The organism is Methanothermobacter tenebrarum (assembly GCF_003264935.1).
GTDB lineage: Archaea > Methanobacteriota > Methanobacteria > Methanobacteriales > DSM-23052 > Methanothermobacter_A > Methanothermobacter_A tenebrarum_A.
The window spans coordinates 137,019-238,931 of sequence record NZ_QLOE01000001.1 but is presented as its reverse complement, the minus strand read 5'-3'; the positions used below and the strand labels follow the sequence as shown (position 1 = coordinate 238,931).

135 protein-coding genes and 2 tRNA genes (1 of these 137 cut by a window edge) are annotated in these 101,913 nt (G+C 41.0%); 34 read left to right on the top strand and 103 right to left on the bottom strand.

What is annotated here, in order from left to right:
- The coding region (locus tag DPC56_RS08310) for a hypothetical protein (RefSeq protein ID WP_220084801.1) at positions 1–215 on the top strand (215 nt) is incomplete at its 5' end.
- 237 nt (positions 216–452) lie between these two features.
- On the opposite strand, the gene DPC56_RS01450 is transcribed toward DPC56_RS08310, so the two are convergent.
- The 18 genes from DPC56_RS01450 to DPC56_RS08385 form a co-directional block, all read right to left on the bottom strand.
- Entirely contained in the window at positions 453–728 is a 276-nt protein-coding gene (locus DPC56_RS01450) for a DUF3194 domain-containing protein (RefSeq protein ID WP_112093275.1), read from the bottom strand.
- A gap of 34 nt (positions 729–762) precedes the next feature.
- Complete coding sequence (locus tag DPC56_RS01445) at positions 763–1,134, bottom strand: prefoldin subunit beta (protein ID WP_112093274.1); 372 nt, start codon at positions 1,132–1,134, stop codon at positions 763–765.
- On the bottom strand, positions 1,101–1,391 hold the full coding sequence (locus tag DPC56_RS01440) for a KEOPS complex subunit Pcc1 (protein WP_181454352.1): 291 nt from the start codon (positions 1,389–1,391) through the stop codon (positions 1,101–1,103). The genes DPC56_RS01445 and DPC56_RS01440 overlap by 34 nt, the downstream gene beginning before the upstream one ends.
- 2 nt (positions 1,392–1,393) lie before the next feature.
- A complete protein-coding gene (locus tag DPC56_RS01435; RefSeq protein WP_146737603.1) occupies positions 1,394–1,861 on the bottom strand; it encodes a ribosomal biosynthesis protein in 468 nt (155 codons plus the stop codon).
- Positions 1,862–1,993, bottom strand: coding sequence for a DNA-directed RNA polymerase subunit P (locus DPC56_RS01430; protein WP_112093271.1), 132 nt, complete (start codon positions 1,991–1,993; stop codon positions 1,862–1,864).
- 1 nt (position 1,994) lies between these two features.
- Positions 1,995–2,264, bottom strand: coding sequence for a 50S ribosomal protein L37Ae (gene rpl37A / locus DPC56_RS01425; protein ID WP_112093270.1), 270 nt, complete (start codon positions 2,262–2,264; stop codon positions 1,995–1,997).
- A 1-nt stretch (position 2,265) separates the two neighbouring features.
- A complete protein-coding gene (rrp42, locus tag DPC56_RS01420) occupies positions 2,266–3,081 on the bottom strand; it encodes an exosome complex protein Rrp42 (protein ID WP_181454351.1) in 816 nt (271 codons plus the stop codon).
- Positions 3,082–3,083: 2 nt separating this feature from the next.
- Positions 3,084–3,809, bottom strand: a complete 726-nt coding sequence (gene rrp41, locus DPC56_RS01415; RefSeq protein WP_112093268.1) for an exosome complex exonuclease Rrp41 — start codon at positions 3,807–3,809, stop codon at positions 3,084–3,086.
- Positions 3,806–4,504, bottom strand: coding sequence for an exosome complex RNA-binding protein Rrp4 (gene rrp4, locus DPC56_RS01410; protein WP_112093267.1), 699 nt, complete (start codon positions 4,502–4,504; stop codon positions 3,806–3,808). The genes rrp41 and rrp4 overlap by 4 nt, the downstream gene beginning before the upstream one ends.
- A gap of 51 nt (positions 4,505–4,555) precedes the next feature.
- A complete protein-coding gene (locus tag DPC56_RS01405; protein ID WP_112093266.1) occupies positions 4,556–5,254 on the bottom strand; it encodes a ribosome assembly factor SBDS in 699 nt (232 codons plus the stop codon).
- Positions 5,255–5,256: 2 nt separating this feature from the next.
- Complete coding sequence (psmA, locus tag DPC56_RS01400; protein WP_112093265.1) at positions 5,257–6,006, bottom strand: archaeal proteasome endopeptidase complex subunit alpha; 750 nt, start codon at positions 6,004–6,006, stop codon at positions 5,257–5,259.
- A gap of 68 nt (positions 6,007–6,074) precedes the next feature.
- A complete protein-coding gene (locus DPC56_RS01395; protein WP_112093264.1) occupies positions 6,075–6,443 on the bottom strand; it encodes an Rpp14/Pop5 family protein in 369 nt (122 codons plus the stop codon).
- Between the two features lie 12 nt (positions 6,444–6,455).
- Positions 6,456–7,160 carry a ribonuclease P protein component 3 gene (gene rnp3 / locus DPC56_RS01390; RefSeq protein ID WP_112093263.1) on the bottom strand — a complete coding sequence of 235 codons (705 nt, stop codon included), beginning with the start codon at positions 7,158–7,160 and terminating at the stop codon, positions 6,456–6,458.
- Positions 7,157–7,558: an RNA-binding domain-containing protein gene (locus tag DPC56_RS01385; RefSeq protein ID WP_112093262.1), complete on the bottom strand. Its 402-nt coding sequence runs from the start codon at positions 7,556–7,558 to the stop codon at positions 7,157–7,159. Before DPC56_RS01385 ends, rnp3 begins: the two co-directional genes overlap by 4 nt.
- Positions 7,555–8,094, bottom strand: coding sequence for a 50S ribosomal protein L15e (locus DPC56_RS01380; RefSeq protein ID WP_112093302.1), 540 nt, complete (start codon positions 8,092–8,094; stop codon positions 7,555–7,557). Before DPC56_RS01380 ends, DPC56_RS01385 begins: the two co-directional genes overlap by 4 nt.
- Positions 8,095–8,272: 178 nt before the next feature.
- Positions 8,273–8,596 carry a carboxymuconolactone decarboxylase family protein gene (locus DPC56_RS01375; RefSeq protein ID WP_112093261.1) on the bottom strand — a complete coding sequence of 108 codons (324 nt, stop codon included), beginning with the start codon at positions 8,594–8,596 and terminating at the stop codon, positions 8,273–8,275.
- A gap of 38 nt (positions 8,597–8,634) precedes the next feature.
- Positions 8,635–9,501, bottom strand: a complete 867-nt coding sequence (locus DPC56_RS01370; protein WP_112093260.1) for an SPFH domain-containing protein — start codon at positions 9,499–9,501, stop codon at positions 8,635–8,637.
- Positions 9,502–9,508: 7 nt separating this feature from the next.
- Positions 9,509–9,763: an NfeD family protein gene (locus DPC56_RS08385; protein WP_245923810.1), complete on the bottom strand. Its 255-nt coding sequence runs from the start codon at positions 9,761–9,763 to the stop codon at positions 9,509–9,511.
- 238 nt (positions 9,764–10,001) lie between these two features.
- Here DPC56_RS08385 and DPC56_RS01360 point away from each other — a divergent pair, with 238 nt between their 5' ends.
- The 4 genes from DPC56_RS01360 to afpA are packed head-to-tail and all read left to right on the top strand — an operon-like array spanning position 10,002 to position 12,685.
- The gene (locus DPC56_RS01360) at positions 10,002–10,349 is read left to right on the top strand and encodes a carboxymuconolactone decarboxylase family protein (RefSeq protein ID WP_245923809.1); all 348 of its coding nucleotides are present in this window, start codon (positions 10,002–10,004) and stop codon (positions 10,347–10,349) included.
- Positions 10,346–11,455: an ABC transporter permease gene (locus DPC56_RS01355; RefSeq protein ID WP_112093258.1), complete on the top strand. Its 1,110-nt coding sequence runs from the start codon at positions 10,346–10,348 to the stop codon at positions 11,453–11,455. The genes DPC56_RS01360 and DPC56_RS01355 overlap by 4 nt, the downstream gene beginning before the upstream one ends.
- A 7-nt stretch (positions 11,456–11,462) precedes the next feature.
- Positions 11,463–12,125 (top strand): ABC transporter ATP-binding protein, encoded by a 663-nt coding sequence (locus DPC56_RS01350; protein ID WP_112093257.1) that lies wholly within the window; start codon positions 11,463–11,465, stop codon positions 12,123–12,125.
- The gene (gene afpA, locus DPC56_RS01345) at positions 12,122–12,685 is read left to right on the top strand and encodes an archaeoflavoprotein AfpA (protein WP_112093256.1); all 564 of its coding nucleotides are present in this window, start codon (positions 12,122–12,124) and stop codon (positions 12,683–12,685) included. Before DPC56_RS01350 ends, afpA begins: the two co-directional genes overlap by 4 nt.
- A 1-nt stretch (position 12,686) precedes the next feature.
- Here the strand turns inward: afpA and DPC56_RS01340 are convergent, their stop codons facing one another.
- From DPC56_RS01340 to DPC56_RS01330, 3 genes are all read right to left on the bottom strand, one after another.
- Positions 12,687–12,989, bottom strand: a complete 303-nt coding sequence (locus tag DPC56_RS01340; protein ID WP_112093255.1) for a hypothetical protein — start codon at positions 12,987–12,989, stop codon at positions 12,687–12,689.
- A 10-nt stretch (positions 12,990–12,999) separates the two neighbouring features.
- A complete protein-coding gene (locus DPC56_RS01335) occupies positions 13,000–13,911 on the bottom strand; it encodes a CPBP family intramembrane glutamic endopeptidase (RefSeq protein ID WP_112093254.1) in 912 nt (303 codons plus the stop codon).
- Positions 13,912–13,993: 82 nt separating this feature from the next.
- Entirely contained in the window at positions 13,994–14,476 is a 483-nt protein-coding gene (locus DPC56_RS01330; protein WP_112093253.1) for an adenosine-specific kinase, read from the bottom strand.
- A 172-nt stretch (positions 14,477–14,648) separates the two neighbouring features.
- On the opposite strand from DPC56_RS01330, the gene DPC56_RS01325 reads away from it, so the two are divergent.
- Complete coding sequence (locus DPC56_RS01325; protein ID WP_181454350.1) at positions 14,649–19,145, top strand: cobaltochelatase subunit CobN; 4,497 nt, start codon at positions 14,649–14,651, stop codon at positions 19,143–19,145.
- Between the two features lie 291 nt (positions 19,146–19,436).
- Positions 19,437–21,551 (top strand): response regulator, encoded by a 2,115-nt coding sequence (locus DPC56_RS01320; protein ID WP_112093252.1) that lies wholly within the window; start codon positions 19,437–19,439, stop codon positions 21,549–21,551.
- A 583-nt stretch (positions 21,552–22,134) separates the two neighbouring features.
- Here DPC56_RS01320 and DPC56_RS08525 read toward each other — a convergent pair.
- Positions 22,135–22,338 carry a NosD domain-containing protein gene (locus DPC56_RS08525; protein WP_112093251.1) on the bottom strand — a complete coding sequence of 68 codons (204 nt, stop codon included), beginning with the start codon at positions 22,336–22,338 and terminating at the stop codon, positions 22,135–22,137.
- A 780-nt stretch (positions 22,339–23,118) separates the two neighbouring features.
- On the opposite strand from DPC56_RS08525, the gene DPC56_RS01310 reads away from it, so the two are divergent.
- Genes DPC56_RS01310 through gatE form a run of 7 tightly spaced genes read left to right on the top strand, consistent with a single transcriptional unit; the run spans position 23,119 to position 31,240 of the window.
- The gene (locus DPC56_RS01310) at positions 23,119–23,667 is read left to right on the top strand and encodes a helix-turn-helix domain-containing protein (RefSeq protein ID WP_112093250.1); all 549 of its coding nucleotides are present in this window, start codon (positions 23,119–23,121) and stop codon (positions 23,665–23,667) included.
- Between the two features lie 13 nt (positions 23,668–23,680).
- Positions 23,681–25,360 (top strand): AMP-binding protein, encoded by a 1,680-nt coding sequence (locus tag DPC56_RS01305; RefSeq protein WP_112093249.1) that lies wholly within the window; start codon positions 23,681–23,683, stop codon positions 25,358–25,360.
- Positions 25,361–25,588 (top strand): 4Fe-4S dicluster domain-containing protein, encoded by a 228-nt coding sequence (locus DPC56_RS08305; protein WP_112093248.1) that lies wholly within the window; start codon positions 25,361–25,363, stop codon positions 25,586–25,588.
- A gap of 4 nt (positions 25,589–25,592) precedes the next feature.
- On the top strand, positions 25,593–26,645 hold the full coding sequence (vorB, locus tag DPC56_RS01295) for a 3-methyl-2-oxobutanoate dehydrogenase subunit VorB (protein WP_112093247.1): 1,053 nt from the start codon (positions 25,593–25,595) through the stop codon (positions 26,643–26,645).
- A complete protein-coding gene (locus DPC56_RS01290) occupies positions 26,635–28,077 on the top strand; it encodes a 2-oxoacid:acceptor oxidoreductase family protein (protein WP_112093246.1) in 1,443 nt (480 codons plus the stop codon). Before vorB ends, DPC56_RS01290 begins: the two co-directional genes overlap by 11 nt.
- The gene (gatD, locus tag DPC56_RS01285) at positions 28,067–29,374 is read left to right on the top strand and encodes a Glu-tRNA(Gln) amidotransferase subunit GatD (protein ID WP_112093245.1); all 1,308 of its coding nucleotides are present in this window, start codon (positions 28,067–28,069) and stop codon (positions 29,372–29,374) included. The genes DPC56_RS01290 and gatD overlap by 11 nt, the downstream gene beginning before the upstream one ends.
- A gap of 6 nt (positions 29,375–29,380) precedes the next feature.
- Complete coding sequence (gene gatE, locus DPC56_RS01280) at positions 29,381–31,240, top strand: Glu-tRNA(Gln) amidotransferase subunit GatE (protein WP_112093244.1); 1,860 nt, start codon at positions 29,381–29,383, stop codon at positions 31,238–31,240.
- A 353-nt stretch (positions 31,241–31,593) separates the two neighbouring features.
- Here the strand turns inward: gatE and DPC56_RS01275 are convergent, their stop codons facing one another.
- The 12 genes from DPC56_RS01275 to DPC56_RS08155 form a co-directional block, all read right to left on the bottom strand.
- The gene (locus DPC56_RS01275; RefSeq protein ID WP_112093243.1) at positions 31,594–31,926 is read right to left on the bottom strand and encodes a DUF2304 domain-containing protein; all 333 of its coding nucleotides are present in this window, start codon (positions 31,924–31,926) and stop codon (positions 31,594–31,596) included.
- A gap of 11 nt (positions 31,927–31,937) precedes the next feature.
- Positions 31,938–32,642, bottom strand: a complete 705-nt coding sequence (locus DPC56_RS01270; protein ID WP_112093300.1) for a glycosyltransferase family 2 protein — start codon at positions 32,640–32,642, stop codon at positions 31,938–31,940.
- Positions 32,643–32,710: 68 nt separating this feature from the next.
- Positions 32,711–33,172, bottom strand: a complete 462-nt coding sequence (gene ribC, locus DPC56_RS01265; RefSeq protein ID WP_112093299.1) for a riboflavin synthase — start codon at positions 33,170–33,172, stop codon at positions 32,711–32,713.
- Positions 33,169–34,038, bottom strand: coding sequence for an ATP-binding cassette domain-containing protein (locus tag DPC56_RS01260; protein WP_112093242.1), 870 nt, complete (start codon positions 34,036–34,038; stop codon positions 33,169–33,171). Before DPC56_RS01260 ends, ribC begins: the two co-directional genes overlap by 4 nt.
- Before the next feature lie 52 nt (positions 34,039–34,090).
- Positions 34,091–34,858: a cobalt ECF transporter T component CbiQ gene (gene cbiQ / locus DPC56_RS01255; protein ID WP_112093241.1), complete on the bottom strand. Its 768-nt coding sequence runs from the start codon at positions 34,856–34,858 to the stop codon at positions 34,091–34,093.
- Positions 34,859–34,869: 11 nt separating this feature from the next.
- Positions 34,870–35,154 (bottom strand): energy-coupling factor ABC transporter substrate-binding protein, encoded by a 285-nt coding sequence (locus DPC56_RS01250; RefSeq protein WP_112093240.1) that lies wholly within the window; start codon positions 35,152–35,154, stop codon positions 34,870–34,872.
- Position 35,155: 1 nt separating this feature from the next.
- The gene (gene cbiM / locus DPC56_RS01245; RefSeq protein WP_112093239.1) at positions 35,156–35,833 is read right to left on the bottom strand and encodes a cobalt ECF transporter S component CbiM; all 678 of its coding nucleotides are present in this window, start codon (positions 35,831–35,833) and stop codon (positions 35,156–35,158) included.
- Positions 35,834–35,972: 139 nt separating this feature from the next.
- Complete coding sequence (locus DPC56_RS01240; protein WP_112093238.1) at positions 35,973–36,803, bottom strand: hypothetical protein; 831 nt, start codon at positions 36,801–36,803, stop codon at positions 35,973–35,975.
- The gene (locus DPC56_RS01235; RefSeq protein ID WP_245923806.1) at positions 36,800–37,366 is read right to left on the bottom strand and encodes a YIP1 family protein; all 567 of its coding nucleotides are present in this window, start codon (positions 37,364–37,366) and stop codon (positions 36,800–36,802) included. Before DPC56_RS01235 ends, DPC56_RS01240 begins: the two co-directional genes overlap by 4 nt.
- Before the next feature lie 923 nt (positions 37,367–38,289).
- The gene (locus tag DPC56_RS01225; RefSeq protein WP_112093236.1) at positions 38,290–39,192 is read right to left on the bottom strand and encodes an NAD-dependent epimerase/dehydratase family protein; all 903 of its coding nucleotides are present in this window, start codon (positions 39,190–39,192) and stop codon (positions 38,290–38,292) included.
- The gene (locus DPC56_RS01220; protein WP_112093297.1) at positions 39,193–40,323 is read right to left on the bottom strand and encodes a glycosyltransferase family 4 protein; all 1,131 of its coding nucleotides are present in this window, start codon (positions 40,321–40,323) and stop codon (positions 39,193–39,195) included.
- An 84-nt stretch (positions 40,324–40,407) separates the two neighbouring features.
- Positions 40,408–40,812 (bottom strand): glycosyltransferase, encoded by a 405-nt coding sequence (locus tag DPC56_RS08155; RefSeq protein WP_181454349.1) that lies wholly within the window; start codon positions 40,810–40,812, stop codon positions 40,408–40,410.
- 766 nt (positions 40,813–41,578) lie between these two features.
- Here DPC56_RS08155 and DPC56_RS01210 point away from each other — a divergent pair.
- Entirely contained in the window at positions 41,579–41,845 is a 267-nt protein-coding gene (locus DPC56_RS01210; RefSeq protein WP_281267911.1) for a cupin domain-containing protein, read from the top strand.
- A gap of 65 nt (positions 41,846–41,910) precedes the next feature.
- On the opposite strand, the gene DPC56_RS01205 is transcribed toward DPC56_RS01210, so the two are convergent.
- Entirely contained in the window at positions 41,911–42,945 is a 1,035-nt protein-coding gene (locus DPC56_RS01205) for a tRNA (guanine-N2)-dimethyltransferase (RefSeq protein ID WP_181454348.1), read from the bottom strand.
- 167 nt (positions 42,946–43,112) lie between these two features.
- Between DPC56_RS01205 and pyrF the strand changes: the two genes are divergently transcribed.
- Positions 43,113–43,757 (top strand): orotidine-5'-phosphate decarboxylase, encoded by a 645-nt coding sequence (pyrF, locus tag DPC56_RS01200; RefSeq protein ID WP_112093234.1) that lies wholly within the window; start codon positions 43,113–43,115, stop codon positions 43,755–43,757.
- On the opposite strand, the gene DPC56_RS01195 is transcribed toward pyrF, so the two are convergent.
- The 3 genes from DPC56_RS01195 to DPC56_RS01185 are packed head-to-tail and all read right to left on the bottom strand — an operon-like array spanning position 43,741 to position 46,102.
- The gene (locus tag DPC56_RS01195) at positions 43,741–44,280 is read right to left on the bottom strand and encodes a hypothetical protein (protein ID WP_146737602.1); all 540 of its coding nucleotides are present in this window, start codon (positions 44,278–44,280) and stop codon (positions 43,741–43,743) included. The two genes, pyrF and DPC56_RS01195, sit on opposite strands and share 17 nt — an antisense overlap.
- Before the next feature lie 33 nt (positions 44,281–44,313).
- Positions 44,314–45,204, bottom strand: coding sequence for a deoxyhypusine synthase (locus DPC56_RS01190; protein ID WP_112093232.1), 891 nt, complete (start codon positions 45,202–45,204; stop codon positions 44,314–44,316).
- Positions 45,205–45,214: 10 nt separating this feature from the next.
- Positions 45,215–46,102, bottom strand: a complete 888-nt coding sequence (locus DPC56_RS01185) for a CBS domain-containing protein (protein WP_112093231.1) — start codon at positions 46,100–46,102, stop codon at positions 45,215–45,217.
- 171 nt (positions 46,103–46,273) lie between these two features.
- Here DPC56_RS01185 and DPC56_RS01180 point away from each other — a divergent pair, with 171 nt between their 5' ends.
- From DPC56_RS01180 to DPC56_RS01170, 4 genes are all read left to right on the top strand, one after another.
- Positions 46,274–46,579 carry a globin family protein gene (locus DPC56_RS01180; RefSeq protein ID WP_112093230.1) on the top strand — a complete coding sequence of 102 codons (306 nt, stop codon included), beginning with the start codon at positions 46,274–46,276 and terminating at the stop codon, positions 46,577–46,579.
- Between the two features lie 175 nt (positions 46,580–46,754).
- Positions 46,755–46,928 carry a hypothetical protein gene (locus DPC56_RS08150; protein ID WP_181454347.1) on the top strand — a complete coding sequence of 58 codons (174 nt, stop codon included), beginning with the start codon at positions 46,755–46,757 and terminating at the stop codon, positions 46,926–46,928.
- Positions 46,870–47,151 (top strand): sensor histidine kinase, encoded by a 282-nt coding sequence (locus DPC56_RS01175; RefSeq protein ID WP_112093229.1) that lies wholly within the window; start codon positions 46,870–46,872, stop codon positions 47,149–47,151. The genes DPC56_RS08150 and DPC56_RS01175 overlap by 59 nt, the downstream gene beginning before the upstream one ends.
- Complete coding sequence (locus DPC56_RS01170) at positions 47,151–47,537, top strand: NUDIX hydrolase (RefSeq protein ID WP_112093228.1); 387 nt, start codon at positions 47,151–47,153, stop codon at positions 47,535–47,537. The genes DPC56_RS01175 and DPC56_RS01170 overlap by 1 nt, the downstream gene beginning before the upstream one ends.
- Here DPC56_RS01170 and DPC56_RS01165 read toward each other — a convergent pair.
- On the bottom strand, positions 47,534–48,136 hold the full coding sequence (locus tag DPC56_RS01165; protein WP_245923821.1) for a TMEM175 family protein: 603 nt from the start codon (positions 48,134–48,136) through the stop codon (positions 47,534–47,536). The genes DPC56_RS01170 and DPC56_RS01165 overlap by 4 nt on opposite strands.
- A gap of 97 nt (positions 48,137–48,233) precedes the next feature.
- On the opposite strand from DPC56_RS01165, the gene hisG reads away from it, so the two are divergent.
- The 3 genes from hisG (at position 48,234) to DPC56_RS01150 (ending at position 50,806) form a co-directional block, all read left to right on the top strand.
- A complete protein-coding gene (gene hisG / locus DPC56_RS01160; protein ID WP_112093226.1) occupies positions 48,234–49,220 on the top strand; it encodes an ATP phosphoribosyltransferase in 987 nt (328 codons plus the stop codon).
- 296 nt (positions 49,221–49,516) lie between these two features.
- Entirely contained in the window at positions 49,517–49,666 is a 150-nt protein-coding gene (locus DPC56_RS01155; RefSeq protein ID WP_112093225.1) for a TIGR04165 family Cys-rich peptide, read from the top strand.
- A 12-nt stretch (positions 49,667–49,678) separates the two neighbouring features.
- Positions 49,679–50,806, top strand: a complete 1,128-nt coding sequence (locus DPC56_RS01150; RefSeq protein WP_112093224.1) for a TIGR04083 family peptide-modifying radical SAM enzyme — start codon at positions 49,679–49,681, stop codon at positions 50,804–50,806.
- 8 nt (positions 50,807–50,814) lie between these two features.
- Here the strand turns inward: DPC56_RS01150 and DPC56_RS01145 are convergent, their stop codons facing one another.
- Positions 50,815–51,165, bottom strand: a complete 351-nt coding sequence (locus DPC56_RS01145; protein ID WP_146737601.1) for a hypothetical protein — start codon at positions 51,163–51,165, stop codon at positions 50,815–50,817.
- Positions 51,166–51,310: 145 nt separating this feature from the next.
- Between DPC56_RS01145 and DPC56_RS01140 the strand changes: the two genes are divergently transcribed.
- A complete protein-coding gene (locus DPC56_RS01140; protein ID WP_112093222.1) occupies positions 51,311–51,532 on the top strand; it encodes a hypothetical protein in 222 nt (73 codons plus the stop codon).
- Here the strand turns inward: DPC56_RS01140 and DPC56_RS01135 are convergent, their stop codons facing one another.
- Positions 51,533–52,081, bottom strand: a complete 549-nt coding sequence (locus tag DPC56_RS01135; protein WP_112093221.1) for an ArsR family transcriptional regulator — start codon at positions 52,079–52,081, stop codon at positions 51,533–51,535.
- A 162-nt stretch (positions 52,082–52,243) separates the two neighbouring features.
- On the opposite strand from DPC56_RS01135, the gene DPC56_RS01130 reads away from it, so the two are divergent.
- On the top strand, positions 52,244–52,909 hold the full coding sequence (locus DPC56_RS01130; RefSeq protein WP_112093220.1) for a GltB/FmdC/FwdC-like GXGXG domain-containing protein: 666 nt from the start codon (positions 52,244–52,246) through the stop codon (positions 52,907–52,909).
- Positions 52,910–52,922: 13 nt separating this feature from the next.
- On the top strand, positions 52,923–54,785 hold the full coding sequence (locus DPC56_RS01125; protein WP_112093219.1) for a glutamate synthase-related protein: 1,863 nt from the start codon (positions 52,923–52,925) through the stop codon (positions 54,783–54,785).
- Between the two features lie 45 nt (positions 54,786–54,830).
- Here DPC56_RS01125 and DPC56_RS01120 read toward each other — a convergent pair whose 3' ends face one another.
- Positions 54,831–55,085 (bottom strand): hypothetical protein, encoded by a 255-nt coding sequence (locus tag DPC56_RS01120; protein WP_146737600.1) that lies wholly within the window; start codon positions 55,083–55,085, stop codon positions 54,831–54,833.
- A 138-nt stretch (positions 55,086–55,223) separates the two neighbouring features.
- Positions 55,224–55,994 carry a metallophosphoesterase family protein gene (locus DPC56_RS01115; protein WP_245923802.1) on the bottom strand — a complete coding sequence of 257 codons (771 nt, stop codon included), beginning with the start codon at positions 55,992–55,994 and terminating at the stop codon, positions 55,224–55,226.
- 46 nt (positions 55,995–56,040) lie between these two features.
- On the opposite strand from DPC56_RS01115, the gene DPC56_RS01110 reads away from it, so the two are divergent.
- From DPC56_RS01110 to DPC56_RS01095, 4 genes are all read left to right on the top strand, one after another.
- Positions 56,041–56,733, top strand: a complete 693-nt coding sequence (locus DPC56_RS01110) for a radical SAM protein (protein WP_112093217.1) — start codon at positions 56,041–56,043, stop codon at positions 56,731–56,733.
- A gap of 41 nt (positions 56,734–56,774) precedes the next feature.
- Positions 56,775–57,278: a hypothetical protein gene (locus DPC56_RS01105; RefSeq protein WP_112093216.1), complete on the top strand. Its 504-nt coding sequence runs from the start codon at positions 56,775–56,777 to the stop codon at positions 57,276–57,278.
- A 245-nt stretch (positions 57,279–57,523) separates the two neighbouring features.
- Positions 57,524–58,051, top strand: a complete 528-nt coding sequence (locus DPC56_RS01100) for a hypothetical protein (RefSeq protein WP_112093215.1) — start codon at positions 57,524–57,526, stop codon at positions 58,049–58,051.
- A 95-nt stretch (positions 58,052–58,146) separates the two neighbouring features.
- Positions 58,147–59,034 (top strand): hypothetical protein, encoded by an 888-nt coding sequence (locus DPC56_RS01095; protein ID WP_112093214.1) that lies wholly within the window; start codon positions 58,147–58,149, stop codon positions 59,032–59,034.
- A 4-nt stretch (positions 59,035–59,038) separates the two neighbouring features.
- Here DPC56_RS01095 and DPC56_RS01090 read toward each other — a convergent pair whose 3' ends face one another.
- The 54 genes from DPC56_RS01090 to DPC56_RS00825 all read right to left on the bottom strand — a co-directional run bounded on the left by DPC56_RS01090 (position 59,039) and on the right by DPC56_RS00825 (position 92,119).
- Positions 59,039–60,268 carry an LL-diaminopimelate aminotransferase gene (locus DPC56_RS01090; RefSeq protein WP_112093213.1) on the bottom strand — a complete coding sequence of 410 codons (1,230 nt, stop codon included), beginning with the start codon at positions 60,266–60,268 and terminating at the stop codon, positions 59,039–59,041.
- 19 nt (positions 60,269–60,287) lie between these two features.
- On the bottom strand, positions 60,288–61,958 hold the full coding sequence (locus tag DPC56_RS01085; RefSeq protein WP_112093212.1) for a glutamate--tRNA ligase: 1,671 nt from the start codon (positions 61,956–61,958) through the stop codon (positions 60,288–60,290).
- Between the two features lie 8 nt (positions 61,959–61,966).
- Entirely contained in the window at positions 61,967–62,944 is a 978-nt protein-coding gene (gene idsA / locus DPC56_RS01080) for a short chain isoprenyl diphosphate synthase IdsA (RefSeq protein ID WP_245923819.1), read from the bottom strand.
- A 10-nt stretch (positions 62,945–62,954) separates the two neighbouring features.
- The gene (locus tag DPC56_RS01075) at positions 62,955–64,304 is read right to left on the bottom strand and encodes an RNase J family beta-CASP ribonuclease (protein ID WP_112093210.1); all 1,350 of its coding nucleotides are present in this window, start codon (positions 64,302–64,304) and stop codon (positions 62,955–62,957) included.
- Positions 64,301–65,356, bottom strand: a complete 1,056-nt coding sequence (gene fni / locus DPC56_RS01070) for a type 2 isopentenyl-diphosphate Delta-isomerase (protein WP_112093209.1) — start codon at positions 65,354–65,356, stop codon at positions 64,301–64,303. The genes DPC56_RS01075 and fni overlap by 4 nt, the downstream gene beginning before the upstream one ends.
- Positions 65,356–66,150, bottom strand: coding sequence for an isopentenyl phosphate kinase (locus DPC56_RS01065; RefSeq protein WP_112093294.1), 795 nt, complete (start codon positions 66,148–66,150; stop codon positions 65,356–65,358). Before DPC56_RS01065 ends, fni begins: the two co-directional genes overlap by 1 nt.
- Positions 66,151–66,249: 99 nt before the next feature.
- Entirely contained in the window at positions 66,250–67,203 is a 954-nt protein-coding gene (mvk, locus tag DPC56_RS01060; RefSeq protein ID WP_112093208.1) for a mevalonate kinase, read from the bottom strand.
- Positions 67,204–67,232: 29 nt separating this feature from the next.
- A complete protein-coding gene (gene amrB, locus DPC56_RS01055; RefSeq protein WP_112093207.1) occupies positions 67,233–68,066 on the bottom strand; it encodes an AmmeMemoRadiSam system protein B in 834 nt (277 codons plus the stop codon).
- A 9-nt stretch (positions 68,067–68,075) separates the two neighbouring features.
- Entirely contained in the window at positions 68,076–68,672 is a 597-nt protein-coding gene (gene rpsB, locus DPC56_RS01050; protein ID WP_112093206.1) for a 30S ribosomal protein S2, read from the bottom strand.
- 5 nt (positions 68,673–68,677) lie between these two features.
- Positions 68,678–69,931, bottom strand: coding sequence for a phosphopyruvate hydratase (eno, locus tag DPC56_RS01045; RefSeq protein ID WP_112093205.1), 1,254 nt, complete (start codon positions 69,929–69,931; stop codon positions 68,678–68,680).
- A gap of 73 nt (positions 69,932–70,004) precedes the next feature.
- A complete protein-coding gene (locus DPC56_RS01040) occupies positions 70,005–70,172 on the bottom strand; it encodes a DNA-directed RNA polymerase subunit K (RefSeq protein WP_112093204.1) in 168 nt (55 codons plus the stop codon).
- Positions 70,173–70,218: 46 nt separating this feature from the next.
- Positions 70,219–70,318: transfer RNA gene (locus DPC56_RS01035), tRNA-Pro, on the bottom strand.
- 15 nt (positions 70,319–70,333) lie between these two features.
- Positions 70,334–70,501: a DNA-directed RNA polymerase subunit N gene (locus DPC56_RS01030; RefSeq protein WP_112093203.1), complete on the bottom strand. Its 168-nt coding sequence runs from the start codon at positions 70,499–70,501 to the stop codon at positions 70,334–70,336.
- 44 nt (positions 70,502–70,545) lie between these two features.
- Positions 70,546–70,950 (bottom strand): 30S ribosomal protein S9, encoded by a 405-nt coding sequence (locus DPC56_RS01025; RefSeq protein ID WP_112093202.1) that lies wholly within the window; start codon positions 70,948–70,950, stop codon positions 70,546–70,548.
- Positions 70,951–70,974: 24 nt separating this feature from the next.
- Positions 70,975–71,397, bottom strand: coding sequence for a 50S ribosomal protein L13 (locus DPC56_RS01020; RefSeq protein ID WP_112093201.1), 423 nt, complete (start codon positions 71,395–71,397; stop codon positions 70,975–70,977).
- 13 nt (positions 71,398–71,410) lie between these two features.
- Positions 71,411–71,776 (bottom strand): 50S ribosomal protein L18e, encoded by a 366-nt coding sequence (locus DPC56_RS01015; protein ID WP_112093200.1) that lies wholly within the window; start codon positions 71,774–71,776, stop codon positions 71,411–71,413.
- 13 nt (positions 71,777–71,789) lie between these two features.
- Complete coding sequence (locus DPC56_RS01010; protein WP_112093199.1) at positions 71,790–72,575, bottom strand: DNA-directed RNA polymerase subunit D; 786 nt, start codon at positions 72,573–72,575, stop codon at positions 71,790–71,792.
- A gap of 1 nt (position 72,576) precedes the next feature.
- A complete protein-coding gene (locus DPC56_RS01005; RefSeq protein WP_112093198.1) occupies positions 72,577–72,978 on the bottom strand; it encodes a 30S ribosomal protein S11 in 402 nt (133 codons plus the stop codon).
- Between the two features lie 12 nt (positions 72,979–72,990).
- On the bottom strand, positions 72,991–73,509 hold the full coding sequence (locus DPC56_RS01000; protein WP_112093197.1) for a 30S ribosomal protein S4: 519 nt from the start codon (positions 73,507–73,509) through the stop codon (positions 72,991–72,993).
- A 15-nt stretch (positions 73,510–73,524) separates the two neighbouring features.
- Complete coding sequence (locus DPC56_RS00995) at positions 73,525–73,977, bottom strand: 30S ribosomal protein S13 (RefSeq protein WP_112093196.1); 453 nt, start codon at positions 73,975–73,977, stop codon at positions 73,525–73,527.
- Positions 73,978–74,100: 123 nt separating this feature from the next.
- Positions 74,101–74,185, bottom strand: a tRNA-Ser gene (locus DPC56_RS00990).
- A gap of 60 nt (positions 74,186–74,245) precedes the next feature.
- Positions 74,246–75,214: an RNA-guided pseudouridylation complex pseudouridine synthase subunit Cbf5 gene (locus tag DPC56_RS00985; RefSeq protein WP_112093195.1), complete on the bottom strand. Its 969-nt coding sequence runs from the start codon at positions 75,212–75,214 to the stop codon at positions 74,246–74,248.
- A 17-nt stretch (positions 75,215–75,231) separates the two neighbouring features.
- Complete coding sequence (locus DPC56_RS00980) at positions 75,232–75,456, bottom strand: 50S ribosomal protein L14e (RefSeq protein ID WP_112093194.1); 225 nt, start codon at positions 75,454–75,456, stop codon at positions 75,232–75,234.
- A complete protein-coding gene (gene cmk / locus DPC56_RS00975; protein WP_112093193.1) occupies positions 75,453–75,974 on the bottom strand; it encodes a (d)CMP kinase in 522 nt (173 codons plus the stop codon). Before cmk ends, DPC56_RS00980 begins: the two co-directional genes overlap by 4 nt.
- Positions 75,971–76,237, bottom strand: coding sequence for a 50S ribosomal protein L34e (locus tag DPC56_RS00970; protein WP_112093192.1), 267 nt, complete (start codon positions 76,235–76,237; stop codon positions 75,971–75,973). Before DPC56_RS00970 ends, cmk begins: the two co-directional genes overlap by 4 nt.
- Before the next feature lie 13 nt (positions 76,238–76,250).
- The gene (locus tag DPC56_RS00965; protein ID WP_112093191.1) at positions 76,251–76,814 is read right to left on the bottom strand and encodes an EMC3/TMCO1 family protein; all 564 of its coding nucleotides are present in this window, start codon (positions 76,812–76,814) and stop codon (positions 76,251–76,253) included.
- An 11-nt stretch (positions 76,815–76,825) separates the two neighbouring features.
- A complete protein-coding gene (locus tag DPC56_RS00960) occupies positions 76,826–77,380 on the bottom strand; it encodes an adenylate kinase (protein ID WP_112093293.1) in 555 nt (184 codons plus the stop codon).
- A gap of 27 nt (positions 77,381–77,407) precedes the next feature.
- On the bottom strand, positions 77,408–78,769 hold the full coding sequence (secY, locus tag DPC56_RS00955) for a preprotein translocase subunit SecY (protein WP_112093190.1): 1,362 nt from the start codon (positions 78,767–78,769) through the stop codon (positions 77,408–77,410).
- Positions 78,770–78,788: 19 nt separating this feature from the next.
- Entirely contained in the window at positions 78,789–79,226 is a 438-nt protein-coding gene (locus tag DPC56_RS00950) for an uL15 family ribosomal protein (protein WP_112093189.1), read from the bottom strand.
- 16 nt (positions 79,227–79,242) lie between these two features.
- Positions 79,243–79,698, bottom strand: coding sequence for a 50S ribosomal protein L30 (locus tag DPC56_RS00945; RefSeq protein WP_112093188.1), 456 nt, complete (start codon positions 79,696–79,698; stop codon positions 79,243–79,245).
- Between the two features lie 13 nt (positions 79,699–79,711).
- Entirely contained in the window at positions 79,712–80,356 is a 645-nt protein-coding gene (gene rpsE, locus DPC56_RS00940) for a 30S ribosomal protein S5 (RefSeq protein ID WP_181454346.1), read from the bottom strand.
- Entirely contained in the window at positions 80,353–80,934 is a 582-nt protein-coding gene (locus DPC56_RS00935) for a 50S ribosomal protein L18 (RefSeq protein WP_112093186.1), read from the bottom strand. The genes rpsE and DPC56_RS00935 overlap by 4 nt, the downstream gene beginning before the upstream one ends.
- A gap of 14 nt (positions 80,935–80,948) precedes the next feature.
- Positions 80,949–81,395: a 50S ribosomal protein L19e gene (locus DPC56_RS00930; protein ID WP_112093185.1), complete on the bottom strand. Its 447-nt coding sequence runs from the start codon at positions 81,393–81,395 to the stop codon at positions 80,949–80,951.
- 39 nt (positions 81,396–81,434) lie between these two features.
- Positions 81,435–81,761: a 50S ribosomal protein L32e gene (locus tag DPC56_RS00925; RefSeq protein WP_112093184.1), complete on the bottom strand. Its 327-nt coding sequence runs from the start codon at positions 81,759–81,761 to the stop codon at positions 81,435–81,437.
- A gap of 4 nt (positions 81,762–81,765) precedes the next feature.
- On the bottom strand, positions 81,766–82,299 hold the full coding sequence (locus DPC56_RS00920; RefSeq protein ID WP_112093183.1) for a 50S ribosomal protein L6: 534 nt from the start codon (positions 82,297–82,299) through the stop codon (positions 81,766–81,768).
- 16 nt (positions 82,300–82,315) lie between these two features.
- The gene (locus DPC56_RS00915) at positions 82,316–82,708 is read right to left on the bottom strand and encodes a 30S ribosomal protein S8 (RefSeq protein WP_112093182.1); all 393 of its coding nucleotides are present in this window, start codon (positions 82,706–82,708) and stop codon (positions 82,316–82,318) included.
- 17 nt (positions 82,709–82,725) lie between these two features.
- Positions 82,726–82,869 carry a 30S ribosomal protein S14 gene (locus DPC56_RS00910; RefSeq protein WP_112093181.1) on the bottom strand — a complete coding sequence of 48 codons (144 nt, stop codon included), beginning with the start codon at positions 82,867–82,869 and terminating at the stop codon, positions 82,726–82,728.
- A gap of 6 nt (positions 82,870–82,875) precedes the next feature.
- Positions 82,876–83,385, bottom strand: coding sequence for a 50S ribosomal protein L5 (locus tag DPC56_RS00905; protein ID WP_112093180.1), 510 nt, complete (start codon positions 83,383–83,385; stop codon positions 82,876–82,878).
- 4 nt (positions 83,386–83,389) lie between these two features.
- Entirely contained in the window at positions 83,390–84,112 is a 723-nt protein-coding gene (locus tag DPC56_RS00900; RefSeq protein ID WP_112093179.1) for a 30S ribosomal protein S4e, read from the bottom strand.
- A 3-nt stretch (positions 84,113–84,115) separates the two neighbouring features.
- Positions 84,116–84,487, bottom strand: coding sequence for a 50S ribosomal protein L24 (rplX, locus tag DPC56_RS00895; protein ID WP_112093178.1), 372 nt, complete (start codon positions 84,485–84,487; stop codon positions 84,116–84,118).
- Positions 84,488–84,499: 12 nt separating this feature from the next.
- Positions 84,500–84,898: a 50S ribosomal protein L14 gene (locus DPC56_RS00890; RefSeq protein WP_112093177.1), complete on the bottom strand. Its 399-nt coding sequence runs from the start codon at positions 84,896–84,898 to the stop codon at positions 84,500–84,502.
- Position 84,899: 1 nt separating this feature from the next.
- Complete coding sequence (locus tag DPC56_RS00885; RefSeq protein ID WP_112093176.1) at positions 84,900–85,220, bottom strand: 30S ribosomal protein S17; 321 nt, start codon at positions 85,218–85,220, stop codon at positions 84,900–84,902.
- A gap of 13 nt (positions 85,221–85,233) precedes the next feature.
- Positions 85,234–85,515 (bottom strand): ribonuclease P protein component 1, encoded by a 282-nt coding sequence (gene rnp1, locus DPC56_RS00880; RefSeq protein WP_112093175.1) that lies wholly within the window; start codon positions 85,513–85,515, stop codon positions 85,234–85,236.
- Positions 85,512–85,817: a stress response translation initiation inhibitor YciH gene (yciH, locus tag DPC56_RS00875; protein WP_112093174.1), complete on the bottom strand. Its 306-nt coding sequence runs from the start codon at positions 85,815–85,817 to the stop codon at positions 85,512–85,514. Before yciH ends, rnp1 begins: the two co-directional genes overlap by 4 nt.
- A 12-nt stretch (positions 85,818–85,829) precedes the next feature.
- Positions 85,830–86,024, bottom strand: coding sequence for a 50S ribosomal protein L29 (rpmC, locus tag DPC56_RS00870; protein WP_112093173.1), 195 nt, complete (start codon positions 86,022–86,024; stop codon positions 85,830–85,832).
- 6 nt (positions 86,025–86,030) lie between these two features.
- A complete protein-coding gene (locus DPC56_RS00865; protein ID WP_112093172.1) occupies positions 86,031–86,750 on the bottom strand; it encodes a 30S ribosomal protein S3 in 720 nt (239 codons plus the stop codon).
- Positions 86,751–86,754: 4 nt separating this feature from the next.
- The gene (gene rplV, locus DPC56_RS00860) at positions 86,755–87,216 is read right to left on the bottom strand and encodes a 50S ribosomal protein L22 (RefSeq protein WP_112093171.1); all 462 of its coding nucleotides are present in this window, start codon (positions 87,214–87,216) and stop codon (positions 86,755–86,757) included.
- A 16-nt stretch (positions 87,217–87,232) separates the two neighbouring features.
- Positions 87,233–87,643 carry a 30S ribosomal protein S19 gene (gene rpsS, locus DPC56_RS00855; RefSeq protein ID WP_112093170.1) on the bottom strand — a complete coding sequence of 137 codons (411 nt, stop codon included), beginning with the start codon at positions 87,641–87,643 and terminating at the stop codon, positions 87,233–87,235.
- Between the two features lie 22 nt (positions 87,644–87,665).
- On the bottom strand, positions 87,666–88,376 hold the full coding sequence (locus DPC56_RS00850; RefSeq protein ID WP_112093169.1) for a 50S ribosomal protein L2: 711 nt from the start codon (positions 88,374–88,376) through the stop codon (positions 87,666–87,668).
- 24 nt (positions 88,377–88,400) lie between these two features.
- Positions 88,401–88,661: a 50S ribosomal protein L23 gene (locus DPC56_RS00845; RefSeq protein WP_112093168.1), complete on the bottom strand. Its 261-nt coding sequence runs from the start codon at positions 88,659–88,661 to the stop codon at positions 88,401–88,403.
- Positions 88,662–88,666: 5 nt separating this feature from the next.
- Positions 88,667–89,440 (bottom strand): 50S ribosomal protein L4, encoded by a 774-nt coding sequence (rpl4p, locus tag DPC56_RS00840; protein ID WP_112093167.1) that lies wholly within the window; start codon positions 89,438–89,440, stop codon positions 88,667–88,669.
- Positions 89,441–89,459: 19 nt separating this feature from the next.
- Positions 89,460–90,473: a 50S ribosomal protein L3 gene (gene rpl3p, locus DPC56_RS00835; protein ID WP_112093166.1), complete on the bottom strand. Its 1,014-nt coding sequence runs from the start codon at positions 90,471–90,473 to the stop codon at positions 89,460–89,462.
- 4 nt (positions 90,474–90,477) lie between these two features.
- Positions 90,478–91,287, bottom strand: coding sequence for a putative RNA uridine N3 methyltransferase (locus DPC56_RS00830; RefSeq protein WP_112093165.1), 810 nt, complete (start codon positions 91,285–91,287; stop codon positions 90,478–90,480).
- A 187-nt stretch (positions 91,288–91,474) separates the two neighbouring features.
- Entirely contained in the window at positions 91,475–92,119 is a 645-nt protein-coding gene (locus DPC56_RS00825) for an METTL5 family protein (protein WP_112093292.1), read from the bottom strand.
- Positions 92,120–92,229: 110 nt separating this feature from the next.
- On the opposite strand from DPC56_RS00825, the gene DPC56_RS00820 reads away from it, so the two are divergent.
- Both DPC56_RS00820 and DPC56_RS00815 read left to right on the top strand, forming a co-directional pair.
- The gene (locus DPC56_RS00820) at positions 92,230–93,711 is read left to right on the top strand and encodes an acetyl-CoA carboxylase biotin carboxylase subunit (RefSeq protein ID WP_112093164.1); all 1,482 of its coding nucleotides are present in this window, start codon (positions 92,230–92,232) and stop codon (positions 93,709–93,711) included.
- Entirely contained in the window at positions 93,712–94,683 is a 972-nt protein-coding gene (locus DPC56_RS00815) for a biotin--[acetyl-CoA-carboxylase] ligase (protein ID WP_112093163.1), read from the top strand.
- Positions 94,684–94,688: 5 nt separating this feature from the next.
- On the opposite strand, the gene rtcA is transcribed toward DPC56_RS00815, so the two are convergent.
- The 5 genes from rtcA to DPC56_RS00790 form a co-directional block, all read right to left on the bottom strand.
- The gene (rtcA, locus tag DPC56_RS00810) at positions 94,689–95,705 is read right to left on the bottom strand and encodes an RNA 3'-terminal phosphate cyclase (RefSeq protein ID WP_112093162.1); all 1,017 of its coding nucleotides are present in this window, start codon (positions 95,703–95,705) and stop codon (positions 94,689–94,691) included.
- Between the two features lie 5 nt (positions 95,706–95,710).
- A complete protein-coding gene (locus tag DPC56_RS00805; RefSeq protein WP_348638825.1) occupies positions 95,711–96,877 on the bottom strand; it encodes a TIGR03576 family pyridoxal phosphate-dependent enzyme in 1,167 nt (388 codons plus the stop codon).
- Positions 96,878–96,900: 23 nt separating this feature from the next.
- Positions 96,901–97,398 carry a TIGR00288 family NYN domain-containing protein gene (locus DPC56_RS00800; protein WP_112093161.1) on the bottom strand — a complete coding sequence of 166 codons (498 nt, stop codon included), beginning with the start codon at positions 97,396–97,398 and terminating at the stop codon, positions 96,901–96,903.
- Positions 97,399–97,545: 147 nt separating this feature from the next.
- On the bottom strand, positions 97,546–98,310 hold the full coding sequence (locus DPC56_RS00795; protein ID WP_112093160.1) for a DUF6282 family protein: 765 nt from the start codon (positions 98,308–98,310) through the stop codon (positions 97,546–97,548).
- Positions 98,291–98,851: a FumA C-terminus/TtdB family hydratase beta subunit gene (locus tag DPC56_RS00790; RefSeq protein WP_112093159.1), complete on the bottom strand. Its 561-nt coding sequence runs from the start codon at positions 98,849–98,851 to the stop codon at positions 98,291–98,293. Before DPC56_RS00790 ends, DPC56_RS00795 begins: the two co-directional genes overlap by 20 nt.
- A 152-nt stretch (positions 98,852–99,003) precedes the next feature.
- Here DPC56_RS00790 and DPC56_RS00785 point away from each other — a divergent pair, with 152 nt between their 5' ends.
- The gene (locus DPC56_RS00785) at positions 99,004–100,779 is read left to right on the top strand and encodes a DUF2070 family protein (RefSeq protein WP_348638828.1); all 1,776 of its coding nucleotides are present in this window, start codon (positions 99,004–99,006) and stop codon (positions 100,777–100,779) included.
- On the opposite strand, the gene DPC56_RS00780 is transcribed toward DPC56_RS00785, so the two are convergent.
- The gene (locus tag DPC56_RS00780) at positions 100,776–101,063 is read right to left on the bottom strand and encodes an EMC6-like membrane protein (protein WP_112093157.1); all 288 of its coding nucleotides are present in this window, start codon (positions 101,061–101,063) and stop codon (positions 100,776–100,778) included. The genes DPC56_RS00785 and DPC56_RS00780 overlap by 4 nt on opposite strands.
- Before the next feature lie 104 nt (positions 101,064–101,167).
- Here DPC56_RS00780 and rqcH point away from each other — a divergent pair, with 104 nt between their 5' ends.
- Positions 101,168–101,913, top strand: the 5' portion of a protein-coding gene (rqcH, locus tag DPC56_RS00775; RefSeq protein WP_112093156.1) for a ribosome rescue protein RqcH. It continues 1,201 nt past the right edge of the window; 746 of the gene's 1,947 nt are visible here — the first part of the coding sequence; its start codon is at positions 101,168–101,170; its stop codon lies off the right edge, out of view.

The window sequence follows — 101,913 nt, the reverse complement described above, 5'->3', positions numbered from 1 at the left end:
GGGGGGAGGTGCATGGGGATCTAATTGTTAGGAGGGAAAAATTTTATCATACTCTTTTTTCTACTTATATTATGGATAATATTTTTATGATATGGTATTTAAGATTTTCTATTTTAATTTTATTAATAATTAGGGGAGGAAGGCTGAGGGGACTATTGGAATATTTTTTTGAGCGAAAAGGATTGTTATATCGGCTCCCACAATATTTTTTTTAGCGTCCCCTCAGATTGGGTGTTGGCATATTAGAGGAGGGAGTCTTCACCCTATCAATTTAGTACCATCCTATATAAATATATTACTACTAAAAAGTATTATTTTATCATCATAGTTTAAACCCGGAGGGGTTAGTATTCAAAAAATTAAAGTGATGTTATTTCGCCTTGATGATATCAGTAGTCAAGATCCCAGGGTGAATGAGATGAATGGGAAATATTGCTAGGGAGGTCTAAATGTTATGGGGGAGCATCCAAATGTTGGATGTGTTGGTCTAGTTCCTTGTAGGCTAGGTTAATGGCTTCCTTAACTATCTCGGGTTCGATTTTTGAAGATTCATAGGGGATTAATTCAATGGAGATGTCAACATCTAGGCCCTTTTCATAGTCTAGGACTATTGTGATGTCTATGTCTCTTATCTCCTTTTTGGAGATCTTTGAAAAGATGAATTTTTCTATTGTTGTTGATAGGAGCTTGGCTATTTTATCAGAGTCTTCTTTTGTTAGTTTTTTCAAGACGGCTTTTCACCCCGGGGGAAAATAGGAGAATTTAGGTCGCGCCTCCCGTTCCTGGTTTTAGGCCGGCGCTTTTCATGGCTTCTTGTAAGTTGACTTGCATTTCCTGTAATTTTTTCATAACCCTTTCTTCTTGCCTTTGTATGGTTTTTTCGCGCAATTTTAAGGTTTCGAGTTTGTCTGATAATTCTTCTTCTATTTCTTCTTTTTTTGCTTTTATAAGGAGGTTGCCTGCGGTCCTATATATGTCAGCGTCTTCTTCTGCCTTTGAGAGTTCTTCTAGTGCTCTTTGGGTTTCTTGGATTTGTCTTTCTACTGTCTGTTTTTGTAGTGAGATTGCCTGTGCTTGTTGTTGTAATTGTTGGAACTGGGCTAGTTGGTGTTGGATGTTTTTTGGGAGTTCCATAAATTATCACCTTTTTCGAGTTTTATTATATCATATGCGAGTTTTATCCATCTTAGGGTTGAGTTCATAGCGGCTCTAAATGCTGTTGAATCCTTTGATTCTATTTTTAAGATTATTGTATCATCTTCTAGTTTTATTTTCATTTTTGATCTGGTGGATGGTGAGTTTTCTATTTCTGGTTTTATTGCTTTCCATATTATATGGGCGGCTTCTTCTAGTTGTATCTGGAATTCTCCTTGGATTCTTTGGGGTTTCATCATTAATCCTCTAGATGGATTCTCTTTATGAATATTTTAAATCCTGTTGGTTTCTTTTCATGGTATAATTCCATTATCATATTATATCTACCATGGGCCGGTTTTACAAGCCAGAAATCCCACCCAGCACCCTCTTCGAATGGTATCAGGCCTTTTAGTAATCTTATATTCTCTATGGGCCCTTTTATTTTCTTTGTTGGTCTTGTTTTAAGGTTTTTGGGGATTGCTACGTTTATTGTCATGTATCCTATCTCTTCTCCTCTTGTATTATAGAATGTTACTTTGCTGGGGTTTCCATGTTTCTCAGATACTATGGCTAGTGTTGATTCTTTGTGTTCTATTGTCTTTTGTAGGATTTCTTGGATATTCATTTTCCCCCTGTTTATGTAGGGGCATCCCATGGCTTTTTTAAGTCTTTGGCAGAACGATCTTGTCCGTTGTGAAGGTTTTCTGGAGGTTGTTAATAACATTTATCTTGCTTTTATTGTTCTTTTAACTTGTGGGACTTCCTTGAATAGTATCCTGTAGCGGCATTTTGGGCATTTGTTTTCCATGTATTTTTTCAGGTCGATTTGGGCTCCGCACTTCGCGCATCTATACAATTTATTGGCCTCCTGTTATCCTTTTTATGTGGCGTGTTGCGGTTTTGCCCATTGGAGTGGAGGGTAAGTATGCTCCTCCTGTGAATGTTTCCCCGCATTTTCTGCATTTCCATATGCCTGTGCTTATTCTTTTGACTCCGGGCCTGTCACAGTATGGGCAGATGTGTTTCTTTTTCATCTGTTCTTCGATCTTTTTCACAACTCTTTTGGCTTTTCTGCCGTAACGTGGCCCGAATCTTCCTGTGATACCTACTTTTTTGGTTCTTGCCATCTTAGATCACCTTGTTTTGTGGTATGATTTTGTCTAGTTCTTCTATGAGTTGGGGTATTTTCTCTTTTGTAATTTTTATGGCTTCTAGGATGTCTTCTTTGGTTAGGGATCCTTCTCCCCCCTTTTGCATGGCGCAGATTGTGCCGTCTGATCGCATTCCTATTGATAGTCTTGCTGTGAGGATTTCTTCCTCGTCTAGGGATGGGTCTAGTACCATTTGGTCTCCTATTTTTGCGAATGTGCACATTAGTGCCGTGTTTTCAAGGGGTAATGGTTTTAGGTTCTCATAATCTAGTATTATTTCGTCTTCTTCTATTTTTGCTGTGGGGAGTTTTGTGTCTCTTAGTGCTGCTACTGTCGCTAGTACTGCTGCATCAAATAAGTTTCCGTCGTAGTCTATGATGTGCAAGTCTATGAATAGTAGCCATACACTGCTACCTTCCACTATACATAATTTTTCTAGGTTGAGCATGTCGCTTTCCCTTATGCAGCGGTCCACGACCCTTGAGAGTTCGATTGATCTTTCGTCTGGTGGTCCTGGTTCGAATGTTGGTGATGCCATTGGTAGTAATTCTGAATTTGTTATGATAATGCCCATGTTTGGAGTGTCTGGGAATGGTTCTCCGATTTGGGGTTTGATACCTACTATTAGTTGGGTGTTGCCAAGTTTTACTCTAGCTGAGCCTTCCGCTTTTGTTATAATTCCTGTTTCTATGAATATTTCCCTGAATTCGTCTAGTGCTCTTCCGTCAGTTCTTTCTTTTTTGTTTATGAGGTTGATTATATTTTCGCGGGTGATCTCGGGTACTATGTCCATTTTTATTCACCATATTTCCTTTTTAGGGCTTCTTTTTGTACTTTGTTTATTTTTAGGCATCCTTTTATCGCAAGGTCTAGGGCTTCTTCGAATTCTTCTTGTGTGAGGTTACCGTCGCTTTGTAGTAGTGTTATTTCCTTGTTGCGTGGTAGGATGGCTACTGGCATGTCTGCTTCTCCACGTTTATCCTCTTCCTCTGACAAGTCTAAGACTATTTTACCGTTCACTTTACCTGCTGCGCAAGCCACTACCATATCTTTCATTGGCATGCCAGCGTCTGCAAGGGCTACTGATGCTGCTGTTATACCTGCGCATCTTGTACCGCCTTCTGCTTCCAACACTTCTATAAAAACGTCTATAACTGACCTTGGGAACTTTTCCAAAATTAGAGCCGGTCTTAGGGCTTCTGCTGTTATCTTGGATATTTCAACGGATCTTCTGTCTGGTCCTGGTCTTTTTCTTTCCTCTACTGAGAATGGTGCCATGTTGTATCTGCATCTTATAACTGCCCTGTCCGGTCTTTGTAATTTTTTTATCTGAGCCTCCCTGGGACCGTATACTGCCACTAGTATCTTGTTACCACCCAGTTCAAGGTATGATGACCCATCAGCTCTTTCAAGTATTCCTGCTTCGATTTTTAATGGTCGGATTTCGTCTGGTGCTCTTCCATCTTCTCTGGCAGCCTCTGATACGCTTTTGAATTCATCTGGTGTGATGATAATAATCACCCCTTAATCTTTTCATTTCCTTTTCCAGATTTTATAAGCTCTATGAGGGTGTCTCTCACCCTATCGGTGAGCCCGGATGTGTGAGCTTCTCTATCGATCATTAGTATGACCTTTCGGGCTATTTTCTCCATTTCAGGGTCTCCTTTCACCCATACTACCCCGTTTTGTCCTACTACGATATCGCAGCGTGTTTTTTCTTTTATCATGTTTATCATGGATCCTCTTTTACCGATTAGACGAGGGACTTTACTAGGTGTTATATAGACGAGGACTCCTCCCTTGAATTTTCCAAGTCCTCTGCCTTTTAGGCCTAGTTTGACCTTTTTAACCTCGTCAACATCCACTACTTTTAAAAAGAGAACGTCTCCAATATTGAATATGTTCTCAAGGCCCCTTTTTTCTTTTCCAAAAACTTCTGAGGCTGGTAGGAAACCTGCATATGGGGAATTTATATCTAATCCCCACATCGAAAATCTTATATCTGTTATTTCACCTATGACAACATCTCCCCTCTTTGGAATATATTTACTTACAAGGGGTATGACGCTTATTTGTTTGTTCCTTATGGATACCAAGCCTACATGGGATGAACATATCTTATTGTTCTCCTTAAATGTTCCCCTGCCAGGATAATAGTCGTTCTTGGCTAGTATTTCACCTGGTACCACTATGTCCTTATCCTTTACTAATATCAAATAGTCATGCCTCCCTTCCCAAACTTTTATAGAATAGGAGGAAAAAGAAGTTTATTTGAGGAGTTTTGTTTCGACTTGGCCGCCTGTCATTTCACTCATTTTCTGGTAAAAGCTGTCTTGGAGTCCTCCGGGTATTTCTACGATGGCTATCCATGATCCGTCTTTTTGCCATTCTTCTTCAAGTATTTTACCAAAATTTGAGATAATACCATAAACTGGGCCGGCGGTTTCGCCGGGGATCTTAATGGCTACTTTAACCTTCTCAAATTTTATAGGTATCTTAGTGCGAATAGCTTTTAAGATTATGTTAACTTGTTCATCTACCGTCTTGAAAGGGTCAACATGAACCTTAGCTTCTTTCATGGCCTTTTCTATCCTCTTGGGTGGGTGTGGGAGACCTGTCTGTGGGTTTATAGCTTCCCTGGCTATCTTGTTAATGATCTTCTTCTGTTTGTCCTTTATCATCTGTCTTCGCTGTTCTGCTGTGAGTTGTATGCTCCCCTTCTTGAGTATTATCTTGGCGACTTCAAGTGGATCGTCGCTTTCAAAAAGTTTGCGCATGGTCTCCTCGGATGCTTTATCCCCTTTCCTGGCGTCCTTGAACACTTCTTGGACTGCTAATATATCCTCTATATCAACTTTTGATTCGTCCTTTCTGAATTCAGCGGCCAGGTCAGGGTCCACGAGTATCTCGAATCTCTCCCCATGGGACTCCAGGCGGGCTATAACAGCATCCTCGAGGCTTACCATCCTTACTCCTCTTCTTCCTCCTTTTCCTTCCTTATTAGGAGTTCTTCAACATGGTCTCTTATTTCATCATCTGATAATTTCCTATATTTTTTATCCTTTGCATCGATTATTGCTATTTCAACACTTTCAGGTGTGGTTTTACCTTCTGTGGCCTCGTATATTGCATCCAAGGCTAGGTTGATAGCTTCCTCTAGGGTTAGATCGTCGCGGTATTTCTTCTCGAATTCTTCCATTGCTATTGGTCTTCCAGCGCCTATTGCTGTTGCCTTGTATTCTATTAGGGCTCCGCTGGGGTCTGTTTCGAATAGTCGGCATCCTTTTCCATTGACTCCTCCTATGATCAGGGCTGTTCCGAAGGGTCTCACACCACCGTGTTGTGTGTAGAGTTGTTTCATATCACATATCTTCTTAGCTAGGCTCTCCACTCTTATGGGCTCATTGTATGTTATCCTATTTATCTGAGCTTCTAGTCTGGCCTTTTCTATTATAGCCCTCGCATCAGCTACTAAACCTGAGGTAGCCGCGCCTATATGCTCGTCTATTTGGAATATTTTCTCTATTGATTTCGGTTCTACAAGTTTACTTGTGGGTCTTTTATCAACTGCTAACACTATACCCTCTTTTGATTTAACACCTAGTGATGTCGTGCCTCTTTTAACAGCCTCCCTCGCATATTCCACTTGGAATAGCCTACCATCGGGGCTGAAAACTGTTATGGCCCGATCATATCCTGCGCTTTGGAGTGGTTGCATTTATATAACCTCTCATACATTTTTTATGAACATAGGATAAAAGTGAATTTTTTTGTATCATTTTTTTCTTATTTAAGTTTAATAAACTTTTGTGTTGCTGAGCGTATTGTACCCGAGATTCCAATGGTGTGAAGGGCCACCCTCCTATTGTCATGTTGAGATGTGGAAGATAGTGCGGCTCTCACTTTCTCTTCTTCTCCGCGTTTACATCTTATTATACACTTCTGTTTGTAGTTTTCACCATCTTTTATAGGCTCCCATGCCCTTATAAGCCATGGTTTGAATTTGCTTGTTTCACATTCTCCATGTAATCTGAGACATGCGTTCCATATTATGGATACTATATCATTTTTTTCTAGTGGTTTTTCGCTTATGATTTCAACTGCGAGGTATCTTTGGGGTTCCCTTAAACTTGGGGGGAGAATCTTTAATCTCATTGGATCCCCCTATTATTTGATTATTTTTGCTCCGAGGATTATCATGGAGTCCCTTTGTCTGTTAAATTCTATGATCGATCTTGGAATTGTTGATAGTGCATCTATGATCTCGTCTTCTTGCATGTTGATACATTTGAAAAGGGCTATTGTGTCTTTTGGTGTTCTGAGATCATAGGTTGATGTTGCACTGCTGGTTATCACAATTGGGAAGTGGAATTTTCTGTGAAGTTTGATTATATCCCTGTAATATTCGAATAGTCTGGTGCGCACTTTCAGATATGATACTATAATGTCCTTGGTGTTTAATTCTATCGCTACATTGTTTTCTGCCGCGGCCCTTGCATGTACATGGTTTATCCCAGGGTCTCTCCTGTTTTGGTAGGGTTTTGATAGTATGTCGACTCTGATGTTTTCACAGGCTGCTCTGTTGATCTTTGGGTTTCCTCCTTCTACTATGATGATGTCTGCTGTTTTTCTGAATTTGTCCACTTTCTTTTTCAGCTGCCTTGGGGTTTCTGCACTTATATTAACAGCTTTTACGATCTCAAAACCTTGAAAATCATCTTCTAATCTTTTGAATGTCCCCTTAGCCTTTTTGTAGGATTTGTCTGAGTATGTGATGGCGGCTCCACTATAACCTAATCTTTGGGCTTCTTTGAGTAATTTCTGGTCTTCTTGGAAGTTTTTCCCTTGGATGTGGAGGTCATAGAATTTCATGTGATTAGTTTCTTGATGTTTTTTATAGCCACTTCTTGACGGGCTGGATAAGCTTCTATTTTAAGTTTTAAATGGATTGAATCTCCATGTTTTACTAGTTTCCATTCCTCATTGTATGCTCTTTGTTTGTCTAATCTTAGGAATAGGTTGCCTGCTTCGTCGACATGCCTTTCAATGTCTAATTCTCCCAATAGGGGTTTTATCCTTTCTGTGAAGTCTCTTATTGCTTTTTTGTCTGTGATTTTGCCTTTGAGGAGTGTTAGTGGGTTTCCATGGTGTCCTTCTAGTTTTTCTCTTTGGGGTGATGCTGTGGGTAGTATGTTCTTTAATGCTTTGATGACCTTTTCTTCGTCTTCTGTTCCATGGACCATTACTCTATAGGATATGTTATGTATCATCTTACCTTTTCAGCACCTTTTCCCTTGTTTCTGAGGCCTCGGTTCTTTTTACCTTCGCTTGTAAGGCCTCTGAATGCTCTTCCTTTCTGTTCGCGGATCCAGTTTATTCTGGGGTCGTTTTTTATGTTGGGGTGATGTGGATCAACTAATATTACTTCGTAGTATTTGTATTTTCCGTCTTCCCATACCCAGTATGAGTTGAGTACTTCTAGGTTGGGGTATTTGCGGGCTGCTCTTTCTTCTGCTATCCTTTTGAGGCTCTTTTTTGTTGTTATCTTCCTTACACCCATCCTTTTGGGTCGTCTACCGCCTTTGAATCGGCTTTTTCTCATGCTCCCGCGCCTTACCCGCGTCCTCACAAGTATGAATCCCTTTTTTGCCTTGTAACCGAGGGATCTTGCACGGTCGAGTCTGGTTGGCTTTTCTATTCTCTGGATCGCCTTTTGCCTTCTCCATTTAGGGACTCTTTCCCACATGAGCTCTCTTACATATGATTCCTTTGGGGTTTTCCATGCTTTCCTAATATACTTATACATGACCTTTTCCACCTTCATTTTTTTGTTCAGCCCCCATAAGGGCCACATCCAAAGTGGTGAATTTGAGGGGGATAAATAATCCAGAATAGTGGTCCCCATATTTTTTCTTGTTAAAATAAAAAGTAATAGGGTGATATTAGGCTACCCTTATAAATACTTATCGCCTGGGGTCTAGGATTTATTCTTCGAGTAGTTCGTAGAGTATTTTCATTGCTTTTGTGAATGGTGGGTTTCCTGAGGTTAGGAGCACCACCCGTAGTACGTCTACTATTTCATCCTTTGTAACATTGAATTCTTTTATGGCACTTTCTATCTGTTTTTTCACTGCTCTGTCATCTGATTTCGCCGCTGTTATGCCAAGGGCTATTAGTTTCTGCGTTTTATAGTCTAGGGCTTTTCCTGTGTATACTGCCTCGTTTAGTTCGACTAGGGCCTTGTAGATTTCTGGGTAATCCTTTTTGGCATAGGCTACTCCTTTACCATAGAATATATCTTCTTTCATTTTTTCAGCACCTCAATATTATTGTGTTGTTTTTTGTATTATTTATTCTTTTCTTCTGTAATCTTGGGTTTCTCGGTTTTTTCTTTGAACAATTCTGATATACCTGCTATTGAGCCTAGGATCCCTGCTGTTTCGATTGGTAAGAGTATTTTTGTTGCTTGGCCATTCGCGATCTTTTCAAGGGCTTCTAGGTATTTTAGTGCTATTATGTCGTTGGTTGGTTTGCCTTGGTGCATGGATTTGAATATTGTGAGTATGGCCTTTGCTTGTCCTTCTGCCAAGGCCACTTCCTTGTATTTTTCCGCGTCAGCAACCTTTTTTATGGCTTCTGCTTTACCTTCTGCTTCTAGTATGGCTGCTCTTTTCATCCTTTCTGCTTTCATCTGTTTGGACATGGCCTCTACAATGTCCTTTGGGGGTTCTATGCGTTGTATTTCTACGCGGACAACCCTTGTACCCCATCTGTCAGTTGCTTCATCTAATACTTTTCTTAGTTGGGCGTTTATCATTTCCCTTGATGTTAATGTTTCATCTAGTTCGAGGTCGCCTATTATGTTCCTGAGGTTTGTCTGGGCAAGTTTTGTCACTGCCTGGTAGAAGTCAACAACATTGTATACTGCATTGAATGGGTCAACCACTTCATAGAATATTACACAGTCAACCACTACAACTGTATTATCTTTTGTTATAACCTCTTGGGGTGGTACATCAACTACCTGTTCTCGCATGTCAACCTTTTTTATGCTTTCAATGAAAGGTATTATCATGACTAGTCCGCTTTCAACTGTTCGCTGATATTTACCAAGTCTTTCCACAACACCCTTTTCATAGGGTCTCAAGATTTTTATGCTCTTATATGCTAGTACCAGGAGCACCAATACTATTATTATGCTTAGAAGATCCATTTTTAGATCACCTCACATTATCCTCCTTTTTTTCCACGATAAGTTTAACACCATCTATGGCTTTTATGGTGACCTCATCACCCTTTTTAATCCTATCATAGGATTTAGCACACCATATCTCGCCATCAAACTTAACAAGACCCTCATGTCCTTCAAAATCTTCTATTACAGTTGCTGTTTGTCCTATCAGCCTGTCAGCAACGGCCTTCCTCTGGGGCTCCTTTGAAACCTTAGAGGCGAAAGGCCTTGATACTCCAAGCAAAACCCCCGAAACCAAAAGGAACGCAACAAATTGTATCGTGAAGTTGAAACCAAAGTAGTTGAGCGCCGCAGCTACAAAAGCGCCAATACCAAACCATAAAAGAAAAAACCTGTTGTAAGCATTTCACCAATAAGACACACAGCACCTATAATAATCCAACTACCATAATCCATAATACCAAACCAATAATAATTATCTTATCCTAATTATATAAAATCTGACTAGGAAAAAATTGGAGATGAAAAAATTGGATGAAATCCTAGCCAAGATCGAAGAATTTTTTGGCTTCGTCCCAGAAATATTCAAAGTCTTAGAGGATGAACCCCAAATCCTAAAAGCATATTACAATAAAATGGAGACCATACTATCCAATGATGCCCTCCCATTAGTTACAAAGGAACTCATAGGGGTTGGGGCTGCGGCAGCCCTAGGATCAGAGCATTGCCTCAAAACACATATTAAAGTTTCAAGGCGTCTGGGAGCATCCAAAGATGAAATATTGTTGGCAATCCTTATAGGAGCTGCGATGGCCGAGTCAACAGCACTCTCAAAATCCTTGAGAGTGTTCAAAGAGGAAATTCTATGAAATTCCTCCAGTTAATATTGAAGAATCCCTTCAGGAACAAGATTAGGAGTGTACTAGCTATTATAGGGATAGCTATCGGGATTGCTACAATAGTAGCCCTTGGTATAATAACAGAAGGACTTAAAGAATCTACACAGGAGACTCTCAGGGCTGGTGGGGCGGATTTCACCATCGTAGAATCAAATGTATCTGACATGTTCCTAAGCACAATAGATGAAGACTACACTGATAAAGTGGATAATATTAGTGGCGTGAAAGAATCTGTGGGCGTCTTAACATCAATACAACCCATAGGAGACAATCCATACTTTGTAGTTATAGGAATAGACCCTTCAAAGATAGGTTTAAGCCAAATAAAGATAAAATCGGGAAGAAGTATCAAAGAAGAAGATGAGATCATAATAGGGAAAGTGGCAGCAGAGAAACTGAACAAGACAATAGGGGATAAAATCAACATAAAAGGAGAAGATTACAGGATAGTGGGGATATTCGAATCAGGGAACATCCAAGAAGATGGCGGATCCTTCATATCCCTAAAAAAACTCCAAAAAATAGAAGACAAGGAAGGTAAAGTCACCATGATATATGTGAAAGCAGAAAAAAACGTGAACATAGAAAAAATCAAAGAAGAGATAGAAGAAAAATATGGGGAAAACCTTACGACAATAGCCTCACTAGAAGACTTACAGAGTGTAGACCAGGGCCTTAAGACTGTTGACGCGGCAAGCTGGGCCATATCACTCCTCGCAGTAATTATAGGGAGTATAGGTGTGGTTAACACGATGATAATGTCAGTATTTGAACGTACAAGGGAAATAGGAGTCCTTAAGGCCGTTGGATGGAAAAACAGGAAGATACTTACAATGATACTTGGAGAATCACTCATCTTAACGTTGATCGCAGCCGTTGTAGGATCCCTGATGGGTGTGGCAGCCATACAAATACTCATGCACATCAACATGGGAGGATTCATAAAACCAGTTTATACTCCAGAGATCTTCCTCAAAGCATTTACAGTCGCAATCTTCGTTGGTATATTCGGAGGATTCTACCCAGCATACAGGGCCACAAGACTAGAAGCCACAGAAGCCCTCAGATACGAATAATAGTGGGATGGAGATGATAATCGATATAAAAAACCTTAAAAAAACCTTTGATAACGGTAAAATAGTAGCATTAGATGGTGTAAACCTTCAAGTAGATGATGGTGAATTCATTTCTATAATGGGCCCGTCAGGTTCTGGTAAATCAACACTCCTCAATATGATAGGAGCTCTAGACAGGCCAGACTCTGGGATGATAAAAGTTGCTGGGCGAAATTTGATGAAAGAGAAAGATTTGAGCAGCTTCAGGGCCAGGAAGATAGGTTTTATCTTTCAATTACACAATCTCATACCAAATCTTACAGCGCTTGAAAATGTTGAAATACCAATGTTTGAGGGCCCATACAAGGATATGATGGAAGAAAGGGCTATGGAGTTGCTTGAGTACTTTGGACTCGTTGACAAGGCAAATAGGTTGCCTTCGGAGCTTTCTGGGGGTGAAAGGCAGAGGGTGGCTATTGCAAGGGCCCTTGCGAATGATCCGTCCATAATATTAGCTGATGAGCCTACAGGATCCCTCGACTCAAAGACGGAAAAGAAAATATTAAGGAAACTTAAAGAGTTGAATAGGGAGCATAAAGTCACTATAGTGTTGGTGACTCATGATCCTCGGGTTGCTTCAATGGCCTCTAGGATCATAAAAATATTGGATGGAAAAATAGTGGGGGGATAACCGTGAAATTGAATGTTGCTTGGTGTATAACAGGGGCAGGGGATAAGATAACAGAAACCTATGAGGTTATGAAGGATATCAAGGACATTTATGATGGCAGGGCTGTGATTAAAGTTTTCATTTCCAAGTCAGGGGACCAGGTAGTTAAATATTATGGGATCTATCAGGATCTTGAAACAAATTTTGACCAGAAATGGGTTGAAATTAGTGCTAATTCACCATTCCTTGCAGGTCAAGTACAGTTAGGTAAATATGATTTTCTTCTTATAGCACCTTGCACCTCTAATAGTGTTGCTAAGATATCACTTAGAATAGCGGACACTCTCATAACAAATGCGGCTATAATGGCGCAAAAAGCTGGAGTGCCAGTATATATCATGCCAACAGATTTCGAAGAGGGTACGACAGAGACCAGATTACCAAATGGGAAGATACTAACGCTTGAAATAAGAAAAGAGGATGTTGAACACGTTAAAAGATTATCTAGGATGAAGAACACCCATGTATTCAAGGATCCTGAGTATATTTATAAGATATTTGAAAGGTTCACCAGAGAATAATTTACTCAATGAGTTCTTGTATTGTGGCCTCGTAGGCGTGGAGGGTTCTTTCCCCCTCTTTTATAGTATCAAGTGAACCTGTCCCCCTGAAGTAGGCTTTTATCTCCCCAGTATCCGCAATATTCATTGTTAAGGGTTCCATGTCTGTAAGTGACTCGAAGAATTTTATTATCTCTTCTATTTCACTTTTATCTGGGCTTTTGAATTTTATGGATAACGTACCCTTCTGTTTTTCCTTCATCCTAACTATATCCTGGTTGACTTCAAGTTTTTTAGTCTTCGTGGTAAAAACTACCTTTTCCATAATATCATCCTCATCTTAATGCTATCTTTTTTAGAACATTTAATTTTTGGGGGAGGATTATTATTGCGAGTAGGATTCCGTTCATTAGAATTGAATAGTAGAGTTGTTCAATGGGACTAGGTGGGATTGAAAAATCGGTGAAAAGTGATGGTAAAGGTTTATAGAAGGATGATGTTCCATCATTTACTACGAGTGCGCAAAACATGTTATTTGCAGTGTGGATGCCAATGGCTGTTTCAACACCATCCTCTAATACCGTGATAACTGCCACTACTATGGCGAAGATGAATGTGTCAATGAAGATGTTAAGATTGCCTACGAATGTTAGCTGGTTTCCCCAGTGCCCAATGGCAAATATTATAGAAGATATTAGAACGGCTAATGGGGGTTTCTTCAAAAACAAATTTAAGGCTTGTAGGATGTATCCTCTAAAAAAAATTTCCTCAAAACCAGCCTGGAAGAAGATAGTTAAGCTTATAATAAAAAGTAATGGATAGACCGCACCATCAAAGGTGAACTTAAGGTTAGGATCTGGTAAACTGAAAATGAGAAATATCAAAAGCATCGAAAACCACACAACAAAACCCTTAAGGATCCTATACCATTTTATGCGTTCATGGGCTGTTAAAACGCTCTTAAAATCTCTTCTATGGATAGATACCATGCAGAAGAATAGGAGCAGCATCAAGAATGCGCTTGTAATATTATAGGAGAGAAGATCCGCGAATCCTTGGAGGAATCTTCCTATTGGAGGGTGTAAACCAGCAAGATTGAATAGAAGGCTAGTGACATCAAATAGGATGTAGATTGATAATAGACCTATGATTGTACCTATTGAGATGCCAGGATTTGTTAATATGATGGTGAGTAAGTATCTCCACCAGTTATTTTTTCCTTCCTTTGCAAGTTGCAAAAATTTCATGATCTCATATGTAGAGTGTCATCTAATAAAATTTTGTTATTACACACTTCAGACTAAACCCTATTAAGAATTTGGGGGGGTTTCAGAATTTGTAGCCGATTTTCCTTAAGAATTGTTTTCTCTGGATTATGTCTTCTTCTTTTTCTATTTTACGTGGACTTTCACCATCTATTACTCCTATGATCCCCCTGCCCTGTTGTGTTTCGACTAGGAGTACTTGTACTGGGTTGGCTGTTGCGCAGAAGATGTTAACAACTTCTGGAACATCTTTTATGCGTTGAAGCACGTTTATTGGGAAAGCGTTTCTTAAGAGTATGAGGAATGAGTGTCCAGCCGCTATATCGAGCATTTTGTCGGCTGCAAGTTCTTCCAATTCTTCATCATTACCTGCATGTCTTACGAGGCAATCCCCTGATGCCTCTGCGAATGCGATTCCAAATTTTGCATGGGGTACTGTATTCACTATAGCCTCATATAGGTCTTCAACTGTTTTTATGAAGTGGCTTTGACCAAGTATAAAATTTATGTCTTCTTCAAATTCTAGTTCTACCACTTTTATCTCCATCTGGATTATCCCTCCAAGAACTTCTATAGTAGGTTATGTGCTTATGGCTAAAATAATATTATCGATCCTCTTTTTAAACTAACGAACAATATATCAACTTAACTTTAAATTATTTAAAGTAAACTTTAAATATTAATTTATTATAATAAACAATAAAGGAGGTGAAAAAAGCATGAAAAGACTAACTTTGATTATCTCAGTTTTCATCACTATCGCCATGATAAACACAATATCAGCCGCCGAAGTTAACGGCCAAATCAAAGAAATCTACAATGAAACAAACGGAACATACACAAGCCTAGATAATGCCATACCAGTCGAAAATGCAACAATACAAATAAAATACAACGGAAAAATCATAAATGAGACAAAAACCGACAAAAACGGCCAGTATACCATCGCATTCACCCCCATGACAAAACCGGTAGAATTGGAAATATCCTACCTCAACTACAAAAAAGTCACATACACCATACATGGAACTTGCACAATAAACCATACATTCATGCCAGATATCGCCATAATAAGTTCAGCACCGGAAAAAGCAAAGATACTCGCATCATTAAACAATAGACGCATAATATACCATGACATGTGGAATCCTAGTTCCCAAGCCAATGATTGGATACTAGAATATGTGAACTTCGCATACCTTGACATGGCAATGCCAGGCACAGGATGGGGCGACTCATGGTACCCATACCTTCTCAGAAGTCCTGCGAACAAAAATTATATGATAGCAGCAGCATTCGGCTATCCCACAGACACAGACAACGACCCCTATGGTGGTACAGGACTACACCTACTCAAAGGAAATGACACCAACGACACACCAGACACCATAGAAAACACCTACATAGCAAGTTATTGGGCCCTCGCCACTGGAACAGCAGCAAGAGAAAACCTCGAAAACATGATAAAATACATATACTACCTCCTCAACGAGACAGATTACAACCCAGTTGAGCATGGTGAAGGGCCAATAATGTCAAACCCAGACTGGGGATTATACCATCCTGATTATGGCGTGGCAGGGATCATTCCCACAAGAGATCAGATAAAAAATTGGATAGAAACAAACCCTGGACTGACACCACCATACGACAGCCTAAAATGGATAGACCAAAACTATACAAGCTGGTCAAATGAACAACGCTTGAACCTCTACAAAGAATTCGGAAAATGGTACAACCAGACAAAAAACATCACAGGACCATTCATTATCGTGATAGGCTACTCACCATCCCCAGTGGTTGATGCAATAATCAGAGAAGCCGAAAAAAATGGGAGAGCCGCCTTCTGCCTCTACCAGGGTGCAACTAATCCACCTATAACATCATTCCTAGAAGAAATTATAACTGGCAAAGCCCTTGGAAGGGACGTAAATGCAATAATATCATTATACTCTTGGTCTTTGAACTATGCCAACCTCCCCAATGGAGGCGCGCTCCAAGAACTTACAATACTGGATATTCCAGTGATCAAAGGCGTGCAACTATATGACAATTCAAGTCTCACCAACCCCCTCGGAGCACAATACGAATGGACATGGCAAGTTACAATACCAAGCTTCGAAGGCGTATTCTCACCAATCGTTGTATCATACACAGACCCAAGTACAATGGACGAAATACCAATAGATTCAGGTGTTAAAAAAATAGTGAACATAGCTGATAAATGGGCGAAATTAAAAGAATTTGAAAACAACACCAAAAAATTGGCTATCATAGTATACAATTATCCGCCTGGAAAGGATGGGCTCACAGCATCCTACCTTGACGTCTTCCAAAGTCTACACGACCTACTCATCAAACTCAAAGAAAAAGGGTACACAACAGGCAATATCCCATCCCCAGAAGAACTCTACACACTATTGGTAGAATGTGGCAATAAAGGTACATGGGCAAAACCACTACTCGAACAATACCTCTCAAAACATAGACCCAGCTTGGAAGAAAACGGACAACTCATAAGCCTTGAAACATATCTTAAATGGTTCAATGAACTCCCAGAAAAACTGAAAGAAGAAGTTATCATGAAATGGGGAGAGCCACCAGGGGAAGTGATGACAATAAATGGGACAATAGTAATCCCAGGGATAATCCTAGGGAACATCTTCATAGGTATACAGCCAAGCCGCGGATGGGAAGAAGTGCAAAACTACCATGAATCATACTTGCCACCCCACCACCAATACATAGCATTCTACAAATGGATAGAAAAAACCTTCAAAGCAAACGCCATGATACACCTCGGAACCCACGGAACACTCGAATGGCTCCCAGGCCGCATGATAGGACTAACAGAGGAAGACTGGCCATTCCAACTCACAAACTTGCCGAACATTTACCCCTACATTGTCTCCAATCCTGGTGAAGGACTCGTGGCAAAAGACAGGAGCAATGCACTTATAATAGACCACATGACCCCTGCGATGGTCCAAGGTGGCCTCTATGGGGATCTTATCGAAATCCACGATCTTATACACCAATACAATAACGCATTGAAAGTAGGTAACCTGCAGATACTCCCTGAACTTGAAAATGGGATAAAAACAAAGGCCTCAAAGTTGGGCTTTAACATGTCAGACGACTTTAAACAAGCTCTAGAAGAACTCCATCTTAGGTTACATGAAATCGAAAACGATATAATACCCCTTGGACTTCACAGTCTCGGTAAAATCCTCAGTGGAGAAGAACTTGTCGAAGAGGTTTTCACCATAACATCCTCAAGGTCAGATTTCCTCGAAAATGTGAAAAGAAAACTATACCCTTCAATAGCAATAGGCTATCCTGAAATGTCCAATGACGCCTCCTATGAAGATGAAGTGAAAAATATTAAGGAAACAGCGAAAGAATGGATAAGGAGTATAATAAATGGTACAATACCAGTGGGTATCGAAGCTAACGACTTGGAATTCATAAATGATACAATAAATAAAATCAGAGCAAATAAGGAATGGCAAAATCTCCTAGATGCACTCAATGGCGGGTTTGTAGAGCCTGGATTGGCCGGGGACCCTGCATGGAATGACGTATTGCCAACAGGCGTTAACTTCTATGCTGCTAACCCCAAGAAGATGCCAACAAAGGCTGCATGGGAAACCGCCAAAAAGATCGTGGATAAGTTACTTGCAGACTATTATAAGGTTCATGGAAAGTTCCCAGAGCTTGTAGGGATGGTCATGTGGGGCACGGAATTATTACGGACTGACGGTCTTGCAATAGCAGAATTCTTATACTTGCTCGGTGTGAAGCCTGAGTGGAACTCTAATGGTGATGTGAAGCCAGAACCTGTTCTTATGAGCCCATCAGAGCTTAAGATAGTCATTGATGGCGTGGAAATGCAAAGGCCTCGTGTTGATGTTTTCGTAACTGCTGTCACAGGATACCAGGGATGGATAGATTTGATGAATAGGGCTGTTGAACTCGCAGTTTCAGCTAATGACACCATAAATTACGTTAAAAGGCACTATGATGAGTGCCAGTCCCTTGACAGGGTATTCGGTCTTAGGGGGCTTGTACTTGAAGGTACAGGGGTTTCAGATCTCCTACCCAACACTTCAAAGTGGGAGGCCACAAGTGAACTTGCCGATGTTTATCTTTCCAGGGTTTCATATGCTTGGAAGTCAACAGCCACTGGCATTAGTATACAGCAGAACAAGGGGACTTTCCAATATCTGCTCAAAAATATGGATCTCATGACACAAAATCTTGACAGTACTTGGCGTTTGCTCGACACAGACGATTACTATGACTGGTTTGGTGGAATGTTACTAGCTTCAAGGCAATTAGGTGGCAATCCAGAAACCTCACTTGTGGATATAAGGAACAAAAATAATATTGCCACAAGGAGCATCAAGGAAGAAATTGAATTGGAGATAAGATCCCAGCTCCTTAATCCAAAATACATGGATTCTCTTCTTAGTTCTCCAAGTGGTTGGATGGAATATGCTTCAAGGTACAAAAATGCATTTGCAGTAGCTGTGACCAGCAATTCTATAAGTGAACAATTATGGACTCAAATGGCTGAAAACCTTTTAACGCCAAGATTTGGCGCTCCAGGACCTTATGGGGCTTTTGCTGTTCAGTCAATGATTGGATGGGTGCTTGAAGCCAATAGGCGCGGTATATGGACTCCAAGTAACAGTGGGTTGGTAACAAAACTTGTAGACAAGTACATAGAAATTGCAAACCAGTATGGTGTTGTCTGTTGCCACCACACTTGTAGTAATATTGTGTTTAATCAGTGGATTGTGAGTGTTTCATCGTTAAATTCCGCGGCTCTTCAAAAGTTTGTGGGTGTATTCGGAGCTGTTACAGGAGTTGGGATTACTGTTCCTGGACAAGCAAGCACCGGAACACCCGGAACACCAGGGGCTCCGGGGCCAAGTCCGGGTTACACGGGCACTACAGGAACAGGAAGCCAAGTTTCAGGGAGAGTAGGAACTTTTGGGACAGCTACACTTGGAGTGGTTGCAGCAGGTGCGGCTGGGTCAGCAGGAAGTTCAAGTGGAGGGCCAGGGAAAACTGGCAAAGTTTTTGAAGTTTCAGCATCACAGAGTGGAGGTTCAGGGAGTCAAATGCCATTCTATGCACTCTTGGGTGTCATAGGCATCGTGGCTCTCATAGGCGCTGGTTACTTCCTCAAAGGACATGGAAAACTGTGAATTAATCCCATCAGCAGCGATTGGGCTTCTATATTCCCATAAAAAGGATCCAAGGATAGTCAGTTCTATTATAAGGGGGATCATAGAGGGCATTTTCTCTACAAGCGTTTGAAGCCGCCCTATTCCCCCCTATATATCTTGTGATATTAATATATAAAAAGAGTATTACACACTTTTTTTTGTATCCCCCACACATTTTGAAATAGGAGGGGGGGACTTAACAGCAAAAGCAACTTAAAAACTATATATGAAAATAACATTATCAAATATTATTTGGTGGCGGTGCACTTCATGAAAAGTGTGTTGATAGTGGAAGATGATGCAATCGTAGCCCTTGACCTCAAATCAAGAATCGAAAAACTAGGCTATAAGGTCATTGGGAGCGTGGCATCAGGCCAAGAGGCCCTTAATAAAATAACAGAGACAAGACCAGATCTCGTTATCATGGACATCGTGCTAAGAGGGAAGATGGATGGCATAGAGGTGGCTGAGAAAATAAAAGATTTAAAGATTCCCATAGTATTCTTAACAGCATATTCTGACCCTGAAACTATTAAAAGGGCTAGAAAGGCGGGAGCATATGGTTATCTTTTGAAGCCATATGATGACAATTCACTCAAGGTCGCCATCAAAACAGCCCTTAAAAGATATGAGGCTGATATCAGAGACTTGCTTAAAGCACCATCACCTGATGTTACTGAAGTGGCTGAAACTCCTAATATACTCTTGGTTGAGGATGACGCGATTATCGCCGCAGATTTCGAGGAAAAACTCAAAGATGCAGGGTTTAATGTTGTGGGAGTTGAAGTTACGGGTGAACAGGCTGTTAAAACCGCTTCCAAGCTTAAACCAGACGTTGTTATCATGGATGTTGTACTAAAAGGAAAAATGGATGGTATAAAAGCCGCCAAGATTATACAAGGAGATTATGATATTCCAGTCATCTACCTCACAGCATACTCTGATGATAAGACACTTTCAAGGATACTTGAAAGCGAACCATATGGATATCTTGTTAAACCATGTAACATTGAACAGCTAAAGGCCGAAATCCAAGTAGTGCTTGAAACATTCCATGAAACAAAAGAGTATTCAAAGAGAATGCACGATATTACCGTGACTAAAGCCGAGGAGATGAAAATAGAAAAGACCGCTGTATTCTTTGTTTCATCTATTATAATATCCCTTGCGATTTATGGTTTTATCTCAAGGGACATGACATGGCTAATGTATGTTCTCTTCATCCCAGTTTCCTACAGCTTACTATACTTCGTATCCAGTTTCAAAAAGCCTAATAGGCCATCCAATGGTGAAATGCCAATGGTGAGCATTCTTGTACCAGCCCATAATGAGGAGAACACTATAAGAGAGTGTGTTGAAAGCCTATCGAGGCTAGATTATCATTTGAATGGTAGTAGGAATTATGAGATCATTGTTATCAATGATGGTTCCACTGACGGTACAGGTGCAATCCTCAAAGAACTTGTAAAAGAACATAAACATCTCCATGTGGTCACTAGGAAGGCTCCATTCGCATTTAATGGTAAAGGATATGCTCTCAATGATGGTCTTACACTTGCAAATGGTGATATCATAGCAGTCTTTGATGCGGATGCAAGGGTCCGGCCAGACTTTCTGAAGAAGATCATACCGTATTTTGAAGGCGAGAATGTTGCGGGTGTGCAGTCACGTGTGCGAATGTACAATGCTGATAAGAATCTGCTCACGAAAATGCAGGATATTGAATTCGCGATTTTTGGCAACCTCATAATGAGGTCAAGGATGAACATGGGAGTATCAGCATTCCTTGGAGGTAACGGACAACTTGTCAGAAAGGATATAATTAAAGAAGTGGGTGGCTGGGACGGATATGCAGCCACAGAAGACCTCAACCTTACGGTGAAGTTAATGCTCAAAGGCTATTATGTAAGGTACTGTCCGGAAGCAGAAGTTTGGCAAGAGGCCGTACCGGAGTGGCCCGCTTTTTTCAAGCAAAGAACTAGATGGCTTACAGGTAACCTTGAAACACTCTTTGTTTATCTTCCACCTGTGATTGATGCTCCAATACCGATACGCATGAAAATAGATTCCATATTCTACCTTTTCTCTCTACTCTTTATAGGTTTTGTCATGCTTGGCTATATTGTCTTCATATTAAACATCGGGGGATTTACAATGGGCATGAGAGCACCTTTTATTATTGGCTTAATATCTACAATAGCTTTCTTCCCCCTCACCATAACAGGTATAAAAAGGGATGGGTATAGCATACCCCGTAGTATAATCTTATCAATAGAGTATTGGGCTTACTGTCTCTACCTTTTACCTTTATTTTTGATAGCCACAGCCCATATTATAAGAAGAAGTGAAAAAAGGTGGGCTAAAACAAGACACATAGGCAATTAAATTAGGGGGGATAGAATTCTGCACTGAGTGTAGCCGACCACCAAATGTTTCAGCAGCTTGAACGCAGAGATAATCTTTAAAGGATACTATTTTCTTCCATGACCCCCCCATATCCTCCATATGATATCCTTACCAGCGCATAAATCTGTATATTATCCTAAAAAAGCCAGATTTTATAAGCCAAAAGGATGGTAAAAGGAATAGAAGTCTAGGATTTTACCCTCACAACCATAGTGAATTTAGGTACGTACTTTGCGGCTAGCATGCTTCCTAAACTGTTTTTGACAGCATTAGCATGTATTGTAACTGTGAATGTCGTCCCTGGGTTCCAATCAGCAGTTACATTTTATAAAAGCTTGTTACCGCTGATAGCCCTAGTTGTGGCCTTCGAGGTTCCGTTAGGTAATTGTGACGGTTATTTTGTTGCAGTCTGGCCCGACGGTTGAATGGTGATGTTTTTGTTTAGTGGTATGCTGACTGTGCCATTGACTGGGCTGATATTGATTATTTTTTTGGTGGGATGGGTGGTAGGTTGTCTTGTCCTCTTGTGAAGGTGTATGGTGTGTCTCTGAACCCGTCTCCGTCATTGTCTATTCTGTTGTAGTCGCTCTAGTAGTTTTCCTCCGATTGTTTTTGTCAAGTTGAAACGGTTACCTGTACCGGGAGCATATGCTTGTGGTGTGTTATTTATAAAAGTATTGTTGTAGATCACATTGTTAGATCCATAAGTTAAGATGATGCCATCCCCCTTTGTTTTTTTGTGATCGTGTTGTTGGTTATTGTGCAGTCTTCAGCTTCGATGTAGGTTCTGAAACTATCAGTTGCTCCGTTGATGTTTGGATCAGTGTTCTGTTTGCTGTTATGCTGATTACTGGTTGGTTGATTATTGTTAGAGTGGTGTTTACTTTACCATTTGCTGTTAAATTGAGAGTTTTATTTATTTTTCGCTGTGGTTTTCCTGTTTACGATTATGGTGTGCCCATTTAATGTCGTGGTATCATTTATTGTCTGCTTGTGTAGACTTTTTGCGTGTTATTATTAATTACTGTGGCTGATGCTCCTCTGGTTGAGAAAAAATAGCCAAGAAGACCAAGAACATGAAAAACCGCTTATTCATCTTGTAAATTTCCATTAAGATGTTCAATTTCGGGTTTCATCCTAGGAAAACCTTAATTTTCCATTTTAAAAACCTTGTACGTATAAATTAAAAATAGAAAAATTTTAATAAAGATTTTTTGGGGAGATTAAATACTACATGAAATAATACTAGAGGTTAATAGTCACAAGTAAACTGTTGCTTTGCTTCAAAACTTTCTTCACATAAACATCGAGAGAACGACCAAACAATAGAGGAATATCCTCCAAAAAATCTCCAAGAGCATAAAATACCCAATGAAAAACCAAAAAAAGAGGCTTAAAGTCACATATAGATATCAGAACTTATCTAATACCAGAGAAACCTTTTCGAGGATCGGTCGCCAAGTTTTAGTTGAGAGATAATTTTTTATAATCCGGAAATTACAATTCTATCATCGATAAAATTATCGGATTTTCTTGGGGTGTTCTAATGAATGAAAAAACTAAAGAAATAGGTGTAAGGATAAAAGAACTGAGAGAACTCTCAAATATCACAGTAGAGGAAATGGCCAACTATTTAGGAGTCCCCGAAGAAACCTATAAAAGATATGAGAGTGGAGAAGAGGATATACCCGCAAGCATATTATTCGAGGCAGCCCACAAACTTGGCGTGGACATGGGACTCCTACTCACAGGAGAAGAGGCTAGAATGCATATTTTCACCGTCACAAGGAAAGGTAAAGGCGTTAAAGTTGACAGGCGCAAACAATACAAGTATGAGGCTCTCGCCGAAAAGTTCATCCATAAGAAGGCGGAGCCATTCATAGTAACCGTGGAACCGCGAAAAGGCAAGCCAGAGATGAACAGCCACCCAGGACAAGAATTTAATTATATCCTAGAAGGGAGCATAAAATTTTATATCCATGATAATGAGATAATCTTGAATGAAGGCGACTCAATATTCTTCGATTCATCATATCCACATGCAATGGAGGCCCTCAACGGCAAAAGGGCGAAATTCCTAGCTATAATAATGTAGAGGTGGACAAGCCATGGCATCAATACTAGAAAAATTCGTCAACAGAACAGAATTCGAATCATATGAAGATTTCAAGGAAAACTTCAAGATAATAGTACCAGAAAACTTCAACTTCGCCTATGACGTGGTTGACTGGTACGCCAAAAAACACCCACAAAAAGAGGCCCTAGTCTGGTGTAACGACAACGGAGAAGAACGCATAATAAATTTCAAGGAAATGAAAGAATATTCAGAAAGGGCAGCCAACTTCTTCAAAGAGTGTGGGATAAAAAAAGGCGACAGGGTAATGTTAACCTTAAAGGGCAGATACGATTTCTGGTTCTCATTACTGGGCCTCCATAGGATAGGGGCCATCGCAATCCCAGCAACCCACATGCTAAAAGAAAAGGACATAATATACCGTATAAAAAAGGCGGATATAAAGATGGTGGTTTGCATCGCAGAAGATGGCGTCCCCGACTGTTTCGACAAGGCCCAGGAGGAGATGGGTGACATTCCCCTCCTAAAGGTCATTGTAGGCGACGAGGACAGGCCTGGTTGGATTAATTTTAGGGAGAAGCTTGAGGAGATGCCAAAAAACTTCAAAAAACCAGAAGAGTACCCCTCAGATGAGGACATACTATTAGTATATTTCTCCTCTGGGACTACTGGGATGCCCAAGATGATAAAACATGATCACACCTATCCCCTAGCCCATATAGTCACTGCAAAATATTGGCAGAACGTCCGAGAAGATGGCCTACACTATACAGTGGCTGATACAGGATGGGCCAAATCAGTGTGGGGTGGAATTTATGGTCAGTGGATTTGTGGAAGCGCAGTATTCGCCTATGACTATGATCGTTTCAATCCTATTAACATGCTGGAAAAATTAGAAAAGTATGATATAACAACATTTTGCGCCCCACCAACAGTATACAGGTTCCTAATAAAAGAGGACATTTCAAAATATGACCTTTCAAGTATAGAATATGCTGTGACGGCAGGAGAACCCCTAAACCCGGAGGTTTTCCATAAATTTTATGAACAGACCGGTTTGAAACTCATGGAAGGCTATGGACAGACAGAATCTGTTGTATCCATCGCCAACTTCCCCTGGATGGAGCCCAAACCAGGGTCAATGGGCAAACCAGCCCCATTATATGATATAGAATTAGTTGATAATAATGGAGACCCAGTAGACGTGGGAGAAGAAGGGGAGATAGTCATAGACACTTCAAAGGGCAAACCATTAGGACTCTTCGGCGGCTACTACCGGGATGAGGATAAAACAAAGGAAGTATGGTACAATAATAAGTATCATACAGGTGACACAGCATGGATGGACGAAGATGGATACTTCTGGTTCGTCGGGAGAACCGATGATATAATAAAAAGTTCAGGGTACCGTATAGGACCGTTTGAAGTTGAAAGCGCGCTCATATCCCATCCAGCGGTACTAGAATGTGCAGTTACAGGCTACCCAGACCCAATCAGGGGACAGGTAGTAAAAGCTACAATAGTACTTGCCAGAGGATATGAACCATCCGAAGAACTCAAGAAAGAGATACAAGATCATGTCAAGAGGGTTACAGCCCCCTATAAGTATCCTCGTGTAATAGAATTTGTTGATGAACTACCTAAGACTATTAGTGGCAAGATAAGGAGAGTTGAGATAAGAGAAAGGGACATGAAAAGAGCAGGGGAACAATAAATGGAACCATATCCAGTAATTAATCCACTGGAATGTAAAGGATGTGAAAGGTGCATACTAGCCTGTAAAGGTAAAGTACTCTTTATGAGTGATAAGATTAATGAGAGAGGATATCACTACGTTGAATACAAGGGGGGCGGATGTAAAGGTTGTGGAAACTGCTACTATACTTGCCCGGAACCCCATGCCATAGAAGTGCACATCCCACTTAAAAAGAGGAGGAAATGACAAGATGGCAACCCAGATGGTGAAAGGGAACACAGCAGTTATCATAGGGGCTATGTACGCCGGATGCGATTGCTACTTCGGATATCCGATAACCCCAGCCAGTGAAATACTCCACGAAGCCGCTAAATACTTTCCAATGGTCGGCAGGAAATTCGTGCAAGCAGAATCAGAAGAAGCGGCCATAAACATGGTATACGGGGCTGCCGCGGCAGGCCACCGTGTAATGACAGCATCATCCGGGCCTGGTATAAGCTTGAAACAAGAAGGAATATCATTCCTTGCTGGCGCAGAACTCCCAGCAGTCATAGTGGACGTAATGAGGGCCGGCCCAGGACTCGGGAACATAGGACCCGAACAGGCCGACTACACCCAACTAACAAAGGGAGGGGGGCATGGAAACTATAAAAGTATTGTTTTAGCCCCTAATAGTGTCCAGGAAATGTGCGATCTTACAATGAAAGCATTTGAACTCGCGGACAAGTACAGAACCCCAGTTATTGTGCTAGCTGATGCTGTCCTTGGACAGATGGCAGAACCTTTAAAATTCCCAGAGAAGGCCATAGAACATAAACCTGACACTTCATGGGCGGTCTGCGGCAACAAGGAGACCATGAAGAACCTTGTAACATCTATTTTCCTCGATTTTGACGAGCTCGAAGAATTCAACTTCTATTTACAAGAAAAATACAAGCAAATAAAAGAAAAAGAGGCAAAATACGAACCCTACATGTTAGATGATGCTGATATAATCCTAGTGTCCTATGGTATAAGTAGTAGAATATCAAGGACAGCCGTTGACATCACCCGAAAAGAGGGTATAAAAGTTGGACTATTCCGTCCAATAACACTCTCCCCATTCCCAGAGGACGAACTAGCCAAGTTAAGCGAGGACAACCCAAAGTTCATATCAGTGGAGATGAGCAACGGCCAAATGCTAGAAGATATAAGATTAGCAACAGGATGCCAGGACATCGAACTAGTTAACAGGATGGGTGGAAACCTAATCCAACTAAGAGAAGTGGTAAAAAAAATCAGGGAGGTAGCCCATGGCAGATGAAAGAATCATCAAAAAACCAAAGTGTATCCATGACATCTTCGAGAGAAAGGGTGGGAGCGCGCCCACAGCAACACACTATTGTCCAGGGTGTGGACATGGCATACTACACAAGCTCATAGGGGAAGCCATAGACGAACTAGGAATACAAGAGAGAACAGTCCTCATAAGCCCTGTTGGATGTGCAGTATTCGCATACTATTATTTTGATTGTGGTAATGTACAAGTGGCCCATGGGAGAGCACCAGCCGTGGGGACAGGAATATCACGTGCAGAAGACGATGCCATCATAATACTCTACCAGGGGGACGGGGACCTTGCATCAATAGGATTAAACGAGACAATACAAGCCGCCAACAGGGGAGAGAAAATGGCGGTATTCTTTGTTAACAATACAGTTTATGGCATGACAGGAGGCCAAATGGCCCCAACAACCCTTGTGGGCGAGCCCACCATAACATGCCCAGAGGGTAGAGATCCTAGATTCGCAGGTTACCCATTGCATATGTGTGAGTTACTCAACAATCTAGAAGCGCCTGTATTTATTGAAAGAGTTTCACTAGCGGATATAAAACATATTAGAAGGGCTAAAAGGGCTGTTAAGAGAGCCCTTGAAATACAACGGGATGGTAAAGGTTATGCATTCGTGGAGGTCCTCTCACCTTGCCCAACAAACTTGCGCCAGGATGCTGAAGGCGCTCAAAGGTTTATAAACGAAGAAATGGAGAAAGAATTTCCTGTTAAAAATTTCAGGGACAAAGCCGATGAGGTCGAACCCCTCAAGCGGGATAATAGCGATTTTTCCAAGGAAAGTCTTGACAGGATATTCCAAGTAGAGGAGTCGCTCCCAGAACCCAAAGACGACCCAGAATTTGGAGAAATTAAAGTGAAGATAGCCGGATTTGGCGGTCAGGGCGTGCTTAGCATGGGTTTAGTGCTTGCACAAGCGGCTTGCGCAGAATCCAAGCACGTGTCATGGTATCCAGCTTATGGTCCTGAGCAAAGGGGTGGAACTTCAAGCTGTGCAGTTGTAATATCAGGCAATGTGATAGGCTCGCCAGTAGTGGATGAACCAGACATACTAATCGCATTCAACCAACCTTCACTCGAAGAATTCGCCCACACAGTACCAGAGGACGGATACATCCTCTATGATTCCACAACAATAAAATACAAGGGCAAGGGTAATATCATCGGAGTTCCGGCCTTTAAAATCGCGAAAAGTGAAGGAGCAGAAAGGGCTGCTAACACGGTCATGTTAGGAGTTCTCATGGAATTAGGCCTCACAAAACTTTCAAAAAAATCATTCGAAGACGCTCTAAAATTCATATTCAGCGGAAAAGAGAAGATCATAGACATAAACCTAAAACTACTAAATATAGGTGCTAGATGGGCCCGAGAAAACATAATGGGGGGGCCTATAAATGGCCTATAAAGGGCTTGCAAAAAAATTACTCGAAAAAGAATCTATTAAAGTCGGTGACAAAATCCGCGTAAAAAAGGATAATATAAGCTATGATGGGATGCTACTTGACAGGCCAGAGGATGCTGATGACAAACACCTAGTACTAAAATTAGATAATGGCTATAATATTGGAGTGGAGATCGAAGATGCCAGGATAGAGTTGATAGAAGAAGGTTCAAAACCTGAGATAAAACTCCCACCAGTCGATGTTGAAAGAAATCCTGAACTACCAGACATATCCATAATATCAACAGGAGGCACTGTCGCATCAATCATAGATTACCAGACAGGCGCTGTCCACCCAGCATTCACTGCAGACGACCTTCTAAGAGCCAACCCAGAATTATTAGATATTGCGAATATACGCGGAAAAGCCATATTCAACATTTTAAGCGAAAACATGCGCCCGGAATATTGGGTTGAAGCAGCAAATGCCATAGCCAAGGAGATAGAAGATGGAGTCCAGGGCGTTGTGGTGGCCCATGGGACAGATACCATGCATTATACCGCGGCGGCGCTAAGTTTCATCCTTAAAACACCAGTACCAGTGATACTTACAGGAGCACAACGAAGCTCTGACAGACCATCATCTGACGCTCACCTCAACCTCATAAGCTCAGTTATAGCAGCGAAATCAGACATAGCAGAGGTCATGGTTTGTATGCACGCCAGTATAGATGATAGAAGCTGCCACCTACACCGGGGGACGAAAGTAAGGAAAATGCACACTTCAAGAAGGGACACATTCAAAAGCATAAACACCACACCCATAGCAGAAATCAAAGACGGCAAAATCAAAATCCTAAGGGAAGACTATAGGAAGAGAGACCTAGTAGAACTTGAAGTCAGGGACAAGATAGAACCAAAAGTAGCATTAATAAAAACCTACCCTGGTATAAACCCAGAAATATTAGAATATTACATTGACAAAGACTATAAAGGGATAGTTATAGAGGGTACAGGCCTCGGCCATTGCCCAGAGGATCTTATACCCGCCATTGAACGTGCAAATGAAATGGACATCATAGTTGCCATGGCCTCACAATGCCTCAATGGCAGAGTAAACATGAACGTATATAGTACTGGCAGAAGATTACTCGGGGCTGGTGTTATACCAGTAGCTGACATGCTGCCTGAAACAGCTTATGTAAAACTTGTATGGGCCCTTGGCCAGAGCAGCGACCCTGAGACCGTGAAGAGTATAATGCTTGAGAATATCAGTGGCGAGATCGAGGACAAATCTTCACTTAGACACTTCCAAGGGTGAAAAAGTATGGACTGGGACAAAATCGGGTTAAAGATGGGCTTGGAAATACACCAACAACTTGACAGCAAAGGGAAACTATTCTGTCCTTGTAAGTGCGAGTTAACAGATGAAGAACCAGAATATAATATAATGAGGAGATTGAGGCCCACACAAAGTGAACTCGGCAAAATAGACAGGGCAGCCTTCGAGGAGGCTAAGAGGAAGCTCAGGTTTTATTATCAGGCTTATTCTGATCATACTTGTCTCGTGGAAGCTGATGAAGAACCACCCCATCCAATAAATAGTGAAGCGTTAGAGATCGCAGTGACAATAGCATTACTCCTTAATATGAAGGTGGTTGACGAATTCCACACAATGAGAAAACAGGTAATAGATGGGAGTAACACTGGCGGATTCCAGAGAACAGGCCTAGTGGCCACAGATGGCTATGTTGAAACACCCCATGGGAGAGTAAAGATAGAAAACCTATGCCTTGAAGAGGATGCTGCAAGGAGAATAGAAGAAAGAGAAGATGGTATTGTCTTCCGCCTTGACAGGCTTGGCATACCACTCGTTGAAATAACAACAGACCCTTCTATCAAAGATCCAATCCAATTAAAAGAGGTGGCTTATCAGATAGGGCAGATACTCCGCAGCACCAAGGTTAAAAGGGGCATAGGAACCATAAGACAAGACCTTAACATTTCCATAAGGGATGGTGCAAGGGTCGAGGTCAAAGGAGTTCAAGACCTTAACCTAATACCCGAGATTGTTAAAAGAGAAGTTCAAAGGCAACTAAAGTTATTAGAGATACTTGAAGAACTCAAAAAGAGAAAAACAAAAGTCGAGGATAAAATATACGATGTAGGGGAGATTTTCAAGGATACCAGGTCAAAGATAATAAAAGGTGCTGAAAGCGTGCTCGCAATAAAACTAGAAGGTTTCGCCGGACTCATAGGCATGGAACTCCAACCCGACAGGAGGTTTGGAACTGAACTAGCAGATTATGCCAAGAAAAGGGGCGTGGCCGGCATATTCCACACTGATGAACTCCCAGCCTATGGTATAAGTAAAGAAGAAGTTGAAAAATTAAGAGAACACCTTAAAGCAGGTGAAGATGATGCTATAATAATCATAGCAGATGAAAGAAAAAAGGCAGAGGCAGCCCTAGAGGAAGTCGCATCAAGGGCTAGGATGGCCCTCAAAGGCGTTCCAGAGGAGACAAGGAAAGCACTAGAAGATGGTAACACTTCCTATTTAAGGCCATTACCCACAGCCAGTAGAATGTATGTGGAAACAGATATCCCTCTCTTCAAAATCGGCTCAGAGATGATCAAAAGGTTAAAAGAGAAGCTTCCAGAACTGCCTTCGGAAAAGAAAGAGAGGATAAAGAGAGAATATAATCTGAGTGAGGATCTGGCGTCCCAGCTAGTCAAAAAGGGCCTTGCAGAGGACTTTGAAAAACTTGCCAGGTTAGATGTTGAAAACACTCTAATAGCGTCATTACTCGCATACACCCTACAAGAGCTTAAAAGAGAAGGTCACAATATAGAAAATTTAAAACTTGAAGACCTTATTGGGGCTCTTAGATTATTAGAGGAGGGTAAAGTTTCAAAGGACGCCCTAAAGGAGATCATAGCATACATGGCGGATAAAAGAGTTGAACCACTCAAGGCAGCCAAGGAACTAGACCTCCTAATTTTAACTAGAGAAGAAGTAGAGAAGATAATCGAGGAAATTATAGAAGAAAAGGAAGAACTGATAAAAGAGAGGAAGATGGCAGCCATAGGCCCATTAATGGGGGAAGCCATGAAGAGATTAAGGGGAAGGGCTGACGGTCAGCTCGTAAACAGGATACTTAGAGAGAAGATAAAGGTAAAACTCTAACAGAGCTTTTTTAATATTTTTCCAGTTTATACCCTATGTATTCCCTCCTATATTTTTCTGATTGTTTCAAACCCTTTTTTCGCAATTTTTTGTAAAGTTTTTTATAAATAGTGAACGTTTAAGGAGAGAACCCTTTTGCACATATGCCCGTGTGGGGCCGCATCCTATGACTTCTATATTGTTTATGGAATACCTCTTGGGTGTTCCTTCGGCTCTGGATGTTAGAACGGTTACTTCATGCCTTTTTGATAATTGGAGGGCTTCATTGAACGCGCAAGCCTCCGCACCACCCCCCTTATATCGAATTCTCCAGTTTTTGGAAAGTATTCTGTTATTATCCCTATTTTCATGGTCTATTCGTCCTCTTCCGATTCTCTGAGTGCTAATTCCCTGACTAGTTTTGTTATTTCCATTTCAAGGTTCTCTATCATGATATATATCCTGAAGAGCAAGTAGTAGGCTCCTATTATCGCTAATATAAGGATCAGGTCCAGTCCCCTACCAATTCCCATAATATTTGCAATATATGATGTGACGTTGGGGCTAATTGAGATCACGATTAGAAAACCCCATGCTAGAAGCCAGAAGATGAAAGCAGTGGGGGATGTTTTACCCTCTTTGAACCTCTTTATGGATAATATCATCCCTATCAGACCTGTTAGTGTTCCTATAATCTGGTATAACACTCTTAGCACCCTTACAATCTTTTTAATATATTAATTATTAATTTAATCAATATTTTAATACCTACACTAAAGTTTGTACCCTTTGATATAGTCTCTGGAGTGTATATAGTTTTTATAGGAGCCTCCTTTAGTCTGAGGCCTCTTTTTTTGATTTCACTTATTATCTCAGATGACACACCATAACCTCTATCCTCTGTTTTGATCTTGGAAGCTGCTTTGCGGGTGAATGCTCGCAAACCGGATTGTGAATCAGAAACCCAAACACCATAAAATATTAGGGTTATTATGTTCATGAGAAAGTTTCCAATGTTCCTTGAAAGTGGCATTTTACTAAAATCTCTTTTACCAATAACAGCATCTGCTTTATTATCGATTAGTGGTTTGCAAACCCTTTCTATATCATCTGGGTCATGTTGTCCATCAGCATCAAATGTGACTATATAGGACGATCCCATGAAAAGGGCCGCCTCTATACCAGTTCTCAAGGCCGCTCCAAGTCCCCTGTTTATTATATGCCTATAAACGTGGACTCTATCATCATCTTTGAATCTTGTGAGGAGATGGGGTGTTGAATCAGTTGACCCATCATCTACAACAACGACAGTATAACCTCTCTTCTTTAGTTCGCCTAGAACCTGGAGTATTGTCTTTTCCTCGTTATATGCAGGCACGATAACTGTAACATCTTTTGGATTTACCCTTTTTTTCACTGCCATTCCCATTTTAAAGACCCTAGTGGAATCCCCCCATATTGGGAATCTATAAGTTGGAGGGTGTTTTTCTATTAGAGTGGGCCGACGTCTGGTTTGCCTTCTCTCATCCCCATGCCGGCTTCTCTGGTCAATTTTTCTGGTTTGAATAACATTTTTATAACATTCTGGGCATGTTCGCGGGCGCGGTTTTCTGCGAGTATTTTAAGGTCCTTTGGGTTGGATTCCTCGTCTTCATGGACGAATACTTCGATTATGTGAGTGTTTGTCATGAGCTGGGCTTGTATGAGTCCTGTTGAAGCTTCATGGGCGCATACTTTATCCTTTTCATCCGGGCCTGGCATCCCGAAGGCCATTACAATCTCACAGCCTTCTTCTTCGATCAATTTTTTACATGCTACTGGGAGGTCTTTGACACCTGGTACTGTTCTCCTTATAATCTTTAAGTCTGGGGCGTGCATTTTTAGTTCATCTATGGCGGCACTTGCCATGTCGTATCTTGCAAAGGTGGTGTCACATATTCCTATGCGTCTCATCTTCTCACCTTTGAATGGGATGGTGTCTCCATTAATTTCCATTTGTCTAGTAGTCTTCTTCTGGCTTCCCCAATGGTTAGAGGGTACGGTTTATTGAATGGTAGTTTATCCTCCTTTTCAAGTATTTCCACGAGGTGGGCTATCCTTGGGAGTCTTAGATTAGCTTCTCTTATGGTCTTAACATCCTTAAATACTTCCTTGGGTGTGCCTTCTTTAATTATCTTACCATTGCTTATGATGTATATTTTATCAGCATATAACGGTGCCATGTCAACGTCGTGTGTTGCTATGATTATGGTCATCCCCTCTTTGTTGAGATTGTAGAGTAGTCTCATTATATGGGATGCCCCCCTTGGATCGAGGCCGGAAGTGGGCTCATCTAATACCATTATCTTCGGGTTCATTGCTAGTATACCGGCTATTGCAACCCTCTTTTTTTCCCCGCCACTTAAGTGATGTGGTGGTTTATCTTCGAATCCTAGCATGCCAACTTTCCGCAAGGAATCTTTCACTCTCCTTTCAACTTCATCTGTTTCTAAGCCGATATTAAATGGGCCGAATGCTACATCCTCTCTTACTGTTGGGGCGAATAGTTGATCGTCAGGGTTCTGAAATACTATGCCCACTTTCTGCCTTACCTTCATAAGCCCCTTTTTAGTGTAATGGATGGGTTCGCCTTCTACTCTTATTTGCCCTTTTTTTGGTTTGAGGATACCATTAAAGTGTAGGAATAGGGTTGATTTGCCAGCGCCATTAGGGCCTAGTAAGGCTACTACTTGTCCTTTTTCCACTTTAAAATTGACATTTTTAAGAGCTATTGTCCCATCAGGGTACTCATATGTGACATTGACAGCTTCAAGTATCATTGTTCTCAACACCAAGAAGACGGATACTAACATATGGATTGTCTAAAAAAGTTTATATAATTTTTATAGTTCTTGTAAAGTATACTCCAAGGAGTAGTGTTATCTCGAAGGCTATTACTAATATGATCCATTTATTATCTGTTTCATGGATCTTCATTGTTGGGATTTCCCCATTGTAACATCTTGTCTCCATCGCCTGGTATACCTTTTCTCCTTGTAACCAGGACCTTATAAATAGGTTGCTTGCGAGCAGCCCCAAGGATTTTATAGAACTTTTGACGCTATTGTAGCCTAGTCTTGTCTCCTGTGCATGGTACATGGTGGATGCTTCTTCAAGGAAAATGAATATCATCCGGTACATTAGGAGAGCTATCTCAATTATGATCCTGGGCACTTTTATCTTCTCTAATTGTTTGAATATCTCGTTAATGGGTGTTGTAAGCGAAATGAAAGCTAAGCAAGTGAAACCGCCCATTATCCTCGAAAATGTTAGGAATCCTGTGTGGAGGCCGTCCAAGTACACTCTAAACCAAGAGAATCCTATAGATGATGGTTCAGCCCCGAAAAATAATGCCATTAATATTAATGTTAAAAATCCGAAAGCGGATGGTACGCTGATAAATTTTAAATAATAGCGTGATGGTATCCCTGCAACCAATACGATTGTAAGCGACATTATAATTGCTACCATAATTGGGATTATAGGGGAAGGCGACAGCAGAGATAATATCATCGTGAGGATACCCCAGGATAGTTTCACCCCTGGGGGTATCCTGTTAAGATTATTATGATAGGCATAAAGGTCTGTTGAAATGTTCATTCTACCCAGCTCTAGGATGTTTTCTGCCTGCCTTTATAATAGCCGAAAACGTATCCAATTATCAGTGCTCCTATAGCCGCTTGAACAGCGAATATTAGACTCTCTATTTCACCACTTGGGGGCTCCCATATGGGCTCAAACCATGGCTTGTAGCCGGTTTCTTCTATAACTTGACTGGCTTTATCATCCGCACCCCCAAAGTAGCCTTGTTCTTCTCCAAGGCCACTATAGATCAGGAATGGTATGATGCAGATTAAGGCAACGATTATAAGCATTATGATGTGCCTTTTCTCCATGCTAATCACCTACGCTTGTTGGTTTTCTAATTAGTAGGCTTAGTTTTTCTGTGATGTCTGGTTTCAATTTTAAGATGTTTTCAAACACCACTACTGTGAGTAATCCTTCAGCTATCCCAAGGGGTATCTGGGTGTATGCGAATATTAGCATGAATTTTGAAGTTGCTATCATCACATTAGGTATTGGGAATGCTAGGGCTAGTTGGAATGATGTTGTTACATATGTCATGACATCGCCTATGAATGCTGCCAAAAATACTGCAATGGAAGTTGGCAGGTTTAATTTTAGGGATCCTTTGTATGTTAGCCATGCGAATACTGGGCCTATTATACCCATCGAGAATATGTTGGCTCCTAGTGTTGTTAATCCTCCGTGGGCTAGTAAGAGTGCTTGGAATATGAGTACTATGGCTGCCATTACTGATGTTATCCATGGGCCGAATAGTATTGCTCCTAATCCATTTCCTGTGGGGTGTGAGCAGCTTCCTGTGACTGATGGCATTTTAAGGGAGGATAGTATGAATATGAATGCTCCGCTCACGGCCAGTAGTGGTTTTGATTCTGGGAGTTCATCTGCTACTTTTTTTATTCTTGTTATACCGTATATGATAACTGGTAGGGAGATTGCATACCAGAGTATGCACCATTGCCATGGTAGAAAGCCTTCCATGATATGCAAGAATATCACCATCTTTTATTTTTTTTAAAGTAAACTTGAATAAGATTTTGGGTTGGATATCCTATAAATATTTTTCCCCTATTTCAAGAATAGAAATTAGGTCCAAACATAAAAAAAGGAAAGTTTAATGTGAGGGTACCTATCGTGGCTGTATTGGCATCTGGAAAGTGCCTATGCTCACACCACCAAGGCCAACCCCACATATTATCTCTAATTTTTCAACAGAGGACTTATAGGGCTTTGTTTCAATTTCGAGGTAAGTTGTGGTGTTCTTTATAACATGGAAGCTGTTTGGTTTAAATGTGACTCCTCCACTGTCAACATTTGCTATTATCCTAAGGGGGATTGATGGGTCCATTGGAGCTATTGTTATACCACCTATGGTAACATTTGCAATTATAGAACCATTACCCTTGAATTTTGGGTTTAAAACCGCTATATAGAATCCTCCAGTGTTCACGTTCATTGACAAGTTCTTGAATGTTGTTTTATCGATTAACAGCGCCCCGCCACCAGCATATTGGATTGTTGAATTTATATTATCAACCTTTGAATTGTTTCCAAGGATTATTGCAACTCCACCAACCTTGCTCCTAGTAGTTACATTGTATGTATACTTATTTGATAATAGGATGTTCGCGGAACCCTTATCCAACATTATATTAACGTTGAGGGTGTCGCCTTCCACTGTATAATTGACTTTAGGCTTCGCATCCCCAAAGCTTCTTTCGGTTTCAATAGTATAAACAGAATCCGTGACATTCCTAAATTCTACACCCACGCCCGAAGCATTGGATTCCACGCTTATATTAACCTGCTTTATACCTGATACTTGGCTCTCATTTAAGGTGAAAGTATCCTTGATAACATTTTCCTCTGCTGGTTTGAAGAGTGGTGCCGCCACTGCTGTTAAAAATGCCCCTACGAGTATGATTATGATTATAACACTAAAAAATTTCTCGGCATTCATTGTAAAACCCCCACGAGCATCATCAACCCTATTATTATAAGGGCTGGTATTCCAAGGACCGATAAGAATGATCTCCCAAAACCGATCCTATGTTCGATGTTCACAGCTGCTGACCCAATTATAATGGCCCAGATGTACATTATGGTGAACAGCATAGTTGATGTGAAAAATGTCCCAGCTAGTATTAGGGTCATTAGAGCGAATATTCCAAGGATGAATGGTGCTGCTGAAAATCCCATGAGCTTAATGGTGCTTTCAAGGCTTCCTTTTCCTTTAAAGACAAAAACTGCGACAATATGTGAAACTATGGCCCATATTATGAGTTTTACCAGTGCTATTACTGTGACTATCACGGCGAAGGCTATTGGGAAGATTATCCACACTCCGGTTATGGCTGATGCCACTCCACCTAACATGAAACCAAGGAATGCGCACATGAAAATGTAAAAGTACAATCCTTGGTTTTCCAAATTTTTATCCTTCACAACCTTAAATGTTTCTTCTGGGGATATCATAACCCTCAAAAGATCCTTGGAGAAATTCATCATTTTTTTCAGGATCAAAGACACGACCTCCACAGTTACTTTACCATCTTTTAGATGGGTTAACCTCCTATTCTCTTCCTATTTTACCTTTAAAGAAATTATGAGAAATTTTCTATCTTTTCTTTTTATCACCCCCCACAAGTAGGGTATTTAGATTTTCAACAATTTTTATTTGATTTCAATCTTTATTCAATTTTTCGTTTTCCAAGGTCTTTATGAATTTTCTTTTGTTGTCTGAAAAAGAGAACTTCTTTTGTATCTCTTATTCTATAAATTCTTGGATGGTTTTAAGTTTTTTGCTATTAATCACTTTTGACTGAGTAGGCTTTTCCACCCCTTGAAGGTATATAATTTCTGTTCTAAGACGGTTATTGTTGCTCTGTAGACATTTAATAATCTCTTGAGTGGTAAAAACATGTTGAGGGGTGTGTTTGAAATCGAAAGCTTATTTTTAATTCTTATAAGCTTGAAATTATCATACGTCTCTTTGAGGTTATTTCCAGTTGAAAGTACAGTCACTTCACGGCCTTTTCTTGATAATTTCTTAGAGATATTAGGGTGATTTTCCACTCCATTTCCTCTTGGTGGGAAATATGGGGTGTTATCAACAATATCGTGCTAAAATGCAAGATTGAGTATTGAAGCAATAGAATATCCACCCCCCTTTTAGCCTATAAATTCTGTTTAATAACGAATTCTTTGGAGAACCTATTATATAGAATTCAACGCCTCAAGAGAGATTAAATCATCTTTTAGCGCAATAATAGAAGCATTGCAATTAACTTAGAGTTCTTGGTTGTTGTTCGACTATTCTTTCTTTCTCAAAATTTGAAAAATTTTTCTGAATTTTTGATTTTTTTAGGAGGCAAAATATCCTCCATAAATTCCATTTATTTTTCTATTACCATAGTTTAAACTCTTTACGTTTCCTTGTTGATTGCTCAATTATAATCTTTTATTTCCATGAATGTTCTCTTTAAACCTTCTTTCAAGTCTATTTTTGGTTTCCATCCAGTTTTGGTCTTAATTTTTGTTATATCTGCAAGTAAATGTTCTCTTTCAACTTTTCTAACCCTTTTCGCATCTTTGATGATATTTATTTCTTCTCCTATAATTTCGCTTATAATATCAACAATTTGTTTCACTGAATACTCCTTACCAGTTCCAACATTATATTTGCCGCTGTTTCCATGCTTTAAAAGAACAATTAAGGCTTCACAAACATCATCAACGTGAATATAATCTCTTTTTGGTGTTAAATTTCCTAATTTGAGTTCCCTTTTCCCATCATTTATTTGTTTGAATATTTCGGGGATTACATGAAGATTTGGATCATTTGGACCGTAAACATTGAATAATCTGGCAATTATTGCCTCTTCAGAATATAACCTTACTAAATCTTCACAAATGAGCTTAGTCTTTCCATAAATGTCAATTGGACCATACAAATCTTCAGTTAATGGTCTGTTTAAAGGTGGATAAACTGCTGCAGATGAAGAGAATAAAAACATTTTTGCTTTAGATGCCTTAAGAACATTCCTTGTCCCCATAACATTCACATCGAAGGTTTCTTCTGGATTCGCATTGCAATAAGGTATATAATGGACTGCAGCAAGATGTACAACAATATCTGGTTCAAACTCAGCCATGACACTATCCAAGTTCCTTGAACGAATATCCATTTTTTTAAAGAGAGCACCTTCAGGAATAAATTCTTCATTCCCAACAGAAAGGTTGTCTAATACCAAAACTTCAGATCCTTCATTTAAAAGACGTTGGACTAAGTGAGAACCTATAAAGCCTGCCCCGCCAGTTACGACAACTTTTTTACCTTTTAAATTCATTTATAATGACTCCTTGTAAATTTTTTCTATTTTGTTAACGATAATATTCCAATCATGTTTCTTTGCAAATTCCAGAGCGTTTCTTTTGAGATTTGAAAGATCATTTTCAAGCAAATTACTAATTCTATCTGCGATTTCTTCAGGAGATAAATCAACAATAAACCCATTATAGCCCTCTTTAACCACGCCCGTACCAGCATTTTTTTCATGTCTAACTATAATCGCGGGTAAACCACAAGAATTGGCCTCTAGAATAGTGTTTGGAAAACCTTCTCTCGTAGATGGTAAAACAAATATTTTCGAAGATTTCATGTAAGAATAAACTTCTTCGTCCTTTTCTATAAATCCAAAAAACTTAACATTATTAGATATATCAAGTTTTTTACTTAATCCTATGAGATGTTCTTTTTCAGGGCCGTTGCCAATTATTCCACATTTAATATCTGGAATTCTGTTTTTCAATAATGCTATGGCCTTTAGTAGAACATCCACGTTCTTGTGCGAAATTAATCTACCCACATAAACTATATCGAGATTTTCATCTTTTGGAGCTACTTTTCTGATCTTGTGGAAATCCACACCATTAGGCACGACTTTTATAAGGTTCTCAGGCATCCCTAAATATTTTATCATATCATTTTTAATTCTTTCAGAAATGGCGATTGGAATATGTGGAATCTTAGAAACGAATTTTTCAACGAGTAAACCGAATAAGCCTTTTTTCCCAAAATATTCAAACCAATAATCATCCCAGATCTCATACCATGTTATAAAAAAACTTGCCTTCTTATTTAAGGAATGTAATTTAGCAGAAAAACACGGGAAATATGGAGATTGTTGGCAATCTATTATATCTGCATCTCCTTTGAAACTTGTCAAAATCTTTAATCCGAAATATAATCCCTCATTGATAGATCTTTTACCATTTTTGTAAAGTTGAACCTTTTCACCCACTCCATGATAATATATACCGTCCTTTTGGATTTTATTTTTTCCTTCCCACCATTTAAGGCAGAAAAAATGAACTTCATGACCTCGCATAGCAAGCCTTTTCCCAATCTCATAAATTCTTTTTTCAGCACCACCTTTAACCCAAGGATATGCACAATCATAAATGAACGCTATTTTCATTCTATAGCACCCACTTTTCTTTTTTAGCATGTATTTTATGTGTCTCCAGCCGTCTTTGAATGAGTGGAGTTTAGCTTCTCCTCCTCATTTTCTGTGTGGTATGGGTATTTGTTTGATTCTTAGGTTTTTTTCTGTGGTGAATTCCCATCCCAAGCGCTTTAAATTTAATCTTTGGAGGGCTTCTCTTGTGATGGCTCTCATACCACAGTGAGTGTTTCTTGTCTTTGGATAGGACGTTAAGCATTTGAGAAGAGGTGGGGTTCCTATATATCTGTGGAGGGCTGGCATCGCATCAGCCTCCATCATACCATTCAGTCGGTCTTCTATTTCAAAATCGTATCCTTTGAGTATCTCCTTCATGAATTTTGGTGTCATCTCGAATGGGTAGGTGAAGTCAGCGTCTCCCATGATTATAATATTCTCTTGGGCTTCTTTGAATCCTCGCTGATAAGTGTTACCATAAACCCTCCTATCTTCCATGACAACCATTGAACCAGCCTTTTCAGCCTCTAAACTTATATTATCCTATGATGCGTTATCAAATGCGTATTCAACCTTAAAATCTCATTTCCTGGCACTTACAGGGATTGATTTTCCGGTTTCTCCACAAGACCCTCTTCATTAAGGGCTGGTATAACAATTGATATCAACATTAGCGAATATTCCCAGAGTTAATGGATAATCATTCCAGAATTATTATAGGTAAACTATTTGTGGAGTATATCTCTATATAAGTTTTTTTATTAAAGATTTTTTAAAAATTTCCATTCTCCTATGATGATTACTTGGACTTGGAATAAGAGCCTATAAGCTTCTTTGTTCTGCTGTAGCTGCACAAGTTGCCACAGCACCATCCTCAAAGTCTTCTTTGACTTGTTCGCGGTCTCCTCTATTGAAATCCATTATAAGTGTTGTTGCTATACTTGAGGCTTCTTCGAAATAATTTTTCGCCCATTTTATCCTGGGAGCAGATGCTTTTCCGAATACTATCTCACTTCCACATCCCTTTAAGTATTTTTAGCATGATATCCTTGTGATCTGGGTATTTGAAGGTGAAATTTTTTATGATAATACTTTCGCCAGACCAGCATAACCAATAATTACTTTTATAAAATTTTAAAGAGACTTCTCTTTAATAAAAATTATTGGAGGTTTGCTTATTATCGTTAGGAACCTAAGGGATTGTTTTTATAGTAGGGTATTGGATGGTACTCTGCTTTGTGAACTTTTGCATCCTCAACGTGAAGGTTTGAAGATGGGTTTTAGTTTGGCTCATGCTATTCTTGAACCTGGAGAAGCTTCGCTACCACATTGTCTAAAAGAATCTGTGGAAGTCTACTATATCCTCGAGGGCCAGGGCATAATGCATATTGATGATGAGAAGAGAAGTGTAGGCTCTGGTGATGCCATTTTCATCCCCCCAAGGAGTGTGCAGTATATCGAGAATATTGGTGATTCAAACCTTTCTTTTTTATGTATAGTGTCGCCTCCTTGGCGAAGAAAAGATGAAAAACTATTATGAGAAAACTGGCTGTGAATGTGAAGCTGCGGTTAAAACGTTGAAAGCCCCCCACCTTGGGATGGGATTTAATTGGAAATTATGTGATGGAATTTTTCTTTAATTTTTTTGATTTTTTCCTTTTCAACGGCTTTTAGGTTCAGATCGTCCACTACTTTTTGGAAGTCTTTCCATCTAATGTTAAGCCACCTTGAATATTTATGGAATATCTCTTTTTCGATTATGGCCATTCCTTTTAATTTGATTTTATGTTTTGGCAATTCTTTTCTGAGTCGCCATCTTGCATCCCTGTATGGTTGGATTTCGAGGATAGCTTCTTCCATTTTTTTATCTTCGAACATCATCTTGAGTAGAATTTCCAAGATTAAGTTTATCCTATCTGGGACTCCTACTGTATCCCCCATTAATGATATTTTCCTCCTTTTGACTTTTATTTTGTTTTCTTGGAGTTTTTCACCTATTCTTGGGGTGGTGCCTTTTTTGTCACCTGTTTTATCAACTATACCACCTATTATAAACGCCTTTGAAGTGAAATCCTCTGGTTTTATATCCCTCTTTGCCCACGGGTCTAGGAGTATCGCCTCTTTTATCCCATTTTCGGCTAAGAATTGGTGTGTAGGGCCTTTGAAGCTTGTTATCCTAGAAAGGGGGAAGTGCATGGAGGATTCAGCTTCTTTGTTGAGCCATGTTAGAACTAGTCGTTCACCCCAGAGATAATCTCTTATAAGCCCATAGGATTGGTTTAATTGGAGAGCAAGCTTCCTTTTCTCCTTGATTGTGTGTTCATCCCAATACATTAAATCTATTATAAAATAAGGGTGTTCATATTTTGAAATTTCTTCTATGATCTTCTCTTTTCCTATTATAATGTCATCATGGTCACTTGGAGAATAAGCGTAATAGCTAGAACCGGCAAGTTCGCCATCCAAATTCCAAGCCAGTTTCACGGGCTCATTTAATCTTATTATAGCCCCTCTCCCATCCAAGATTGAAACTGCCATCTCCTGGAATGGATCATTCCATCCAAGTCTACAGAGACTCCCAACCTTACCTATACCCTCCTTTTTTAACAATTCTTTGAATATCAGACTGAGCCTCTTCATATGGAAGACACCTCCCCAGGGGAAGATCATCCTATGAAAGGAAAAGAGGGGGGACCACCACACTATGGGGGGGTGGACTTTTATCAAAAAAGAAGAGTAAATATTTCCGAATTTTATGTTTCTTCTTTTTGAAGATATAATATGATGTATTATTATATTCTATTATTATGAGGATAGAAAATAATATAATTTTGGCAATGGATCTAACAGACCCGGCCGAGGCTCTTAGGGTGACAGGCCAAGTAATAGATTATATAGACACTGTTAAGATAGGTTATCCTCTCGTGCTTGCGGCTGGAATCGAATGCATACAAGAATTCAAGGAAGAATTACAATGTCAAGTCATAGCAGATTTCAAAGTTGCTGATATACCCGAAACAAACGAGAAAATCTGTAATATAACATTCAAGCATGGTGCAGATGCCATTATAGTACATGGTTTCACAGGCCCTGATAGTATAAAAGCTTGCATGGACGCAGCGAATAAAATAGGAGGGGAAATATTCCTCCTCACTGACATGTCCCATCCAGGATCAGGAAAGTTCATAGGGAAGGTATCAGAGGAGATAGCAAAAATCGGAGTACAACTGGGGGTGGAAAATTATGTGGCCCCAGCCACAAAAATTGAAAGCCTCAAGAGTATAAGGAGAATAGTAGGTGATGATGCGTTCATCATATCCCCTGGTGTAGGATTCCAGGGTGGCGAGGCCATTGAAACATTGAAATTTGCAGATGCCATCATAGTTGGGAGGACAATCTACCTTTCAAGGAATCCGAGAAAGACCATAAAAGACCTCATAGATATCCTATGAGATGTTTATCAAACCAACCTGTGAATTCATAGGATAATTCGAATAACAGGAAGAATATGAGAGAATACCATCCTATCCCGTGTATCCATGATATAAAATGTGGGATTATTGCAAGGACTAATATTCCCATTTTAAGGATTAAACGATACTCAAATATCCTAGAAAGATAACCTTTATCCTTGCATAGGTCATGTCCAACCTCGTCTATGAAAGCCCCGAGGACGCATACAATCAAGGTCACTGGTTCAAGGACTGGCAATCCCCCTAATAGGGCCACTAATAGGAAGAGGGCGCCCGCAAGGAAATGGTTTAAGTTATCAATCTTACCAGCTAATAGCGTGCCTATAAATATCCCAAAGAATATATATGGGGCATCAGAGCTTATAGTGACGAGTAATCCTACAGAGAAGCCGCAGAGGATACCTGCAGAGGCTCCTGCTATCTTAGCTGTGGTTTCATCGGCAAGATCATCAGCGAGCTTCATAAGAAAACCAGAAGCTAAGTATAATAACGGTTCCATCATATAGACACTTATTTTCCTCTTGTATGGGTGAGATTAAAGCGCGCCTGCTAGTATCAATGGGAACAATATTGTGGCATCCCCTATAACGGTTACTAGTTTAGAGTCTGCTTGGGCTTTCGCCCATGTTCTTGCCTCTTCTAATGGGGCGCCGCTGAGGCTTCCTGCCTCGCTCCTGTCCATGATTATCTGAATAGCCGCATCAACTCCTCCTCTAAGTATAGTTGATGCTAGAGTATAATGTTTTGGCACACCACCACCTAGTATTATGGCACCTATCCTTTCTGATTCAAATACTAGATCTGATAAGTGGTGCATATCAGCTACCGCATCTAAGCATAATTGGTTCTCCTGGGTGAACATCCAAAGTTGAAGTCCTATCATACTATCGATTATCCCAGGAGCATAAATAGGTATGTTATTATCGGTTGCATTCTTTATTATGGAATCCTCATCTTCTATGTGCTTTCCTATCTCATGGATAAATTCCCTTATGGAGAAAATGCGCCTAGTAGAAGTGATAGACTCTAAGATCTTTAATATTTTCTCCTCGAAGACTTCGAAATCTTCTGTTTTTGTGTAAATGTCCTTGATATGGCCTACTTTCACGTCTCCGGGTTGGAGGTCGTGGTAGTGTCCGCCGCCGAACGCTTCTAAAAGGTCATGGGTTAGGTTAGCCCCGCTTGTGATGAGTGCCTGGATTTTACCCTCCTTTAAAAGGTCTGATATGATATTTCGCATGCCACCCGCCACTAGCGGTCCTGCCATGCTAAGGAAGACGTTCATTTCATGGTCTTGGAACATTTCGGATAATAGTTTAGTGGCCTTGTATACTCTTCCTGCTCCGAGGACTCCTGCCCGGCCCATTTCATTGACTAGTTCTTTTACTTTCATTCCATTTTTTATTGTCATATGTTGGACTCTCATTGTCACCTTCCTACCTGTTTTTGAGGCCTGAGATCGCATCTAGTATGTCTGTGCGTGTCACTATCCCTATGGGCCTCTTTTTAGAATCTACTAGGATTAGGCGGCCTATGTTGTGTTTGTTCATGATCTCTATGGCATCTGATATTAGCACTGTCTTGTCGACTGTTACTATGCTGGTTGACATGATCTCTTTTACTTTGCATTGGTCTTTGCCTTCTGCTATTGCCCTGTTTATGTCGCTGAGGGTTAGCATGCCCACTATTTTGTTGTCTTCGGTTACTGGCGCTCCTTCGATGTTTTTCTCTGAGAGTATTTTCGCAACTTCTTTAAGGGTCATTTCTGGTTTTATTGTTACAAGGTCCTGGGTTGCCACTTCCATTACCGTCTTTTGTGGTATGCTCCTGATGCCAGTGGTGTCTAGTAGTATCATGTTGTCCATATCATCTCTTCCTACTATGATACCATCTACTACGAGTTTGTTTACTGGGGTTGGCCCTACTCTTATTCTATCTCCTAAGTCTAGGTTTTTTATGCTACCCACTACTTTTATGGCTGCTTCGCATTCTCCTGGGTGTGGTATGCTTGTGAATTCTATTTTTGAGACTGAGAGGTCTTCAACTTTTTTTCCGTTTTTGTAGATGGGTACTTGGGCTTCCATTTCTATGGGCGATATTTCTAAGTACTGGAATGCTTTTATTGTTGGCTTGTACCCGCCCCTGGGCCCTGGAACCCCCTTTACGAGGCCTAGGCTTCTTAGTGATTGCATCTGATTCCTTATGGTCCCTGGGTTTCTGTTCATTATTTCTGCTATTTCTTCGCCTTTAATAGATTTTCCATCAGATTTTTTGTAAAGGTTGATAAGGGTTTGGAGTATTTCCTTCTGGACGGCTGTTAACATCTGTAACACCTAAAGTCATATTTATTATGAATAATAATTATAATTATCCTTAATATAATCTTGGGGGAAGCTGTCTTAAATAGAAATGGGGGGTGTTTTTTTCATTGTTCAAAGAATTTGAATCGGAAAAAATTGCAGATAAGGCAATGGATGAACTTCTAAAAAACAGATATAACACAAGGTTATACTTTAAGGGATAAAAAATTATGCCTACAAGATTTAAAATATCATCTAAGATACTTAAAGGAAGCTTTAGACGCTTCAAGTCCACGATTATTTAATGACTATGTGATCTGGGCCGACATACTACTCAAGAGCATAGGACTGTCCAGAGAATGTTTAAAAGAATCCCTAAGAGTTCTAAAAGCATCTGCAGAGGATGTGATGGACCCCGGATCCTATGAAAAGATATCCTCTTATATCAACGGAGCCCTAGATCAACTAGAAAAAGAACATGTGCTTAAAAGTTTCATCTGATGAAAACCCCCTATAAAAAAAGAAGCTGAAGACTACCTAAAATTTTTACTCAATATAGACACAGAAAACGCTCGTAAACTGATAAAATCATTATTGAATGATGGTATAAAAATTTCTGACATTTACTTGAACATCTTCGAACCAGTACAATTAGGAGATCGGCCGCCTATGGCAGATGAACATGATAACAGCAGCCCATGAACATTATGCCTCTGTCACACAACCCGGGAAAATCGGCCTCGAAATGGACATAGAAAACAGAGAACTTGATGTGAAAATAGCAATGCCACTTGCACTCCATCATAAACGAACTTTTCACCAACGCAATAAAACATGCATTCCCATGTGACAGGAAAGGCACCATAAGAGTAGAATTCAAGGAAAAAGGATGGATTTTATTCTTTAAAGTTTTAGATGATGGAATAGGCTTGCCAGAAGATTTCAATTTAGATGAAAGCAAAACATTTGGACTTTCGATAGTCAATGCCCTTACAAAACAAATAAATGGTGAACTATCCTTACATTCAAATAATGGAACCACATTCAATATAAGATTCAAGGAGCAACAATAATGGTATCATTATGCTTACTTGCAGTCAGAGCCTTGATAAAAGACAATGGAAAAATTCTCATAATAAAAAGGTCCCCCTCTTGTAAGACTAATCCTCTTAAGTGGGAGTTGCCAGGTGGCAAGGTAAACCTTGGGGAACCTATAGAAGAAGCCCTCAAAAGGGAGGTTAAAGAGGAAACTGGATTAGATATAACTCCTAATGGGATCCTTGGGGTTGCAGAACAGGAATTAGGCATATTCAAGGCCATAAATATTATAATTGAGTGTTCTGCTAATGGTAGGCTGAGATTAAGTGGGGAACACGAAGCTTATGCTTGGGTGGAACCAGAGGATCTCAGATACTATGAACTTACAGACTGGTTCCAAAACTTCCTATCAAAACTTTAATCATCACCTTGTGTAAAATATTTCCTCTCCAACAATCTCTTAAAGACCGGGATTGTGAAAAATATCAGATTACTCCATGCATATATAAAAGGGGATAAGCTAATCGCTAAGATAGCGCATAAAGGTAAAACAAGAGTATTAGCCCTTATAAAATTTACCGTTCTCGCATCAACATCATCTAATAGGTTTTTCCTGACAGAATAATCCCAGTTAATATAATACAAAGATCCTGCCAATAATTGATTAACTTGAAATATCATATTAGCTGTAAAGTAACTGGCACCATACTCAGAGACCATCTCAGTAGAAAATGGTATCATAGCTATAAAAATCAAGGAGAAAATGTTTATAGTTACCAGGGTATGGTCGGTATGTTTGATAAAATTGAAATGTTGATGATTAACACGCCATAACCCCCCCAGTATCCAGAAAGAGAGAAAATAGCAGAAAAACTGCGGCCATAACACTCCAAGTTGCTGCTGGAATGCCGCTTCAGTCAAAAAATTGGATACCTTCGGAACATCAAGCGTCAAAACAAGCAGAGTCATTGAAATAGCGAATATACCATCCACAAGCGTTTCAATACGGCTAGTCTTCATCCACAAAATTACCACCAAACTATATACAATGGAGCCTGATAGAATTTTTTTGGGATACCATCCATAATATAAGTTACAGTGTGGGAGATGATAAACTATGAAAATCATACTAGGATTGCCAAAAGGTAGTTTAAATAATGTTAATCGTGGAAACACCTACCAAGTATTCGTAGATGCCGGATATGAGATCAGAGGCTACGAACCCGGGAAGGAAGAGAACGAGATCAGAATCTTGAACGACCCAGAGATAAAAGCCTATCTCACAAGGCCGCAGAGCGCCCCTGTAGAGTTAAACAGGGGGATGCTCGATATCGCGATAATAGGTGATGACTGGGTGCGTGAAGAATCCATAAATAACAAAGACAGCATGATAAAAAAGATAGGCAGCCTCGAATACGGTCAGACGCGCCTAATAGTCGCAGTACCCCAAGAAAAACCATACAATTCCCTACAAGAATTTTTCCTAGCCAATAAGGATCGTGAAACCCCAATATTATGTTTCACAGAATACCCCAACCTCGCAAGGGAATTCTTCATGAAAAACCCCGGCTACAAGGAGATATTCGGTGAAAGCACCCCAATGGTCCAAATAAGAGGTCTTAGAGATGGTGACAATGAAATGGTCCAAATAATAAACTCAGATGGGGCCACAGAAGTATATATTGCAAAGGGCGCTGATCTTATAGTGGATAATACACAGACCGGCACAAGCCTGAGGAAAGCCGGTTTAAAAATCATCGACACAATAATGGAATCCAGCGCAGGATTATACGCCGGGCCAACCTGTAAAGGAGAGAAACTTGAAAAAGCTGAGATGATATATCAGCAATTATTCGGGGCTATAAAAGCCCGAAATTACTTTGATGTTAAATTCAATATAAGGAATGAAAAACTAGAAGATGTTAAAGAATTCCTAATTGCTAAAAAGTACTGTTCACAGGAGCCGACAATAGTAAAGGGCATGAGATTCTCCCAAGTAAACGTCTTAATACCTAAGAATAAATTCCCAGAAATGCTAAGCGGCATTAAAAGCTTGGGAGCATCATCAATCGTAAGAGAGAAGGTCAAACAATATGTAGAGTGAACCATCACCATACTATAGAATGGCCTCCAATAAGTTTAACTGGTGGTTCACAGTTTCAACTTAATTTTCTGGATTTTGAGGTTTCCAATCCCCCATTGTAGAATCCATAACTTCATGGTATTTCAAAATTCAAATTTTGAACTATTAGAAACACCTAAGATGATAAAGTCCAAGGATGGTTAAGTTTTCTTGGCCACGCCATTTAAGGGTGGGAGGCCTTTTTTGCCGAAAGAAATAAAAGTGGCCTATAAACTTATAGGTAAAAGGAGAAAGATTTTAGGAGGCGCGTGTAAGGGATGAAATTTGAAGATTTGTTTAAGGAATGTCCACGTTGTGGTTGCAAGGATAAGATAGTTAAAAGGAAGATAATAGATGAGCATAAGGCCTTTGCTAGTCTTAGGGAGATTGTGTGTGAAAAGTGTGGATATGTTTTCCAGAAGGGATAGGGGGGATAACTTTTGGCCTTCCATGTGATGATAGTTCCTACTATGAATTGTCCTTCAAATTGTAGTTATTGTTGGGGTGTTGAGCGGGACTCTACTATAATGAGTATAGATATTATAAAAAAGATTGTCTCTTGGCTTAAGGGTTTCAGAATGGAGCCGGTGACTTTCACATTCCATGGGGGCGAACCTTTACTGGCGGGTTATGAGTTTTATAAGGAGGCTTTAGCTTTATTGAGCAGTGAATTGGCTATGTTGAATCCTGCGTTCGCTATACAGACAAATCTTTGGTTGATGGATGACAGATTGGCTGAACTTTTCGCCAAATATAACATCCCTATTGGTTCCAGTCTTGATGGCCCGGAGGAGATAAACGATTTTCAGAGGGGTGTGGGTTATTTTAAGAAGACGATGCGGGGATACAAGGTTGCTAGAAGGCATGGTTTAAGTGTGAGTTTTATTAGTACTTTCACTTCATATTCTATTAATTTTAAGGAGGAGGTTTTCAAGTTTTTCTTGGAGAATGGTTTGAATCTTAAATTGCATCCGGCTTTACCGTCTCTTAAAAGTGAAGATCCGAAGGAGTGGAGTATAAGTGCGAGGGAGTATGGTGAGCTTTTAGTTTATCTTCTTGATGAGTATTTGTCCCATTTTGGTGAGATTGAGATAAAGAATCTTGATCATTTTGCCAAGAGCATGTTTATGAGGCGTGGTGTTGTATGCACTCTTGCAGATTGTGTAGGTAATACTTTTGCTGTGGATCCGCATGGGGATATATATCCATGTTATCGTTTTGTGGAGATGAAGGATTATGTTATGGGTAATGTTGAGGATAATCCTAGTATGGATGATCTTGAGGAATCCGAGGCTTTGAAGAGGCTTAGGGGTTGGAGGAGGCTTGTTGATAGGGAGTGTTCTTCATGTGATTATTATCGTTTTTGCCTTGGTGGGTGTCCATATAATGCGATAAGTATTGATGATGATGGTAATATGGAGCTTGATGGTGTGGATCATCAGTGTGAGGCTTATAAGATGATATTTGGGGAGATGAGAAGGAGGGTTAACAGGGATTTTATGGTTCATGGGATTGAAGGTGGGGATAAGAGGGCGAGGATTATCGATTTAATGTTAAAGGAGCTTTAACTTCTAATTTATGCTTTTTTTAGTTTGTTTCCGTTGCAGTAGTATACTTCTGCTGGTATGTTGAATACTTTGAGTTGTAGTTTTATTGTCTCTGTGAGGTTTGGGGTTGTCACGATCCAGAATTTGGTGCCGTTGTTGTTAAATCCGAATCTTCTCCATTTTCTCATGTTCTGTGATAATCTGTTAGGGTCCCTGGTGATTTCTATGATAATGTCTTTGAAGTTTTTAACAGCGTAAACGTGTGGTTTGAATCCTTGTATTTTAGGTATTTTGTGCTTTTCATCGTATTTTACAGTGTAGCCTTCTCTTTGTAAGTGTTGGGTTAATGTTCTCATTATTTTGTCATTTTTTATTTTCATTTTTTTATCCCCACCCACCACAACAACTTTTTTGAACATTGTTTATAATCTTGGATCTTATAGTATAAATACTTATAGGTTATTATGGATTTAATACACAAAAGATATATATAGGTTTCTATCAATTGAAATTAGTGGTGATAGCATGGATGTGTTAGATGATGAAACCATAAAAATGAGATACATTGAACTAGTAAAAAAGGGTATAATAGAGGAGGACGAATGCGCATCCTATACAAAAAATATAGACCTTAAACCTTGCATGAGAAAAAAGGTAGAAGAATTTAAAGATTCTTTCATACCAGGCACCGTCCTGCTCAGTGAAAGGGCATCCTATCGTCTGAGGATAGGATACCCTATGGAGTAACTATATTGTAACGAATTTTCCTGCCTTTGTAATAGAATACTTTTCCAGGAGATGAGACTGCTTCACAAGTCCCATCTCTATAAGGTCGCTTAAATGCTTATAGGCCATGGCTCTTGATATTCCAACCTTTTTCGCGATTTCTATAGCGGTTAAATTTTCATCTTCTAAAACCTTTAAAATTTTAAGTTTTGAATCTGAAATATCAAGCCTAGGAATGGGTAACCTGACTGAGGTTTCCCTGAAACAAGTGAATATAGCGTCAACACCCTCCTTGAAGGCTGCAAATGCTAGAAGACCTCCAATATCATCACCATTATAAGCGACATAAACTTTACCATGCTTTTTAGCCCCTCTTATAACCTCAGAGATCTTATAACATGCTTTAAGAGGATCTTCTGTTTCTATTTTTATAAGACCTCCTTTAACAAATTTTTCAAGGGATAGGTCATCAAATTTTTCGCTCTGAACTAGTATTAAACCATCTATTTTATTTCTCATTGTAACATCGAAGAGGCATCGGCCCCTTAAATTTGTAATAAGAGTCTTCATATAATATCACCTTCCACTAATCTCATATATAATCATATCAATCTAATATAAATGTTGACCTTTCTATGATATGACTCTAATAGATGGGAATGTTTAAATAAAACCCATGAAAAATCAAAATATTAGACTCCCACAACAAAAAAAACTCCAAGGGGATAACTCATGAAAACAGAATTAGTAATCTCAGGAAATGACCTATCCACCCGGGAAATCAACAAAATGATAAAAGAAGGCCTAAAAGACAACACAAAAAAATTCATAATAGAAAACGACAAAAAACTCGACTCACTCGTCGTAGGAATACGAGAAGAGGCAAAATTCATACTAAAAGGAGAATTCGGCGATTTCATAGGAGCGCTCAACGACGGGGCCAAGATAAAAGTCATGGGAAACACAGGAAGATACCTAGGAGACAACATGACAGCAGGCGAAATAATAGTTGAAGGATCAGCCAAAGATGGTGTCGGATTCGGAACATACAACGGCACAATAGTAGTCCACGGAGACGCGGGCAACGGAGTCGGACAACTAAACAAAGGAGGAACAATCATCATAGACGGGGACATAAAAGACCTCGCAGGATTATACATGCTAAGCGGGGACATAATAGTAACAGGAGACGCTGGAAAAGACACAGGAGACTGGATAATCGGAGGCAACATCTACGTAGCAGGGGACTTCGAAACAGGAACCAACGCCAAAGTAAGCAAAGTAGAAAAAGAAGACATACTAAAACTTTCAAAACTCTTCTACGATTATGGGATAAAAGCCGAAGTAGAAGAATTCAAAAAAATACAACGCAAAAAACTCCGCCCATTCTACGGCTAAAGAGGTGACTTAAATGGTTCAAATACTCCTAACAGACCCTGAAAAATGTGACGGATGCAACGAATGTATAGAAGCATGCGAAAAAATTACAGGTCACGCTTCAATCTTCCTAAATGAACTGGAAGACGGATACCATGCTATCGTATGCCAACAATGCGTCGACCCAGCCTGTGCAAGAGGATGCTTCAGAGACGCCATAAGAAAAGAACACGGTATAGTTAAAATAGAACAAGAATCATGCATAGGCTGCAAACTCTGCATGCTAATGTGCCCAATAGGTGCCATAACATACTCAGACGACGGCATGATAAAATGCGACCAAAGCTGCATAGAAAAACCAGGAGACACACCAGCATGCGTAGCAGCATGCGAAAAAGGATGCCTAGAAGCAGTCGACGTGAGAGAAGTTGTAAGTGACATACAAAAAGGATTCGAACTAAAAACCGCAACATCATCAAGTTCACTAACACCATCATCACCATCATCAGACCTTGCAGCAGCCACCCAGGGACTATGCGTATTCTGCGGAACATGCGAAGTAGTATGCCCAGTAGACGCCATAAAAGTCGTGGATAACCACCCAGAAATCGACAAGAAGAAATGTATAATGTGCGGATCATGCCTAGCAGCCTGCCCAGTCCTCTTACCAAGCGGCGCTGGGAGCATATGGGATCCAAGGACAATAGCAAACATAAGATACACATCCAAAGCAGGTAAATACGTCCTAAGAGGCTTTGGAACTGAAAGAAGGCTGCCAAACTTCGACGACATACTAATAGTACCGGCACAAGCATCAATAGCACCAGTAGACAAATACAGGGAGCCATGCAACACCCAAGTAACCCTTGGAACAAGATATGCAGAAGAACCCCTCACATTGCAAACACCAGTACTCATTGCAGGGATGTCATTCGGAGCCCTTAGCAGAGAAAGCAAACTAGCACTGGCCAAAGGGTCAACAATCGTAGGATCCTGCGCCAATACAGGTGAAGGCGGCATGCTACCAGAAGAAAGAGAACTAGCAGACAAACTCATAGTACAATACTCATCAGGAAGATTCGGAGTCTCATCAGAATACTTAAATGTTGGAGATGCAATAGAAGTGAAGATAGGCCAAGGAGCCAAACCAGGAATGGGAGGACACCTACTAGCAGAAAAAGTAAGCCCAGAAGTCGCCAAAATCAGGGGCATACCAGAAGGCACAGACGCCCTAAGCCCCGCAAGATTCTTGGACGCAACAGACAAAGAGGACCTGGCAAAACACATCGAACTCCTCAGAGAAGTCACAGACTGGAGAGTGCCTATCATAGTCAAATTCGGCCCTGGAAGAGTATATGAGGATGTTAGGATAGCGGCAGAGGCAGGAGCAGATATAATAGCCGTAGATGGTATGGAAGGCGGTACAGGAGCGGCTCCAGAAGTCGTGATAGAACATACAGGTATACCCACACTCTCAGCACTAGTACAGGCAGTGAAAAGCCTAGAAGACATGGGCCTAAAGGATGAGATAGACCTTATAATAACTGGTGGTATAAGAAGTGGTGCAGATGTTGCAAAGGCAATGGCAATGGGAGCAGACGCAGTATACATAGGGACGGGTGCAATGATAGCAATGGGATGCCGAGCTTGCAGAATGTGCTACACAGGAAAATGTCCAGTAGGGGTTGCGACACAAGACCCAGAACTGAGAAAAAGGTTAGATGTTGACATCGCAGCAAGAAAAGTCGCAAATTACATAAAGGCCATGACAGAAGAAACCAAGATGCTAGCCCAACTCGCAGGACATGACGACATAAGACAATTCAACCCAGACGACCTACGCGCACTGGACACGAACACAGCGACAATAACCGGACTAAAACTAATAAACGAATAAAAACCACTCATAGGCTATCAGGGGGCGATAAATGGAACCACACTCTTATTTTTTTCTTATTTTATAGAATAGATATGCTATACCAGCAAGGCCAAAGGTGAATAGTGATAAAATCCCCAATATTAGGGCTTTGATTATCATAGGGGGCCTGCAGTGTACCCTATGTACTTTTATGGTGTTTTTAACAATCTTTTGGTGTTGGCTTTTTTTAGATGGAATGGATGGTGCAGATTTCACTTCTAGATCATTCGCATGGACTATAATAGTCCTTTTCATGCTCTTTCTCCAATCCGGTCTCATCGCTTTTCATCCCCAACCTGTATTATGATATGGTAGGTTAAATTATTTAAGTGATTCGAAACATTACCCCAAGGGGAGACCTTAAAACATGTGATGGGGGGGTTGAAATGTACAATTTTCCAGCGCACTTTTTTTGAATTAATATTGTATGAATTTTATCATCTGGATGAGGTCTTGGGCACTTTCTATTTTCGCCTTTAAATCTAGGTTTATGTAGGCTTTTCTTCCTGCACTATAACTTGATGATAGTATGATCTGGTTGCCTATAATCTGGTAGCCGTCGACTGGGGTGTGCCCGACTATCATAGCATTACATTCAACTCTCTTTAAGAATTCATCTATATCATCTTCCAGGTAGGATCCGTAACGGTTCCATAACATCTCATATACTGCTGGGCTCTGGTAGCCGTTCTCTTTTATGTTTATCATATCATCTATGCCTTTTATGTGCCTTGATGGGCCGGCGTGGCTTATGAATACTTTATTTTCTGTTTTAACAGCGAAGGGCAATTCTTTGAAGAATCTTTTATAGGATTCTAGTTTTTCCATCCAATGGTCCCCGAATTTTTCATTTAATAGTCTCTCGAATGATAGGCTCTGGTTTATACCACCCTTAAAGACATCTATGCCCGTGATATGCGACCACTCATGGTTTCCAAGGAGGAGATAAAAATTCTTATAGCGGCGATAATATACCCTCAAAGTTTCTAGGATTTCTACCGATCCGTCCTCATATCCCATGGAGTGTATGAAGTCTCCGGTGAAGACAATAGGACACCCTCTATTATAGTCTTCTTCCCAGATTTTAAGATAAGTTTTAAAGTCTCTAAGATTGCCATGGAGATCTGTGACAACAAGTAGATTTTCACTTCCACCAACTTCTATGAGACCACCCCTATACATATGCATCAAAGATTATTATGGTGGTGTAACCACTATTATATGATGAGGTCTTATGAGAATTTCCCATATTTCAGTAAGTGATAAGATAACATTGCTAGTATACGGGTGCAATTTCAAGTGCAAATATTGTTTTTTCAAACCACAAGATTGCACAAAACTTACAACAAAATGCCTATATGATATCCTCTCCAAGATAGGAAGGGTATACAATCTCTCTAGGATTACAATAGCCGGCGGAGAACCAACACTCCAGGAGGATCTCCCAAGTTTGACAAAACTCCTAGATGGAAACTTCTATAGTATATTATCCACTAACGGCTCATACTTACTTGAGAAAATAGACAAATTGAAAGTCAACGAGGTTCATGTGAACCTCAAGGCCTTGGATGATAAAAAACATAAGATTCTCACTTCTCAATCAAATAAGAGAGTCCTTGAAGCCATAGAATATCTTGGAGAAAACAAGGGAGACCTTAATTTTAAGGTGGAAATTTCAACCGTACTCATACCAGGCATAATAGGAGTATCTGAGATTGGGAAGATCGCAAAATTCATTGGAAGATGGGATCTACCATATCATATAATAGCCCATGTACCCAGCAAGTTGAATATGCCAAGACCATCAAAAGGCATAATAGAGGCCGTGAAGAATATCAGCAAAAAATACTTATCAAATGTTTCAACATCACTAGAATATAGAAGGCATAGAAAAGGAAAAAAGATACTCATCCAAAAAAAAGTTTAATAATAAATTTATTAACAGATAACATCATGGGGGTATTAGATTTGGATTCAAGGATTCTTTCAGTCATGGTATTATGTGTGTTATTGTTGGGCGTATTTGCAGTTGCAGCAGAAAACGAGACAAACCAAACTTCAAACAAGTCCAATACTACAAATAACACCACAGTACAACCACTTTCGGTGTGGTCATCTGTTAGTGTAACCCCATCTACTTTAGATCTTGGAACGGTACCCCCTGATGGCATAGAAAGAAGCTACCAAAACGCTGCAACCGTAACTGTCACATACATTTTGGCGTTTAATGATCATCTTTATGTAAGGGCAACCGGCGATCTTATAGGTGCCAATGGTTCAATCCCCTTATCAAATCTTAAATTCAGCACATCAAATGTCCCCAAGAGATCATTCACAACAACAAATTATATTATAGCAAACTATAGCGGCCTTTTGGGAACTCTTACGGTCCCTATGAATTTCTATATTACTGTACCATCTTACACTGACCCTGAAACATATTCTGTGACCATAATCTATACTGCAACATGAAAATTCCTTATTTTTTTGGGGGGTTTTTTGGACGTCCTTTGGGGGAGGGTTGAGTATTTCCTCTTTTTTAGGATCTCTATGACCATTCAATTTTTTTGTGGACCCGCCAACTTATCGTGACAATAGTCACAAACTTTTTTATGTTTGGTCTCAATCTTCACATAAACCAAAAACTTTAAATATACCCTATGAAAAAATCGTTTTATAATTAAGACTATATTGGGATTGTCGTTAGGTGATATAATATGAAGGAAAAAATCGGAGGATTAATAGCGTTACTGTTGGCTTTGATGTTCGCAGTCGCATTAGGAGCATATGACACATCATCAGCAGCCACGGCAAACCAGAATGTAACCGTATCAGTAGCAGAGTCCATATCAATAGCTGTTGACAGTCCAGTGGACTTTGGTAATCAGAGTGCAGGTGGTACTTACGAGAGCCCAAGTTACAATATAAGGAACACTGGTAATGTTAAAATAGACCTTTATGTCCAGACAAATGACACAGACTTTAGACCAACCACTCCAAACACAGAGGACACAATACCAATAGCTGGTAATTATAAGATATGGAGTAATGTTACCGGAAGCTTCGAACAACTTTCAACAAGTCTTTTAAAGATATATGATAACATGCCTAAGGCTAGTCAGGGTTCAGGAACACCATTTACATGGACCACAAAGCAAGAGCTTACAATACCATCATTTACAGAAGATGGAACCTATGTTATAACCTTGATCTACACTGCCGTGAAACACAACAGACCACCATAGATCTGATCCAATTCGCATTTTTTAGCAAAAACTTTTTTTATTCTACCTTATTTATTATGACCAAATTTAGTCAACTGTAGGGGGGAGAGTCTCAGATGAAGTTCAAGATTTTTGTGGCAACTTTAATGTTCATATTCTTCCTAGGGTCACTATATCCAATTATTGCAACTGGCCTATGGGCTTCGCCGGCGGAATTCCGCTACGACCTCAAACCAGGTGGGACAGTAACCGGTGAAGTTACAGTGAAAAATATCGGTAATGAAACTGTCAATGTTACCGTTGAAAAAAAGAGGCTTCTTATGGACAGCATACACCTCGTATATTCTGATAAAGGTATTGCAAATTGGATAACAATCAATGGTAACACAACATTCACTTTAAAACCTGGAGAATCCAGGAAGATAACATTCACTGTAAAAGCACCATCTAAGATAAATTATTCAGATGCTGTAGGCGCACTTGTTATAAGGGGTCTTCCCGTGGTGGAGAATGTTACAGGTGGAACGCAAATCACCCATGGAGTCGAACTTGTAGTACCCATAAGAGTGGGACTCCCAGGGCCTATCATAGAATCCCTACAACTCATTGACCATAAGGCACCTATTATACTTCTGAGTTTTATTCCAGGAGAGTTTGTCTATGAGCTCAAGAATAATGGTACCGTTCAGGCAAACATGACAGGTTCAATAGACATTAAAGGTTTGACCAGTCATAGTATTCCTATAGAAGGCGTGGTATACCCTGAAGATAATTATACTCTCGTTGAAAGGTGGACCCCTGGATGGACAGACCTTGGCTTATACAAGGTAGATACAACAATAAAATATGGTAGGTTCCAGGCAATCAAGACAATAAATACCACTGATACTGTCGTAGTTATACCAGTATGGCTTATAATCCTCATCATAATAGGATTAGTCATTTGGATGTTGCGTAGGAGGGGTGTGGAAGCACCTATAAAGATAAAAATCGAAAGAAAATAATTTTTCAAAATTCTATCTTTTTTATTCTTTCCATTGCCTCTTTGGTGTTTTTTCGCGTGTTGAATGCTGTTAATCTAAAATATCCTTCGCCGCTTGGCCCGAAGCCCGTGCCTGGTGTGCCTACTACCTGGGCTTCTTCTAGTAGTTTGTCGAAGAATTGCCATGAACTCATATTGGGTGTTTTGATCCAAATGTATGGCGCATTGACCCCACCATAATATTCTAGGCCAGTATCCTTTAGGTTTTCTCTGATTATCCTAGCATTTTCCATGTAGTATTTTATTGATTTTTTGATTTCTTTTTGTCCTTCTTTGGTGTAGGTTGCTGCTGCCGCCACTTGTACTGGATAGGATACGCCATTGAATTTTGTGGTTTGTCTTCTGTTCCATAACCTATTTAGTGGGTGTTTTCTTCCTTGGCTGTCTTCTGCTTCTAGTTCTTCTGGTACTATGGTGTAGGCGCATCTTGTACCTGTGAAGCCTGCTGTCTTTGAGAAGCTCCTGAATTCTATCGCAACTTCCAGGGCCCCTTCTATTTCGTAGATGCTGTGTGGTATATTCTTTTCTTGTATGTAGGCTTCGTATGCTCCGTCGAATAGTATTATGCTATTGTTGTCCCTTGCATAGTCAACCCATTCTTTCAGTTGGTCTTTTGTTAGGCTCGTCCCTGTTGGATTGTTTGGGTAGCAGAGGTAGATCAGGTCTGCTTTTTCTTCTGGTAGGGGTGGTTGGAAGTTGTTTTCTGCCGTGCATGGTAGGTATATGATCCCATTGTATTGGCCTTTTTTGTCTTGTGGTCCTCCCCGGCCTGCCATTACATTACTCTCAACGTATACTGGGTATACTGGGTCTGTTATGGCGACTTTGTTGTCTTTGCTGAATATTTCTTGGATGTTTGCTGTGTCGCATTTTGCACCATCACTTATGAATACCTCTTGTAGTGTTAGTTTGACCCCTCTTGGTTTGTAGTCGTTTTCTATTATCGCTTCTCTGAGGAATGGGTAGCCTTGTTCTGGGCCGTATCCTTTGAATGTTTCCTTGTGGGCCATTTCATCCACTGCATTGTGGAATGCTTCTATGACGGCTTTTGGTAGTGGTCTTGTAACGTCTCCTATGCCCATGCTTATTATATTGGCCTTTGGGTTTTCTTTTCGGTATTCTTCTATTTTCTGGTTGATTTCGGAGAATAGGTAGCTTTCTTCGAGGTGTAGGTAATTTTCGTTGATTAGCGTCAAATTTTTTATCCTCCTTTATTTATTTGTGGGTGTAATAGAATGTGGTTTTTTTGTTTGTTTTATCTACTCTTGCGAATCCAAATCTTTCAAGTTGTACTATTTGGTCGATTTTGAGGCTTTTTGCGGCTGGTTCAAGGAGGCCTTCTACAATTTTTGTGTTTGGCATTATTACATTGGCTGGTATGTTTTCGTCCATTGGCACCCAGTGTATTATTTTTGCATTGTGTTTTCTCGCTTCTTCTAGGCTCATGCTGTGATATTCTAGGCTGTTGTTTTTTATTTTGACGTTGACCGCATCTACGAGTCTTAGTATTTTCGCTTTTTTGAGGTCGTCTTTTTGGATGTAGACTCTGCCGTTGAATGGTATTTTCCTTTGGCCCCTTTCTGGGTGGTCTGGGTGTAATGGTCTTTCTATTGTACCTTTTAAGTGTTCTGGGAGGTTTTTGATTTTGAATGGTTGGGGTTCTGCTACGAAGAAGTATCTGTTTGCTATCTCTTCTAGTATGTTTTTGTTTAGGCCGTAGATTTTTTTCCAGGTTAGGGTTGAGTCTGCTATTTTCGCGCCGATTTCTATCATGGCTTCTCTTATGGCCTGTGCTTGTATTCCTCGCCTTTTTATGGCTCTTATTGTTCCGAGTCTGGGGTCGTCCCATCCTTTGTATTTTCCTTTTTGTATTCCTTCTTTTGTTTTGGATGTGCTGAGTTGTATGTTTTCCATGTGTAGTCGGCCGTAGTGTATGAATGTTGGCGGCTTCCATCCTAGGTGTTTGTAGAGGTATTCTTGTTTTTCTGTGTTTGTTATGTGGTCTTTTCCTCTGAGTACGTGTGTTATTCCTAGTAGGTGGTCGTCTATTGTTACTGCGAAGTTCATTGTGGGGTATATGCGATATTTTTTTCCTGTGCGTGGGTGTGGTTCATCTACTATACGGAGGGCTACCCAGTCTCTTATGGCCGGGTTTTTGTGTTTGAGGTCTGTTTTCACTCTGAGGACTGCTTTGCCTTCTGGCATTTTTTGCATTTTCTCCCAGCGTTTGAGGTTTTCCTTTGTTGGGAGGTTTCTGCATGGGCATGGCTTGGATTGGTCTTTTAGTTTTTTGAATTCTGTTGGTTTGCATGTGCAGATGTATCCTCCACCTTTTTCTAGTAGTTTTGTCGCGTGTTTGTAATAGGTGGGTATTCTGTCGCTTTGTATTATGAGTTGGTCCCATTTTATTCCTAGCCATTTTAGGTCTTCTTGTATCATCTTGTAGGCTTTGGGGTCTACTCTTCTGGGGTCTGTGTCTTCCATGCGGAGTATTAGTTTGCCTTTGTATTTTTTGGCGTATTCGTGGTTTAGTATCGCGGCTCTTGCATGTCCTATGTGGAGGGGCCCGCTTGGATTTGGGGCGAATCTTAGAATGACCTTTTCTTGGATGTTGGGTAGTGGTGGTAGTTTTTTCTTTTTTTCGGCTTCCTTTTTTTCTTTTAGTTTTATTCCTAGTTTTTTTAGTTCTTTTTTTTGTTCTTTGGGGGTTAGCTTGTTGACTTTTTCTACTATATTTTTTGTTTTTTGGAGGACTTTTTGGGGTTTTTTTCTGAATTGTGGTTCGTTGCTCATGATCGCCCCTATAACTGCCTTTTCCATGGCCTTGCCTTTGTGTTTGACCGCGTTTATTAGGGCGTATTTGTATATTATCTTTTCTAGGTTCATTGTTTCCCCTAATGTTTTCTTTCGATTATGAAGTCTGCTATTTCTTGTAGGAGTTTTTTCGCTTGTGATTCTTCTAGTACTTTGAGTTTTTCTTTAGCTCTTTTGGTGTATTCTTTGGCTAGTCTGTGGGCATATTCTATTGTTTCATATTTTTTGAAGATTTCTATGGCTTCGTTGACGCCTTCTTGGCTTTTGGCTTCTAATATTCTTATCAGTTTTTCCCTGTCCTGTTCTGAAGCCTTTTCCAGGGTTTTAACTGTGAGTATTGTCATTTTTCCTTCTGCTATGTCGCTTCCTATTGGTTTTCCCAAGGTTTTTTCGTCACCTGCTATGTCTAGGTAGTCGTCATGGATTTGGAATGCTAATCCTATTAGTTTCCCATATTCTCCCAGTGCTTCGATTTCCTCGTGTGTGCCCCCACCCATTATAGCCCCTGATCTTGTAGCGGCTGATATGAGTGCTGCTGTCTTTTTGTAGATCATCTCAAGGTATTCTTCTTCTTTGATGTTGAAGTTTTCTTCAAAGCTTATGTCTAGTGCTTGTCCTTCACATATTTTCACGCAGGAATCTATGATGATTGATATTGCATTCTTAACACGCTTGTATGAAGTTTCATCGATTCTAGTCTTTAATGTGCTTTCGAAGGCCTTGGAGAATAGTATGTCACCTGCGAGTATTGCCATGGATTCTCCCCAGAGTACGTGAACTGATGGTTGGCCTCTTCTCATTTCGTCTTTGTCCATGATATCATCATGTATTAATGAGAATGTGTGTATTAGCTCGATAGCTGTTGCAACATTCATAGCATCCTCCATTTCACCACCTACTGCCTGGCAACTGAGGAGGGCTAATGTTGGCCTGATCTTTTTACCCCCGGCACTTATAAGGTGCATTGACGCCTCATATAGGCTCCTTGGTGTTATATCAGCTAATATTTCCTCTAGTCTTGGGTTTATGAGCTTGGAGTATTCTCCAAGTGTTTCCATTAAATCCAAATCAGATCCCTCCATTGAAGACTTGGGCTTGTCCATTCCTTAATATGTGGATGTCGTTACCTAACCTGTAACCTTCTTCTTCTGCGAGTTCAGCGTATGCTGATAACATGTAAATGTCCCCGTGGGCTGGGATTACATGGACTGGGTTGAGCATCCTAAGGAAGTCCCTGTGATCCTCTTTACCAGCATGCCCTGATACGTGAGCATTTGTATAGATCCTAGCCCCATTTGATGTGAGTCTTTTCTCCATGAGGTTGCGGTTTGCTATATTCATTGGATTGGGTATGACAGGCGCAGATATGATGATGTTGTCTCCTTGCTTTACATTAAATTGCGTTTTACCATTGGCTATCCTAGGCAGCAGAGCGTCTGGTTCGCCCTGGTGTCCTGTTGTCACGAGCAGATAATCTTCTCTTTTGGCCTCGGCCCTTGCGAGGGCCCTGTTAACTGATTTGGGACTTCCGAATATGCTCGCATTTTCTGGTAATTTCAGGATTCCCATGGATTCTGCTAGACTGCAATATCTTTCCATTGACCTTCCAAGTAGAAGTATTTGCCGGTTGCTTTTTTTTGCTATGTCACTTATGGCTTGTATACGCTCGATGTGTGATGAAAATGTGGTTACTATCATGGCGGATTTTTCTTCGAGTGGTCTTTTCATTATATCCTCGAGTAGTATCCTCGCAACCTTCTCAGATGGTGTTTTAACCTCCTCTGAGTCAGCTACTCTCGTAGTTTCCACTATTAATGCCAGCACTCCTTTACGTCCTAGTTCCTTTAGGCGATGGTAATCTGGGGGTGGTGATATTATCTGGTGGTCGTCGAATTTGAAATCTAGACCATATACTATTATACCCTCTGGTGTGTGTAGGGCTGCTATGACTGACTGGGGTATGCTATGTGTAACATTTATAAATTCTAGTGTCATCTCAGGTGATAGTTGACATTTTTCACCAGCATTTAGAACCTCTAACCTATTGGGTACGTTGAATTTTCTCTCTGATTTTATTATGCGTTCTATTAGCGCTATAGTGTAGGGTGTTCCTATTATAGGTGCATTGTAGCGGTGGGCTAGTTTCGCCACCCCTCCGATGTGGTCTAAGTGGCCGTGTGTAAATACTATTGCCCTTACTTTCCCGTTAACTTCTCTCATGAGCGTGTCATCTGGTATGACACCCCTTTCGATGAGGTCTAGGCTGTGCATCCTTGCAATGTCGGTATCTTCATGTACATGTACCCTGTCAAGGTGTATTCCCATGTCGAATATTACTACGTCGTCGTTTATTTTGACTGCTGACATGTTTTTTCCCACTTCTTCGTAGCCTCCGATGGCGATGATCTCAACGGTCACTGTCGTTGCCTCCTTGCATATTTTGACGTGTTAAAGCCCCTTTCATGTAACCATGTTCTTGTTTCGCCTTTTATCACGATTGGGGCTTTTTTAAGTTCTTCTATGTTCTGAGCGCCCACTAGGTACATTGCCACTTTCAGGGACTCATTGAACCTCCTTATTACACTGATAACTTCCCTGTAGCCCCTCTGAGCTTCCTTAAGTACTGGTAAGGCTATCCCAACAGCGTCAGCCCCTAATGCTATGGCCTTAGCAGCGTCTAATCCACTTCTTATCCCTCCTGATGCTATCACTGGTATTTTAACCGTCTCCGCAACCTCCACTGTGCTCACAGCTGTTGGTATGCCCCAATCCCAGTATAATCTCCCAAGATGCTTTTCTTCGGCCCTGTATGTTTCAACAGCAGCCCAGCTAGTCCCTCCAGCCCCTGCAATGTCTATGGCCGCCACACCTATCTCTTCTAATTTAAGGGCATCCTCTGCACATATACCAGCACCTGTTTCTTTTACGATTACTGGCACTTTTATATTCTCCACTATCCCTTTGATGGAGTCTACCAATCCACTGGAGTTTATGTCACCTCCTGGTTGTATGGACTCCTGTAGGGGGTTTAAGTGGATTGCCAGGGCGTCTGCATCTATCATCTCGACTGCAGCCTCTGCATATTCTACTTGGGGCGCTCCGATATTCCCTATTAATAATGTTGATGGTGCCTCTTCCCTAGCAATAGTATAAGTGGCCTTGAGTGAGGGATCTTCTATACCCGCTCTTTGGCTTCCAACCCCTAATCCTATACCCAATTTTTCAGCCGCCTTTGCAAGCGCCCTATTTATATTAAAGGCCGCGGGATGACCTCCTGTTATAGCTGTTATCATTATGGGTGATTTTAATTCTTTCCCGAATAGTTTTATGCTCAAGTCGATCTCTTCAGAATTAACTTGGGTTAATGCGCGGTGTACAAGTTCAACATCCTTGAATCCTGTATCCTTTCTGTATTCTACATCATAATGTGTGCATAAAAGTATGTGTTCCAATTTTCTATCTGAAATCATCATATATCCCCATCTATAATTGTCTTTTTAAGCTTTTGGCCTAAAAGGGCCTTTTTAATATTCCCTGGTTTCTTTGCATTAATTATCTCCGAATTCACCCCTTTCTCAGCCAATAGTAAGAGTTCTTTTATCTTTCCCAGCATGGCCCCTGTAACGTCCTCTGATTTTCCTGGCTGATATTTAATATCCTTAAGAGATTTTATCCGTTCTAAAAGTTTGGCGTCTGGATACTTTTTAGGGTCTTTGTCGAATACTCCATCGACGTCTGTTCCAAGTATAACCTTTTCAGGTTTTAGTGTTTCCCCGAGGTATTTTATGATCTGGTCGCCTGAAAGTACAGACATTTTCAAGTTTTCGTCTGTATCGAGCACTACATCACCATAGGTTACTGGTATGAAGCCCCTTTCAAGGTATGAGATTATTATCCTAGGATCTGCATGTTTTATCCTCCCATTATATGCTAATATGAAAGATGATGGTTGTATTGAAACAACTGGGATATCCTCCTTCCTTAATGCGTCGCATACATGAATATTTAAAATTTTAACCCATCTTTGTATTATTGAGAATCCCATCATCTTCCTCTGCAATTCTTCAAGGCTTGTTGGGGCTCCGATCCTATACTTTTTCGCCAGGGGGTGGCCGAAGGATCCTGCACCATGGACTATTATAAGAGAAGATGGTAGGGAATCCGATATCTCCCCGGCAATCCTTTTAAGGTTTTCATGGTCTAAGGTGGGTTCTGGGGCCTCTTTTTTTGTTATGACGCTTCCACCCAATTTTAATATGATCAATTCGCACACCTGCCCCCTTCTTAGCATGTTTGGAAAAAACACCTAGTGATGGACTATATGGGAGATTGGGCCCACTCTAAGTGGTGTTCTAAGTTAAATTTAGTGTTCTATGATCACTCCCTTTTTTGAAGGGTCTGCTTTCATGGCATTATATCCTTTTCTTTTTAGGGTTTCTATGATTTTTCTTGTCCTATTGGGTGAGTATGCTATTATACTCCCGCCGCCGCCTGCTCCTGTTATTTTGGAGCCTAGTGCCCCTGCTTCTCTACTAGTGTATATCATATCTGATAGGCTGCGGGTGTTGACACCTATCGCGTCTAATAGGCCCTGGTTTATGTTCATTAGTTCTCCAAGGCATTCTTTATCATTGGTTTCCAGTGCTTTTTTTGCCTTTTTTGTGGTGTGTGCTATGGCGTCCATGATATGGTTTATAATGGTAGGGTGGCGTTCCATCCGTTCTTTCACGAGTTTAACCATCTTGGCAGTATCTTCTGATTGGGTGTATCCTATAACTAGGGAGTCTTTAAGGTCTCCTTTGATTTGGTCTATTTTTTTCTCCTCGTTGAGGTATATTAGGCCTCCGTGTGTTGATATGGATGTGTCTAGTGGACTTGCAGCACCTTGAACTTCTAATTCGACCTTGTGGGCTCTTTTGGCGATTGAAGGTAGTGTGGTTTTTCTTTTGTGGTATTTGTCGAGTGCTGCTATTGTGGCGACTGTAACTGCGGCTGATGAGCCTAAACCAGCCCCTATGGGTATTTCGATTTCAAGTTTTATTTTGATGGGCTTGGAATCATGATAAAACTCCAGAGCCTTGAGGATATAATTTAGGATGCCTATTTCGCCCTTCTTTAATTTTAATCCGGTTTCTGGGCTGATTATGGCTTCGAGGCCGATATTATCAGATTTTATACTAGTATAATCTTTATGGGATTCTTTGATGGTTATGGTGGCTCTCTTGTTTATTGCGAGTGCTATGGCTGGTTTATCATAAACTACGGCATGTTCCCCGAATAGGATGGCTTTACCCGGTGCAGAGGCCATTGAATCCATTAGAACCACCGGAAGGTTGTCCCCTTGGGTTATTCGAGGATGACTGATGCGTATCCCACAACTGATGAGCTGTCACCTGTTATATCACCACTGGTTGCGTATTTTAGGAGTTTGCCCCGGGTAGCTCCAAGTCCCTTGGCTGCGATGATGGAAGCCGCTACTGGACCATAACCACACATGCTAACATTGTACTGGTAAATCCGTTCATACATCCTATCCTCATCTAATGCTAATATGGCTTCAAGGACTTTCTGGTCTTTCTTGTATGCGGCCTCGGCTGGTTCATAGTGTGTGAAATCTGTACTTGCTATGATCAGAACATCCTTTCCAGAACTTGCATCTGTTATCGCATTTCCTATTTCTTTTGCTGTTTCAAGGTCTTGCATCCACATGCAAATGGGTACTATCTTAAAGTTTTGATTGAAATATTGTAGGAATGGTAGGTGGACTTCGCAACTATGCTCCCCTATGTGAGCTGATTCGTCCATATCTATTATCCCAGAGGCTTCTAGGAGTTCCTGTGCAAGGTTTTCATCGATTTTAACAGGGCCTAGTGGTGTTATCCATTCCCCTTTTGACATCATGGATATGCCTGAGCCCATACCTGTATGGTTTGGACATAATATTATGAAGGTTTCAGGGAAGCCATCGGCTGCAACCTCATGGTAGGTGTGGGCTGCCACTGGCCCTGAATACATGTAACCTGCATGGGGTGCTATGACAGCTTTTAGTCTCCTTTTATCCCCTATTTTTGGTATTTTTCCCGGGCCTAGTTTATGGTGGAAGCACCATTCTATCCTTTTTCTTAGGGCGCTTTCTTCGGCTTCATAAAATGTTCCTGCTACTGCAGGGTTTCTTTTCATAAGATCACATCATATCTTTACTTCGAATTCTGTTGGGGGAACATCAAGGTCCTCGTCTTCTTTTAGTATGCCTTTTTCTCTGAGGAATTGTCTTGTGAGCAGCCAGTAGACTAATGCTAGGGCTTTTCTACCTTTGTTGTTCACTGGTATGGCAATGTCCACGTTCCCTAGTAAGTTTTCGGTATCGCATAGGGCGACTACTGGTATGTTCACTTGTTTTGCTTCTATTATGGCTTGTGAGTCTGCTCTTGGGTCTGTTGCGACGAGTACCTTGGGTTCTATGAATTTTGGGAAGTTCGGGTTTGTTAAAGTCCCTGGGATGAATCTGCCTGGGATTGTTTTCGCCCCGGTTATTTCCCCGAACTTTTTCACGGGTTTTTGCCCGTATTGTCTTGTTGATACTGCGAGTATGTCATCTGGTTCGTATTTTGCCAAGAATTTTGCGGCTGCTATGATCCTGTCATTTGTTTTCCTAATATCTAATACGTATAGGCCGTCTGATCTTACACGGTAAATGTATTTTTCCATGTCGACTGTTTTTTGTTGTGTGCCGATATGTAGGCCTGCTGCTAGGTATTTGTCCAATGGGATTAGGAGTTCTGCCAAGTATATCACCTCTCTGGTAGTTTCGCCATCCTAGCGTAGGGTATTTCTTCTTGGATTCTTATGAGTTCGTTTAGTTTGGCTATTCTTTCACCGCCTATGGCCCCGGTTTTTATTATTGGGGCTGAGAATGCTACTGCTAGGTGTGCTATGGTTTCGTCTGTTGTTTCTCCTGATCTGTGAGACACTACGGGGATGTAATTGTTTTCTTTTGCTAGTTTTACTGTTTTGTATGTGTCTGTTAGCGTGCCTATCTGGTTTGGTTTTATGATTATGGCGTTTGCGGCGCCTATTTCGATTCCTTTTTTGAGTATTTCACTGTTTGTTACGAAGATGTCGTCTCCGCAAATTATGCACTTGTCGCCAATTTCTTTTGTTAGTTGTGCGAATCCTTGGAAGTCTGATTCGTGTAGTGGATCTTCTATGAAGAACATCTTATAGGTTTTTATTAGTTCTTTGACGAATTCTATTTGTTCGCCTGTGTCGCGTTTTATGTTTTCTTGCTTGTAAATGTATTTTTCTTCTTTGGAGTTCCAGAGTTCGGTGGCTGCGAAATCGAGTGATGGTCTTATTTCGACACCTGTTTCGTCTCCTATTTCTTCACAGGCTCTTGCTTGTATTTCTAGGGCCTCATAATTGGATATTTTAGGGGCCCATCCTCCTTCGTCGCCTTTACCCCCTGTGAATTCAGGGTCTTTGGCTTGTATTAGTTCTCGTATCCTTGCGTGGACCTTTGAGTTTGCGAATACGGCTTCTTGGATACTTTCAGCACCCTTTGGGATTACTAGGAATTCTTGGATGTCTGGGGCGTGTTTTCCGGCGTGTGCTCCCCCATTTATCATGTTCCCTAGTGGGTATGGTATGCTTGTTGCGAAATTACCCCCAAGGAACTTATACAATGGTAGGTTGTATGATGATGCGGCTGCCTTGGCTGCTGCCATTGAAACCGCCACTGTGGTATTCCCACCAATATTGGATAGGTTTTCTGTCCCGTCTATCTCTTTTAGTATGAGGTCTATGTCTTCAAGGTATTCGGCGTCCATTCCTATCAATTCAGATGATATGACATCCTCTAGTTCGCTTATTACCTTGTCGACTCCGCCTTCTGGGAATGCTACAACTTCTCTGGTTCCTGTGCTGGCGCCGCTGGGTGCTGCTGCACGTCCGAAACCATTCCATGTTATAACATCTACTTCTATTGTAGGGTTTCCCCTACTGTCTAATATTTTTCTTACCCTAACATCTTCAATAACAGTCTCCACATGAACACCTCTTTTTCATGGAAAAACTCTAAAAAATGGGTAGAAATAGTGGTTGATTTTTTTAGAGTTCTTTTTATTTTCTAACAGCTAATGGTATAACGCTTTTTTTAAGTTCGAGGGTGGCTATGTCAATGGGGTCTTTGCTCTCTGGGATATCTACTAATGGTTTAGCCCCCATTGCCAGTTGAAGAGCCCTCGCCCCTATCAACCTGGCCTTTTCAAATCGGGTCATTTTACTCATCTATTTTTCCCTCCTATGAGATATGTGGAATGGGGGGGTTTTTTGATGGGACCGCCGAGATTTGAACTCGGGTCTCCAGCGTTCCAGTGGATCTTTTTTTATCCATCCCCGGGCTGGGAGGATGGACCAGGCTACCCTACGGTCCCCCTCAAATCTTTGATCTACCATGTGTCGACATGTGAAATTAACATGCGCCTGCAACAGTATCTTTTTAATCCCAAATCATCGAGCACTTCCTTTGGGCTTTCACCATCTTTTACTCTTTCATGGTATTCATTAAAATATGCGGATATTGGTTTTCCGCAACTGAAACATCTTATGGGGATCATCTTCTCCTCCTTTAATCTAATTAGTTTTAGGAAAATATATAAGTTTATCGATAGCTCTTTTGTCTTCGAGCCCTAGCCCCTCTGCCACCATATTTTTTGGGCTCTGAGCGTCTTGGGTCTCCGACGAGCATGGTACGGTCATATTGTGAGAATTTTTCCTTAAGTTCCATGTCATTGGTCCATTGTATAAGGCCCCTTGCTATGGCCATCCTGGCGGCTTCTGCTTGTCCCATGATACCCCCGCCTCTTACATTCACTTTTATGTCTATGTTTTTTGTGATTTCTTCACCGGCTAATTTTAGGGGTTCTAATATTTTGAGGCGGGCGAGTTCGGGCTGGTATAATTCTACTGGTGTTTTGTTGATCCTCACTCTACCTTTACCCTCATAGAATGTTGCCCTTGCAATGGCTGTTTTCCTTTTTCCACTTGTATGTACTATCTTTTTCATTATAGCCACTCCAAATCTTTCTTTTTAAAATTTGGCGCCTAGTAGCCTTGATATTTCACCTAATTTCACTCCTTTGCGGATGGGTGATCTTTTAGCTTCTGGTATCTGGGTTAACTCCGCATCCTTGTATTCTCTTGGAACGCCTACATAGGCTCTTAGGCGTTTAAAGGCTTCTCTGCCCTTCGCCTTCTTGTATGGTAGCATTCCCCTTACTGTTCGCCTGAATATGTCATCGGGTCTCCTGGGATACTTGGGGCCCATCCTTCTAGGGTTTGATATGCTTGATCTATCTATTCTCTGTTTGTATTTTTTGTGGGCCCATTCTTTTGATCCTGTGATGATTATTTTGTCTGTGTTGAGGACTACTACTTTTTCGCCTTGGAGTAATTTTTTGCTCACAATACTTGCGAGTCTTCCTAGGATATGTCCTTCGCCATTGATGATCATGATGGTAACCCCTTTATACTATTATTTTTATATTGGAGCCTTTTGGGTTTTCTTCTAATATTTCTTCTATTGTGAGGTGTTGGCCTTTCGCCTCTCTTATTTTATCCTTTGCTGTTTTTGAAAATTTCCATGCTGCTATTTTAACCTTGTGGTCTAGTCTGCCTGTTCCCAGTACTTTACCTGGGACTATTATTGTATCGTTCTCGGTTGTGTGCCTGTTTATTCTTGATATGTTAACTTCTGCCATTTGTCTTGTGGGTTTTTCCAATCTCTTGGCGATGTCTTTCCATATTGCCACATTTTCTTGTGATGATTTCCTTTTAAGGGTGCGTATAAGTTTGATGAGGTTGGGGTTTGTCTTTGTAATCTTTTTCGCCACTTTATAATCCTCCTTAAACTGCTTTTGTTATGTTGTCTGCCTTTTCCATTAGGATGTCACATGCCCTTTTTAGGACTTCTTCTGGTGGTATTGAACCGTCTGTTTCTATTTTGAAGATGAATGATCCTTCTTTGTATCCCACTTTTATGGCTCCTCTGTCACATGCTCTCATACAAGTTTTACACATTGTGCAATCTTCAATGTTAACTACCTTGGGTTTTTCGGGTCCTTCTTCTAGGATCCCCTTGGGGCATGCTTTTACGCATTCATAGCATTGTTCGCATTCTTCTCCTATGGTTATCATTGGATAGTATTTGTATGCGCATGCTGTGGTGGGCTTCCATTTGGCATGTTCCATTCCAATGCCAAGTTGTGCTATGGCCTCTAATTCTATCTCTTCATCCTCTCTAAGTTTTAGGATTGGTATGGTGTCATATACTGGTACTATTTTTTCATCTTCTGATACTAGATCCTTTGAGTAGACGATTCCTGGGCCTTTCTTTTTTAATGTTAGGGATACGCTGCATCTTGGACAGTAGTCTTCGCAGTCGCATTCACTTGGCATTAGGATACCGTTTATCGCTTCTTTATCCGATTTTAGCGGGATTAGACCGAGTCTGTGTGCTACGATCTCATCGAACATGGATGAGTCATTTTTTATTATGTTAACGTATTCTATTGCTATTTTGGGAACTTCTGTCATGCTGGTTCTTCTTATAGCATTGACAAATGATGTGTCAGCATCCTTTATAATAAGGGTTATTTCATTCTCTGATTTTTCTTTCATGTTTATATCCATTTTAGACCCTTCTCCCTCTCCTGCCTCCAGGTCTCCCTGTACCATCATGTGGTATTGGCGTGACATCCTCTATTTTACCTATTTTTAAACCTGCACGGGCTAGGGCTCTTATAGCCGCCTGTGCACCGGGTCCGGGCGTCCTTGGCCCGTTTCCTCCAGGTGCCCTGACCTTTATGTGTAATCCTGTGATGCCTTTTTCTTTGGCGTCCTCAGCTGCCCTGGTGGCTGCTTCCATTGCAGCGAATGGTGAAGCTTCTTGTCTGTCAGCCCTCACAACTCTTCCACCAGACCATTGTGTCACGGTCTCGGCCCCTGTAATATCTGTTATTGTGATTATCGTGTTGTTGAATGATGAGTAGATGTGGGCTATACCCCATTTTTCTTTTCCTTTAGCCTTGGCCATTCTACTGCCCCCCTATTCTGTATCTTCAGCCTTGGATTCTACCTGTTCTTTCATTGGTGATAATGGATAGAATCCTATCTTATCCTCTTCACCTTTTTTTACTAGGTAGCCTGGGGCGTTGACTTTACCACCATCCAAGGCTATGTGTCCATGTACTATCATCTGTCTTGCTTGTCTTATTGTTCTTGCAAGTCCTTTTTCATATACCATGGTTTGTAGTCTGCGTTTAAGCACGTCTTCGATTGTTAAATTAAGAACATCTTCTAGTTTAGCATCATCTGATAGTATACCCATCCTTTTAAGGTGTCCTAGGAGTTGTTCCCTCTCATTTCTTGTCTGTTCTTCTGGGAGGCCTAGGAGATGCCTTGCATCCCTCCTATATCTTCTAATCATTGTCTCGGCCTTCCATATCTCTTTTTTGTTCTTTAACCCGTATTTTGTGAGTAGTCTGTTTTCTTCTTTTATTCTTTCAGCATTCCATGGATGGGGTGGAGTGTCATACTTTTTACGGGGTTTTCTTGGGTGTCCCATATTATATCTCCCCTTTTATTTTCTCTTCCTTCTTCTAACACCTACAGATTGTCCTTTTCTGAAGGTTGATTTTGTCCTCTGGCCCCTTACTGGGAGGCCTAGTTCGTGTCTTATACCCCTGTAGCTTCTTATCTTTTTCAGACGGTTCAAGTCTTCTCTGAGGCTCATTTCAAGATCTGCCTCGATTAGGTGTTTGTCTTCGCCTGTTTCATAATCTTGGCGGCGATTCATCATCCAATCAGGGATATTATATTCTTCAGGCTTTTTAAGCGCTTCCTCTAACCTTGTTATCTCATCCTCTGACAAATATCCTATCCTTTTCTGGCCGTCAAATCCAAGGACGCTTACTATAGCCTTGGCGAAGGCCTTACCAACGCCTTTAATATCTGTGAGTGCATGTTCTATTGTCTTATTACCATCTAAGTCCTTTCTGGCTATACGTACTATGTGTTTGAATTCTTCTTCCATCTGTTTAACCTCCGAGGGTGTGAGAATGAATCCACAAGCCTCCCTATATGGTGTCAATCTTATTCCCGAAGTAGTGATAATGGGTAAAACTTGGGATTATGATCTTTTTTTGCGTTAAATCGACGCCGGGACTGGGATTTGAACCCAGGAGGAGCAGAGCTCCACAAGATCTCCAATCTTGCGCCTTACCTGGCTAGGCTATCCCGGCATCTATAATGAGATTAATCAAGGGGGATCTTATACTATTATCATAGGCCTTAGATTCTATTTAAGTTTTACCCCATACCCTAGGGTATGTTCCTCGTTCCATAAAAACTTTCTGGGTGTCTACTACAATACCCTTTTCAGCATCTAGGATCTGGAGGGATGAGCACAAGCTTTCACCGGCAGCTACGAGCTCGTCCTTGAGTGTCATTAGTACTACTGTGTCGCCCCTTTCTATGTTATCATCTAATCCTATGATGCCACTTACTGCAAGGTTTGCACCATGGCATATTGCGTCCACTGCACTGTCCCTGATAACTATCCTTGGGAGGTGTCTGACTGCGAATTCCATTGGTTGTATGCATTTTCTCAAGAATTTTTCTTCACCATCCTCTATCCAGAAGTGGTATGCGTCGGTTAGATCATGGAGTGTTATGAGGGTCTTATCTTCGGTGAATGGTCCAACTTTTGTACGTCTTAATTCGAGCATGTGTGCTCCTGTCCCAAGGGCTTCCCCAATGTCATGGCAATATTTCCTTATATATGTCCCGGCTTCGCATCCGATCCTAAATAGCACATCCTTCCCGTCTACTTCTAGGATATTGGCATAGTATATTCTCCTAACTCTTAATTGGCGTTTCACGGCTGCTTTCATTGGGGGTGTCTGGAATATTTTGCCCTGGAATTCCTCGAAAACCCTTTCAAGTTCCGCCATTTTAACGGGCTTGTGCAGTCTCATGATGCAAACATATTCCTTATCGGCTTCTAGGAGTAATTGGAGCACCCTGGTGGCCTTTTCAATGCCTATGGGTAGTATCCCAGTGACTTTGGGGTCTAGTGTCCCTCCGTGTCCAACTTTTTTCACGTTGAGTAGTCTGCGGATCCATGAGTCTACTTGATGTGAAGTGGGACCTGGGGGTTTATCAAGGTTGATAACCCCCTTTTTTATGTGTTCTTGTATGGGCCTCTTATCTGGTGGGCAACCATATGCTGGGTCTGTTTCTGCTTTGCTTTTGATTAGGAACTTTGCCATGGGGCGCCCCGGTAATCCTATTGTTTTTCGAGTTGTTTTTTAATCTCTTCTATGTTGTCTGATTTTATTTCTATCTTTTTTTCTGTGGGCTCCAAATGTTTTATGTTGCATCTTCTATTTTTTACGTTGACTCCCACGACTTCCACGAAGTTTTTATCGATTATATCTAATATTACGCATTCTTCTCCTGCTTCTCTCCCTGCGGTTTTGATGCATATTCTTCCCACTTCTATTGCTGTCATTTGATCACCTCGATAATTTTTATTATTATGTTTGTGATTTCTTCGGGTTTGAAATGGGCGCTGTTTAGTATTATGTCATAGACTTGCAAGTCTTCTATGTCGATCCCGTGAATTTCCTTGTATCTTTTGGCTTCGCTTTCTTCCCTCCTCTTTATCTCGTTCTCGACCTTCTTGAGTGGTTTTGATTCCCTTTTACTTATCCTATATGCTCTGACATTAAATGGTGCTATTATGAGTATTTTTAGATCAGCTTCGACAAAATAGGCTGAGAGTCTCCCTTCCACTATTAGGTTCTCCTTACTCTTGGCTATCTCTGCTTGTCTCTTATCTATCTCCTTGTCTATTTCATGGTCTTCTTCTGCTAATCTGCTGAATTCTAGGATGTCCATCCCCCTTTCAGCTGCCATTTGCCTGAAAACGTCACCTGCTGATATGAATGGTATCCCTAGTTTAGTTGAGAGCATTCTTGTAATTGTTGTTGTACCAGCGCCTGGGAGACCGCTGATGGTTATTATCATGACCTTGCCTCTTCCTTAAAAACTTTTCTCATACACTCTGAACAGTAATAACCACCATAGGGTCTGTTAGGTCTTCTCTTTGACTTTGATAATTTTCTTATCTGGTATGGTCTTCCACGTGGGACTCCATGGAGTGGTTTACCACATCCTGCACATACATGTTTTGAGGGTTTCTTCCTCTTGTAGTGTATGACTGTCCTGCCACCTGGAGTCCTCTTGAATGTTCTCTTATATGATCTGGATCTGTATCTTAATTCTGGCATGAGTGTTCCTCCATCACATTCCTTTAAGTCCCATGAATTTCCTGAATAGCTGGGACATTGCAAATGAACATAGTATATACCAGCCTAGCCATCCTATGGCATATGCTGGTGAACCAGCCGGCATCTTATAGAACATGTGCCATATTGGCACGAGGAGCACGTAATATGCTACCTGTGGGAGTATGATTGTGGCCTTTGAAATATAAGGGTGTTGGGCCATCCAATAGAATACTAGGATTATGGGTAGGAAGGTTACTATCATGGGCTTGAATGACATTGTCATCATTTCCCTTTGCTTGTCCATGAACTCCATTTGCTTCTCTTGTAGTTCCTCGAGGGCTTTAACATCACTGGATTTCCTGGCCTCCATAACCTCTTGTTGGAATTCTTGCATTTCACGTCTAAGTTTTTGTAACCTTTCCTGGTCTACGAGTAGCTTGTTTGCTAATGTTATTATGAAAGCTACTATGGTGGCTATAATAAATATTGTGAGTATGGGATTCTTTGGATTAGGGTCTAATGCTAGGAATGGGCCGAATATAATGTCTAATCCCTTGTATATTAGGTCTAGTACCATTTTATTCCTCTTTATAGTATATTTTTCATTTCTTGGACTGCATTTTCTAGTCTGTTGTTATGGTTTTCGATTATTTTTACTGTTGCTCCTGTTAGTGTGGCGTAGGCTATTGCTGCTGCTCTGTTCATCTGTTGGTGCAAGTCTATTTCTTTGAGCATTTCTATGTCTCTTGTCCTTGTCTCGTCTGAGATTCTTCTCATGAAGATCTCTTCTGGGTCTGCTTCGATAAGTACAAACATGTCTGGTTGTAGTTCCTCTAGGACCCATTGTGGTAGTCCTGGTAGAAAACCAGTTGGTGTTTTTATTGTGCAGTGGGTGTCAACGATTATATTAGTTTCCTTGGATCTTTCTCTTATACTTTTCGCAGCCGCCTTTTGTATCTTCTTCTGTTTTTCTGGTGAAAGTTTCCTCAGCTGATCCCTGTCCTCTACCAGACCCTCTGATTTGGCTATTTCAAGCATCACATCCCCATAGTTCACGTTTATATAATCTAGGTCTTCTAGTGCATGTTTGAGTACTGTTGTACTCCCAGAACCTGGTATTCCTGCAACTACAACAACCTTCATATCCATCAAATCCTATCATTCCTTTTTTTATTCTCCAAGGAAGCGTCTGAGCATTGGATGCATGTCCATAAGTTGTTCTTGGGCTATCTCCTCATATAACCTGTAAACTATACCTACTGTTAAAAGCACACCTGTACCCCCACCTAGGGCCCCTGTTAGGTCAGCTATAAATGCTAGAAATCCTACGAAAGCCCCTCCAAGTATGGTGAGTGGGGGTATATACCTTTTTAGTATTCTCTCAAATTGCCTCTTAGTACTTCTAAAACCAGGAACTTGTAAGCCCATCTGGTATAATTGTTTGGCAACCTCTCGAGGTCCGAGGCCGCTTATCTCGATCCACAACCATGCAAATAAGATGGAGAATCCTATGAATACTATAGCATAGAATACAACCTTCAAGGGATCTAGGTAGATGATATCAATAGATCTTGGGGGTGTTAGGAGGTATGCTAGGCCGTTTATGGCCTGTCCCCTTGAAACCTCCCCGAGTATTGGGTGTCCAAGTTTTTGGAATACGTTGGCCATTAATTGTACGTTTAATAGTAGGGCGCTTGTGAGTATAACTGGCATGTTACTAGCATATACGAATCTGAGGGGGTATTTGCCTATTGGACCGCGCCCCCAGCTTTTACCTCCACCCATAGTTAGGGGTATTTCAACCCTCATACTCTCTGCATAGACTACAATTAGGAATACAAAGATTAGGGCTAGTATGGGTATAATATAATATTGTAGATCAGGGGATTGGCCAGTTGCCAACAAGTATAAGAATCCTGGTATTCTGCCAGCTGGCACTCCTGGTTGTGCCGGTGAGGGAAGGGGGTTGAATGCTCCTACCATTATCTCCTGGGATACCCCTGCTGCTATGAATAGTCCAACTCCACTGCCGAAACCCCATTTAGAGACAACTTCATCTAGGAATATTATGAGTATACCGCCTATGCTCATCTGTAATATTAGTATACCTGTAAATGCTGGGGATAATGGTGCGAGAGCCCCTGTTAATACTAGTATGGCTGCTTCAAATACTGTGAAGATTATGGCTAGCAATTTTTGGGTTCCTTGGAAGAATGCCTTGTCCTCATGGCGTGATAGATCCAATTTTAGTAATTTTCCACCTACTAGCAATTGTAGTATGATTGATGCTGAGACTATGGGCCCTATACCTAATGTTAGGATTGAACCGAAGTTTCCTGCGATAACTGCCCTTAGTTGGGCGAATTGGTCCACTGCAGCGGGGCTTAGACCATAGAGGGGTATCTGGCCGAGGAAAAAGTATAATATTAGGATTATCCCGGTCCATTTGAGTTTTTCTTTGAATGCTTGTCTGTATTCAGGCCGTTTTACTTCGGGTATTATTGAGAATATGGGGTCTAGTTTTTCCCTCAAATTGGTTCAACTCCCGGGATTATATTGTTTCGGTTTTTCCTCCAGCCTCTTCTATCTTCTTTTCTGCTTTAGTTGAAAATTCATGGGCTTTAAGGTGTAATGGTTCTGTTATCTTACCCCGGCCCAGGACTTTCTCGTAGCCTATGCTGGTAACGTCTAGGATAATTATATTTTTTTCTTTTTTGGCTATTCCTTCCTTTATGAGTTCTGGTAGTTTCTCTTGGATTTCTCCAAGGTTTATTGTCTTCGGGTCTTTGAGGAGTTTCCTTGGACGTTTAAACCCTCTTTTGCCGAAGTGTTCTGGGTCGTATTTGACTATCCATGTCCAGTGGTGTTTGTGTCCGCCTGCTTGTCCTCTGCCTCCACGGTGGCCTGCTCCTCGTCTCTTCTTTGATGATCCTCCTCCGACTGTCCTGGAGCCTCTCATTTTTGTGATCTTTTTTCTTTTTCTGATCATTGTATCATACCCCGGTTTATATCATTCGTTGTATTAGTTCGTTTATTTTATCTCCTCTGTAGCCTAGGCTTCCACCTTCTTTGAATGATTTTTTCACGCTTTCATAACCTTTTCTGGGTGGGTGGAGTCTGAATACTGGTTTTATATCAAGGTCTTCGAGTTTGGTTTCTCCTTTGATTATGGCTTCTGCGAGTTCCTTGAATGTTGGATAGCCTTTATCTTTTATGTGTTCTTTTGTGATTTTTTTGTTACCTGGTAATCTGCCCCTTTTTTGTATCATTGATGCTAGTGTTTCCTTGTTTATTTCTCCCCATGTTATGTAATCTTTTGCTTTTTGTAGCATGCCTTTGTAGTCTGGTGTTTCCTGGACTAGTACTGCGTGGTTGATCCGGTGTAATCTTAACATTGTGAGGGTGTCCTTGATGTCTTTTCTCACGCCCACGGAGCCCCTCACTCTTATGACTGCGAACATTCTAGATCACCCTTTATGCTGTGGTGACTCCAAGTTTTTTGAGGTCTTTTTCTGTTGATTTTATCCTGCTTAGTTGTTTTAGGGCGTTGAATGTTGCCTTTGCAAAGTTTATTGTTGTTTGTGTCTGTCCTTTTGTCCTGGACCATATGTCTTCTATCCCTGCGAGTCTAAGTATTGTTTTTCCAACGTCTCCTATGGCGAGTCCTACTCCTCCTGGCGCTGGTAGGAGGGTGACTCTGACGCTTCCGCTTTTACCTGTGACTTTGAATGGTATGGTGTGTTCTTTGCCGCATGCGCATCCCCAGTCTCCACATCCTCTTCTAACCTTGATTATGTTGAATTTGGCATCGTCTACTGCTTTTCTTATGGCTGGTCCGACTTCTCTTGCTTTTCCTTGTCCTAGTCCCACGTAGCCGTCCTTGTTTCCAACTGCTACTATGACTCTGAAGTTTACTTTTCGTCCTGATTTGTGCATTCTCTGGACTAGGTTAACGTCTATGACTTCTTCTTCAAGGTCTGGGAGTAGTGCGTCTATTATTTCTAATTCCATTATGGGGAGCCCTTCTTCGAATATTTCATCTATGCTTGTGATTTCTCCTTCTTTCACCCTTTGTCCTAGGCTTGTTTTGGGCTCCCATTCTTCGATGTCAAAGTTCATGATATTACCTCATCTATCTTCTTTTTGATTTCTTCAAAGTGCTCTGGTAATCTTGTTGGGGAAAGTCCCCTTTCGAAGTATTTGGAGAACTTTTTTTTCGCCTCTGTTTCGTCTAATGATTTTGCATATTCTGCTATGTGTTCTCCTCTTATCCTTGATTCGTCTGGTAAGATGGACTCACTGTGAGGCACTTTTAAACCCGCGTCCACAGCCCCTTTAAGGGCTGCGAAGATCCTCGAACCCTTAACTGGTGGTCTTAGGCCTATGTCAAGGACTGCCTCTGTGATCCCCTCCTTTAGGGCTTTTTTGCCACATAGGTATCCTGTTAGGTAGGCTGCGCTTATGTTATTGGTGTTGGCTAGCCATCCGAGTTTTTGTAATTGTTTTGAGTGGGCTGAAATGAGTGTTTCATCCCCTATTTTACCAACTTTGGCTATCTGGGTTATAACATGATAGTTGGTTACTCTTACAATGAATCTTAATTTACCAGCATCTACTAACTTGTACCTTGCCTTGTAGTCTGTTTTCCCTTCTCTACGTCTCCTGAAGGGTAATCTGTATCTGGGCCCGTATGCCAAGTCTCATCGCCTCCTTATCTTAGCATGTCATGGTCTCTGGCATAGGTTTTCATATAGGATTTGCTCCTGAAAGCCCCGCCCTTAGCCATCTTGTAAAGTTTACGATATGTGGTCTTGTTTATCTGCCTTTTATCCCTCATTTTTTTAAGATCTTTCCTCAGGGCCCTTATGGTGCTTATCCACTCCCTCTTACGGGGTCTTCTAGCACCTTTAGCCCCTTTTATACTACCTTTTCCTTTCCTTCTACCCTTCTTTTTCTGCTCTTTTATCTTCTTAGACCTGTAACTGCTTATACCCCTTTTGGGTCGGGGTTTTATGGCCCCGTCTTTTATTAGTTGTTTTATGCTTTCTCTAGTTATTGCTGTTGAAACCTCGTCAACTCTTTCAGGGTCTATCCATACCCTGTTTATTCCTACTTTGAGTATTTCTGCAGCTAGTCTCTTTTGAGTGGTGAGATTCATGTTGGGTTTCCCTCCCTTAAACTTTTTATGGGGGGCTTTTTAGGGGTTCAGGATTTTAATGCCTAATTCTTTAGCCCTTTCTATGATTAGCTTCCTTTTCCTGGCTCCTACTGTGGATGCTATCCTGGCAGCCTCCCCTTCAGGGTCTAGTGATTCTATTTCCTCCAGGTTCCTGATGAGCACGTCCTTGTAACCTGAAGGGTGTAATCCTCTTTCCCTTTTGGGTTTCCTGTATCCTATGGATGGCATTGCAGGTTTTCCCTTTTCGTATCTTCTCATTTTACTGGTTTTGCCCTTGGGTTTTCTCCATTTTTCACCCAATTTTTTGTATCTTGCATACTCTTGTCTTTTGAATCTTTTTTTCATAGGATCACCCTTTACTTACAAGGTATATGCCATCCTGGAATACTCTTGGGTCTCTTCTTTTGATTTTTGTAGCCTGTTCTATGTTTGCCATTGTCTGTCCAACGTGTTCTTTGTCTATTCCGGTTATGTGGACTTCGTCACCTTTTACTTGTACTTTGGTGTCTCCTAGGATTTTTGCTTTGCGGGGGTGTCTTTCACCTAGGAAGTTTTCGATTATGACTTTGTCTCCTTGGACTTTGACTGTCATTGGGAAGTGTGCGTAGACTATTTTCATCTTGTAGGTGAATCCTCTGGTTACTCCTGTTATCATATTGTTTATGTGGGCTTTGATTGTTCCTAGCATGGCCTTGTCCCTTTTACGTGGGAATTTAACTTCTAGGATGATTTTGTCATCTTCTTTACCTATTTTTATGTTGTGTTGGTCGAATTCGCGGGATACTTCCCCTTTAGGCCCCTTTACTGTTATTTTATCGTTTATGGTGACCTCTACATTGTCTGGGATTGGGATTTCTTCCCGGATTATTGCTGCTACGGCCATTATTATCACCCTTTTTTTAGTAGACGTAGGCTAGTAGTCTGCCGCCTATCCCTTTTTCTTTGGCTTCTTTGTGGGTCATTATGCCCTGGGGTGTTGTGACTATGATTATTCCGAAGTCTCTGGCTGGCAAGTATCTTTTTTCGAATTTTTCGAATTCGTCTTTTTTGACGGCGTGTCTTGGTTTTATGACTCCGCAGTGGTTTATGTTACCCTCTAATTCTACTATGAATTTCCCGGCTCTGCCGTCGTCGACGTATTCGAATTCGCCTATGTATCCTTCTTTTTGCATTGTTCTTAGTACTTGTCCGATAAGTTTGGAGGCTGGTGATATTATACATTTGGTGTTTCCTCTAAGTTCGTTGTTTCTGATGTTTGTCAGTGCGTTGGCGAGTGGGTCCATTAGTGTCATCTTCTTCGCTCTCCTTTTTAGTTGTATTTTTTGAAGCCTATTTTTGGTGCGAGTTCTCTGAAGCATTGTCTGCATAACATTAACCCGTATCTTCTTACGATGGCTGAATGATCGCCACATCTTGAACATTTCCTTGATGCTTTCCCGTATTTTCTTGGCATGGATTATCACCCTATTATTTTGACATTGAATTTTTCTTTCATGAATTTGATTGCTTCTTCTCGTGTTACTCTATGTTTTCTTGGAACTTTCCTCTTCTGTATTCTGCGCCTGCTTATCCTGTATCCGGGTTTTTCGAATGTTATTGAAAGGTCCATCCCGAATATTCCAATGTCTGGATCGTATTTCATCCCTGGCATGTCTATGTGTTCTTCTATACCCATTGAGACGTTTCCTTGGTCGTCGAATTGGCTTGCTTTGAGTTTGTTGCCGATGCCATCTAGGAATTTCCTGATTATTTCTTCGGCTTTTTCTCCCCTTAGTGTTACTTTGCAGCCTATTGGTTGTTTTTTTCTTATGCCGAATTCTGGGTTTGTCACCTTTGATATTGTTTTAACTGGTTTTTGTCCTGTCATGGTTTCTAGTAGTTTCTCTGCTCTTGCTAGTCTTTCCCCTCCTTCTCCAACGCCTATGTTCAAGGTTGCCTTTGCTATTCTCACTTGTTCCATGGGGTTCATGTCATTATCCTCCTAGTTGTATGAGTGGTTCTTTTTCTCCGATGACGAATACGTAGTCTTTAAGTGTCATGAAACTTTTTTTATCTTGGGTTTCTATGATTACCGTGTTTGGCATTGATGATCTTGTAATTGTTATCTTTTTGATGGTTCCTATTTCCCCTGTGTGTTTACCGCCGGTAACTAGTCCAAGGTTACCCTCTTTGAAGCTTATTGAATCTATTATTTCCTGTTGTGGGATTTTGAGTTTTATAACATCCCCTACTTTGAAGTTTTCATCAACTGTATGGTTGCGTCCATCATGGAGGTTGAGTTGTGTCTTCCCACCCTTTAGTGTTGTTTTTTTGATGATTTTGCATAATTTGAAATTTTTATCCTCTTCTTTTATCGGTTGGAGTGTTAGGGCGCCTTTTTCGCCGAGTCCTACCCTGTAGGTTTCGCCTGTTTTTGGTATTTCCACAACATCCATGAAACCGACTGGGAACTTGTAATCTTTCCTTGGACGCCCATCTATGAAGATTTCTCCCCTGTTTATTATCTTCTTGGCTTCTTTGGAAGTGTCAGCCACCCTGAGGATATCTCTCACTATTATAAGTAATGGTAGGGAGTTCTCCATACTATGCGGTCCTGGTGATGGTTTAACTGTCCATTTACTTTCCTTTGGTGGTATTGGCCAGTGTCTAGGTGATTTGAAACGTTTAAGATGTTTTCTTGATCCCATTTTAGCCATTTTTTATCCCTTCCGTTCTAATGCTTTGACTCTTTTTTCATCTTCTAGGTTCAATTCTATTATCCGGAGGTTGGAGGGGTGTATTGGGAAGTATGCTGTGGTCCCATCTACTTTTTGGATGGTGGCACCCTCCACATAGACCTTATAGTTTTTGAGGTCTACTTTCTCTATTTTTCCTTGGTGTCCTTTGAAGTCTCCACGCATTACTTCTACTTTGTCTCCTTTTCTTACTGGTAATGATCTTCTATTGTATTCTTCTCGGAGTTCTTTACTCAAGGTTGCGCTCATTATCTTGTGACGAATGTGTAAAGGCGCGTTATGGAGGAATTTCCTCTGCTTCCTCGGCTGTTTTGATCTTGGCCTTCTCCTAGCCATTATTATCACCTATTATACTATTATGCTGGCTGCGCTGCCTATGCTAGGCCATCTTGTGGCCGCTTCTTTCGCTACGGGCCCTCTTATCTCCGAACCTTTCAGGCTCCCATCTGGGTTTACGATGACAGCGGCGTTATCCTCGAATTTGACCCTTAGCCCGTCTGGCCTTTTGTACTCTTTTTTTTGCCTTATTATGACCGCGTTTAGGACTTCTCTTCGCATGTCTGCGGTACCCTTTTTCACTGAGACCACTATCATGTCACCTACGCCAGCTGCTGGGAGCCTTCTTCGAACACCTTTGTAACCTTTAACTGCTATTATTTCAAGTTCTCGGGCTCCTGTGTTGTCTGCGCAGTGTAGTGTCGCGCCTACGGGCAGTGCCCTGGTGACATTTGCTGCTATGGCCTTCATATTATTTCTCTCCCTTCACTTCAACTACAACGAAACTTTTTGTTTTGCTTAGGGGTCTGCATTCTGCAATCTTTACCGTGTCCCCAATTTTAACGTCGATGCAGTCGGGTTTGTGGGCTTTGATCTTTGATCTTCTCTTCTCATATCTTTCATATTTTGGCAGGAACTGGTAGTAGCTTCTTTCTACCGTAACTGTCCTTTCTGCCTTGTCACTAGTTACTATACCTTCTAGTATTCTGCCCCTAACCTTTAGGTTACCATGGAATGGACAATTAGGATCGTTACATTTTGATTTTGGTTCTGGGACGTCGATGCCGATCATCTACTATCACCCATTAAATTTTTTTAAATTTCTTTTTTATCCGTTCTTCTGGACGGCCTACTATTATTCGCCCGTCTATTTCCACTACTTGGCCGTCTGGTAATTTGAAGTGGAATTTTGCCACGTTCTTGGGTATTATGATCTCTTTTCCATCTTTTAGTTCTATTTTGAGTGTGTTTTTTGTTTCGTCGATGACTTTGCCCTTGAGACCTTTGAAGTCTTTGTGTGGGCTTTCTGCTACTTTGACTTTTAGGCCTATGAGTTCATGTCTAAATACGTTTCTTGGTGTTATCATCTTATCTCTATGGTGTCTGGGGAGAAGCCTAATTCGACTAAAACTTTTTTGACCTTTTTTTTATGGTCTCCTTGTAATTCTATTCTACCTTCTTTGGCTGTTCCCCCACATGCGCATTTGGCTTTTAGCGTCTTTGTGAGATCTTTTATGTCTATTTCTTGTTCGTTGATGCCCTCGATTATTGTCATGATCTTCCCGAATCTCCTTCTCACTGTGTACACTTTTACTCTCTGTATTTCTCTCGCTATCTCTTCACAAACGCATAATTCCTTTGGAAGACCGCATACCTCGCAGATTTTCATTTATGTCTCCTTCTACTTTTCTTTCATTATCGTGAGAACTCTTGCTATCGTCCTTCTAAGTTCGCGCATTTTACCAGGGCTTTCAGGGGCTCCTGTAGCCGCGCTTTTAGATAGGTATTTTGAATATTCTGCTTTCAGTTCATCTAATTTTTTATAAAGTTCTTCAGTGTCCATCTCCCTTATCTCATCACTTTTTAGGATGGCCATTTTTAATCACTCTTTTTTAGCTTCTTCCACTTCCTCTTCTAGTTCTTCTAACTCTTCCTCTACTTCCTCTTCTAGTTCTTCCAACTCTTCCTCTACTTCCTCTGGTTCTTCTTCTGTGGCTTTTTCTTCAATTTTTGGTGTTTTAATCTCCACGTCATCGGGTAGTTTAGCATCTGGGGGCATTATACGCACGTAGACCCCAAGTACTCCGGGTTTTAATTGTACTGTGGCGAATCCTTCTTTGACAAATTCTATGGCTGGTTCGCCACACTTTTTAATATAACCATCTGTGAATTTGGCCATGGCTGCCCTGGCACCCCTTATCTTCCCTGAGATTGTTATCTCAACTCCTTGGGCGCCGGCGGCCATTATCCTCCTCATGGCGGTGTAGGCCACTCTCCTGAAGTGCATGCCCCTCTGGAGCATGGCAGCGATCTTATGGGCCATTATCTTCGGGTTTAATTCGGGTACTTCAACTTCTTTAACTTCTACTTGGGGGTTTTCTAGTTTGAACTTGTTTTTGAGTTTCTGGGTTATGGCCCTGACTGTTTTACCTCCTCGTCCGATTACCATTCCTGGTCTTTCAGCATAGACCACTACCATGGTACCTAGTGGGGTTACTTGTATGTCCATACCACCATAACCTGCTCTTTCAAGTTCCTTTTCTAAGTATTCGTCGATTTTTGTCCTTCTAAGGCCTTCTGTGACGAAGTCTTTTTCGATCATTGGATTAAGCCTCCCCTAGTACTACTTGGATGTGTGTTGTTGGCCTGTTGAATGGTGTGGCTCTCCCGAATGCCCTTGGGATCCATCCTCTTATTGGTTGTCCCCTGTGACTTGATATGTGGATTATTTTCAGGTTCTCTGCGTCTAATCCTTTGTATTCTGCGTTTGCCTCTGCATTCTCGAGGACTTTTAGTATGTGTTTGGCTGCTTTGACTGGGTATCTGCCACTGTCCCATCCTTTGAGTCCTCTGCGGTGTCCTACTTTCCTGTTGTATCTTTTGAATGGTACTGGTCGTTTCATTTGGATGACTTCTTTGAGGTATTCTTTGGCTTCTTCTAGTTTCATGCCTTTGAGTTCTCTGCAGATCTCTACTGCATGTTTTGGGGAGATTTGGAGTCTGAACCCGGTTGCCTTCGCTATTTTGGCTTCATCTTCTACTTTATAAGCGTATTTGATCTTGGCCATTTTATTGTCTCCCATTTTATTTCAGAGGAACGAACATGGATGATCTGGTTGCGCCCATTCCTGGGTCTCCGTGTTCAACTTTTTTCCTTGTTGGTGCGAATTCTCCAAGGTAATGTCCTATCATCTCTGGTTGGATTTTCACTTCTACGAAGTCTTTCCCATTATGTATTCCAAAGGTTAAACCCACCATCTCTGGGAGTATTATCATGTCCCTGCAGTGGGTTCTTATAATGGGCTGTTTTCCACCCTTTTCCGCCTCTTTTTTAACTTTTCTTACCTTTTCCAATAATTTTTTTTGTCTTGGTAAGAATCCCCTTTTTAGGGATCTTCTTTGTCTGGATGGGAATAGTTTTATCACGTCATCTAGGGGCATTTTCTGTAATTCGTCTAATCGGTAACCTCTGTAGCTGAATTCTCTACGTGCCAATAACTCACCTCCAACACTTTTTTTATCTTCTTTTCCCGGTTCTTTTAGCTGCGATTGAACCAACTTTTCTTCCTGGTGGCGCGTGTTTCGATACTGTTGTGGGTTTGCCTGGGTGTTGTCTGTTACCTCCACCGTGTGGGTGGTCTACGGCGTTCATTGCAACGCCTCTCACCACGACAGATTTTTTACCCTTGGCTTTGAGAGCATGATATTTTTTACCTGCTTTGAGGAATGGTTTTTCTCTACGCCCTCCACCGGCCACTACGCCAATTGTGGCCTTACATTTTGGGTTTAGGGCTTTCAGTTCTCCTGATGGTAATTCTATAACTACTTTGTCGATGTCGTGGGTGATTAGTGAAGCGTAAGTGCCTGATGATCTTACGAGTTTCCCACCATCCCCTGGTTGGTTTTCTATGTTGTAGATTGGCGTTCCCTCTGGGATTTCTCCGAGTTCTAGGACGTTACCTGGTTTTATCGGTGCTGAGGTTCCATGGTATACTTCTTCCCCGACTCTAATACTCTCTGGTGCTAGTATGTAGTCTTCTTCGCCGTTTTCATACTCTATCTTGGCTATGGGGGCTGTTCTCCCAGGGTCGTGGATTATATCAACTACTTTACCCTTCAAGGTTTCTTCTTGGGATTTGTATCTTATTTTTGCCTTGAATCGGTGGGAGGCACTCCTATATGTTGGTGTTCCCCTCCCAAGCCTCTGTGATCTTACTCTTTTACCCATATTATTACTCCCCCTTCGTGTAGATTAGAATACGCCTAGTTTAACTGCTATGTCCTCTGCGTTGTGTTCTTTGGCTAATTTTATATATGCTATTTTCTCGCCTTTATGTGTGATTTGTGTGTTAACTCTTTCAACTTTCACGGCGAAAAGTTCTTCAAAGGCCGTTTTTATCTCTGATCTGTTACTTCCCCTGTTGACTATGAATGTTAATTCATTATTTTGATCTATTAGGTTCATAGTTTTTTCTGTTACATGGGGTTTTATTATGATCTTGTATGGGTCCATTCTCTTTACACCCCTATTTTGAATAGTTTGTCAAGTTTTTCTATGGCAGATTTTGTGTATACTGTTAGTCTGCCAGGGTGTGTGCCTGGCGCTAATAGTTCTGCGTTTAGGTTTTCCACTCTTACTATGTCTATGCCTGGATGGTTTCTCGCGCCTAATCTTATGCCTTTATCATCATGTACTACTATGAGGGGCCCTTTTGGTGTTCTGTATTTTCTACCCCTCATCTTACCTTTCCCGGCTCTTATCTTTCTACCCTCTTTCGCCCTTATTATATCATCTATTATTCCTAGTTTTTTGAATATTTTTCTTGTCTCTTTTGTCTTTTTGATCTTTGAGAGTTCGTCATCTACTACTAGTGGGATTTCTGGGATTTTGTCTATGATGTGCCCCCTCTTCTTGACTAGTTCTCTGTTGGCTGTTGCTGCTATGGCCGATCTGATGGCTAGGCGTCTTTCTTTCGTGTTTATCCTTTCATGGTAGTTTTTGTATGGTTTTGGGGGGTGTGCCTTCCTCCCCCCGACGGCTTGGGGGACGAATGCTGCTCTTTGACCGCCTTTTATTCGGGGTACCATTGCGATTCCCCGGCCGGCGCCATAGGATTCTGCTGAGGTTCTTTTGCCGGCCATGGGATCTGAACCCCATGGTTGTATTCTTGCTGTTTGTGCTGATATGACTGCCCTTTTTATGAGGTCTGGTCTATATTCTTCACTGAATATTTTAGGTAGTTTAATCTCGTCTACTGGTTCTCCATCTAGTGAGTAAACTTTAATCTTCATGTGAACCACGTCCGGCATTTTAGGTGCCTTGTTTTGATGCTGTGCTTATATATGTTACTTGGGGTGCTTCAACACCCTTTTCAGGCGCCCTTATGGCTTTTCTCAAGATTATCAGCCTCTTGGCTGGGCCTGGTACTGAACCTTTTAGGAGGATGTGGTCGTTTTTTATGAGCCCGTACCTTATGAATCCGCCTTTTGGGTTTATTTGGTCTGCTTCTGAGGCTTCTCCTATTTTGAGTATTTTCTTGTTGTATTCTGTCCTCCTATGGTAGCCCATTTGCCCTGCTTGTGGGACTGTCCACATTGTCCTTGAAGGCGTCCATGGGCCTAGAGATCCTATGTGTCTTCCTTTGCTGCTTCTAGCTGCTTTACCATACTGTATCCTGATACCCCATCTTTTCACTGGCCCTTGGAATCCTTTGCCTTTGGTCACTGCTATTGAATCAATGTATTCTCCTTCTGAGAACACGTCACTTACTTTGATGTCCTCTCCAAGTAATTCTAGTGCATATTCTAGTTTTTCTTGGATGTTTTCACCGCCTATGGCGCATTCGAAGATTTCTGGTTTCTTTTTTGGCAGTGCTGCTAGTCTAGGGTTAGTATGTACTAATATTCTTATCTCTTGGATGTAGTCCATGTTGTCTTCTATTTTTTGGATGGCCGCGTCCTTGTTGTAGTTGTCTCCTGGTGTGGATATTTTCCTTTCAAGATCTTCTTTCAGGTTATCGGCTAGGACATCTGCTAGTGTCCTGAGTCCTCTGCTGGTCTTTTCATAGGCTCTAACTCCCATTACAGTGATTGGTGGAGTTTCTATTACTGTGACTGGTGTTGTGATCTCCATGCCCTCTGTGGGCGAATTTTTCCTATTATCCACCATTGTGATGTGGGTCATCCCGGCTTTGTAACCGGCGAAGGCTAGTGGTTTCAACTCTTGGACTTTTGGCCAGGATTTTATCCTGGGTGTTTCCTTCGCAGCCCTTTTCCTTGGACTGTATGCTAGTGATCCTTTTCTTGGTTGATGATGTCTAGCCATTAGATTATACCTCCTCTGATTGGATTTTTCCTATTATGTTAAATATTGATAAAGTTGCTAGTACAGCTTCCTCGGTCCTTACTGTTTCGGTTCCCTGGTCTGGGATCGTATTTAAGGTGAAGTCTGCTTTGATCGTTTTTGGTAACCCCTTGTAAGGACCTCCGAATAAAATAGCCACTTCATGGGCTTTTTCTAATCTGGATTTTACTTCATCTAGAATAGAAGTAAGGGGCGCGCCATACTTGGATGTTGCTATGACAACATCCTTCCTTTCAGATTTCAGAGCCTCTTCTAGGCTTTTACCCGTATCCTTTACCTTGTATCCCCAGTACACATCTTCTGGTTCCTCTGGTTCTACTATTATATTCTTACCATACTTTATTACTTTGAATGTTAGTATCTTGTTCACTGTAAGCTTTTCCCTGGTTAAGGCTGGCCTGTCGGCCCCTATATCGACTATAGTCCCCCTTCTGGTCCTCTTGATGGTGAGTCCTTGTCTGTATTCGCCAACTTGTGGTTTGCCTATTGGATGATGTGGGGTTCGAAGTGGTGGGAGCACACCCACATGCTTCAAGTTAGGTGTTAAAGGGAAAACCTTCCTTCGAAGGTATTGGGGTGTATCCATATAAGCTAGGATATCCTTAATAAACTTTGCCTCACCCTTACCTTCATCCCTGTAGATTATGATCTCATCGACTCTGAATATGGCCGCTGCCCGGCCTATTATACCAACCTTATATGTTTTTATTTTAGGATCCCTTGTCTCCTCTGTTAAGGTGTCTGGGATGAATATGGATAAACATCTTTTATACATCTATTAATCTCTATTTTCATCTTTTATAAATATTTTCATAACAATCATAAGGCCATTTTATATATAACAAGAAAAACTTTTTTTGCTAGATCCCCCCTAAATTTTGGATCTAGATGTTGTGAGAGTAAAACTTTGGATTGGGGGACAATCCCCATTAAAGCCAGCTAATAGGGGAGCTTCCCAAGAATTAGGTTCTTATAATCCTCAAGACGATAACATCAACAACTTTAAAATCCTTTTTGTGGAAATTGTATATTCTTGGTATGGGGAACCTATAATATAATTTATGGGTTATTTTTCCACCAATTCTTTCAAAATATCCTGTGACAAAATCTTCAGATCCCATCATATGGAATGAATAAACAACCGGGGAAATTCTAAGGGATCCTTCAATAAAAATCCTATCAGCACCACGCTTAACCATCCTCTGGGACCCGAATGGTGGGTTCTGGATCAAAGTATCAACCTTTAATCTTGAAAGTTCCATGATACTATCCCTTATATCAGCCTCTATGAATTGTATCCTATCAGCAACACCCAATTCTTCGGCCGCCCCAACAGCAACCTCTAAGGCTTCCTTGTCAATGTCCACGGCGAAAACCTTCCCAGCTCCTAGAATGGCAGCTCCAATAGCAAATATGCCAGTGCCACAGGCTAGGTCCATAACATGTTTGCCATGAATATCACCAAGATTATATGCAAACCATAAAATGTCCGCAGCGATAGCTGATGGTGTCTTATACTGTTCCAAACCCGCCTTAGGACTAGCATAATCCGGTACCTTCTCAAGTAAAATTTCAAGATGCCGCTTCTTTAATATCCTATACTCCATGTCAGATCCTATAATTAGATTCCCCTTAATCATATTCTATCAAGGAAACTATTAAATAATATCTTCACAAAATTTATCCATTAAGGAATCAATATGAGGTGTGTTTATCCATGTTCAACAAGGTTCTCATTGCAAACCGTGGTGAAATAGCCATAAGGGTTATGAGAGCGTGCAGAGAACTGAATATTAAAAGTGTCGCCATATACTCAGACGCTGATAAAAATTCATTATTCGCACGTTACGCTGATGAATCACACCCCCTTGGCGGTTCAACACCATCCGAAAGCTACCTAAGAGTGGATAAAATAATAGACATAGCCGAAAAATCTGGTGCAGAGGCCATACACCCAGGTTACGGTTTCCTAGCCGAAAACCCAAAACTTGGCATGGAATGCGAAAAACATGGAATAAAACTCATAGGCCCAAAAAGTTCAGTTATTGAGGCCATGGGCGACAAGATAAGGGCGAGGAAACTCATGAAAAAGGCCAAGGTCCCCGTGGTCCCCGGTACGGTGGAGGGCGTGAAGGATGCTGAAAAAGCCATTAAAATCGCCGAGGAAATAGGCTACCCCGTCATAGTAAAAGCATCCGCCGGGGGCGGTGGTATAGGTATGAGAACAGTCTATGAGGAAGACGAACTTGTAAGGGCCATCGAATCCACACAATCAGTAGCATCATCAGCCTTTGGGGACCCCACTGTTTATATAGAGAAGTACCTTGAAAAGCCTAGGCACATTGAATTCCAGGTGCTGGCAGACGAACATGGGAACATAATACACCTTAATGAAAGGGAGTGTTCAATACAGCGCAGGCACCAAAAATTGATAGAGGAGGCACCCTCACCTATAATGACGCCCGAACTCAGGGAGAAAATGGGTGCGGCGGCTGTCAGAGCCGCTAAGCATATAGGTTATACTAATGCCGGTACTGTTGAATTCCTATATTCCAATGGGGATTTCTATTTCCTTGAAATGAACACAAGAGTGCAAGTAGAACATCCCATAACAGAGGTCATAACAGGTGTGGACATAGTGAAGGAACAGATAAGGATCGCCGCCGGCGAAGAACTCTGCTGTTCGCAAGATGAAATAACTATAAGAGGTCATGCTATTGAATGTCGTATAAACGCTGAGGATCCCCTATCAGATTTCAAGCCGACACCAGGTAGGATAACAGGTTATAGGTCACCTGGTGGTATAGGGGTTAGGGTTGACAGTGGCGTTTATATGAATTATGAGATACCAAGCTACTATGATTCAATGATATCAAAGCTTATAGTATGGGGTCGTGACCGTGCAGAGGCCATTGAAAGGATGAAAAGAGCCCTTGCAGAGTATATAATATTGGGTGTTAAGACCACCATACCATTCCATAAAGCTATAATGAGGAACGAGGCCTTCAATAGGGGCGAACTCCACACACACTTTGTAGACCATCATAGGAAGCAGATAGAAGAAGAAATGAAGAGGATAGTTATCGAGGACAAAGAGATGGTAACCAGGTTACAATCAACATTCCTGCCTTCAAAGAAGGTTGCCGCGATTTCAGCGGCAATAGGAAATTATATGGCATCCAATAAAAAGGTGTTATAGATGAATTATAAAGTTCTTGAGTTCCTCTATGAAAACAGGGAAAAATTCGCATCTGTAGGTGAGATGGCGTCAAAATTAGGCCTTGAACCTGATAAAGTCTTGGAAATACTTAAGATCCTTGAGGATAGGGGTTATAAGTTTGAGAAATCAGATGAAGGGTACCGGTTAAAGGAGCCAAGTGATGATCTATCACCATCTAAGATAAAGGAGGGCTTGGAGACACGTTATATTGGTAGAGAGATCTATTGTTTTGATGAGGTTGACTCCACCAATATTATAGCTAAAGAGCTCGCAGAAGATGATGCTAGTGAGGGTACTGTTGTCATAGCAAAGACCCAGACAAGGGGTCGGGGTAGGCGGGGTAAAAAGTGGATATCACCCCGTGGCGGTATATGGATGTCAATAATATTAAGGCCAGAGATACCACCGGCTAAGGCCCCCCATTTAACCCTCGTAACCGGTGTTGCAGTTGCTAAAACCCTTAAGAGGGAGTTTGGTTTAGATGTTGGGATAAAATGGCCCAATGATATACTTATCGGGGACAAGAAGGTTTGCGGTATATTGACGGAGGCTCATGCTCGTTTTAACACCATAGAATATATTGTTGTGGGTATAGGGATAGATACGAACGTTGACGTGGACTTGTTCCCTGAAGAGTTCCGTGAAGGGGCCACATCCCTTAAAAGGGAGCTTGGGGTGGATGTTGATTCTGTTGATCTTATTAGGAAGCTTTTAGTCGAATTTGAGAAAGTTTATGAGGATTTTAAAAGAGGCAGGTTCCCTGAGATATTAAATGAGTGGAGAAGATTTTCAAAGACTATAGGAAGTTATGTTGAGATCAGGAAGCAGTTGGGTGAAATTGTGAGAGGTGAAGCTGTTGGTGTGAACAGTGAGGGTGCCCTTATATTAGAATTGGATAATGGGAAATTGAGGAAGATAGTTTCAGGGGAGTGCATACATTTGGGTAGATAGGCTATTTAGGGGCATTCTATGGTGGCAGGTTTTCCGAGATCTCCCTTTACTTTAAATTTTTTGCCTGTAATTTTCTCTGTGACATGTATGTTGGTATAGGCGTGCATTGAGAATTCGACCGTTTTTATTATGGATTTTCCCGCGATTGACATGTATGGTATGATCTGATCCCCCATGTATTTATCTATCGGCGCTCCCTCTTCTAGGAATCTTATCAGCTCTTCTGCGGCTTCTTTTCCAACGATTTCTGCCGGTTTCCCCTTTTCGCCGAGTGAGCTGGCCCCTATTCTGGTGTTGCCTTCAGCCCAGAGTATTATACCAGAGCCTGGGGAGAGCGTATCATTGGAATGTTCTATTCTTATTTCTGCATCTAATCCATTTTCTTGTAGTATCTTTTGCGCTGCCCGCGCTTGTCTCTCTGCAACATGTAATGGGAGTCTGCCAGCATGTGATATCCCTTTTATGGATTTTATCCTAGTTTTTGTCAATTTTATTGGTTTTAGTCTTTTTATGGGTTGTATTCTTGCTTCTATGATGCCTCCACCTTTGGGATAATATCCTCTTTTTAGTAGTTTTATTTTTCCTTTGTAGCCCATCTTTTCTAGTAGTGGTAGTGTTACATTTTCTAGGTAGTTTATTGGTGGTGACCATTTGACATCGGTTCCACCTCGTATCTTGAATGTTGTTTTGTCTTCTGCGAATGCTGCGGGTATCATGAGTGCTTGGAGTACTAGTCCTATGCTACCTGCAGTTTTAACATCGAAGTAGAAGTTTCCACCTTTTATTTTTTGTGGGGTGAATTTGATTTCTGTGGATCCTATTTCCGCCCCTTCTAGTTTGGCTTCTGTTATTTTGGCTAGTGCTTTGATTGCTGTTAGGTGTTGGTATGATAGGCCCTTTTTGGGCCTGTTGGCCCTTATGTTGTATATTTTTATTGGGGTTGATGTTAGGGCTGCGAGTGCTGTGGATATTCTTACAAGGGCTCCTCCTCCTTCACCGAATGATCCGTCGATTTCGAGCAAAAATTTTAGCCTCCTAGTATGGTTTTTGCTTTTGTGGGTTCTTTTATGGTGTCTAATAATTTCTGGAATGTTTCTTCTAGGATTTTTGTTATCTGGTCTGGTTTTAGTCTTTGTGCGTCTGGTGCTGAAAAGTCTAGTCTGAGTGTTGGGGATGCTCCTGGCATTCCAGCAGCTGGTATTGTTATTATTCCGTATTCTTGGAGTAGTAGCATGGCCCAGAGGTATGATGTGTCCTTTGGGGATAATCTTGTTTTAAGGTTGTGTCTTCGTATTTCTTTTTTTATCTCCTCTGGGCGGATCATGACACCTGTAGGGGTTTTCTGGAAGCCTTTGAAGGCTTTTTTAAGTTTTTTGTGCACTTCATCCCTTATTTTAATGGCTTTGAGGATCTTTGATGGTTCGAATTCTTCTAATGCTCTTACCATTGCTGCTATGAGTGGTGGTTGTGCTTCGAGGCCAAACTTGTATGCTATAGTTTTTATTTTATTGACTAGTCTGGTTTTTCCGGTTAGTATTCCGCCGCGGGGTCCGTTCATGAGCTTGTCTGTGCTTGTAATGGCGAGATCTGCTCCTAGTTCTATTGCCTTGGGTTGTTTGTATATTATTGTCCTTATGCGGGCTCCTGATGCGTCATCGACCATTACTGGTATCTTTTTTTTCTTTGATAGGCTGATTATCTTTTTGAATTCTTCTATTTCTGTTATTTTGTGGTCCATGGTGGCTCCTGTTATGAAGATGAGGGATGTTCTTGGGGGTGTGTGGAATTCTTTGATGTTATCGAATTCTAGGTATTCTGCGCCTCTTATTTTGGCACTTTCTGGTATTGATGGGTGTGATGGGGACTCTGGGAGGTAGTGTACGATTTTGTCTCCGGGTTTTGTTAGGGCTATGATGGTGGCTAGTATCCCTGATGTTGTACGGTTGAATGCTATGGCCTTTTCTCCACCTAAATGTTCTAATGCAAGTTTTTGGAGTTTTTCTTCGTATACTGCAGGTCCTATATATGTTTCGAGGAGTTTTTTGTCCTCTTTTTTTATGGGGAACCCGCCTGCGAGGCCTGTGAGGTCGTATAGCGCCTCTCTACCCTTTTCATCTAGAGTGGATCTGATTATTTTGAAGGCTTGTTCTTTTTTTAGTATTTCATCTTCAGGCCCTTTTATGAGCATGTTCATTATATGTGGGCCCCCTCAATATTTTATTCTTTTGGCTTTTTTTCTTCGGATTTTAATATTATCGCGTCATCCGCGGCATTTTTCAAGGCGGCGCTGAAACCGGGCTCTGCTCCGATGACGATGGTGTGTTTACCATTTTCTTTTGCCTTGTTGATTATGGGGAGAAAATCAGCATCACGAGTCATTAAAGCTATTATGTCAATATTAGGATTATAGATAAGTTCCATGGCCTCCACGGCCATGTAAACATCAGTATCCCCCGCGACGACGATTGGAGTGAAGCCCTGGTTTACAATAGCCTCTATAAGCTTGTCAGAGGCGTATTGGTTTAAGAGGACTTTACCAACCCTCATATTACCATACTCTGATAATATCTTCTTAACAAGGTCTAGGTCTAAGCTGAACTCTTTCCTGAGCATGTTAGGACCATCAACAAGCAACCCAATATTCTTATCCTCAGATTCCCTTTTCTTTATGGGTATATAATCTCTAATTGATGTTAGTTTTTCAAAACGGCGCATTTTCATCCTCCAATATCCTAGTAGTTTACCTCCTTATGTTAATACTAGAGCTTACCCCCCCCACTATGGGTTGGCAAGCATTATAAAAAAATTCCCATTTTATAATATGTTTTTTTATCCTTTTATTCCTTTCATTGAGAAACTTTTTTAAAATATTAATTTTTTGGGGGCTGATGAACACATCCAACTGATATGCTTTTCTTTTAACCCACCTCGGATCAGAGATCCTATAAACCATTTAAGTCCATCTACAGGGGATGGGTTATGTTCTTGGCCAAGGTCTGTGGCAATTATACATTTCTTATATCCAACATATTTTATGGCCTCTATAATCCTACCAATGGATAATTGTTCATGGAAACATGTTACAAGGCAATGTTCAAGGATGGCTCCCCTTGACATTTCCCTTTGTTCTTCTAGACTTGCACCCACTATCCTAGTCAAGGGATGATTGACCAGTATCCTTCGTATCCCAGCAGATCTTGCTAGATCTATAAGCTCGAGTATCTCATATGGTTTAAGGTGTCCTGTTGCAAGTACTAGGTCATGTTCCGCTACAACTTCTAGGACTTCCCCTATATTTGAAAGGTTAATTTTTTCCCTTGAAATTGTCGGCATCCACACAAATCTGCCCCCAAGTTTTGCTGATGCCTCCACTGCACTGGGATTCAAGCCCCCGATGGTTTCGTTGAGTGTCACGCCGCCTATGACTTTCAAACCTGTGAGCTTAGATGCTATCCTAGCCCTTGAGGCTGTTGGTTCAACATGATTCTTTATTACTATGGCATCCATTCCTTCAATTTGGGCTTCTCTTGCAACCTCAATATCATCCAATAATCTAGGTATTATATCTGGCCCTGGGTGGATGTGGGTGTCGATCATCCCCTCTAGGCTAACATTTAACCCTTTCATACAAGTTTTCACCCTTGGAATCCATGGCAACTAGTAATGGCCCGAATTCTTGGACTTCAAGTTCCCATATAGCCTCTGGGATGCCTAGATTTGGCCAGTAAACCCTCTTAACTTTTTTAACATTTTCTCCGTAGAGTGCTGCGCATCCCCCTACTGCTGCAAGGTAAACTGCACATTTTCTGGTTAGAGCATCTTGAACGTTCTTATCCATGCCACCTTTGCCTATTATGGCCTTAACGCCCAAGTTTATGATCTTGGACTGATATGGGTTCATCCTAGTGCTTGTTGTGGGTCCTACGACTATGAGATCTACTGGGGGGTCATCCATAATATCCCCTTCTAGTGGCCCCTTTTGTTTTATTATGGGCCCTGCGTGGAATATTACTGTCCCTTCCAGCTTGTATGGCGCCCCTTCTTTTATCATTTTCTTATGTGCACGGTCGCGGGCTGTGAATATAGTCCCTGAAATATAGACGACATCACCTATTCTAAGCTTTTTAATGTCCTCATCAGATAATGGCGTTTTAAGTTTCGCTTCCACTTTTATCACCTTGGGGGGAACCTATTATTATTAGTGTTCATCATAAATATTTTTATTCTTGATAATGGAATAGTCTAAAATTGTTAGGTGATTAGGGGTGGAGAATTAAATTGTCGAGTACGAAGAATATCACAGGCCTTTCAAGGTATATTATGAGTTTGCCCCCTACTAGGATTTCCCTACTTTCGATGATATTTCTAAGTTTTGTTATAGGGGCTGTTGGGTTCCTATTAGATCCTATCAGGGGCGGCCTTCTTGAGGATATAGTTGATGGTGGCACTAGTGGTGTTATAATATTTGGATTTGGGTCTATCATGGCCGGCGCCCTGACCCAGCCTTGGGTTAATTCTCTTGGTGGTCGGCGGATGAAAATGAAACAGTCCATGTTCCTCGCATTCTTTTCCATGTTAATATTCTCAATAGTATATCTTATCGGTTGTCTGGCCTCAACCCTCCTTGGGATGGATCTTATAAACTTCATAGTCTTGGCTTCTGTCCTTATTTTCGCTTTCAGACTCCTTGTCATATGGGGCACTTCTAATATCAGTTTCTGGAATTCTATGCTTATCGCAGCAACTCAACCAGCTCTCATAATCTCTATGGATATTGTTGTGGTATTTTTAAGTTTTCCAACTACCAATATTGGGTATTTCAGCATAGTAGCATTCCTTGTTAAGGCCATAATAGCAGCAGCCATCCTAATATTGGCTATCTACTCTTTTGTACTTGTGGTTGAATCTCCTATGCGCCGCAATCTTGGAGTGGGCTCCCTAGAATTTTTAAGCCTATTCTTATCCCATATTACTGAAAATTCACCAGCCCTTGAGGGCCTATTCGAGGAAATAGGCGAACCGATAGATACCATAATAGGGGTGATAGCATTCAAGAAGGGTTCGAAACTTAAAAGCCTATTCCTGAGCCCATCTGTGCACCCTGGCCCAATTGGTAGTATCGGTGGGGGTAACATGCCCACACTACTAGCTGAAAAATTTAACACTTTTACAATGGTGGCACATGGACCATCAACCCATGATTTCAACCCAGTATCTACAAAAGAAATTGAAAAGATTGAAAGGGCTATAAGGGATGCTCTGGATGGTATGGAATATTATAGGCATGCTAGCAGATTCTATAGGCTGGAAAATGGTAATGCTAAGATTGGAGTGCAATTCTTCGGTGACAGTCTACTTTTGTTAGCTACTATGGCGCCGCATGGTTTTGATGATATTGATTTTGGCGTGGGCCTATCCCTTATAAACCTCGCTAAGAGTCGTTGCAATTCAAAGAATGTTATACTAGTTGATTGTCATAATTCGTTTAAAGGAGAGGCGAGCAGGGTCATGCCAGGTAACAGTGAAGTTTTTGATTTTATGGATGCTCTGGAGGGGCTTAAATGTCCAAATGACATGAAAGATTTGAAGGTTGGTTGCGCATCCAACACTCTAGAAGAGTTGTCAAAGGAGGATGGTGTGGGTCAGAGTGGTGTGAAAGTCCTCCTAGTTGAAGTGGACGGCCAAAAGACAGCGTATATACTCCTTGATGCGAATAATATGGTCCAGGGTTTCAGGGAGGAGATACTTGAAAGTGTGAAGTCCCTTGGCATCCAAGATGGCGAGGTTATGACCACCGACACACATTATGTGAACACCCTTTCAGGAGGCCATAATCCTGTGGGTAAACGGAAAAAGGATAAGATCATAAAGGCTATAATTGAATGTGTAGAATCTGCAATTGATGATCTAGAGCCTGTGGAGGTGGCCTGTGCCACTGCAAGGGTGAAAAGTCTTAACACTCTAGGCCCTACTAATTCAACCGAGCTTGTATCAACGATAAGTTCTATTGTGGCTGTTAGCAGGATACTGGCCCCGATAATCTTCCTGGTAGCATTGGTTTTTGTTCTTGTATGGATATTCTATCTAAACCTTTAGATCGTGGTTGTGGTTAGTAGGATTGCCCATACCATAAACCAGATGAATATGAATGGGAGAACACCATTTGATAGCCATCCTTTGAAACCGCCAACTTCTTCCCTTTCAAAGATCCTCTCTGCAATATTCCCTGTTAAGAGCAGGATAATAAGGCCTATAAATGTTCCAAGCGCCTGATTTTTACCGATCACAGGTATGGAACCTCCTGATACTATGAATGAGATTATAGCAGCTATAAAACCTGCTAGGCTATGAATTGCTGTTATCTTGGCATCAACGTCCATCTAAATCTTACCTCCATGAAAAAATTCATAAAGGATGTTATCACCTAATTTAATATAAAACTTGCCACTAAACCATGGGACTATTTTTTCTGTGGTGGATGCTGATGAAGACAATGTCAAATGTTGATGTGTTCGCAGTAGCCCATGAATTAAATGGACTATTAAAGGGTGCGAGGGTTGATAAAGCCTACCAGCCATTAGAGGATACCATAATTTTAAGATTGCATGTTAAAGATGAGGGTAGAGTGGATCTTCTTATACAAGCTGGTGTAAGGGTGCATATAACACGTTACCCTTTAGAGAATCCGATGGTACCCCCATCATTTCCAATGTTATTGCGCAAACACCTCAGAGGTGGAATAATAAAAAAGATCGAACAATATGATTTTGATAGAATATTGGAATTGAAGATAAAAAGGGATAGGACATACACCCTAGTAGTTGAATTATTTGGTAAAGGTAACATAATACTCCTAGACGAAGACGATAGGATAATATTCCCGCTTAGGAGGGAGGTGTGGAGTGAGAGGAAAATCCTACCAGGAGAAACTTATAAGCATCCCCCAAAGCATGCCATAAACCCACTAGAAGTTGACATGGATCAGCTAACCCAACAGATAAAAGAATCAGAAACTGACATCGTAAGAACCCTTGCACGTAATGGACTTGGGGGTTTATACGCCGAGGAAGTTCTCCTAAAGGCCGGAATCCAGAAGAACTTGCCAGCGAACAGACTAAACACAGATGATATTAAAAAAGTTTATGAAGCAATTAATGAGACCTTCAAACCCCTCAAAAAGTTGGATTTCACACCTAACATCATCGAAGACAAAGATGTTGTACCACTAGA

Coding starts and splice junctions, on each gene's coding strand:
- gatD (WP_112093245.1), top strand. CDS start 28,067: ATGGCCTATAAAGGGCTTGCAAAAAAATTACTCGAAAAAGAATCTATT.
- DPC56_RS00925 (WP_112093184.1), bottom strand. CDS start 81,761: ATGAAAAAAAGATTCAAAAGACAAGAGTATGCAAGATACAAAAAATTG.
- fni (WP_112093209.1), bottom strand. CDS start 65,356: ATGATTTCAGATAGAAAATTGGAACACATACTTTTATGCACACATTAT.
- DPC56_RS00785 (WP_348638828.1), top strand. CDS start 99,004: ATGAGTTTGCCCCCTACTAGGATTTCCCTACTTTCGATGATATTTCTA.
- DPC56_RS00965 (WP_112093191.1), bottom strand. CDS start 76,814: ATGGTACTAGACCTAATATACAAGGGATTAGACATTATATTCGGCCCA.
- rnp1 (WP_112093175.1), bottom strand. CDS start 85,515: ATGATAACACCAAGAAACGTATTTAGACATGAACTCATAGGCCTAAAA.
- DPC56_RS00820 (WP_112093164.1), top strand. CDS start 92,230: ATGTTCAACAAGGTTCTCATTGCAAACCGTGGTGAAATAGCCATAAGG.
- DPC56_RS00815 (WP_112093163.1), top strand. CDS start 93,712: ATGAATTATAAAGTTCTTGAGTTCCTCTATGAAAACAGGGAAAAATTC.
- DPC56_RS01340 (WP_112093255.1), bottom strand. CDS start 12,989: ATGGAAAAGGTAGTTTTTACCACGAAGACTAAAAAACTTGAAGTCAAC.
- DPC56_RS00900 (WP_112093179.1), bottom strand. CDS start 84,112: ATGGCTAAAATGGGATCAAGAAAACATCTTAAACGTTTCAAATCACCT.
- DPC56_RS00910 (WP_112093181.1), bottom strand. CDS start 82,869: ATGCCAAGAAAATACGGGAAAGCATCAAGGAAATGTTCAAGATGTGGC.
- DPC56_RS00920 (WP_112093183.1), bottom strand. CDS start 82,299: ATGGCCGTAGCAGCAATAATCCGGGAAGAAATCCCAATCCCAGACAAT.
- DPC56_RS00795 (WP_112093160.1), bottom strand. CDS start 98,310: ATGAAAGGGTTAAATGTTAGCCTAGAGGGGATGATCGACACCCACATC.
- DPC56_RS01370 (WP_112093260.1), bottom strand. CDS start 9,501: ATGGATCTTCTAAGCATAATAATAGTATTGGTGCTCCTGGTACTAGCA.
- DPC56_RS00915 (WP_112093182.1), bottom strand. CDS start 82,708: ATGACACTAATGGACCCACTCGCCAACGCACTGACAAACATCAGAAAC.
- DPC56_RS00890 (WP_112093177.1), bottom strand. CDS start 84,898: ATGAAGGCCATAGCAGCAAATGTCACCAGGGCACTGCCCGTAGGCGCG.
- DPC56_RS01350 (WP_112093257.1), top strand. CDS start 11,463: ATGGAGATGATAATCGATATAAAAAACCTTAAAAAAACCTTTGATAAC.
- cbiQ (WP_112093241.1), bottom strand. CDS start 34,858: ATGAACATTTCAACAGACCTTTATGCCTATCATAATAATCTTAACAGG.
- DPC56_RS00780 (WP_112093157.1), bottom strand. CDS start 101,063: ATGGACGTTGATGCCAAGATAACAGCAATTCATAGCCTAGCAGGTTTT.
- DPC56_RS01290 (WP_112093246.1), top strand. CDS start 26,635: ATGGCAGATGAAAGAATCATCAAAAAACCAAAGTGTATCCATGACATC.
- DPC56_RS00885 (WP_112093176.1), bottom strand. CDS start 85,220: ATGATCGGCATCGACGTCCCAGAACCAAAATCAAAATGTAACGATCCT.
- DPC56_RS00985 (WP_112093195.1), bottom strand. CDS start 75,214: ATGGCAAAGTTCCTAATCAAAAGCAAAGCAGAAACAGACCCAGCATAT.
- rnp3 (WP_112093263.1), bottom strand. CDS start 7,160: ATGAAATTCTATGACCTCCACATCCAAGGGAAAAACTTCCAAGAAGAC.
- DPC56_RS08305 (WP_112093248.1), top strand. CDS start 25,361: ATGGAACCATATCCAGTAATTAATCCACTGGAATGTAAAGGATGTGAA.
- DPC56_RS01330 (WP_112093253.1), bottom strand. CDS start 14,476: ATGGAGATAAAAGTGGTAGAACTAGAATTTGAAGAAGACATAAATTTT.
- DPC56_RS00830 (WP_112093165.1), bottom strand. CDS start 91,287: ATGTATAAAAGATGTTTATCCATATTCATCCCAGACACCTTAACAGAG.
- DPC56_RS00970 (WP_112093192.1), bottom strand. CDS start 76,237: ATGCCAGAATTAAGATACAGATCCAGATCATATAAGAGAACATTCAAG.
- DPC56_RS01125 (WP_112093219.1), top strand. CDS start 52,923: ATGGTTCAAATACTCCTAACAGACCCTGAAAAATGTGACGGATGCAAC.
- DPC56_RS01195 (WP_146737602.1), bottom strand. CDS start 44,280: ATGATGGAACCGTTATTATACTTAGCTTCTGGTTTTCTTATGAAGCTC.
- DPC56_RS00980 (WP_112093194.1), bottom strand. CDS start 75,456: ATGACAGCAATAGAAGTGGGAAGAATATGCATCAAAACCGCAGGGAGA.
- DPC56_RS01010 (WP_112093199.1), bottom strand. CDS start 72,575: ATGGATATAAACATGAAAGAAAAATCAGAGAATGAAATAACCCTTATT.
- DPC56_RS01020 (WP_112093201.1), bottom strand. CDS start 71,397: ATGATCATCAATGGCGAAGGACATATCCTAGGAAGACTCGCAAGTATT.
- yciH (WP_112093174.1), bottom strand. CDS start 85,817: ATGAAAATCTGCGAGGTATGCGGTCTTCCAAAGGAATTATGCGTTTGT.
- DPC56_RS01205 (WP_181454348.1), bottom strand. CDS start 42,945: ATGAAGAGGCTCAGTCTGATATTCAAAGAATTGTTAAAAAAGGAGGGT.
- DPC56_RS01145 (WP_146737601.1), bottom strand. CDS start 51,165: ATGAAAATAAAAAATGACAAAATAATGAGAACATTAACCCAACACTTA.
- DPC56_RS01190 (WP_112093232.1), bottom strand. CDS start 45,204: ATGAGAGTCCAACATATGACAATAAAAAATGGAATGAAAGTAAAAGAA.
- DPC56_RS00825 (WP_112093292.1), bottom strand. CDS start 92,119: ATGGAGTATAGGATATTAAAGAAGCGGCATCTTGAAATTTTACTTGAG.
- DPC56_RS01130 (WP_112093220.1), top strand. CDS start 52,244: ATGAAAACAGAATTAGTAATCTCAGGAAATGACCTATCCACCCGGGAA.
- DPC56_RS00850 (WP_112093169.1), bottom strand. CDS start 88,376: ATGGGTAAAAGAGTAAGATCACAGAGGCTTGGGAGGGGAACACCAACA.
- rpl37A (WP_112093270.1), bottom strand. CDS start 2,264: ATGGCAAGAACCAAAAAAGTAGGTATCACAGGAAGATTCGGGCCACGT.
- DPC56_RS01120 (WP_146737600.1), bottom strand. CDS start 55,085: ATGAGACCGGATTGGAGAAAGAGCATGAAAAGGACTATTATAGTCCAT.
- DPC56_RS08150 (WP_181454347.1), top strand. CDS start 46,755: ATGAACATGATAACAGCAGCCCATGAACATTATGCCTCTGTCACACAA.
- DPC56_RS00950 (WP_112093189.1), bottom strand. CDS start 79,226: ATGATCAGAAAAAGAAAAAAGATCACAAAAATGAGAGGCTCCAGGACA.
- amrB (WP_112093207.1), bottom strand. CDS start 68,066: ATGAAAAGAAACCCTGCAGTAGCAGGAACATTTTATGAAGCCGAAGAA.
- DPC56_RS00845 (WP_112093168.1), bottom strand. CDS start 88,661: ATGGACCCATACAAGATCATAATAAAACCCCATGTAACAGAAAAAACT.
- mvk (WP_112093208.1), bottom strand. CDS start 67,203: ATGGATTCAATGGCCTCTGCACCGGGTAAAGCCATCCTATTCGGGGAA.
- rpmC (WP_112093173.1), bottom strand. CDS start 86,024: ATGGCCATCCTAAAAAGTGATGAGATAAGGGAGATGGACACTGAAGAA.
- DPC56_RS01225 (WP_112093236.1), bottom strand. CDS start 39,192: ATGAATTTAAAAGGTAAAAAAGTTGTCGTAACTGGCGGGGCAGGCTTT.
- DPC56_RS01165 (WP_245923821.1), bottom strand. CDS start 48,136: ATGAAGACTAGCCGTATTGAAACGCTTGTGGATGGTATATTCGCTATT.
- DPC56_RS01115 (WP_245923802.1), bottom strand. CDS start 55,994: ATGCATATGTATAGGGGTGGTCTCATAGAAGTTGGTGGAAGTGAAAAT.
- DPC56_RS01250 (WP_112093240.1), bottom strand. CDS start 35,154: ATGGAGAAAAGGCACATCATAATGCTTATAATCGTTGCCTTAATCTGC.
- DPC56_RS01435 (WP_146737603.1), bottom strand. CDS start 1,861: ATGTTATTAACAACCTCCAGAAAACCTTCACAACGGACAAGATCGTTC.
- DPC56_RS01320 (WP_112093252.1), top strand. CDS start 19,437: ATGAAAAGTGTGTTGATAGTGGAAGATGATGCAATCGTAGCCCTTGAC.
- DPC56_RS01135 (WP_112093221.1), bottom strand. CDS start 52,081: ATGAAGACTCTTATTACAAATTTAAGGGGCCGATGCCTCTTCGATGTT.
- DPC56_RS01110 (WP_112093217.1), top strand. CDS start 56,041: ATGAGAATTTCCCATATTTCAGTAAGTGATAAGATAACATTGCTAGTA.
- DPC56_RS01095 (WP_112093214.1), top strand. CDS start 58,147: ATGAAGTTCAAGATTTTTGTGGCAACTTTAATGTTCATATTCTTCCTA.
- DPC56_RS00865 (WP_112093172.1), bottom strand. CDS start 86,750: ATGATCGAAAAAGACTTCGTCACAGAAGGCCTTAGAAGGACAAAAATC.
- rplX (WP_112093178.1), bottom strand. CDS start 84,487: ATGGCTAGGAGAAGGCCAAGATCAAAACAGCCGAGGAAGCAGAGGAAA.
- DPC56_RS01040 (WP_112093204.1), bottom strand. CDS start 70,172: ATGAGTAAAATGACCCGATTTGAAAAGGCCAGGTTGATAGGGGCGAGG.
- DPC56_RS01240 (WP_112093238.1), bottom strand. CDS start 36,803: ATGAATGCCGAGAAATTTTTTAGTGTTATAATCATAATCATACTCGTA.
- DPC56_RS01210 (WP_281267911.1), top strand. CDS start 41,579: ATGGGTTTTAGTTTGGCTCATGCTATTCTTGAACCTGGAGAAGCTTCG.
- DPC56_RS01335 (WP_112093254.1), bottom strand. CDS start 13,911: ATGAAATTTTTGCAACTTGCAAAGGAAGGAAAAAATAACTGGTGGAGA.
- ribC (WP_112093299.1), bottom strand. CDS start 33,172: ATGAGACGCATAGGAATATGTGACACCACCTTTGCAAGATACGACATG.
- DPC56_RS01000 (WP_112093197.1), bottom strand. CDS start 73,509: ATGGGACACCCAAGAAAACCCCGTAAAAAGTATGACACTCCACCCCAT.
- DPC56_RS01405 (WP_112093266.1), bottom strand. CDS start 5,254: ATGGTAAGCCTCGAGGATGCTGTTATAGCCCGCCTGGAGTCCCATGGG.
- gatE (WP_112093244.1), top strand. CDS start 29,381: ATGGACTGGGACAAAATCGGGTTAAAGATGGGCTTGGAAATACACCAA.
- DPC56_RS01025 (WP_112093202.1), bottom strand. CDS start 70,950: ATGAAAAAGATAGTACATACAAGTGGAAAAAGGAAAACAGCCATTGCA.
- pyrF (WP_112093234.1), top strand. CDS start 43,113: ATGAGGATAGAAAATAATATAATTTTGGCAATGGATCTAACAGACCCG.
- DPC56_RS01440 (WP_181454352.1), bottom strand. CDS start 1,391: ATGAAACCCCAAAGAATCCAAGGAGAATTCCAGATACAACTAGAAGAA.
- cmk (WP_112093193.1), bottom strand. CDS start 75,974: ATGATAATAACCATCAGCGGTCTCCCAGGCGCTGGTACAACAACAATT.
- DPC56_RS00995 (WP_112093196.1), bottom strand. CDS start 73,977: ATGGAAGAAGAATTCAAACACATAGTACGTATAGCCAGAAAGGACTTA.
- vorB (WP_112093247.1), top strand. CDS start 25,593: ATGGCAACCCAGATGGTGAAAGGGAACACAGCAGTTATCATAGGGGCT.
- rrp42 (WP_181454351.1), bottom strand. CDS start 3,081: ATGGACATAGTACCCGAGATCACCCGCGAAAATATAATCAACCTCATA.
- DPC56_RS01155 (WP_112093225.1), top strand. CDS start 49,517: ATGAAATTTGAAGATTTGTTTAAGGAATGTCCACGTTGTGGTTGCAAG.
- DPC56_RS01375 (WP_112093261.1), bottom strand. CDS start 8,596: ATGAAAGAAGATATATTCTATGGTAAAGGAGTAGCCTATGCCAAAAAG.
- DPC56_RS01085 (WP_112093212.1), bottom strand. CDS start 61,958: ATGAACCTAGAAAAGATAATATACAAATACGCCCTAATAAACGCGGTC.
- DPC56_RS01260 (WP_112093242.1), bottom strand. CDS start 34,038: ATGATACTTGAAGCTGTCAATGTCACATATGAGTACCCTGATGGGACA.
- rplV (WP_112093171.1), bottom strand. CDS start 87,216: ATGGCCAAGATCAAATACGCTTATAAAGTAGAAGATGAAGCCAAAATA.
- DPC56_RS00960 (WP_112093293.1), bottom strand. CDS start 77,380: ATGAAGGTTGTTGTAGTTGCAGGAATACCAGGTTCTGGGAGTACAACA.
- DPC56_RS00905 (WP_112093180.1), bottom strand. CDS start 83,385: ATGAACCCCATGGAACAAGTGAGAATAGCAAAGGCAACCTTGAACATA.
- DPC56_RS00805 (WP_348638825.1), bottom strand. CDS start 96,877: ATGAACATGCTCATAAAAGGGCCTGAAGATGAAATACTAAAAAAAGAA.
- rpl4p (WP_112093167.1), bottom strand. CDS start 89,440: ATGAAGATTAAAGTTTACTCACTAGATGGAGAACCAGTAGACGAGATT.
- DPC56_RS00800 (WP_112093161.1), bottom strand. CDS start 97,398: ATGCGCCGTTTTGAAAAACTAACATCAATTAGAGATTATATACCCATA.
- DPC56_RS01395 (WP_112093264.1), bottom strand. CDS start 6,443: ATGAGATTAAAGATTCTCCCCCCAAGTTTAAGGGAACCCCAAAGATAC.
- DPC56_RS01310 (WP_112093250.1), top strand. CDS start 23,119: ATGAATGAAAAAACTAAAGAAATAGGTGTAAGGATAAAAGAACTGAGA.
- DPC56_RS01445 (WP_112093274.1), bottom strand. CDS start 1,134: ATGGAACTCCCAAAAAACATCCAACACCAACTAGCCCAGTTCCAACAA.
- DPC56_RS00945 (WP_112093188.1), bottom strand. CDS start 79,698: ATGTTCGCAGTCATAAGAGTGAGGGGCTCCGTGGGCGTGAGAAAAGAC.
- DPC56_RS01140 (WP_112093222.1), top strand. CDS start 51,311: ATGGATGTGTTAGATGATGAAACCATAAAAATGAGATACATTGAACTA.
- DPC56_RS01100 (WP_112093215.1), top strand. CDS start 57,524: ATGAAGGAAAAAATCGGAGGATTAATAGCGTTACTGTTGGCTTTGATG.
- DPC56_RS01220 (WP_112093297.1), bottom strand. CDS start 40,323: ATGAAAATAGCGTTCATTTATGATTGTGCATATCCTTGGGTTAAAGGT.
- DPC56_RS01385 (WP_112093262.1), bottom strand. CDS start 7,558: ATGATACATAACATATCCTATAGAGTAATGGTCCATGGAACAGAAGAC.
- DPC56_RS00930 (WP_112093185.1), bottom strand. CDS start 81,395: ATGAATCTCACCACTCAAAAGAGACTAGCTGCAGAAATACTCAAAGTA.
- DPC56_RS08155 (WP_181454349.1), bottom strand. CDS start 40,812: ATGGTTGTCATGGAAGATAGGAGGGTTTATGGTAACACTTATCAGCGA.
- DPC56_RS01170 (WP_112093228.1), top strand. CDS start 47,151: ATGGTATCATTATGCTTACTTGCAGTCAGAGCCTTGATAAAAGACAAT.
- DPC56_RS01360 (WP_245923809.1), top strand. CDS start 10,002: ATGAAAAAATTGGATGAAATCCTAGCCAAGATCGAAGAATTTTTTGGC.
- idsA (WP_245923819.1), bottom strand. CDS start 62,944: ATGGAAACACTTGGAGAATACTCCAAGCTCATAAACCCAAGACTAGAG.
- DPC56_RS01305 (WP_112093249.1), top strand. CDS start 23,681: ATGGCATCAATACTAGAAAAATTCGTCAACAGAACAGAATTCGAATCA.
- DPC56_RS01030 (WP_112093203.1), bottom strand. CDS start 70,501: ATGATCCCCATAAGATGTTTCAGTTGCGGAAAACCAATATCCGCATAT.
- psmA (WP_112093265.1), bottom strand. CDS start 6,006: ATGCAACCACTCCAAAGCGCAGGATATGATCGGGCCATAACAGTTTTC.
- hisG (WP_112093226.1), top strand. CDS start 48,234: ATGAAAATCATACTAGGATTGCCAAAAGGTAGTTTAAATAATGTTAAT.
- DPC56_RS01355 (WP_112093258.1), top strand. CDS start 10,346: ATGAAATTCCTCCAGTTAATATTGAAGAATCCCTTCAGGAACAAGATT.
- DPC56_RS01325 (WP_181454350.1), top strand. CDS start 14,649: ATGAAAAGACTAACTTTGATTATCTCAGTTTTCATCACTATCGCCATG.
- DPC56_RS01270 (WP_112093300.1), bottom strand. CDS start 32,642: ATGGCAGTGAAAAAAAGGGTAAATCCAAAAGATGTTACAGTTATCGTG.
- DPC56_RS01380 (WP_112093302.1), bottom strand. CDS start 8,094: ATGTATAAGTATATTAGGAAAGCATGGAAAACCCCAAAGGAATCATAT.
- rpsE (WP_181454346.1), bottom strand. CDS start 80,356: ATGAACTTTGACATCGAAGAATGGGAGCCCAAAACAAGCCTAGGACAA.
- DPC56_RS01185 (WP_112093231.1), bottom strand. CDS start 46,102: ATGTTAACAGCCGTCCAGAAGGAAATACTCCAAACCCTTATCAACCTT.
- rpl3p (WP_112093166.1), bottom strand. CDS start 90,473: ATGGCTAGACATCATCAACCAAGAAAAGGATCACTAGCATACAGTCCA.
- DPC56_RS01005 (WP_112093198.1), bottom strand. CDS start 72,978: ATGGCCAAGGCTAAAGGAAAAGAAAAATGGGGTATAGCCCACATCTAC.